This window comes from Paucibacter sp. JuS9 (genome assembly GCF_044043925.2).
Taxonomy (GTDB): Bacteria; Pseudomonadota; Gammaproteobacteria; order Burkholderiales; family Burkholderiaceae_C; genus JAUASW01.
On record NZ_CP194172.1, the window covers coordinates 2886381 to 3000479 of the forward strand.

A 114099-nucleotide genomic window follows, 5' to 3' on the forward strand; every position below is an offset into this window, starting at 1 on the left:
CAGGCTGCGCAGGGTGTCGGCGCCGAGTTCATCGGCGAACAGCGTTCGCAGCTCGCGCAGGGTCAGGGGCTGCTGGGCGCAAATCAGCGCGGTCTCGAGGACGCGCTTTGCATCCTGTGTATTCATTGACTCTCGTCAGCGTTCCCGTTGTTTGACGACGGTGGGCCCGCCGGTCTTGCTGGCGGGCGGTACTTCTCTGGGCCCGTGGGGCTGCGCCTGCGCCGCGCTCATGCATTCAGCGCGGAGGGAGGACAACGTCGGGGCGGGTGCTGAGCGCTTGGGAGCGGGCCCTACCGGGCTCGGTGGCAGCTTGCTCAGCGGTTTCGATGCGGTGCGGACCCGACCACCAAGGGCCGATCGCGACCAGGGTCGCATCGTTAAGGGTGCATTGTAGCCTGCCTCAGCCAGCGAGCTCTCCGAGGCGGGGTTCGGGCAAACCCAGGGTTGCCCAGGCGGCCTGCAAATCGGCCGGCAGAGGCGCCTCGAAAACCAGGGGCGCTCCGCTGATCGGATGGGCCAGGCTCAGCCGCGCCGCATGCAAGGCCTGCCGGGCCAGGCCCAGGGCCAGCACGCCGCCGTACAGCGGGTCAGACACCAGCGGATGGCCGCGTGAAGCCATGTGGACACGGATCTGGTGGGTGCGCCCACTGTGCAGCACGCAATGCACGGCACTGATGACGCGGGTCTCCCACGACTCGGTGCCGAGCGGGAAGACATCGGTGCGCGAAGGCTTGCCAGTGGCCAGCACGGCCATCTTGACCCGCGAGACCGGGTCGCGCTTGAGCGGCGCATCGATTTCCAGCGGCGCGAGCACCCGGCCATGGGCCAGGGCCAGGTACTCGCGGTGCACTTCACGCGCCGCGATCATCCGCGTCAAGGCGGTGACCGCCTCCAGCGTCTTGCCTACCACCATCAAACCCGAGGTGTCCTTGTCCAGGCGATGGACGATGCCGCCGCGCGGCAAGGTGGCGGCGCCCGCATGGTGCGCCAGCAGCCCATTCATGATGGTGCCCGACCAGTTGCCGGCTGCCGGATGCACCACCATGCCAGCCGGCTTGTTCAGCACCAGCAGGTGTTCGTCCTCGAGAACGATGTTCAGCTCCATGGGCTCGGCGCGGAAGGCCCGGCTCTCGGCCGTGGGCTGCAGGTCGATCTCGATCTGCTGGCCGGCCTGGACCTTGCGGGAGGCAGAGCTGGCCGCCTGGCCGTTGACGCGAACGCAGCCGCGCTCGATCAGGGACTGCAGGTGGTTGCGCGAGAACTCCGAAGCCATCTCGACCAGGCAGCGGTCCAGGCGCTGGCCATGCCAGGCCGGGCCGGCCTCGGCGCGCCGGCACTCGACCCCGTCTTCGGCCTCGGCTTCCTCGTTGCCCAGAACTGTCCCCAGGTCGATGCCCAGCTGGTCCATATAATCAGGTTTCCTATTTCTGCTTCGGGTCGGCGACGCCAGCCCCTCTAGGGATCATGAGTGAAAAATCGCTGGGGCATCTGAGCCCCAAGCATGCGTCGTCCAAGCAGCTGTCGCTGTCAAGGGGTGGCCGTCTGGCCGTCTGGCTGGTGGGCGCTGCTGCGCTGGCGCTGGCGGGCTGCTCGACCGAGCCCAAGGATGATCCGAATTCCCAGACCAGCCTGGATAAATTGTACGCAGAGGCCAAATCCGACCTTGAGGGCGGCGGCTATGACCGCGCGATCAAGACGCTGGAACGCGTTGAAGGCCGCGCGGCCGGCACGCTGATGGCGCAGCAGGCCCAGCTGGATCAGGCCTGGGCCAATTACAAGAGCGGTGAGCGTGCAGCGGCCATCACGGCACTGGACCGCTTCATCAAGCTCAACCCGTCCAGCCCGGCCATCGATTACGCGCTATATCTGAAGGGCGTTGTCAATTTCAACGAAGACCTGGGCCTGTTCGGCCGGCTGGCGAGCCAGGACGTCGCCGAGCGCGATCAGCAGGCATCGCGTGACGCGCTGCTGGCTTTCCGCCAGCTGGTCGACCAGTTCCCGAACTCGAAGTACGCCGAGGACTCCAAGGTCCGCATCGACTTCATCACCAATACGCTGGCGACCTACGAGGTCCACGTGGCCCGCTACTACTTCAACCGCAATGCCTTCGTGGCCGCGGCCAGCCGCGCGCAAAACGCGGTGACGGAGTTCCCGCGCGCACCGGCCGCCGAAGAGGCGCTGTACCTGATGGTGCAGAGCTACGACAAGCTGGGCCTGACCCCCTTGCGTGACGACGCTCAGCGCGTGCTGGTCAAGAGCTTCCCGCAAAGCAAGTTCCTGGCCCAGGACGACCCGGAGAAGAAGAAGGCCTGGTGGAAGTTCTGGTGAGCTGACAGGCCTGCTGAATCAAGCTGAATCATGAGAAGCGCGTGCCGGTCACGCGCTTTTTCATTGCTGTTGCTCGTGCGCCGCAGCCAGCTCCTGCAGCCAGTCCAGGGCCTCACCCTCCGCGGCCAGGCGGGTCATCGGCGGCAGCGCGTCGCGCAGCCGGCGGCCATAGTTCATGCCGGCCATGCGCGGGTCGCAGACGACCAGCAGCCCCCGGTCCCGCTCGCTGCGAATCAGGCGGCCGCCGCCCTGCTTCAAGGCAATGGCCGCCTCGGCAATGAAATAGTCGGCAAAGGCATTGCGGCCCGCGGCTTCAAGGCGCTGCACCCGCGCTTCGACGAGCGGGTCATTCGGCGGCGGGAAAGGCAGCTTGTCGATCAGCACGCATTGCAACGCGTCGCCGGGCACGTCGATGCCTTCCCAGAAGCTGGCGGAGCCCACCAGCACCGTCCGCGGGTCGGCCATGAACTGAGCCAGCAAGACGCGCTTGGTGGCGGTGCCCTGCTGCAGGACGCGGATGCCATCGCCCTGCTCTTCAAAAGCCTGGCGCAGGGCCTCGCCAATCGACTGCAGATTGCGCAGCGTGGTGGTCAGGACGAAGGTGCGGCCACCAAGTTCACGTGCACAGCGAGCCGCCAGTGCCGCCACCTCGGCCGGATGATCGGCTTCGCTCGGCTTCGGGAAGCGGCGCGGAATGTAGAGCCGCGCGTGACCGGCATAGTCGAAGGGGCTGCCCACCTTCAACACCGTGGCATCGTCCAGGCCCGCAGGCTCGGTGAACCAGCTCAGATGCTCGTCGTCACCCAGGGTGGCTGATGTGAACACCCAGGCCTTGGGCGGGCCGGCCAGTTGCTCCTGCATGGCCTGGCGAATGTCCAGCGGCGATTCGACCAGGCGCGCCTGCTGCGGGCTCAGGTCTATCCAGCGAACCGCGCCCTCTTCGGCCTTGTCGGCAAAGCCTTGGGCCAGCTTCTCGAGCTGCTCGGCGCGCTCATGAAGGCGCTGGAAATCCGGCGAGTTCTCGATCACCGTCGCCAGCGTCTCGCGCGCCAGCCGCGCCGCGTCGGCCACCTCGCCCAGGGCCTCGGCAAAGCCGGGCCGCTCGGCACGTTCCTTCCAGGCCAGCTTGAGCAGGCCGCGCACCTCGCGCCCATTGCCGGAGAGCGGCCCGGCGCACGCCAGTCGCAACTCGCGCGCCGCCAGTTCCAGCCGGCCATGCAGACCCTGCCAATCCTGGAGGCCCCGCGCCTGCGCCAGGCCCTGGCCCAACACATCGCGGGCAAAGTCGAGCATCTGCGCCGTGCCCAGCATCGTGCCGAGGAACTGAACGCCGACCTCGGCCAGTTGATGCGCCTCATCGAACACCGCCAGCTCGACCGAGGGCAGGAGCTCGGCCACGCCGCTCTCGCGGAGCGCCAGGTCGGCAAAGAACAGGTGGTGGTTGACCACGACGATGTCTGCTTCCATCGCTTCGCGCCGCGCCTTGACGACGTAGCAGTCGCGGTAGTCGGGGCACTCCGAGCCCAGGCAGTTGTCACGGGTCGAGCTGACGATGGGGATGATCGGTGAGCGCTCGTCCAGGCCCTCCAGCTCGGCAAAGTCGCCGCTGCGGGTCTCCTGCGCCCAGCGCTCCACGCGCGCAAGCGCCAGCACCGCGCGCCGATCCGGCAACTCAGCACCCTGGCGCGCCTGCTGCAGGCGATGGGTGCAGAGGTAGCTGCCCCGGCCCTTCAGGAGCGCAGTGCGCACCGGCACATGCAGCGCCTCGCAAAGCCGCGGCAGGTCGCGGAAGAACAGCTGGTCCTGCAGATTCTTGGTGGCAGTGCTGATCAGCGCCCGGCTGCCGGACAGCAAGGCGGGCACAAGGTAAGCAAATGTCTTGCCGACGCCGGTGCCGGCCTCGACCACCAGCGTCTCGCGCCGGGCGACGGCGCGAGCCACGGCCTGCGTCATCTGCAGCTGCTGCGCGCGCGGTGAATAGCCTTCATCTGCACGGGCCAGCGGGCCACCGGCGTCAAAGGCGGCGGCCACCCATTGCTCCAGCTCGCTGGGCGCCTCGGCCCCGGCGAGGACGGTGAGTTCAGGAGTCAACGGGAGTCCAAATCAGGCAGGTTCCTGGGGGGCGCAGGCAAGCTCCAGGCGGGCGATCTGGTCGCGCAGCGCGAGGCGACGCTTCTTCAGCCTTTGCAAGGCCAGTTCGTCCAGCGGCTGCTGGTCGGCCAGACGGTCGATCATGCCGTCGAGATCGGCATGTTCCATGCGAAGCTCGATCAGGCGGCGCGACAGCGAGTGAAGTTGTTCGTCCATGGCGGCTCGGGTTCGCGATTATAGTTTTGCATCGACGCGCACCTTGGAAATTGTTCCAAACGACATGACACGCAGCTCACCGGGCTTCAGGCTCAATGCCGCCACCGGCACCCACCGCGGCGACCGGCTCTACCAGCAGGACCAGGTCGAAGTGATCAGTCACCCGAGGGCGCCTGGCTGGATGCTCGCGGTGCTGGCCGACGGCATGGGCGGCAAGAGCGGTGGCCGCAAGGCGGCCGACCAGGTCGTCATGACGGCCCAGCAACTCTTCGACCGTTTCGTTCCCGACGAAGAAAACCCGGCCGAGATGCTGCGCCAGCTGGTCTCGGAAGCGCACCTGATGATCAAGCTGACGGCACTTTCCACCGAGGAAGAGCCGCACAGCACCATCGCCGCCTACATGGTGGGTGCGGATCGGCGCTGCTACTGGATTCATACCGGCGACTCGCGCATCTACCTGTTCCGCGGGCCGAACATGATCAAGCGCACCCTGGACCATTCCTATGTGCAGCGCCTGGTCGACGAAGGCCAGATCACCGAAGACGAGGCGATCAGCCATCCGCAGTCCAACCTGCTCACAGGTTGCCTGGGCACCGTGCAGGACCCGACACCGACCGAAGACCAGATCGAGCGGCTCGAGATCGGCGACAGCCTGCTCAGCTGCAGCGACGGCCTCTGGCACTACTACAACGAGCGCGAGCTCGGCACCGTGGTGCACAGCCTGCCGCCGCGAGAAGCGGCCGAGCTCTTGATCAGCAAGGCCCGCCAGCGCGCCAAGGGCAGTGGCGACAACCTGTCGATGAGCCTGGTGCGGCTGGACCCGATCAGCTGAAGCCGCAGACAGACTCAGTGGCGGCTTGTCGCTGAAGCAGCCGGCAGCGCCGCAATCGAGGCAGCAGTCGGCACAGGCAGGCTGGCGGAGGGCGTGCCGGCGCGGCGAGCATTGCGCTCCTGCACCGACTTGGCATGGGCAGCCAACGCAGCCTGCCTTCGCTGGGCCTGATGTACGCGCTCGGCCGCCTGTTCTTCATCTTTCGCGAGCTTCTCTGCCCTGCGTGCTTCCAGCTCCGCCTGGGACCTGGCTACGCGCCTCGGTACGGCTGGCTGGCTGGCAGTCCGCGCCGGACGAACCGCCGGCGCCGAAGCCACACCATCCATCTGGCGCACCGAGCTGCGCAAGGATTGGGCCAGGGCTCGATTGGCACGCTCTTCGTCGTCGAGGCTGCGCTCACGTTCAAGCAAAGGTTTCAGCCTGGAACGATGCTCGGCCATCGCCTTGTCGCGGCATTTGTTGACCTCGAACCGCTTGGCGCAATTGGCGAGTCGTTGCGCATGCAGGGCCTCCAGCTCATGCTGCTGTCGACGCAGCTGCGCGCGCTCGCTGTCCGTGTCTTCAGCGGGCCGCGACAGCGCCGGCAGGCAGGACGTGGCAAGCACCAACAGGAGCAGCAGATGGCGAGGCATGGGCAGCATGCTCCTCAGGTCAGCGAGGTATCGACTTCGCGCCGCTCCAGCGACAGGTATTCCTTGGACTGCATTTCCTGCAGCCGGGAGACGGTGCGCGGGAACTCATGCGCCAGCGGGCCCTCGGTGTAAAGCTGCTCAGGCGCCACCGCGGCCGAGATGATCAGCTTGACGCGGCGGTCGTAGAGCACGTCCACCAGCCAGGTGAAGCGGCGCGCCTCGCTGGCAAGACGCACCGGCATCTCAGGCACGTTCGCGAGGATCAGGGTATGGAACTGCGTCGCAAGCTCCAGGTAGTCGTTCTGCGAGCGCGGGCCACCACAAAGCGTTGCGAAGTCGAACCAGACCACACCGCCGGCTCGCCGCCGCGCACTCAATTCGCGGTGCTCGATGTGCAGGAGCGGGTCTTCGTCGCGCGCCTCGGCCAGCGACTCGAACGCTTGCGTCAACGCCGCATCGGCCTTGTCGTCCAGCGGCGTGTGATACAGCTCCACATGCTCCAGCGAGCGCTGGCGGTAGTCGGTGCCATGGTCGACATTGATCACCTCGAGCTTCTCCTTCAAGAGCTCGATGGCTGGCAGGATGCGGTCCCGATGCAGGCCGTTGGGGTACAGCCCATCGGGATGGAAGTTGGACGTGGTGACGATGGACACGCGGTGCTTGAACATCGCGTCCAACAGCCGGTGCAGGATCATCGCGTCGGTCACGTCGGCCACATGGAACTCGTCGAAGCAGATCAGGCGGAAGCGCTTGGCGATGCGTTTGCCCAGTTCCTCCAGCGGGTCGGCGATGCCTTTCAGGTCCTGCAGTTCGCGGTGCACCTCGCGCATGAACTCGTGGAAGTGCAGGCGGGTCTTGCGCGTCAGCGGCACGGCCTGGAAGAAGCAGTCCATCAGGAAGCTCTTGCCGCGCCCCACACCACCGTACATGTAGACGCCTCGCGGCAGCGGCGGGCGCATCAGCAGCTTGGTCACCGCGTTGCTGCGGCGGGCCTTGTAGTCGGCCCATTCATCCTGGCAGCGCTGCAGGGCCGCCACGGCGCGCAGTTGCGCCGGGTCGGCGGTGTAGCCGCGCTCTTTCAGGGTTTGCTGGTACAGCTCGGTGACCGAGGTCATGCGTCAGGATTCCAATAAAAAAGGGCGACCCGTGCCGCCCCTTGCTTCGTCTCAGACAAGCATTAGAAGTTGAGCGTGCGCTTGTCGATGGCCAGCGCCGCTTCCTTCGTGGCTTCGCTCAGTGAGGGGTGAGCATGGCAAATGCGCGCGATGTCCTCGGCCGAGGCCTTGAACTCCATCGCCACCACAGCTTCAGAAATCAACTCCGAAGCGAAGGGGCCGATGATGTGGACGCCAAGGATTTCGTCGGTCTTGGCATCGGCCAGGAACTTGACGAAGCCCTGCGTGTCGCCCAGCGCACGGGCGCGGCCATTCGCCAGGAAGGGGAACTGGCCGGCCTTGTAGGCCACGCCGTCAGCCTTGAGCTGCTGCTCGGTACGACCCACCCACGCAATCTCGGGGCTCGTGTAGATCACCCAGGGAATGGTATTGAAGTTGACATGACCATGCTGGCCGGCAATGCGCTCGGCCACGGCCACACCCTCTTCCTCGGCCTTGTGCGCCAGCATCGGGCCACGCACCACGTCGCCGACCGCCCAGACATTGGGCAGGTTGGTCTTGCAGTCCGCGTCCACGACGATGGCACCGCGCTCGTCCAGCTTCAGGCCCACGGCCTCGACGTTCAGGCCGATCGTGTTCGGCACTCGGCCGATCGAGACGATCAACTTGTCGACATCCAGCTTCTGCTCGGCACCCTTGGCATCGGTGTAAGCCACCGACACGCCGCCCTTGCCGGACTTGACTTCGCTGATCTTGACGCCCAGCTCGATCTTCAGGCCCTGCTTCTTGAACAGCTTGGCCGCTTCCTTGGCGACCGACTCGTCGACCGCCGCCAGGAAGGCCGGCAGCGCTTCCAGCACCGTCACTTCGGCGCCCAGGCGACGCCAGACCGAACCCATTTCCAGACCGATCACGCCGGAACCGATCACGCCCAGCTTCTTGGGCACGGCGCCGACGCGCAGGGCGCCGTCGTTCGAGAGGATGTTCTCCTCGTCGAAGGCAGCGCCGGGCAGTGCACGGGCATTGGAGCCGGTGGCCAGCACCACATGCTTGGCCAGCACGGACTCTTCGCCCGCCTTCAGCTCGTACAGGCCGTCCTTGGCGGCGACGAACGAGCCGCGGCCGTGGAAGAACGTGACCTTGTTCTTCTTGAACAGGTAGAGGATGCCGTCGTTGTTCTGCTTCACGACGGTGTCCTTGCGGGCCAGCATCTTGGCCACGTCCATCTTGACCTCGCCGGTCGAGATGCCATGGTCCGCGAAGTGATGCGTGGCGTGCTCGAAGTGCTCGCTGGACTGCAACAGGGCCTTCGAAGGAATGCAGCCCACGTTGGTGCAGGTGCCGCCCGGTGCCGGGCCGCCAGCCGCATTCTTCCACTCGTCCACGCAGGCCACGTTGAAGCCCAGCTGGGCCGCGCGGATGGCCGCGATGTAGCCGCCGGGGCCGCCGCCGATGACGACAACGTCGAATTGCTTAACAGCGCTCATGAATCGTCTCTCGGCTTAGATGTCGAACAGCAGGCGGGCCGGATCTTCCAGCGCCTCCTTCATCGTGACCAGACCCAGCACGGCTTCGCGGCCGTCGATGATGCGGTGGTCATACGACATCGCCAGGTAGTTGATCGGGCGCACGACTACCTGGCCGTTCTCGACCACGGCGCGGTCCTTGGTGGCGTGCACGCCCAGGATGGCCGACTGCGGCGGGTTGATGATGGGCGTCGACAGCATGGAGCCGAAGGTGCCGCCGTTGGAGATCGAGAAGGTGCCGCCGGTCAGGTCGTCCAGGGAGATCTTGCCTTCCTTGGCCTTCTGACCGAACTCGGCAATCTTCTTCTCGATGTCGGCAAAGCTCATCTGGTCCGCATTGCGGATGATGGGCACCACCAGGCCGCGCGGCGAGCCGACAGCGATGCCGATGTCGAAGTAGCCGTGGTAGACGATGTCGTTGCCGTCGACCGAGGCGTTCAGCACCGGGTACTTCTTCAGGGCAGCGACAGCAGCCTTGACGAAGAAGCTCATGAAGCCCAGCTTGACGCCGTGTTCCTTCTCGAACTTCTCCTGGAACTTCTTGCGCATCTCCATCACCGGGGCCATGTTCACTTCATTGAACGTGGTCAGGATGGCGTTGGTCGATTGCGATTGCAGCAGGCGCTCGGCGACGCGAGCACGCAGGCGCGTCATCGGCACGCGCTGCTCGGGGCGATCGCCCAGGTTTTGCGAGATCGGTGCGGCAACCGCCGGCAGCGGCTTGGCCACGGCGGGCGCAGCGGCGACAGCCACCGGAGCGGCGACAGCAGCCTTGGCGCCACCAGCCACGGCGGCCAGCACATCACCCTTGGTGACACGGCCGTCCTTGCCGGTGCCGGAAACATCGCCGGTCGACAGATTGTTGTCGGCCAGCAGCTTGGCAGCGGCGGGCATGGCCACATCACCCTTGCCGGCAGCGGCCGGCGCAGGAGCGGCCGGCGGCGGCGCAGCAGGGCCAGCAGCGGCGGCAGGAGCGGCCACAGCACCGGCCTTGCCTTCGCTGTCGATGCGCGCGATAACTTCTTCGCTGACGACGCTGGAGCCGTCGGCCTTGACGATTTCAGCCATGACACCGGCGGAGGGCGCCGGCACTTCCAGCACGACCTTGTCGGTTTCGATCTCGACCAGGATTTCATCGACAGCCACGGCTTCACCGGGCTTCTTCTTCCAGGTCAGCAGCGTGCCTTCGGCAACGGACTCGGACAACTGGGGGACTTTGACTTCTACGATTGCCATGATTTGTTCTTTCGATTCTGTTCAGTACCGAGGCCGGCTCACTTGGTCAGGATGAAGCCCTTGAGCTTCGCGAAGGCCTGATCCAGCAGGGCCTTCTGCTGTTCCTGGTGCAGGTGCGCATAACCGCAGGCCGGCGATGCCGAGGCCGGGCGGCCGGCGAAACCGAGCTTCTGGCCGTCAAGCATGTTCTCGTGGATGTAGTGCTGCACGAAGAACCAGGCACCCTGGTTCTGCGGCTCGTCCTGGCACCACACGATGTCGGTCGCGTTCGGGTACTTCTTGATCTCGGCGGCGAAAGCCTTGTGCGGGAAGGGATAGAGCTGCTCGACGCGGATCACCGCAACGTCGCTGGCCTTCTTCTCATCGCGCTTCTTGACCAGGTCGTAGTAGACCTTGCCAGAGCAGGCGATCACGCGCTTGACCTTGGCGGCGTCGATGCCGGCATCCTGCTCCCCGATCACCGTCTTGAATTCACCCTTGGTGAAGTCAGTCAGCGGCGAGGTGGCGTCCTTGGCGCGCAGCAGGCTCTTCGGCGTCATGATGACCAGCGGCTTGCGGAACATGCGCAGCATCTGGCGGCGCAACACATGGAAGATCTGGGCCGCATTGGTCGGCTGCACGATCTGCATGTTGTTGTCTGCAGCCAGCTGCATGAAGCGCTCCAGGCGGGCCGAGCTGTGCTCGGGGCCCTGGCCTTCATAGCCGTGCGGCAGCATCATCGTCAGGCCGTTGGAGCGGCCCCACTTCACTTCGCCGGAGGCGATGAACTGGTCGATGACGACCTGCGCGCCGTTGACGAAGTCGCCGAACTGGGCTTCCCAGATGGTCAGCGTGTTCGGCTCTGCTGCGGCGTAGCCGTACTCGAAGCCCAGCACCGCCTCTTCCGACAGGATGGAGTCGATGACGGTGAACGGAGCCTGGCCGTCGGCAACGTTCTGCAGCGGGATGTAGGTGCCGTCATCCCAGTTCGCACGGTTCTGGTCGTGCATGACCGCATGGCGGTGGGTGAAGGTGCCGCGGCCGCTGTCCTCGCCAGACAGGCGCACCGGATAACCCGACGCGACCAGCGATGCAAACGCCATCGATTCGCCCATGCCCCAGTCCACATTGGTCTCGCCACGGCCCATCGCAGCGCGGTCGGCGTAGAGTTTCTGCACCAGGTTGTGAGCCGCAAAGTCCTTGGGCAGCGTCGTCAGCTTTTCAGCCAGGCGCTTCCATTCGGTGGCGGGAATGGCGGTGTCGCAGCTGTCCGTCCACTTCTTGCCCAGGAAGGGCGACCAGTCGGTGGCGAACTTGCTCTTGAAGTTGGTCAGCACCGGATCGACCGTGTGACGGCCTTCGTCCATGGCCGCACGGTACGCCTTGATCATCTCGTCCGGACCTTCGGCGCTCAGCACGTTCTGCGCGACCAGCTTGTCGGCGTAGACCTTGCGGGTGCCAGGGTGGGCACCGATCTTCTTGTACATCAGCGGCTGGGTCAGGGCCGGGGTGTCCTGCTCGTTATGGCCCAGCTTGCGGAAGCAGACGATATCGAGGACCACGTCCTTCTTGAACTCGGCGCGGTAGTCCATCGCCAGCTGCGTGGCCCACACGACGGCTTCCGGGTCATCGCCATTCACGTGCAGCACCGGCGCCTCGATCATCTTGACGACGTCGGAGCAGTACCAGGTCGAGCGCAGGTCGCGCGGGTCGCTGGTGGTGAAGCCGATCTGGTTGTTGATGACGATGTGGACCGTGCCGCCGGTGCGATAGCCACGGGTCTGGGCCATGGCCAGCGTTTCCTGCACGACGCCCTGGCCACCGAAGGCCGCGTCACCGTGCACCAGCACCGGCAGCACCTGGGCACCAGCAGTGTCGCCACGGCGATCCTGACGGGCGCGCACGCTGCCTTCCACGACCGGGTTGACGATTTCCAGGTGGGACGGGTTGAAGGCCAGCGACAAGTGGACCGGGCCGCCCGCGGTGGACACGTCGGAGCTGAAGCCCTGGTGGTACTTCACGTCACCGGCGGGCAGGTCCTCGGAAGCCTTGTGCTCGAACTCGGCGAACAGATCCTTGGGCATCTTGCCCAGCGTGTTCACCAGCACATTCAGGCGGCCGCGGTGGGCCATGCCGATGACGATTTCCTGCACGCCGCGCTCGCCGCCGCGCTTGATCAGTTCGTCCATCGCGGCGATGAAGCTCTCGCCGCCTTCCAGCGAGAAGCGTTTCTGGCCGACGTACTTGGTGTGCAGATAGCGCTCCAGGCCTTCGGCGGCCGTCAGGCGCTCCAGGATCGCCTTCTTCTTCTCGGCGCTGAAGCTGGGCTTGCTGCGGGCCTTTTCCAGGCGCTCCTGCCACCAGCGCTTCTCGGCCGGGTCGGAGCCGTGCATGAACTCGGCGCCGATGGAACCGCAGTAGGTTTCACGCAGCGCCTGCACGATCTCGCGCAGGGTCATGGTCTCGCCACCGAAATAGCTGTTCACGGCGCTGAACGAGATGTCCATGTCGGACTCGGTCAGGTCATAGAACGCAGGGTCGAGTTCGGGAATCTTGGGGCGCTCGGCGCGCTTGAGGGGGTCCAGCTCCGCCCAGCGATTGCCGAGGAAGCGGTAGGCCGCGATCAGCGACTGAACGTGAACCTGCTTGCGGGCAACGGCGAGATCGGCGCTGCTGGCCTTGTTGGCGAAGGCGTTGGCCTTGGCGCGCTGCGCGAACGATTCGATGACCGGCGCATGGGCCACATCGCGGGCCTCGGTGCCATCCGTCGCGGGGACATGTTGGAGCGCATCGAAATACGCACGCCAGTTGTCGGGCACGGAGCCCGGGTTGTCGAGGTAGGCCTCGTACATCTCTTCGACGTAGGGTGCATTGCCCCCGAACAGGTACGAGTTGGACCTGTATTGCTGCATCATTTCGCTCACCTCTTACCCCGGCTTCCAGGGATTTGGCTGGTTGATAAACCTTCCGCGACACGGCTCGACCGATTGGCGGATTGCGACCCACCTTTGCTGTTGCGGGCAAAAGGGACGGGAAGGACCATAAGTCTCAGGGCACGCACTTTAGCACTGCCAGCCGCTCCAGACCGACCCCGGCGACCCGATTTGTGCGGCAGGATTTGGCATTGGCTAGCTTCCACCGCTCATCTCATGCCCGCTGCCAGACAAGGCTCGCCTTCATGCCTGCGGAGGCGCCAAACGTTTGCGATCCAAGCTGCCATGGCCTAGACTTCGTCCCTGCACGGTCAGGCCCCGCCTTTGAATGGCCTGCCGTCGGGACACAGATCAGGAGTTCCCATGCAAGTTCGAGTCGTCGACTACCGCGCCGCAGACGCCGCGGAACAATTCACCCGCTCGCTGCACGAAACCGGCTTCGGCGTGCTGATCAACCATCCGATCCAGCAGGCCCTGGTCGAGAAGATCTACGCCGACTGGCTCGCCTTCTTCGGCACAGAAGAGAAGCACCAGTTCGCCTTCTCCAAGGAAAAGCAGGACGGCTACTTCTCCACCGAGATCTCTGAGACCGCCAAGGGCGCGACGCAGAAGGACATCAAGGAGTACTTCCACATCTACCCCTGGGGCCGGGTGCCGGCTCAATTGAAGGCAGATGCGGACTCCTACTACAAGCAGGCCAATGAGCTGGCTGCAGAACTGCTGTCCTGGGTCGAGCGCTACACGCCACCCGAGATCGCCAAGAGCTACCGCGAGCCGCTGTCCCACATGATCAAGGACAGCACACAGACCCTGCTGCGCGTGCTGCGCTACCCGCCGCTGACCGGCAACGAGCCGGCCGGCTCGATTCGCGCAGCCGCACATGGCGACATCAACTTACTCACCATCCTGCCCGCCGCCAATGAGCCCGGCCTGCAGGTGCAAGGCATGGACGGAGCATGGTTCGATGTGCCTTGCGACTTCGGCATGCTGATCATCAATATCGGCGACATGCTGCAGGAGGCTTCCGCGGGCTATTACCCCTCGACCCAGCACCGCGTGGTCAACCCGACCGGCGAAGGTGCCAAGAAGAGCCGCGTCTCGCTGCCGCTTTTCCTGCACCCGCGCAACGAGGTGGTGCTGTCGGACCGCTACACCGCCCACAGCTATCTGGAAGAGCGCCTGCGTGAGCTGGGCGTCAAGAAGTAGACGACTTCTGCCCGGTCAAACGCCGCTTCATCGAAGCGGCGTTTCTTATTGGCACCGCTACATTGCGGCATGGCCCAGCAACGCGTCATCCTGATACAGCCGCAAGCCCCGCCAAAGCCCGCCTTTGGTGCGCCCTGCAATGGCTGCGGCGTCTGCTGCCTGGCCGAACCCTGCCCGGTCGGCATGCTGCTGAGCCTGAAGCGGCACGGTGCCTGCGTGGCACTTCGCTGGGATGAAGCGGCGTGCCGGTATGTCTGTGGTGCCCTGCTTGCCGCGCCTTGGCCCGTGAACAAGCTGATGCAACGCTGGATTGCCGCCGGTGCCGGCTGCGACGCCGACTTCGAGGCCAGCGCCCCGGGCAAGCCCTAGCCTTTGCCTGAGGGTCGGCCGCTAGCATCCATCGTCAATGAATGGATGGAGTGAGCCTGTGCCAAAGACCTGGAAGTTCGCTGCCCTGCTGGCCCTTGGCATCGCCATGGGTACCCAGGCAGCCACGCTGCGCTGGGGCGCGCAGAACGACATCCTGTCGATGGATCCGCATTCGCAGAACCACACGACGACCACCGCCATCCTGATGCATGCCTACGAAGGCCTGACCCGCTACGGCCCCAAGTACGAGCTTGAACCTGCCCTGGCCACGAAGTGGACCTTCATCTCGCCGACCCAGGTGCGCTTCGAGCTGCGCAAGGGTGTCAAGTTCCACGACGGCACGCCGTTCACCGCCGACGACGTGGTGTTCAGCTTCAACCGCATCCGCCAGCCCCAGGGCACGATGCAGATCTACGTCACCGGCATCAAGGAGATCCGCAAGCTCGGCGAGCACGAGATCGAGATGTTGCTGGATGCGCCCAGCCCGCTGCTCTTGAGGAACATCGTCGACTTCCGCATCGTCAGCAAGCCCTGGGCCGAGAAGAACAAGTCGGTCAATGTGCAGGACTACAAGAGCAAGGAAGACAACTACGCCTCGCGCCATGTGATGGGCACCGGCCCGTACAGGATCACCGGCTGGAAGCCCGATCAGGTGGTGACGATGGAGCGCCACGCCGGCTGGTGGGACCAGCACCGCAACAACATCACCGAGGTGCAGTACCTGCCGATCAAGTCGGACGCCACTCGCGTGGCCGCCCTGCTCTCCGGCGGAGTCGATATCCTCACCGACCTGCCTACCCAGGATGTGGCGCGCCTGAAGGCCGACCCGAGGCTCAAGATGATCGAAGGGCCCGAGACCCGCACCATCTTTCTCGCCTTGGATCAGGGCAGCGATGAGCTCAAGGGCTCAAGCGTCAGGGGCAAGAATCCGTTCAAGGACAAGCGTGTGCGCGAGGCGCTGGGCATCGCCATCGACCGCGAAGCGATCAAGCGCAACATCATGCGTGGCATGTCCATCCCGGCCGCTCTGCTGGTGCCGCCCGGTGTCAACGGCAACACGCCCGAACTTGACGCCGCTCCCAAGGCAGACATAGCGCGCGCCAAGGCGCTGCTGGCAGAAGCAGGCTACGGCTCCGGCTTCGAAGTTCCCTTGAACTGCCCAAACAACCGCTACGTCAACGATGAGGAGATCTGCGTCGCCATCGTCTCGATGTGGGCCAAGATCGGCGTGCAGGCCCGACTCGCTGCCCAGCCGATGTCGCAGCACAGCCTGGCCTTCCAGCGCTACGAGACGCCGCTCTACATGCTTGGCTGGGGCGTGCCCACCGGGGACGCACAGTTCACCTTGCAGGCGATCACGCACACCCGCACCAGCGGGCCGGACGGCAGCTTCAACTACGCCAAGGTCAGCGACGCCAAGCTCGATCACTTGATCGACGCGATGAAGGTCGAGGTCGACGCAGCCAAGCGCAATGCGCTGATCAAGGAAGCGTTGACCCGAGTGCGGGATGAACACCTGTTCATCCCCATCCATCACCAGATCCGCCCCTGGGCCATGCGCGCCAATGTCGAAACGGTGCATCGGCCTGACGATAGACCCGAAGCCCGCTTTGCGAACATCAAGCCATGAAAACTTCACTGCTCTTCGCTGTCGCCCTGCTTGCATCCACCTGCGCGTCCGCTGCGCCCCTGCGCTGGGCCGCGCAGAACGACGTGCTGACATTGGATCCGCACTCGCAGAACCACAGCACCACCACCAGCCTGATGGCCCATGCCTACGAAGGCCTCACCCGGCTGGATGCCAAGTACGAGCCCGAGCCCTGCCTGGCCACCAAATGGACCATGCTCTCGCCCACGCTGTGGCGCTTCGAGCTGCGCAAGGGTGTGAAGTTCCACGACGGCTCACCCTTCACGGCCGACGACGTGGTCTTCAGCCACGGCCGCGTGATGCAGCCCCAGGGCAATATGCAGATCTACGTCACCGGCATCAAGGAGGTGAAGAAGATAGACAGCCACACGATCGACCTGGTGCTCTCTGCACCCACGCCGCTGCTGCTGCGCAACCTGCCGAACTTCCGCATCATGTCGAAGAGCTGGGCCGAGAAGAACAAGGCGCAGAACACCCAGGACTACAAGGCCAAGGAAGACAGCTACGCCTCGCGCAATGCGATGGGTACCGGGCCCTACAAGATCGTCAGCTGGCAGCCCGACCAGAAGATGTCCATGGTGGCCAATGAAGACTGGTGGGACCTCAAGAACCGCGGCAACGTGACCGAGATCAGCTACCTTCCGATCAAGTCAGACTCGACCCGCGTGGCGGCGCTGCTGGCGGGCGACGTGGACCTGCTCACCGACCTGCCCACGCAGGACGTGGCCAAGCTGCGCACCGATGCGCGCCTGAAAGTGATCGAGGGCGCCGAGAACCGCACCATCTTCATCGCCATGGACTTGGGCAGCGACGAACTCAGGGGCGCCAGCGTCAAGGGCAAGAACCCGTTCAAGGACAAGCGGGTGCGCGAGGCCCTGTCCATTGCCATCGACCGCGAGGCGATCAAGCGCACCATCATGCGCGGCCACTCGATCCCTGCGGCGCTGATGGTGCCGCCCAGCGTCAACGGCAACACGCCGGACATCGACACGCCGGCAAAGCCCGACCTCGCGCGCGCCAAGGCACTGCTGACCGAGGCAGGGTATGGCTCGGGCTTCGAAGTGCCCTTCCATTGCCCCAACAACCGCTATGTGAACGACGAGGAGACTTGCGTCGCCGTCGTCTCGATGTGGGCCAAGCTGGACATCAAGGCGCGCCTGATCGCCGCGCCCTGGTCGCAGCACACCCAGACCTACCAGCGCGGCGAGGCGGCGCTCTATCTGCTGGGCTGGGGTGTGGCCACCTTCGATGGCCAGTACACGCTGCAGGACATCATCCGCACCCGCACGACCGGGCCTGATGGCCACTCCAACTTCTCCAAGGTCAGCGACGCCAGGATCGACCAGCTGGTCGATGCAATGAAGGTCGAGACCGATGTGGCCAAGCGCAACGCCCAGATCCGCGAGGCGCTGCTGCGCGTGCGGGACGAGGTGTTATTCATCCCCCTGCATCACCAGATGCGGCCTTGGGCCATGCGGGCCAATATCGAGGCGCCGCACCGCGCCAACGACAGCCCGCTGAGCTGGCGCACATACGTCAAGTGATTCAGTTCAGCTGAGACTCAGTCGCTTGCGCGCCGCCTGGTATTCGCGTGCCAGGCGCTGCACCAGTTGCGCCGCAGGCACCACCTCGCGCACCGCGCCGATGCCCTGACCACTGCCCCAGATGTCCTTCCAGGCTTTCTTGGCACCAGCGCCGCCGAAGTCCATGGTCTTCACATCGCCTTCGGGCAGGTTTTCCGGGTCCATGCCGGAGGCCACGATGGAGCCACGCAGGTAGTTGCCGTGCACGCCGGTGAACAGGCTGCTGTAGACGATGTCGTCGCTGTTGCTGTCGACGATCATCTGCTTGTACTCGGCCGGCGCGCGCGCCTCTTCTGTGGCAATAAAGGCAGAACCGATGTACGCGAAGTCGGCGCCCATCGCTTGCGCGGCCAGCACCGCATCGCCCGTGGCCATCGAGCCCGACAGCGCCAGCGGGCCGTCGAACCATTCGCGGATCTCCTGGATCAGCGCGAACGGGCTCTTCACGCCGGCATGGCCGCCAGCGCCTGCAGCCACGGCGATCAGGCCGTCGGCGCCTTTCTCGATGGCCTTCTTCGCGAACTTGTTGTTGATGATGTCGTGCAGCACGATGCCGCCCCATGCATGCACCGCCGCGTTCACGTCTTCGCGCGCGCCGAGGCTGGTGATGATGATGGGCACCTTGTACTTTGCGCACAGGGCCATGTCGTGCTCAAGCCGGTCATTGCTCTTGTGCACGATCTGGTTGATCGCGAAGGGCGCAGCCGGCTTGTCCGGGTTGGCCGCGTTGTAGGCCGCCAGCTCGGTGGTGATCTCGATCAACCACTCTTCGAGCAGCTCGGCTGGGCGCGCATTGAGTGCCGGCATCGAGCCGACCACGCCGGCCTTGCACTGGGCAATCACCAGCTTGGGATTGCTGATGATGAACAAGGGCGAGCCGATGATGGGCAGCGGCAGGTTTTGCAGGATGGGGGGCAGGGCCACGTACAGCTCCGGGTTCTGAAAGGCGCTTAGAAGGAGTCCAGGGCCATCGCGGTGACGCTGTCCGCGCCTTCGACGATGGCATCGCGCAGCGCGCCGCAGCGCGGCAGGATGTGCTCTGCGTAGAAGCGCGCGGTAGCGATCTTGGCGGCCATGAATTCGGCGTCCTCGCCGAGCATGTCTTCCGCCACGATCAGCGAGCGCGCCAGCTGCCAGCCGGCCACCAGGTTGCCAGCCAGCATCAGGTAGGGCACCGAGCCCGAGTAGGCCGCGTTCGGGTTGGCCTTGCCTTGCGCGGCAATGAAGTCCACCGATTGCAGATAGGCCTCGCGAGCCGCTTTCAAGCGCTTGGCCACTGACTGCGATGCAGCGCTGCTGCGCGCAGCCAGCTCGCCCTCGGTCTTCTCGACCTGCGCCGCCACGGCCTTGGCCAGCGTGCCGCCATCGCGCGTGGTCTTGCGACCTACCAGGTCATTGGCCTGAATGGCGGTCGTACCTTCGTAGATGGTCAGGATCTTGGCGTTCTCGGTAGTACTGGGCCGCGCCGGTTTCCTCGATGAAGCCCATGCCGCCATGCACCTGCACGCCGAGGTCCGTCACCTCCAGGCTCATCTCGGTGCTGTAGCCCTTGACCAGGGGCACCATGAATTCATAGAAAGCCTGGTTCTGCTTGCGCGTCTCGGCGTCTTCATGGTGATGGGCCGCGTCATAGGCTGCGGCAGCGACGATGGACATCGCACGCGAGCCTTCGGTCAGCGAGCGCATCGTCATCAGCATGCGGCGCACATCGGGGTGATGAATGATGGTGGCGGCACCGGGCTTGGAGCCATCGACCGGGCGCGATTGCACGCGGTCACGCGCATAGGCCACCGCATGCTGGTACGAGCGCTCGGCAACCGCAATGCCCTGCACGCCCACGCCGAAGCGGGCCGCGTTCATCATCACGAACATGTACTCGAGGCCGCGGTTTTCCTGGCCGACCAAATAGCCCACGGCGCCGCCATGATCGCCGAACTGCAGCACGGCCGTCGGGCTCGCCTTGATGCCCATCTTGTGCTCGATCGACACGCAATGCGCATCATTGCGCGCACCCAGCGAGCCATCGGCATTGACCATGAACTTCGGCACGATGAAGAGGCTGATGCCCTTCACGCCTTCGGGCGCTCCGACCACGCGGGCCAGCACCAGATGGACGATGTTCTCGGCCATGTCGTGCTCGCCATAGGTGATGAAGATCTTGGTGCCGAAGATCTTGTAGGTGCCGTCCGCCTGCGGTTCGGCGCGGGTGCGCACGGCCGCCAGGTCCGAGCCGGCTTGCGGCTCGGTGAGGTTCATCGTGCCCGTCCAGCTGCCGTCGATCAGGTGCGGGATGTAGGTGGACTTCTGCTCGTCGGAGCCGGCCGTCAGCAGCGCTTCAATCGCGCCATCCGTCAGCAGCGGGCACAGCGCGAAGCTCAGGTTGGCGCTGTTGACCATCTCGCCACAGGCGGCGCCAATGGTCTTGGGCAGCGCCTGGCCGCCGTACTCGGCCGGATGCTGCAGGCCTTGCCAGCCGCCTTCGGCGAACTGGCGGAAGGCCTCCTTGAAGCCCTTGCTGGTGAAGACATTGCCGTCCTTCCAGTAAGAGGGGTTCTTGTCGCCTTCGACGTTGGTGGGTGCCACCACGTCTTCATTGAGCTTGGCACATTCCTCGAGCACTGCCTGCGCGGTGTCGACACCGTAGTCAGCGAAGGCGGGAATCTGCTCGGTCAGGGTCTGCAGGCCGGCGAGATGCTGCATGTCGAACAGCATGTCTTTGACGGGGGCGCGGTAGCTCATGGCTTGGTCTCCAGATACGAAAAGGCGCCGCAACCCTTGGGGAGGCGGCGCCTGTGAGGCTGTCTCTCTCGGGGAAACGTGATTACAGGCTGGCGACCAGTTCGGGCACGGCCGTGAACAGGTCAGCCTCAAGGCCGTAGTCGGCCACCGAGAAGATCGGGGCTTCCGGATCCTTGTTGATCGCGACGATCACCTTGGAGTCCTTCATGCCGGCCAAATGCTGGATCGCGCCGCTGATGCCGGCGGCGATGTAGAGCTGGGGCGCAACGATCTTGCCGGTCTGGCCCACTTGCCAGTCGTTCGGCGCGTAGCCCGCGTCCACCGCAGCGCGCGAGGCACCGAGGGCAGCGCCCAGCTTGTCGGCCAGCGGCGTCAGCACCTCATTGAACTTGTCGCTCGAACCCAGGGCGCGGCCACCCGAGACGATGATCTTGGCGGCGGTCAGCTCGGGGCGGTCGCTCTTCGTGACCTCGCGGCCAACGAAGGTGCTCTTGCCACTGTCGGCGGCGCCGGCAACGGTTTCAATGGCAGCGGCGCCACCCTCGGCGGCGGCCGGGTCGAAGCCGGTGGTGCGCACGGTCAGCACCTTGGTGGCGTCGCTCGATTGCACGGTGGCGATGGCGTTGCCGGCGTAGATCGGGCGCACGAAGGTGTCGGCGCTGACGACCTTGGTGACGTCGCTCAACTGAGCAACGTCCAGCAGCGCAGCCACGCGAGGGGCGACGTTCTTGCCCGAGGCCGTGGCCGGGAACAGGATGTGGCTGTAGCTGCCGGCAATGGCGATCACCTGGGCGGCCAGGTTCTCGGCCAGGCCGTCGGCCAGATGGGCGGCGTCGGCGTGGATCACCTTGGCCACGCCGGCGATCTGCGCGGCAGCGGCGGCGGCAGCAGTGGCGTTCGAGCCGGCCACCAGCACGTGCACGTCGCCACCGCAGGCCACGGCGGCCGTGACGGTGTTCAGCGTGGCGCCCTTGATGGAGGCGTTGTCGTGTTCAGCAATTACCAGAGCAGTCATCTCAGATCACCTTCGCTTCATTCTTCAACTTGTTCACCAGGGTGGCCACGTCCGGCACCTTGACGCCAGCGCCGCGCTTGGCAGGCTCCTCGACCTTCAGCGTCTTGATACGCGGGGTCACGTCCACGCCCAGGTCGGCCGGCTTGACGATGTCGAGCTGCTTCTTCTTGGCCTTCATGATGTTGGGCAGCGTGACGTAGCGCGGCTCGTTCAGGCGCAGGTCGGTGGTGACCACGGCCGGCAGGGAGAGGCTCACGGTTTCCAGGCCGCCATCCACCTCGCGGGTCACGGCCACCTTGCCGTCGGCCACTTCCACCTTGGAGGCGAAAGTGCCTTGCGGCAGGCCGGTCAGCGCAGCCAGCATCTGGCCGGTCTGGTTGCAATCGTCGTCGATGGCCTGCTTGCCCAGGATCACCAGCTGGGGCTGCTCCTTGTCAACCAGGGCCTTCAGGATCTTGGCCACGGCCAGCGGCTGCAGCTCGGCGTCGGTCTCGACCAGGATGGCGCGGTCGGCGCCGATGGCCATGGCGGTGCGCAGGGTTTCCTGGCACTGCGTGACGCCGCAGGAGACAGCGATCACCTCGGTGACCACGCCCTTTTCTTTCAGGCGCACGGCCTCTTCGACGGCGATTTCGTCGAAGGGGTTCATCGACATCTTCACATTGGCGATATCCACGCCTGTGCCATCACTCTTGACGCGCACCTTGACGTTGTAGTCGACGACGCGTTTGACGGGGACCAATACCTTCATGGCAGCACTCCAGAGCCTGATTGACGTTAACGTTAAGTGGATTCTACGGGTGGCCGCAGGTGCGCCAGAGTCGCCCTGATGTCTTTCGAGGCCCAGGCCCGCAAAAAAATAGCACGATCGTTCGATTTTAAACACAAGAATCGCTGCACCGGCGAGCTTCGGGCTGCAAGTAGACTGCCGCCCTCAATGAAGCAAGCAGCAGCGTCTCCCAGCATTGGCGTGTTCGATTCCGGCCTCGGCGGCTTGACCGTGCTGCGGGAGCTGCGTCGGCAAATGCCGGAGGTGCCGCTGCACTACATCGCCGACACCGCTCATGCGCCCTACGGCCAACGCAGCCCGGATTTCATCCAGGCCCGCAGCCTGGCCTTGAGCGAGCACCTCCAGGCGAGCGGCGCCGCACTGATCGTGGTCGCCTGCAACACCGCGACGGCCCACGCGATCCAGGCCTTGCGCCAACGCTGGCCCTCCCTACCCTTCGTCGGCACAGAGCCGGGCATCAAGCCCGCCGTGGCCGTAAGCAAGGCCGCGCGAATTGGCGTGCTTGCCACGCCGGCCACGATCACCAGCGCGCGCTATCAAGATCTGCTGGCAAGGCATGCCGGCCAGGCCCAGGTCTTCAGCCAGGCCTGCCCTGGGCTTGTCGACCTGATCGAGGCCGGCGATCTCGAATCGCCAGCGCTCAACGCCTTGATCGACCAACTTTGCGCGCCATTGCGCGAAGCCCAGGTCGACACGGTGCTGATGGGCTGCACCCACTATCCCTTGGTGCAGAAGCAGCTTCAGGCAGCACTCGGATCACAAGTGCTGATGCTGAACATCGAAACCGCTGTCGCGCACCAGGCTCAGCGCTTGTGGCCCCATGGCGCGAGCGGCGCCGGCATGCGCATCGAGACGACGGGCGACGCTGTTGCCATGCAGCGCTTCGTGCAGCAGGTGCTGGGCTGGCAAACCCAGACTGTCGAGCCCGCCTCGGTCTAACGCGTGGCGCGGGCCATGCCGCGCTCCATGTCGATGCCGCGCAGGATGAGCCAGCCAATCACGAAGAAAAGGCCGGTGCCCAGAATCGCCAACCGGTGGTTGCCGCCGCTGATCCAGGTGATCAAGCCATAGCTCAAGGGGCCGATGATGGCTGCCAGGCGCGTGGCAAAGGTCCACAGGCCGAAGAACTCACCCAGGCTGGCTGGCGGTGCAAATGAGCCGGCCAATGCGCGGCCGCAACTCTGACTGGAGCCCATGCACAGGCCGGCAATCACCGCCGCCACCCAGAACAGGCCCGGGCCTTGTGCCAGATAGGCCATGCTGACCATCACGACCCAGCCGCCCAGCGTGATGGCCAGTGCATGCTTGTGCCCGACGCGATCCTGGAAATAGCCAAAGCCGAACGCGCCAACGGCCGAAGCGATATTGACCAGGAACACCAGCGCCATGGTCTGCGCCTGCTTGAAGCCCAACGCCTGTTCGGCATAGACCGCCGCCAGCGCGATCACCACCGAGATGCCGGCCTGGTAGCTGGTGCCGCAGGCCAGGAAGCGCAGGAACTCGGGATAGGCGCGCGCCCGCTGCCAGGATGCCCACAGAGGGGCCAGGCCCGATGCCTTGGGCAGCGCTGCATTGGGAACTGTGCGTTCGCGCAGCAGGACGAAGGTCGGCGCCGCCGCCAGCGCATAGATGCCGGCGGTGATGTACATCGTGATCGGCACGAACTCGGTGGCCGGAATTCCTGCCGCCTGCGCATGAAGCACATATGCGAGGCTCAAGCCCAGCGACAGCATGCCGCCGAAATAGCCAAAGGCCCAACCCCATCCCGAGACACGGCCCAGCGATTCGCGCCGCGCGAGCTCGGGCAGGAATGCGGCGATCAGCGATTCGCCGTAGGAATAGCAGCAGTTGGAAACGATGACCGCAAGACCTGCACCCCACAGTTCACCGCGGCCTGCAAGCCCAAGCCCGATCGTGCTGAACACGCAGCCGGCGGTGCTGATCAAGAGCAGGCGCTTCTTGGCCGCATGGCGATCCGCATGCGCGCCAATCATCGGCATGGTCAGCATCACGATCAGGCTGGAGACCGCTATCAGGAGCGTCCACAGCAAGGTGGCGGACGGGCTGTTCTCGGCGATCACGCTGACGAAGTAGGCGTTGTAGACCGCGGTCAGCACCACCGTCGTGTAGCCCGAGTTGGCGAAGTCATACGTCGACCAGCCGAAGACCTCGCGCTTCTTCACGCCGTCGTTGAGAAGGCTTTGATCAAACAGTCCCACGCTCGACTCCTTGGCAGATCCCTGCGTCCTTGCAGCGCCCTGGCGACGCGGCCCGCAGTGTGGCACAGCGGCCTGCCGAATATCATCGCGCGCTAGTCACGGAGACCTTCATGCATTTGCTTCGCCCCAGCCGCCTTGCGGCGCTCGCCACCGCACTCATGTCTGCAATTGCGCTGGCCGCCGAGCCGCCGCTGCTGGCCATCAAGGCGGGGCGTCTTGTCGATGTCGAAGCCGGCCGCGTGCTCACCGACCAAGTGCTGCTGGTGCAAGGCGAGAGGATCAAGAGCCTGGGCGCAGCAAGTCAGGTCGCGATTCCAGCGGGCGCGCAAGTCATTGACCTGAGCCGCAGCACAGTGATGCCGGGCTTGATCGACGTTCACACCCACCTGACGGTCGACGCCAGGCAGCAAGGCTATTCGCAGCTTGGCATTTCTGACACCCGCGCCGCGCTTTACGGCGTTCGCGCTGCGAAGCTCACCTTGCTGGCGGGCTTTACCACCGTGCGCAACGTCGGCGCCAGCGGCTTCGGCGACGTGGCCTTGCGCGACGCAATCAACGATGGCGACTTCATCGGCCCGCGCATGCAAGTTTCGGCATATTCGCTAGGCATTCAGGGTGGCCATTGCGACGACAACCTGCTGCCCGCCGACTACAAGTTCACCGGGCGCGGCGTGGCCGACGGCCCCTGGGCAGCGCGTGCCAAAGTGCGCGAGATGGTCAAGTACGGTGCTGATCTGATCAAGATCTGCGCCACCGGCGGCGTGCTCAGCAAGGGCGATACGCCCGGCGCGCTGCAGTACACGCCCGAAGAGATGGTCGCCATCGTGCAGGAGGCGCACAAGCTGGGCCGCAAAGTGGCCGCGCATGCGCATGGCGCGAGCGGCATCACCGAGGCCATCAAGGCCGGCGTCGACTCTGTCGAGCATGTCAGCCTGATCGATGACGAGGGCATCAAGCTCGCCTTGGCGCAAGGCACCTATCTGGTCTTCGACATCTACAACGACGACTACATCCTGAGCGAAGGCGAGAAAGCCGGCATGCTGCCCGAGTCCATCGAGAAGGAGCGCCAGATCGGCCAGGCCCAGCGCGAGAGCTTTGCCAAGGCCTGGAAGGCCGGGACGACGATGGCCTTCGGCAGTGACTCCGGCGTCTATCCGCATGGCGACAACGGCAAGCAGTTCGCCTACATGGTCAAGTACGGCATGACGCCGATGCAGGCGATCCAGGCGGCCACCATCAAGGCGGCAAAGCTGATGGCCTGGGATGACCGCGTCGGCAGCCTGAAGGCCGGCAAGTTCGCCGACATCATTGCGGTGCACCAGGACCCATTGGCCGACGTCAGCCGGCTCACCAGCATCGACTTCGTGATGAAGGGCGGCGAAGTCGTGAAAGCCAGCAGCGCCAAGCGCTGATGCCGGCACTGCGGGATATGGAGCATGTGCGGGACGGCAATGCGTGACTAGCATGGGGCATCACCGCTGCCGGGTAGAACCATGACCATCGCCAATGCCGACCTGCGGGCCGTGCAAGGAGTCTTGAATCGCCAAGCCATGCAACAGGCACTGGAAGCGGTGGCGCAAGCCACTCGCAGCTCAGGCCATTCGCTGGCGCTGCTGACACTGGATGTCGACCACTTCAAGGACTACCAGGACGAGCATGGCCCGACACAGGCCGAGCAGGTCCTGACCCAGCTTGCGATGCTCTTGCAGCAACTGCTGCCGCCTCGCGCCAGCCTGGCCTATATGGGCGCCGATGAGTTCGTCGTGATCCTGCCGGATGCCACCTTGGCGACCGCAGCCGAGTTGGGCGAGCGCCTGCGCGACCGGATCGCCAGTGCCCTTGCTCAGCTTGGCGGCTTGCGCCCGCTGACCGTGACCGTCGGCGCCGCTGCCAGCCCGCCGAACCAGGGTTGGCAGGCTTCCACGCTGCTGGCCTTGGCCGACGCGCGGATGACCTTCGCCAAGCGCCGACTGCCCCCCCACCACAACCTGGTCTGGGCCGGCACGCTGCCGTCTGATTGGTATCTGCGCCTGGAAGTGCAGGCCAGCGCCTGGCCGAGTCAATAAGCCAGCAAGCCACCAGGGCTGAGGCCCTTGTCGGTGGTGCCCAGGACGGGAATCGAACCCGTATGGCCTCGCGGCCGGCGGATTTTAAGTCCGCTGCGTCTACCAATTTCACCACCCGGGCGAGCGCGTGAGCGTGCGGCATTATCTCTGCCGCATCAGACGCACAAAGAAAAAAGGGAAGCCGCCAGGCTTCCCTTGATCTTCAAACTGGAGCGGGTAACGAGGCTCGAACTCGTGACCTCGACCTTGGCAAGGTCGCGCTCTACCAACTGAGCTACACCCGCATTTCACTCGATGTGTTGGTGACATCAAGTCCGGCGCGAACCGGTTTTTTGGAGCGGGTAACGAGGCTCGAACTCGTGACCTCGACCTTGGCAAGGTCGCGCTCTACCAACTGAGCTACACCCGCATGTCTTCTGGAGGCGCGGGCCGGAGTCGAACCGACCTACACGGATTTGCAATCCGGTGCATAACCGCTTTGCTACCGCGCCAGAGAATCCATCAATTCAATTTACCAGCATCTGGTGGTGCTGATAAAAATGGGAAGCCTGGGCTTCCCATCTATGTGCCTGGAGCGGGTAACGAGGCTCGAACTCGTGACCTCGACCTTGGCAAGGTCGCGCTCTACCAACTGAGCTACACCCGCTTAAGTGTTCAACACGTCTTTGCAGACTTGGCACCGGATTTTTAAAGTCCTGCGCCGTTCGCTGAAGCAGCTATTCTATACCGAATTTTAGACGTCGCGCAAGGCTTTGGGCCTTGCGCTCGTCAATCTCAGTGCGTCGCGGCGGGCGGCGCCACCACGGCAGCTTCCGCCTTGGCTGCGACAGCCGGCTCTTCATCGGGCAGTGGCGAAGGCATCGACTCAAGCGCCACTTCGAGCACACGATCAATCCAGCGCACCGGCACGATCTCGAGCTGGTTCTTGACGTTCTCGGGAATGTCCTGCAGGTCCTTGACGTTCTCTTCCGGGATCATCACGGTCTTGATGCCACCGCGGTGAGCGGCGAGCAGCTTTTCCTTCAGGCCACCGATGGCCGTCACTTCACCACGCAAGGTGATTTCACCGGTCATCGCCACGTCTGCACGAACCGGGATACCGGTCAGGGCCGACACAAAGGCCGTCGTCATCGCTGCACCTGCGCTCGGACCGTCCTTCGGAGTCGCGCCATCGGGCACGTGAACGTGCACGTCACGCTTCTCGAAGAGCTCGTCCTTGATGCCCAGGCGGCGAGCGCGTGAACGCACCACCGTGCGAGCGGCCTCGACCGATTCCTTCATCACGTCGCCCAGCGAACCGGTGCGGATGATGTTGCCCTTGCCCGGCATGGCGGTGGCTTCGATGGTCAGCAGATCACCGCCCACTTCGGTCCAGGCCAGACCGACCACCTGGCCGACCTGATTGGTCTTCTCGGCGCGGCCGAAGTCGTACTTGCGCACGCCCAGGAAGTCGTTCAGGTTGTCGTCTGTGACGACAGCCTGGCCTTCGATGGTCTTGAGCGCAATGCTCTTCACCACCTTGCGGCAGATCTTGGAGATCTCGCGTTCCAGCGAACGGACACCGGCTTCACGGGTGTAGTAGCGGATGATGCCGCGGATGGCCGACTCGGTGACGTCCATCTCCTCGTCCTTGATGCCATTGTTCTTGCGCTGTTTGGGCAGCAAGTAGCGCTGGGCGATGTTGACCTTCTCATCCTCGGTGTAACCCGACAGGCGTATCACTTCCATCCGGTCCAGCAGAGCCGGCGGGATGTTGAGCGAGTTCGAGGTGGCCACGAACATCACATCGCTCAGGTCGAAATCGACCTCGATGTAGTGGTCGCCGAAGGTGTGGTTCTGCTCCGGGTCCAGCACTTCGAGCAGGGCCGAGGACGGATCGCCCCGGAAGTCCATGCCCAGCTTGTCGATCTCGTCGAGCAGGAACAGCGGATTGCGCGTGCCGACCTTGGACAGCGACTGCAGCACCTTGCCAGGCATCGAGCCGATATAGGTTCGACGGTGGCCGCGGATCTCGGCCTCGTCACGCACGCCACCCAGGGCCATGCGAACGAACTTGCGGCCGGTTGCACGGGCCACCGACTGGCCGAGCGATGTCTTGCCCACGCCCGGGGGGCCGACCAGGCACAGGATCGGTGCCTTGACCTTGTCGACGCGCGCCTGCACAGCAAGATACTCAAGGATGCGGTCCTTGACCTTGTCGAGGCCATAGTGGTCTTCGTTCAGCACGTCCTCGGCATGCGAGAGGTCGTGCTTGATCTTGGTCTTCTTGCTCCAGGGCAGGCCGACCAGGGTGTCGATGTAGTTGCGCACGACCGTGGCTTCGGCCGACATCGGCGACATGAGCTTGAGCTTCTTGAGCTCGGCGTCTGCCTTCTTGCGCGCTTCCTTGGGCATGCGGGCAGCCTGGATCTTCTTGTCCAGCTCCTCCATGTCGGCGCCGTCTTCGCCGTCGCCCAGTTCCTTCTGGATGGCCTTGACCTGCTCGTTCAGGTAGTACTCGCGCTGGCTCTTCTCCATCTGGCGCTTGACGCGGCCGCGGATGCGCTTTTCCACCTGCAGGATGTCGACTTCATGCTCAAGCAGGTCCAGGAGCTTCTCGAGCCGCTTGGAGACTTCGGACAGGTCCAGCACCGCCTGCTTGGCATCGAGCTTGAGCGGCAGATGCGCGGCGATGGTGTCGGCCAGGCGACCCGCATCGTCGATACCCGCGATAGACGTGAGGATCTCGGGCGGGATCTTCTTGTTCAGCTTGACGTACTGGTCGAACTGCTGCGTGACAGCGCGACGCAGCGCCTCGACTTCCGGCTTGGTATCGACTTCGGGCGGGATCGGCAGCACGTCGGCGCTGAAGTGTTCTTCGCCATCAGTGATGCGCTGGGTAGTAGCGCGCTGCAGGCCCTCGACCAGCACCTTCACGGTGCCGTCGGGTAGCTTGAGCATCTGCAGGATGCTGGAGACGCAGCCCACTTCGAACATGTCTTCGGGCTTGGGCTCGTCCTTGCCAGCGGCCTTCTGTGCCACGAGCATGATCTGGCGGCCGGCTTCCATCGCGGCTTCGAGGGCCTTGATCGACTTGGGGCGGCCGACGAACAGCGGAATCACCATGTGCGGAAACACCACCACGTCGCGCAGCGGCAGCAGCGGCAGTGTGATGGGTTCAGCGGGCAGTACGGGATGACCGGACATGAAAACCTCTCTTTCTCAGACCGATCTATGGCCTGAGAGAAAAATTGCAAGGCAGCGCTTGGGGGCTGGGCGGCTTTCGTGCGGTTGGGTCAGGCACTGGCCTTCGACTCGCGATAGACCAGCAGTGGCTTGGCATCCTCCTCGATGTTGTGCTCATCCAGAACAACCTTGGCCACGCCGTCGAGGGCGGGCAGTTCAAACATCGTATCGATCAGCGAATGTTCCATGATCGAGCGCAGGCCGCGCGCGCCGGTCTTGCGGGCCAGCGCCTTGCGGGCGATGGCGGCCAAGGCCGAGGGGCGCACTTCGAGTTCCACGCCGTCCATCGAGAACAGGTGCTGGTACTGCTTCAGCAAGGCGTTCTTGGGTTCGGTGAGGATCTGCACCAGCGCGTCTTCGGTCAACTCGCCCAGCGTGGCCACCACCGGCAGGCGGCCGACGAGCTCGGGGATCAGGCCGAACTTGATCAAGTCTTCCGGCTCGACCTCGCGGAACACTTCCGACACGCGACGTTCGCTCTTGCTCTTCACCGTGGCGCCGAAACCGATGCCCGACTTCTCGGAACGGTTCTGGATCACCTTCTCGAGGCCGTCGAACGCACCGCCGCAGATGAACAGGATGTTGGTCGTGTCGATCTGCAGAAAGTCTTGATTCGGGTGCTTGCGGCCGCCTTGCGGTGGCACCGAAGCCATCGTGCCCTCGACCAGCTTCAGCAAGGCCTGCTGCACGCCCTCGCCCGACACATCGCGTGTGATCGAGGGGTTGTCGGCCTTGCGCGAGATCTTGTCGATTTCGTCGATGTAGACGATGCCGCGCTGGGCGCGCTCAACGTCGTAATTGCAGTTCTGCAGCAGCTTCTGGATGATGTTCTCGACGTCCTCGCCCACGTAGCCGGCTTCGGTCAGCGTAGTCGCGTCAGCGATCACGAAGGGCACGTTCAGGAGGCGAGCCAGCGTTTGCGCCAGCAGCGTCTTGCCCGAGCCCGTGGGCCCGATCAGGAGGATGTTGCTCTTGGACAGCTCGATGCCGTCCTTGGCGCCCGTCATGTGACGCAGGCGCTTGTAGTGGTTGTAGACCGCGACCGACAGCGTGCGCTTGGCCACGTCTTGCCCGATCACGTAGTTGTCGAGGCTGGCCTTGATCTCGCTGGGCACCGGCAGGTCGGACTTGCTGGCGCGCGCCTGTGGCGTCTCGGCCGGCGCTTCGTCACGAATGATGTCGTTGCACAGCTCGATACATTCATCGCAGATGAACACGGAGGGGCCCGCGATCAGCTTCTTCACCTCGTGCTGACTCTTGCCGCAGAAAGAGCAGTACAAGACTTTTTCGCTGGAGTTGCCTTTTTTCTCGGCCATGGATTCGCTCAAACCTTCAGACAGACTTCCTGAACTGATGATAGTTCAAATGGAGATAGGGCCCTTTTGCAGAAAAGGGCCCTTCGGCGGCACCAGTTGGCACCAAAACACCGGTTTCAAGGACGTTTCGCGATCACCTGGTCGATCAGGCCATAGCCGGCGGCCTCGTCGGCCGACATGAAATAGTCCCGCTCCGTGTCCGCCTGGATCTTTTCCAGGCTCTGGCCGCTGCGCTCGGCCAGGATACGGTTGAGCTGCTCGCGAGTCTTCAGGATCTCACGGGCGTGGATCTCGATGTCGGTCGCCTGGCCCTGGGCGCCGCCCAGCGGCTGGTGGATCATGATCTTGGAGTTCGGCAGCGCGAAGCGCTTGCCCTTTTCACCTGCCGCCAGTAGGAACGCGCCCATGCTCGCAGCCATTCCCATGCAAAGCGTCGAGACCTGCGGCTTGATGAAGTTCATCGTGTCGAAGATCGACATGCCGGCCGAGACGCTGCCGCCGGGCGAATTGATGTAGAGGTTGATGTCCTTGTCAGGGTTCTCGCTCTCCAGGAACAGCAGTTGCGCCACCACCAGGTTGGCCACTGCGTCATTCACCGGTCCGACCAGGAAGATGACTCGCTCGCGCAGCAGACGGCTGTAGATGTCGTAGGCACGTTCACCGCGACCCGACTGTTCGATGACGATGGGCACCATGCCCAGATTGCTTGTCTCAAGCGCGCTCATGTAAATCCTCGAATTAGAAACATCGCATTGCCGGACTGATTATGTCCGCTCGCCAGCCCCCTTGCCGGAAACGACAGGTGGGGTGCTCTTGGCGAAATGACAAGGGCGAGCCGACCCTGCCGAAATGACAAAGGCGCCGACCTTTCGGCGCGGCGCCCTCTGGATTCAGCCGAGGCTGGATCAGTTGCCAGCGGCCATCAGCTCATCGAAAGGCAGAGCCTTGTCGTTGATCTTGGCCTTGGCCAGCACGAAGTCGGTGACGTTGTTTTCAACGACCACGGCTTCCACTTCGGCGAGGCGCTCACGGTCGCTCAGGTACCAGCGCACGACGTCAGCAGGCTTTTCATAGCTCTGTGCCAGTTCTTCGATGTGCGCTTGCAGTTGCTCCGGCTTGGCCTGCAAATTGTTCGAACGAACCAGCTCGCCGACCACCAGTCCCAGACGCACGCGGCGCTCGGCTTGGGGTTTGAACAGCTCTTCAGGGATCGGGGCCTTGTCGGCATCCTTGACGCCGCGCTTCTTCAGGTCTTCGCGAGCATTGGCAACCAGGCGCTCAGTTTCACTGGCGACCAGGGCATTGGGCACGTCCAACTCAGCCACCGACACCAAGGCTTCCATCACGGCAGCCTTGTTGCGGGCCAGCACGCGGAACTTCACTTCGCGCTCGAGGTTCTTCTTGATGTCGGCGCGCAGCGCTTCGATCGAAGCATCCTTGATGCCCAGGGCCTTGGCGAACGCTTCGTTCACTTCAGGCAGGTGCTGGGCTTCGATCTTCTTGACCGTGACCAGGAAGTCTGCTTCCTTGCCGGCCACGTCTGCACTGTGGTAATCGGCCGGGAAGGCAAGCGGGAAGGTCTTGCCTTCGCCAGCCTTCATGCCGCGCACGGCCTTGTCGAAGGCTTCGAGCATCTGGCCTTCGCCGACCATGAACTGGAAGGCTTCGGCCTTGCCGCCGGAGAAGGGTTCGCCGTCGATCTTGCCTTCGAAGTCGACGGTCACGCGGTCGCCTTCGACGACCACGTCGGCCGCAGCACGCTGGGCGAAGGTGCGGCGCTGCTTGCGCAGGATCTCGACGGTCTTGTCGATCGCTTCTTCGCTCACTTCGCTGCTGACGCGCTCGACTTCGGCACCGGCCAGGTCGCCGATCTTGACTTCCGGGTAGACCTCGAAGGTGGCGTCGAAGGCCATCTGGCCTTCAGGCGACTGTTCCTTCTGGGCGATGCGGGGCACGCCGGCCACACGCAGCTTGGCTTCGTTGGCGGCGCTGGAGAAAGCCTCACCCAGCTTGTCGTTCATGACTTCATACTGCACCGAGTAGCCGTAGCGCTGGGCCACGACGCTCATCGGCACCTTGCCGGGGCGGAAACCGTCAGCCTTGACGGTACGGGCCAGTTTCTTCAGACGGTTCTCGACTTCGCTGTTGATGTCAGCGGCCGCCAGCGTGAGCGTGATGCGGCGTTCGAGCTTTTCGAGGGTTTCGACGGTAACGGCCATGTTGGACTCAATACAAAGTTAGCTGGTGCGCGGGGCCGGACTCGAACCGGCACGCCGGTGAAGGCGTCAGGACCTAAACCTGGTGCGTCTACCAATTTCGCCACCCGCGCGGCGTTGTCTCAGGCCTGCGTCCGGGGATAGATATTCCGTCGGCAAGCCTGTGGCGATTCGGCAAACCGGCGATTGTAGCCGCTTCGCCGGGGCAAAAATCTTGCAGCCTTACAAACGAGAAGGCTCGACCGGGCGCTTGACCCGGAACCAGGCGGCATACATGGCCGGCAAGGCCAGCAGGGTGAGCACCGTGGCGACGATCAGGCCGCCCATGATGGCCACGGCCATCGGCCCCCAGAACACCGAGCGCGACAGCGGCACCATGGCCAGCACGGCCGCCGCCGCCGTCAGCACGATGGGCCGGAAACGCCGCACCGCCGACTCGGCAATCGCGTTCCAGGCCGGCACGCCACGCTCGCGGTCCTGCTCGATCTGGTCGATCAGGATCACCGAGTTGCGCTGGATCATGCCCATCAGCGCAATCACGCCGAGCAAGGCCACGAAGCCGAACGGCCGGTTCAAGAGCAGCAAGGCGCCAGCCACGCCGGCAATGCCCAGTGGCCCGGTCAGGAAGACCAGCATGGCTCGCGAGAAGCTCTGCAGCTGCAGCATCAGGAGCGTGAAGGTGATGAACAGCATCATCGGCACGCCGGCCGCAATCGAGCCCTGGCCCTTGCTGCTCTCCTCCACCGCACCGGCCACCTCGATGTAATAGCCATTGGGCATCTTGGCCTGCAGCTTCTGCAGCGCGGGCCAGACTTGCGCGGTCACTGTCGCACCCTGAAGACCTTCGACCACATCGCCCTGCACGGTCACCGCATAGTTGCGGCCTTCGCGCCACAGCACGCCAGGCTCCCAGTCGAAACTGACCTTGGCGATCTGCGTCAGCGGGATCGCGCGGCCGCTCGCCGTAGGTACATAGGCGTTGGCAATGTCTGAGATGGCATTGCGCTCGTCGGCGGGCTGGCGCAGCACGATGTCGATCAGGCGGTCGCCCTCGCGGTACTGGCCCACCACGGAACCCGACAGCAAGGTGCGCGACGCTTGCGCGAGGCTCTGGCTGGTCACGCCCAGCGCGCGTGCCTTGTCCTGGTCGACGTCGAGCTTCAACGCTTTGACCGACTCGTTCCAGTTGTCGTTCACCCCGCGCATGTTCGGGTTGGCACGCAGGATTTCCTTGGCCTGGTCGGCCCAGGCGCGCACGGTCTTGACGTCCTGACCCAGCACACGGAACTGCACCGGATAGGGTACCGGCGGGCCGTTGGGCAGCAACTTGATGCGCGAGCGCACATCCGGGAATTCAGCGGCAAGCAGCGCCGGCAGACGCTGACGCAGCGCCTCCCGCTCGGCCAGGCTGCTCGGCAGCACGATGGCTTGCGTCACATTGGTCTGCGGGAACACCTGGTCCAGGGGCAGATAGAAACGCGGCACGCCGCTGCCCACCCACATGGTCACCGAGGACACGCCCGGCTCCTTCATCAAGCGGGCCTCGAAGCGCTTGGCCACGGCTTCGCTCTGCTGCATGGTCGCGCCTTCCGGCAGCCACAGGTCGACCATCACCTCGGGGCGGCTTGAGTCAGGGAAGAACTGCTGCTGCACCTTGCCCATGCCAGCGAGGCCCAGGGCGAAGACCAGCACCGTCATGCCTATCGTCTTCCAGCGATGCTCGACGCACCAGTACACCAGCTTGCGGAAGCGGTTGTAGAACGGCGTGTCAAACAACTCATGCACTTCGCCGTCCTTGGGCTTGTGCGTCTTCAGGAGCAGCGCGCCGAGGTAAGGCACGAAGTAGACCGACACCACCCAGGAGATCAAGAGCGCAGCCGCGGTGACCGCAAAGATGGCATAGGTGTATTCGCCGGTCATCGACTTGGCCATGCCGATGGGCAGGAAGCCCACCGCGGTGATCAAGGTGCCGGTGAGCATGGGCATAGCCGTCGCGTCGTACGCGAAGGTGGCCGCATGCATCTTGTCGTAGCCCTCCTCGAGCTTGCGCACCATCATCTCGACCGCAATGATGGCGTCATCCACCAGCAAGCCGAGCGCAATGATCAGCGAGCCCAGCGAAATCTTGTGCAGGCCCACACCCCAATAGAACATCGTGACGAAGGTGATCGCCAGGACCAGCGGGATGGTGATGGCCACGACCAGGCCGGGCCAGATGTCGATGCGCCAGGGCCGCGTGTGCAAACCCAGAGAGATGAAGCTGACGACAAGCACGATCACCACGGCCTCGATCAGCACCTGAACGAACTCTTTGACAGAGCGGGCCACGGCTTGTGGCTGGTCTTGCACCTGCTGCAGCTCGATGCCGGCGGGCAGCGCCGCGCGGATCTGCTTGGTGGTCTTCTGCAGGCTCTTGCCCAGCGAGATGATGTCGCCACCCTTGCTCATCGACACGCCCAGGGCAATCACCTCACGGCCCTGGTGGCGCACCATGACGGCCGGCGGATCGGCGTACTCGCGCTTGACGACGCCGATATCGCTCAGCTTGATCGTGCTGGCCACGCCGGTGGCCGGGTTGATGCCGCGAATCGGAAATTCGCGCAGAGCGTCGACGGAATTGAACTGCCCTGCCACCCGCACCTGGAGGTTGCTGCTGCCCGCATTGAGCAAGCCGGCGCCTTCCACGGCGTTCTGAGCATTGAGCTGTCCGATGACCTGATTCAGGTCCAGGCCCAGCTCGGCCAGGCGCTTGTGCGATATCTCGACAAAGAGCTTTTCGGGCTGCACGCCAAAGGTTTCCACCTTGGCCACGTCAGGCACCTTGAGCAGTTCGCTCCGCACTCGCTCGGCATGCTGACGCAATTCCTCGCGTGAAAACCCATCGGCAGAGAGGGCAAAGATGGAGCCGTAGACGTCGCCGAACTCGTCGTTGAAGCCGGGGCCGAGAACACCTTGCGGAAGCGTGGCGCGCATGTCGCCGATCTTCTTGCGCACCTGATACCAGACCTCAGGCACCTCCTTGGGCGGCGAGTTGTCTTTCAGCTGGAAGATGGTCAGCGATTCGCCCGGCTTGGTGTAGGAGCGGATCTTGTCCGAGTACGGCACTTCCTGCAGCGTCTTCTCGATTTTGTCCGTCACCTGCTCGGCCATCTGCTGGGCCGTCGCACCAGGCCAATAGGCCTGCACCACCATGGCGCGGAAGGTGAAGGGCGGATCTTCATCCTGACCCAGCTGGAAGTAGGCGGCGAAGCCCGTCACCATCAGCACGATCATCAGGTAGCGCGTAAGCGCGGGATGCTCCAGCGCCCATCGGGACACATTGAAATGCGAGGTCCCCGGGGCGCGGCTCGGATTGCTGTTCATGCGAGAGCTCTCCGGGTCAGCGCGAAGCGGCAGCGGGCAGTGTGGCTGCGGGCGCTACAGCTGCAGAGGGCGGCTTGCCATTGACGTCGTAGCGGCGCACCTTTTGCCCAGTCGTCAGCACGTGCACACCGGCCACCACCACTTCCTGCCCGGTGGACAAGCCGCCGACGATCACCACCTCGTTGCCGTCCACACCCCCGACCTGCACCGCTTGCGACTTGACCGTCATCGTGGCGGGATCGAGCAACCAGACGCTGCTCTTGCCATCCAGCTCCAGCACGGCCGCCAGCGGCAACTTGATGATGTTGTCGGTGCGCGGCAGTTCCAGCAGCACTGTCGCCGTCTGGCCGAGCTTCAATTCAGTGTTGCGACCACCATCAGCCTTGAAAAGAAAGGTGCGGGTGACTGGGTCGGCAGCAGCCGACACCTCACGCAGCGTCAGGTCCTGCGCCGTCTGGCCCTGCCCCCACAGTCGCACCTTCAGGGCGCCGGGCTGGCTGGCCGCGGCTCGCAGCAAGGCCACCTTGTCCTCAGGCACGGAAAACACCACATCGCGAGGCCCGTCCTGGGCCACGCGCACGATGGGTGTGCCCGCGCCCACCACCATGCCGGGCTCGGCATCGACACCGGTAACCACCCCTGCGTGGTCCGCCACCAGCTGCGCATAAGCCGCCTGGTTGCCCTGTACTCCGGCCTGGGCCCGGGCTTGATCGAGCTGCGCCTGAGCGGCCTTGAAAGCCGTGTCGCGGCGCTCCAGTTCGGCGGCGCTGATGAAGCCCTGGTCGCGCAACTCAATGAAGCGCTTGAGTTCGGCGCCGAGCTGGTCGCGATTGGCTCGTGCAGCGAGCACACCGGCCTTGGCTGCATCCTGCGCCAGCACCAGGTCCTGGGCATCGATCTGGGCCAGCAATTGGCCCTGGCGAACGGAATCGCCAACATTGACCTTGCGGCTCAAGAGCTTGCCGCCCACCCGGAATGACAGGCGGGATTCAGTCCGCGCCTTCACCTCGCCAGCAAACTCCAGCACCATGCCGGCGCTGCCACTGTCCAGCTTCAGGGTCCGCACCGAACGCTCGGGCTCCGGCGCAGGCGCCTGCTTGCTGCAGGCCGCCAGCATGGCCAGGGCGAGCACGACGAGGGCAGTTCGAACTTGGGGCATGAGAACCTCGTGAAAAGCGGGTCGGCATGCCCGAGCAAAAGCCCGCTGCAGCCCCGTTCCGCAGTAACTGACTAATTGGTCAGTAATGTATTCAGCGGCCACCACGCTGTCAAACCCGCCGAAGGGGGCGCCAATGACAACGAAGCCTTCCCAAAAACACACACAATGCCGCTCGTGAGCATAGAGCACTACGAGAACTTTCCTGTTGCTTCCTGGCTGTGCCCGCCGGCATTGCGGCCGGCCATTGCAGCCATTTACTGGTTCGCGCGCACCGCGGATGACCTGGCCGACGAGGGTGACGCCGATGCCTCGCAGCGCCTGGCCGACCTCCAGGCCTATCGCGAAGACCTCCGCGCCATGGCAGCCGGCCGGCATGTCTCGTCGCGATGGACCGGGGTGTTCGCGGCGCTGGGGCCGGTGTTCCGCCAGTACGCCCTGCCCTTGCAGTTGCTGGACGACCTGCTGGACGCCTTCATCCAGGACCTGCACAAGACCCGGTATTCAGACCGGCTGGAACTGCTGGACTACTGCCGGCGTTCGGCCAACCCGGTCGGCCGCCTGCTCCTGCACCTCTACGGCATCCAGGACACCGAGGCGCTGCGCCGATCCGACGCCATCTGCACCAGCCTGCAATTGATCAACTTCTGGCAAGACCCCAGCCGCGACATACCGAACGGCCGCTGCTACGCGCCGACCAGCGACCTGGCGCGCCACGGCATGAGCAGCCAGGACTGGCTGCGCGGCCAGGACAGCCCGGCCAGCCGCGCCTTGCTGGCCGAGCTTTGCCGCTGGGCCCGGGAGCTGATGGACAAGGGCGCGCCACTGGTGCACCAGATACCAGGGCGGGCCGGCTGGGAGTTGCGCCTGGTTGTCCAGGGCGGACTCAGGATTCTTGAGAAAATCGCCCACATGGATTTCGCCACCTTGCAGCAGCGCCCAGTCCTTGGGGCCTTCGACACCTTGCCCATGCTCTGGCGTGCCCTGCGCATGCCCCGCTCGGCCGACCTCATGCTGGAGGCCCGCTCTTGACCCCCGAGCAGTATGTGCAGGACAAGGCGGCCAAGAGTGGCTCGAGTTTCTACTACGCCTTTCTCTTCCTGCCGCCGCCGCGCCGCGCCGCGATCACGGCTTTCTATGCCTTCTGCCGCGAGGTGGATGACGTCGTCGATGAGACGCAAGACACCGGCGTTGCCGCCACCAAGCTCGCCTGGTGGCGCAAGGAGGCAGCCAGCGCCTTTGCCGGCCAGCCGCAGCATCCGGTGATGAAGGCATTGATGCCGCATTGCGCGCCTTTCGACATCCGGCTGGAGCATCTGATGGCAGTGATCGAAGGCTGCCAGATGGATCTGGAGCAGACCCGCTACCTGGACTACCCCGGCCTGCAGAGGTACTGCCACCTGGTGGCCGGTATCGTTGGCGAAGTGGCGGCGCGAATATTCGGCCAGGAGGATGCCCAAACCACCGCCTACGCCCACAAGCTCGGCCAGGCCATGCAGCTCACCAACATCATTCGCGATGTCGGCGACGACGCGCGGCGCGGCCGCATCTACCTGCCGGTCAGCGAACTTCAGCAGTTCGACGTGAAGGCGCATGAGATCCTCAAGCGCGACCGGCCCTGGGGCTACAGCGAGCGCTTCACGGCCCTGATGAAGTTCCAGGCCGAGCGCGCCCATCGCCTTTACGACGAAGCCTTCGCCCTGCTGCCTGAGGCGGACCGCAAGCCGCAAAAGCCCGGGATGATGATGGCCAATATCTACCGCGCGCTTCTGCGCGAGATCGAGGCCGAGAACTTTCAGGTGCTGCACCAGCGCATTTCGCTGACACCATTGCGCAAGCTCTGGATAGCGATGCGCACCAACTGGCGCGGCCGCTGATGCAGGCGCCTCGCCGCGTGGCCGTCGTGGGCGGCGGCTGGGCGGGTCTGGCCGCGGCTGTGCGCGCCACCGAGCTCGGCGCACACGTGACCTTGTTCGAGATGTCGGGCCAATGGGGCGGGCGGGCCCGCAGCGTGAGCGACCAGTCGCCACTGCTCGATAACGGCCAGCACATCCTGATCGGCGCCTACCGTGACACCCTGGCCCTGATGCGCCGCGTCGGCGCCGATCCGGATCGACTGTTCTTGCGCACGCCACTGCGGCTGCGCTATCCCGATCATGAAGGCTTGCGCCTGCCTGGCGGCCAGCCGCTGCTTTCCTTCCTGCGCGGCGTCCTGCGCTACGAGCGCTGGCCGTGGCGGGCGCGCCTGGCCTTGCTCGCGCAAAGCTCCGCCTGGTTGTTCAGTGGCTTCAAGTGCCCGCCGGGGCTGAGCGTTGCCCAGCTGTGCGCACGGCTGCCCGAGCCGGTCCGCGTCGATCTGGTCGAGCCGCTCTGCGTCGCGGCGCTGAACACGCCGGCCGAGCGCGCCAGCGCCCAGGTCTTTCTGAGGGTGTTGCAGGACGCCATGTTCAGCGGCCCGGGTTCGGCCGACCTGCTGCTGCCCCGCAGGCCGCTGGGCGACCTCCTGCCCTCGCCCGCCGCTGACTGGCTTCAAACTCAAGGTGCAGACTTGCGCCTGGGACGGCGAGCTCAGGACCTGCAGCCCATGGAGGACGGCCGATGGCAGATCGACGGCGAGCATTTCGATGCGGTCGTGCTGGCATGCCCGCCGATGGAAGCGGCCAGGCTCACGCAGCCTGCCTCGCCAATCTGGGCCGAGCAGGCGCGCAGCTTGCGATACGAGCCCATCATCACGGTCTACCTGCGCCAGCCCGGCGCATGCCTGGCAGCACCGATGGTGGCGCTCCACGAATCGCCCAGCGCTCCAGCCCAATTCGCATTCGACCATGGGCAGTTGAGCGGCCAGGCCGGGCTGTTTGCCTTCGTCATCAGCGGCGCCCAGGCCTGGGTCGACGCCGGCTTGCAGGTGGCTGGCAACGCTGTTGAAGCGCAGGCAAGGGCCGCGTTGGGCTGGCAGGGCGCTATCGAGCGGGTTCGCGTCCTGGCCGAGAAAAGGGCCACATTCGCGTGCACGCCAGGCCTGGCCCGCCCACCGGCGCTGATCGCTTCAGGGCTCATCGCTGCCGGCGACTATGTGGCCGGCCCCTACCCTGCCACGCTGGAAGGCGCAGTCCGATCCGGCCTCGCTGCCGCCAATGTGGCCATTTCGCCATGTAAAACGGGTGCGAAATCGACCACAATGGCGGCATGAAAAACAAAGAGCTCGCCACACCTGCCATCCAGGTGCTGGAACGCACTTTTTCCTTGCTGGACGTGCTGGCCAGCCACCAGGATCCGGTTTCGCTGAAGCAGATCAGCGAATCGACCGGCCTGCATCCTTCCACTGCTCATCGCATCCTCAACGACCTCACCATCGGGCGTTTTGTCGACCGACCCGAGGCCGGCAGCTACCGGCTGGGCATGCGGCTACTGGAGCTGGGCAATCTGGTCAAGGCAAGGCTGGACGTGCGCGATGCGGCCCTCGGTCCCATGCGCGAGTTGCACAAGTTCACCCACCAGCCGGTCAATCTCTCGGTGCGCCAGGGCGACGAGATCGTCTATATCGAGCGCACCTATTCCGAGCGCTCCGGCATGCAGGTCGTACGCGCAGTCGGCGGCCGCGCGCCCCTGCACCTGACCTCGGTCGGCAAGCTGTTCCTGGCCAGCGACGAGCCGCTGCGGGTGCGCGCCTATGCCACCCGCACCGGGCTGGCCGGCCACACCAAGAACAGCATAACCGAGATCGGGGCGCTGGAGCGCGAGATGGCGCTGGTCCGTCAGCGCGGCCTGGCGCGCGACGACGAGGAGCTGGAGCTGGGCGTGCGCTGTATGGCCGCCGGCATCTATGACGACCAGGCCAAGCTGGTGGCCGGGCTGTCGATCTCGGCGCCGGCCGACCGGCTGGAAGAAGGCTGGAGCTCGCGGCTGAAGGAAACCGCCGCGCAGATTTCCGCGGCGCTGGGCCACCGCGGCTGAACGCTGGGTCTGAAAAAGACTGAAGGGGCCGCAGCCCCTTCGTTCTCTGTCAGCCTGCCAGGTTCACTCGACCTTGCTGAGACTCGTCGCCGCGGCCGTCGGGTTGGTCGCCAACCACTTGCGGATGCGTTCGGCATCACCGATCCGGGCGTACTTGCCGGTCGAGTCAAGGAACACCATGATCAGCTTGCGGCCTGCCATCTGGGCCTGCATCACCAGGCACTTGCCGGCTTCGTTGATGAAACCGGTCTTCTGGAGGCCGATATCCCAGTCGCGGCTGCTGACAAGGCCATTGGTGCTGCGGAAAGCCATCTGGCGGCGGCCCACCGTGACGCTGTGCGCCTTGGAGGTCGAGTACTCGCGCAGCAGCGGCACTTCATGGGCCACCTTCACCAACGCAGCCAGGTCCTTGGCACTGGACTGGTTGCGGCTGGACAGACCCGTGGGCTCCACATAGTGGGTGTCTTCCATGCCCAGCGACCGAGCCTTGGCATTCATCGCCGCGACAAAGGCATCCAGACCACCGGGATAGTTGCGACCCAGCGCATGGGCAGCTCGGTTCTCGGAAGCCATCAGCGCGAGGTGCATCAGCTCGCTGCGCGGCAGCGTGGTGCCGATGGCCAGGCGTGAGCCAGTGCCCTTCTCCGTGTCCTTGTCGGCATCGGTGATCGTCAGCTTCTCGTCCAGGGGCAGTCCGGCTTCAACCACCACCAGGGCGGTCATCAGCTTGGTGATCGAGGCGATGGGCAGCACCGCCTGCGGATTCTTGGAGAAGAGCACTTCGTTGGTGTCCTGGTCCATGACCAGGGCGACGCTGGACTTCAGGTCCAGCGGATCGTCCACCGAGTGCAGGCCATAGAGCTGGCCAAAAGTGGGGGCGGCTGCCGCGGCAGCCACGACGGCGGCCTTGCGGGGCGTGCGGGTGGCCGGCTTGGACTTGCGGACGACGCTCTGGGCGCTTGCCTTGCCACCGGCCTTGGCCGAGGTGGCCGCCTCGGCCTGGGTCGCCATGAGCGCGCCCGAAGCCATCAGCAAGCCGCTCAAAACGGCTGAGGAAACAAAGGTGGCAAGAGTCTTCAAAAGCGTCCCCAACGGTCAGATGGGCAGTTTATGTGATCAGCAAAAACCTAGCAAGATCAAAAACTTAACCGCCACTCTTCAAGTCAACCTTGCGCTGCGACACGCTCGGTCTTGCTTTGCAGCTTGTTCAAGGCACTCAAATATGCCTTGGCCGATGCGACCACGATATCGGGGTCGGCCCCGACGCCATTGACGACCCGACCCGCATGCTGCAGACGGATCGTGACCTCGCCCTGAGATTCTGTACTGCCCCCGGTGATCGCGTTCACCGAGTAGAGGACCATTTCTGCGCCACTTTGCACGGATTGCTCGATCGCGCGAAGCGTGGCGTCGACCGGGCCGTTGCCGTCGCTCTCGACGCGGTGCTCGACAGTCCCGGCGGCAAAGACGATGGCCGCATGCGGCCGCTCGCCGGTTTCAGAACGTTGGGCCAGGGAGAGCAGGCGGTAGTGTTCCTGCTCGGAGCTGACCGATTCGTCCATCACCAGCGCCAGGATGTCCTCGTCGAAGATCTCGTTCTTGCGGTCCGCCAGGTCCTTGAAGCGGACGAATGCGGCATTCACTTCGGCCTCTGACTCGAGCTGGATGCCGAGCTCCTGCAGGCGCTGCTTGAAGGCATTGCGGCCGCTGAGCTTGCCCAGAACAATCTTGTTGGCCGCCCACCCCACGTCTTCGGCACGCATGATTTCGTAGGTGTCGCGCGCCTTCAGCACACCGTCCTGATGAATGCCCGACGCATGGGCAAAGGCATTGGCGCCGACCACGGCCTTGTTCGGCTGGACCACGAAACCCGTGGTTTGCGAAACCATGCGCGAGGCCGCCACGATCTGCGTGGCGTCGACATTCACATCCAGGCCGAAATAGTCGCGGCGAGTCTTGATCGCCATCACCACCTCTTCCAGCGAGCAATTGCCCGCCCGCTCACCAAGGCCATTGATCGTGCACTCGACCTGTCGCGCGCCACCGATCTGCACGCCCGCCAGCGAGTTGGCCACGGCCATGCCCAGGTCGTTGTGGCAATGGACCGACCAGATGGCCTTGTCCGAGTTCGGCACGCGCTCGCGCAAGGTCTTGATGAAGTTGCCGTAGAGCTCGGGGATGGCATAGCCCACGGTGTCGGGGATGTTGATCGTGGTCGCGCCTTCGGCAATGACGGCTTCGACGACACGGGCCAGGAACTCGGGGTCCGAGCGATAGCCGTCCTCAGGCGAAAACTCCACGTCGCCAGTCAGATTGCGTGCGAAGCGCACGGCGAGCTTCGCCTGCTCCAGCACCTGCTCGCGGGTCATGCGCAGCTTCTTCTCCATGTGGAGCTCGCTGGTCGCGATGAATGTGTGGATGCGCGAGCGGGCGGCGCCCTTCAAGGCCTCGGCGGCGCGGCCGATGTCCCGATCATTGGCACGGGCCAGCGAGCAGACCGTGCTTTCGCGGATCACGTCGGCAATCGCCTTGACCGCTTCGAAGTCGCCATTGCTCGAGGCTGCAAAGCCCGCCTCGATCACATCGACACGCAGCCTTTCCAGTTGGCGCGCAATGCGCAGCTTCTCGTCCTTGGTCATCGATGCGCCGGGCGATTGCTCGCCGTCGCGCAAGGTGGTGTCGAAGATGATCAGTTGCTGCGACATTGCTCGGCTCCTCAGGCTGCCACGTTGGCGTTGAATTTCAGATGACCGCGCTGCGCGGCTCGGCGCAAGCCGGACGCAATGGCCTTCAGCGAGGCGGACACGATATTGGCATCGATGCCCACGCCAAACACCGTCAGCGCATCACCGACACGCAGCTCCAGATAGGCCACGGCCTTGGCGTCCGCACCACTGCCGATGGAATGCTCGTGATAATCCAGCACGCGCACGGCCGAAGCAAGGTGCGCGTTCAGGCCATTGATGAAGGCATCGATCGGGCCGGTGCCCTCGCCTTGCACCTGCACGCGCCGAACACCCAGATCAGCCTGGGCGCGCAGGCTCACTCGGCCCGCGCCCACCTCGCTCGTGACCGGATTCAGGGCAGGGCCTTCGCTGATGCCGTACTCGCGGTCGAAGATGCCCCAGATGTCAGCCGCACTGAGCTCCTTGCCACTGTCGTCCATCACCGCCTGAACAACCTGGCTGAACTCGATCTGCAAGCGACGCGGCAGCTCCACGCCGTACTCGGCTTCGAGCAGATAGGAGATGCCGCCCTTGCCCGACTGGCTGTTGACGCGGATGACCGCGTCGTAGCTGCGGCCCAGGTCTTTCGGGTCCACCGGCAGATAGGGCATGACCCAGATATCGCCTTCCTTGCGAGCAGCGAAGGCCTTCTTGATCGCGTCCTGGTGCGAGCCCGAGAACGAGGTGTAGACCAGGTCGCCCGCGTACGGATGACGCGGATGCACCGGCAACTGCGTGCAATGCTCGGCGCAGCGGCGCACTTCGTCGATGTCAGAGAAATCCAGCTCCGGCGAGACGCCTTGCGTGTACAGATTCAAGGCGATGTTGACGATGTCGACATTGCCCGTGCGCTCACCGCTGCCGAACAGACAGCCTTCGATCCGGTCACCGCCCGCCATCAGCGCGAACTCCGCAGCGGCCGTGCCGGTGCCGCGGTCGTTGTGCGGATGGATGGACAGGATGATGGAATCACGACGCTCCACATGGCGGTGCATCCACTCGACCATGTCGGCAAAGATGTTGGGCGTCGAATGCTCGACCGTGGCCGGCAGGTTGATGATGACCTTGCGCTCGGGTGTTGCGCCCCAGGCCTCTGTCACCGCGTCCACCACGCGCTTGGAGAAAGCCAGCTCGGTGCCGGAGAACATCTCGGGCGAGTACTCGAAGCCGATCTCGGTCTCACGCTGCGCGTCTGCCATGCGGCGGATCATCTGCGTGTGCGCCACGGCCAGTTCGACGATCTGGTCTTCGTCCAGGCCCAGCACCACCTTGCGCATCACCGGCGCGCAAGCGTTGTAGAGGTGGACGATGGCTTTGCGCGCGCCACGCAACGATTCAAAGGTGCGCTCGATCAAGGGCTGACGCGCCTGCGTCAGGACCTGGATGGTCACATCGTCGGGGATCAGGTCTTCCTCGATCAGCCGACGCACGAAGTCGAAGTCGGTCTGCGAAGCCGAGGGAAAGCCGACCTCGATTTCCTTGAAACCGATGCGCACCAGCATCTCGAACATGCGCAGCTTGCGCTGCACATCCATCGGCTCGATCAGCGCCTGGTTGCCGTCGCGCAGGTCGGTGCTGAGCCAGATCGGGGCTTGCGTCAGCTGGGCGTCCGGCCAGGTGCGATCGGTCAATCCGATGGGGGCAAAGGCGCGGTACTTGGTGTTCGGCTGCTTCAACATGGTCGTGCTTCCTGGCAAATCGAGAGGATCGAGATTTGCAACCAGCAGACTATGTACAAGCAAAACGGCCCGCTGCGGGTTGCATACGGGCCGTTGAGATCAAAACGCTTTGGACGTGCGTGCGCGATCAGCGAACCCGAGGTTCGACTGGTAGTAGCAGCGCAATAGCGGCAAACGTCTTCATGGCTTTGGAATATAGCAGAGCTTTTGATCACCGCTCAGCGATGAAGGCCCTGTTCATCAGGTTCATCGGTCGATGTGGCAATCACGCTCACCGGCTTGCCCTTCATGCGCCGGTAGGCGTAGACCACATAGCCGGAAACACCGTAGATGCAGAACACGCCGAACAGCACCGATGGCGGGTGGATATTGATCAGCGCGATGCCCAGCGCAATCGCCACGATCACGATGAAGGGCACCGAACGCTTGAAGCTCACATCCTTGAAGCTGTAGAACGGCACGTTGGTGACCATGGTCAGCCCGGCATACAGCGTGAAGCCGAAGGCCACCCAGGCCAGCTGCGGGTTGGTGTGCACGGCCGTGTAGCCCGCGTCGTCCATCACCCATACGAGGCCAACCACCAACGCCGCCGCTGCGGGGCTGGGCACGCCCTGGAAGAAGCGCTTGTCCACCACGCCGATGTTCGTGTTGAAGCGGGCCAGGCGCAGTGCCGCCGAAGCGCAATAGACGAAGGCTGCGATCCAGCCGAGCTTGCCCAGGCCTTGCAGGGCCCAGACATACATGATCAGCGCTGGCGCAGCGCCGAAGGAAACCATGTCGGAGAGCGAATCCATCTGCTCGCCAAACGTGCTCTGCGTATTGGTCATGCGGGCCACGCGGCCGTCCAGGCTGTCCAGCACCATCGCGCAGAAGATGCCATAGGCCGACTGCTCGAAGCGGCCATTCATCGCCATCACGATGCCGTAGAAGCCGCCGAACAGCGCCGCCAGAGTGAACAGGTTGGGCAGGATGTAGATGCCCTTGCGGCGTGGCCGAACGGGCGCATCGACGTCGTCGTCATCCACATCGGACGGGGCATTGAGTTTCGGATCGGTCATGGTGCGGGAGGATACAACAGCGTCCCAGTAAAAAAGCCGCACGGCCCTGGGGCGGTGCGGCTTTCGCTAGAGAGGCAAACTCAGTTCTTGGACTGGTCCACCAGACGGTTCTTCTTGATCCAGGGCATCATCGCGCGCAGCTTCTCGCCGACCTGCTCGATCGGGTGCTCGGCCGTCAGGCGGCGGCGCGACAGCAGGGTCGGCGCGCCAGCCTTGTTCTCGAGGATGAAGCTCTTGGCGTACTCGCCGGTCTGGATGTCCTTCAGGCACTGGCGCATCGCGTCCTTGGTGGCCGAAGTCACGACCTTGGGGCCGGTCACGTACTCGCCGTATTCGGCGTTGTTCGAGATCGAGTAGTTCATGTTGGCGATACCGCCTTCATAGATCAGGTCGACGATCAGCTTCAGCTCATGCAGGCACTCGAAGTAGGCCATCTCGGGCGCGTAGCCGGCTTCGGTCAGCGTCTCGAAACCGGCCTTGATCAGCTCGACGGCGCCACCGCACAGCACGGCTTGCTCGCCGAACAGGTCGGTCTCGGTTTCTTCGCGGAAGTTGGTCTCGATGATGCCGGCCTTGCCGCCGCCGTTGGCGGAAGCGTAGGACAGGGCCAGGTCACGCGCCTTGCCGGTCTTGTCGGCATAGACGGCGATCAGGTGCGGCACGCCGCCACCTTGCGTGTAGGTGCCGCGCACCGTGTGGCCAGGTGCCTTGGGAGCGACCATCCAGACATCCAGGTCGGCACGCGGCGTGACCTGGCCGTAGTGGACGTTGAAGCCGTGAGCGAAGGCCAGCGAAGCGCCCTGCTTGATGTTGGGTTCGACTTCAGCCTGGTAGACGCTGGCGATCTGCTCGTCCGGCAGCAGGATCATGACCACGTCGGCCGCCTTCACGGCTTCAGCGATCTCGGCGACCTTCAGGCCGGCGTTCTCGGCCTTGGCCCAGGAGGCGCCGCCACGGCGCAGACCGACGGTGACCTTGACGCCGCTGTCGTTCAGGTTTTGCGCATGGGCGTGGCCTTGTGAGCCGTAGCCGATGATGGTGACGTTCTTGCCCTTGATCAGGCTCAGATCAGCGTCCTTGTCGTAATAAACGTTCATGTCGGTCTCCAGGAAAAATCGGTTCAGGGTGTTGGGTAGGGAAATCGTTCAGACGCGGAGAATCCGCTCGCCGCGGCCGATGCCGCTGGCGCCGGTACGCACCGTCTCGAGAATGGCGGCGCGATCAATCGCAACGATGAAGGCATCGAGCTTTTCGGCGTCGCCGGTCAATTCGATCGTGTAGGTCTTCTCGGTCACGTCGATGATGCGGCCGCGAAAGATGTCGGCGGTGCGCTTCATCTCTTCACGCTCCTTGCCGACCGCGCGCACCTTGATCAGCATGAGCTCGCGCTCGGTGTAGTTGCCTTCGGTCAGGTCGACGACCTTGACCACCTCGATGAGGCGGTTCAGGTGCTTGGTGATCTGCTCGATCACCTCGTCCGAGCCGGTGGTGACGATGGTCATGCGCGACAGCGAGGGATCCTCGGTCGGCGCCACGGTCAGGCTTTCAATGTTGTAGCCGCGTGCCGAGAACAAGGCCACGACGCGCGACAGCGCACCTGGTTCGTTCTCGATGAGCAAAGCAATGATGTGTCTCATGATGAATCTTCGTCCTTCGCGCTCTTCAAGCCGGCGGCGGTAACCGACGGCTCTTGGCCACGCTCTTCGATGGTGGGATTGCTGGGTGGTCCGCTGAGCGGCACGTCTGCCGCCGGGTCGACGCTGGCGCGGTAACGCCAGGATCGCTCGGCAGCTTCAGCGCCTCACAGGTCTTCGGAGCCCAGCAGCATTTCCGAGATGCCCTTGCCCGCCTGGACCATGGGCCAGACGTTCTCGGTCGGATCGGTGCGGATGTCCAGGAAGACCGTGCGGTCCTTCAGGCGCTTCGCTTCGCGCAGCGCACCCTCGACATCACCGGGCTTCTCGACCAGCAGGCCCACATGGCCATAGGCCTCAGCCAGCTTGACGAAGTCCGGCAGCGCTTCCATGTAGCTGTGCGAGTAGCGCTTGCCGTAGTCCAGCTCCTGCCACTGACGCACCATGCCGAGGTAGCGGTTGTTCAGCGACACGACCTTGACCGGCGTGTTGTACTGCTTGCAGGTCGACAGCTCCTGGATGCACATCTGGATCGAGCCTTCGCCGGTGATGCAAAACACGTCTGCATCCGGTTTGGCCAGCTTGATGCCCATGGCGTAGGGCAGGCCGACGCCCATGGTGCCCAGACCACCGGAATTGATCCAGCGGCGCGGCTGCTCGAAGCGATAGAACTGCGCAGCCCACATCTGGTGCTGGCCAACGTCCGACGTGATGTAGGTGTCGCTGTCCTTGGTCAGGTTCCAGAGCGTCTCGACCACCATCTGCGGCTTGATGACTTCGTCGGAATGCTTGTAGGCCAGGCAGTCGCGGCGGCGCCATTCATTGATCTGGCTCCACCAGGCATTGATCGCGTTTGAATCAGGGCGGGCTTGCGCCTCCTTGATCTGATGGATCAACTCCTGCAGCACATCCTTCACGTCGCCGACGATGGGGATGTCCACGCGCACGCGCTTGGAGATCGAGGAAGGATCGATGTCCACGTGGATGATCTTGCGCTCCACGGAACCGAAGTGTTTCGGGTTGCCGATCACACGGTCGTCGAAGCGCGCGCCCACGGCCAGCAGCACATCGCAGTTCTGCATGGTCATGTTGGCTTCATACGTGCCATGCATGCCCAGCATGCCGAGGAAGCGCGGGTCACTCGCGGGCATGGCGCCCAGGCCCATCAGCGTATTCGTGCAGGGGTAGCCCAGCAACTCGACCAGCTCGCGCAGCTCTTTCGAAGCCTCGCCGAGGATCACGCCGCCGCCGGTGTAGATGTAGGGCCGCTTGGCCTGCATCAGCAACTGCACCGCCTTACGGATCTGGCCCGAATGGCCCTTGCGCACCGGGTTGTAGGAGCGCATCTCCACATGCGTGGGGTACTGGAAATGGGCCTTAGCCTGGGAAACGTCCTTGGGGATGTCCACCACCACCGGGCCAGGACGGCCGGTACGGGCGATGTGGAAGGCCTTCTTGAGCGTGACAGCCAGGTCGCGCACGTCCTTCACCAGGAAGTTGTGCTTGACGATGGGACGCGTGATGCCCACGGTGTCGCATTCCTGGAAGGCGTCCAACCCGATCGCCGGCGTCGGCACCTGGCCGGTGATGATCACCATGGGGATCGAATCCATGTAGGCGGTGGCAATGCCTGTGATGGCATTGGTCACGCCTGGACCCGAGGTCACCAGGGCAACGCCAACATCGCCTGTCGCGCGGGCATAGCCATCAGCGGCATGGACGGCGGCCTGCTCATGGCGTACCAGGACGTGCTGGATGGTGTCCTGTTTGTACAGTGCGTCGTAGATATACAGCACTGCGCCGCCCGGATAGCCCCAGAGGTACTGGACCCCTTCAGCCTGAAGGCAACGAACAAGAATTTCAGAGCCGTTCGGCTCCGAGGAGGGGGAATTGATTTGCGGCTGTGCGCGACCATCCACGGTCGCTGCACGCTTGATGTCCGCGGCAGACATGTCCATTTTTCGAACCTTTGTGAATTTCTCTAACGAAAAACCATCGGTGCTCCTTCTCGCACCCTCGTGAGGTGGATTCGGAACCTGCGCGATCAGAAACGAGGCGCCCCGGTCGGGCGGCCAGCTTGAGACCAAAAACTCATTGTGCGAAGCAGCATTATGCACAGAATTGCTGACACCCCCTCGCATTCCCTAGGGTGAGCCTTCGCAATGCAATAATCGCCACCCTTTGCCAGTGCTGGGTCCCCTGCCCGAATTCCCTTGGCCACCGATAAAGAACTGAACGACTTCCTTCGCAGCGTCGACCGCCGTGCCTTCAAGCGCACGGCGTACATGGTTCGCGACGACGATGCGGCGCTGGACATCGTGCAGGACGCGATGATCAAGCTGGCCGAGAAATACTTCGACCGCCCGGCCGAGGAACTGCCGCTGCTGTTCCAGCGCATCCTGTCGAACGCGACGATGGACTATTTCCGTCGTCAGAAAGTTCGCAGAGCGGTCATGTCGAACATGTCGGACTTCGAGTCCGGGGATCCCGACGACGACTTCAATCTGCTTGAATCACTGGAAACTGGCGATGGCGCCATGGGCGCACTCAGTGCGGCCGACGAGGTTTCCAAGGCCCAGATCTTGCAGGTGATCGAAGCGGAAGTCGCTGAATTGCCCGCCCGTCAACGCGAAGCATTTCTCTTGCGTTACTGGGAAGAATTCGATGTCGCCGAGACAGCTTCCGTCATGGGCTGTTCCGAGGGCAGTGTAAAGACACATTGTTCACGAGCCGTGCATTCGCTCGCGAAATCGCTGAAAGCCAAGGGAATCACGCTATGAACCAGTCAAGCCAAACGCCTCAGGACCCGGATCAAGCGGTCTCGCGCTTTGCGCAGCGCGTGACGGCCGGGCTCGACAAGCAAGCCTCCGGCCTCCCGGTTGACATCACTGAACGGCTTCGCTTTGCGCGAGAGCAAGCACTGACCAAGGCGCGCCGCGAGCGCGCTCTGGCGGCAGCGACCGTGCTGCAGGCGATGGATGTCGGCGGTGGCTCCATGGCGCTGGCTGGCAACGGCCGCTCGCCACGTTGGCTCAAGCTGGCAACACTGTTGCCGCTGATCGTGCTGGCTGCCGGCCTGCTGCTGATCCAGCAGAGCGAGTGGTACGAGCAGATCACCGCGGCCGCCGAGGTCGACACCGCGCTGTTGGCCGATAAACTGCCACCTGCCGCCTACAGCGACCCTGGCTTCCGCGAATACTTGCAGGAAGACCAGCAACAAGCGCCGCAGCAACAGCCGCAGCAGCAACAACAACCAAAACAAGAGTGACGAGCCCCACCCTATGACCCGTCGGCCGCTGGCACACCGGTTCCTCATCCCCTCTTTCGCCCTGCTGCTGAGCGTCGCCGTCTCTGAAGCCGCCCTGGCGCAAGCCGAGGCGGCTTCGGCGCCTGAGGCTGCCCCTTCCAGCGTCGCAGCGCCCAAGCCCGTCAGCCATGCAAGCAAGCCCGCACCCAATGCCGGCGGACGCTGGCAGGGTTTGGCGGCGAGCTACCAGCGCGTGCTCGCGCCCCTGCAAAAGGACTGGGACAGCCTGGACCCGGCCAGCCAGGGCAAGTGGTTGGAAGTCGCCGGCCGCTACGGCACGCTGCCGGCCGAAGAGCAAGCTCGCATCCAGCAAAGAATGGGGGAATGGGCTCACATGACTGTGGCGGAGCGCCAGCAGGCCCGCTTCGGCTACAAGGGTGTCCAGCAGATCAAGGCCGATGACCGCCAGGCCAAATGGGAAGCCTACCAATCGCTGCCGCCTGAGCGTCGGCAGGAACTGGCTGACAAAGCAGCACTCAAGGTCGCCCAGAAGGCCAGCGCGCCGGCCACAACGCCCGGCGCTGGTGCAGGCTCCAAGTCCAATCTGGTGCCCGCCGCCCCGGCCACGCCCACTGGTCGCCCGGTTGCGCCGTCGGTGCTGCAAGCCAAGCCCGGCGCCACCACCGTGCTGATCACGCAGACGCCTACGCCCCCCCGCCATCAAATGCCTGGCATGCCCAAGCTGATCGCCGACCCGAGCCTGGTCGATCCGAAAACCCTGCTGCCCAAGCCCTCCTCGGCCCCTGCGCAATGAGCGAGCCGACCCCAAGCCTGCCGGGCATTGCCCGTCGGATGGCCTGCTTTGTCTATGAAGGCCTGCTGTTGTTCGGTGTAGCCGTCGTCACGGCTCTGGTCTTCTCACCGCTCGTTGGCCAACGCAACGCCATGGACTACCGGGTAGGCTTGATGGCGGTGGAGGCCTTGGGCTTCGCCTCCTACTTTGTGTTTTTCTGGACCAGGAGCGGCCAGACGCTCGCCATGAAGACCTGGCACATCAAGGTGGAGCGGCTTGACGGTTCGCCACTGACCTTCGCCCAGGCCTTGGCGCGCCACCTCCTGTCCTACGCATGGTGGCTCTTGCCGGTCATGTCGACCCTGCAATTGCGTCAGCATGGTCTGGGAATGGCCGCCGTCCTGTGCGTTGGCACGCTCGGCGTTCTCGCCTACGCGCTGCTCGCCAAGGTCTTGCCGGGCCAACAGTTCTTGCACGATGTCGTCTGCGGAACGCGCCTGGTCACCCAACTCCCAGTGAAGCGATGAGCAATCCACACAAGGGCCGCACCGGCATCGACCGCATCATCCACGCGGCCGGCTATTCGATGGAAGGCCTGCGCGCCGCGTACACGGGCGAGAGCGCTTTCCGGCAAGAGACCTGGCTGTGTGTCGTTGCGACGCCCGTTGCCTTCTGGCTGGGGCAAAGCTGGGTCGAGATCGCTCTGCTGCTGGGCTGCCTCGCGCTGCTCCTGATCGTGGAGCTGCTGAATTCGGCGGTGGAGGCGGCCATCGACCGCATCTCGTTCGACCGTCATGAACTATCCAAGCGCGCCAAGGACATTGGCAGCGCTGCGGTCTTCATCGCGCTGACGCTGTGCGGCGGCATCTGGGGCACGGCGCTGTGGCAGCGCCTTGCCCAATAGGGCCTTAAACGGCCGCTTCGTCCGTCTCTCCGGTGCGGATGCGCACCACTTGCTCCACCGGCGTGACGAAGATCTTGCCGTCGCCGATCTTGCCGGTCTTGGCGGCCTTCAGGATCGCATCGATGCAGCGGTCGACCTCATCGTCCTTGACCACGACCTCGACCTTCACCTTGGGCAGAAAGTCGACCACGTACTCTGCACCGCGATAGAGCTCGGTATGACCCTTCTGGCGTCCGAAGCCCTTGACCTCGGTGACCGTCAGGCCGGAAGCGCCCACCTCGGCCAGCGCTTCGCGCACTTCGTCAAGCTTGAAGGGTTTGATGATGGCGGTGATCTGCTTCATGGTGCTGCGCTCCGGCAAATGGCTGTGTGTTGACCCTGATTTAAGCACGGAACCTGGACGTGATCGGGTAGCGCCAGTCGCGTCCGAAGGCCCGGTGCGTGATGCGGATGCCCACGGGCGACTGGCGGCGCTTGTACTCGTTGAGCTTGATCAGCCGCGTGACCCGCTCGACGTCGGCAGCGGCATAGCCGGCCGCCACGATGTCGCTGATCGAGCGGTCTTCTTCCATGTACATCGCCAGGATGGCATCCAGCACCTCATAGGGCGGCAGGCTGTCCTGGTCCTTTTGATCCGGACGCAATTCAGCCGAAGGCGGCCGCGTGATGATGCGCTCGGGAATGACTGGGCCGATGGTCCCGTCTGCCCGCTTCGTCGGCTGTTGGTTCTTCCACGTGGCGAGGCGGAACACCAGGGTCTTGGCCACATCCTTGATCACCGCGAAACCACCGGCCATGTCGCCGTACAGCGTGCAATAGCCGGTCGCCATCTCGCTCTTGTTACCGGTAGTCAGGACAATGGAGCCAAACTTGTTGGACAGGGCCATCAGGAGCGTGCCGCGGATGCGTGCCTGGATGTTCTCCTCGGTGGCATCGAGCGGCAGGCCTGTGAACTCGTCAGCCAGCGTCGCGTTGAAGGCCTCGAACATCGGCACGATGGATTTTTCGTCGTAGCGCACGCCCAGGCGCTCGGCCATGTCGCGCGCATCAATCCAGGAAATATCGGCCGTATAGGGCGACGGCATCATCACCGTGCGCACCTTGTCTGCGCCCAGCGCATCGACGGCGATGGCCAGCACCAGGGCCGAGTCAATACCTCCGGAAAGCCCGATCAAGGCGCCCGGGAAACCGTTCTTGCCGAGATAGTCGCGCACGCCGAGCACCAGGGCGCCCCAGACCTGCGCTTCCAACTCAGGCACCGGCACGAGCTCGCCGGAAGGCGTCGCTTGTGCGTCGAATTCGATCAGCGGCATCGCCTCTTCGAACATCGGAGCGCGCGCGGCCACGCGCCCATCGCGGCCCACTGCGAACGAAGCGCCATCGAAGACCACCTCATCCTGGCCGCCAACCAGATGCGAGTACAGCAGGGGCAGCCCGACATCGCGCGACCGCTCAGCCATGCGCTGCTCCCGCTCCTCGACCTTGCCAACGTGGAAAGGCGATGCGTTCAGCACGCACAACACTTCGGCCCCCGCCGCCTTCGCTGCGCGCGCGGGCTCATCGAACCAGGCGTCTTCGCAGATCAGCACACCGAAGCGCCGACCCTCGACCTCAAACACCAGCGGCTCCTCGCCCGCGTCGCGGCCCGAGACGAAATAGCGGCGCTCGTCGAAGACCTGGTAGTTCGGCAACTCGCGCTTGCAGTACGTGCGCAAGACCTGTCCCCCTGCCAGCAGCGAGGCCGCATTGAAGCGGCGCAGCACGCTCAGGCTGCGCGACCTAAGATCGCCCTCGCGTTGATACGGATGACCGACCACGACATGCAAGCCCTCACAATCGGCCAAGGCCGTCGCAATGCCTTTCAAGGCCTCGTCGCAGGCTTCGATGAAGGCCGGGCGCAGGAGCAGGTCTTCTGGCGGATAGCCGCACAGGCTCAGCTCAGGCGTGAGCAGCAGGCGAGCGCCGGCCGCATGCGCGCGACGGCCCCATTCCACGATCTTGCCGGCATTGCCTGCGAGGTCACCGACGGTGACATTGATTTGCGCCAGCGCGACTTTCAGGGACATGGATGAGGGCATGAAAACTAGGCCAGAGAATTATGTCATCCGGGTTCAAGCCGACCCGGGCGAATTGGCAATTCCTGCATGGAACGCCTTGCTTGCAACGCAGGCGCAGCCCACGCCCTTCATGCGGCTGGAGTACCTGCAGGCGCTGCACCAATCCCGCAGCGCCACGGCGGACACCGGGTGGCAGCCGCAGTTCATCGGCATCTGGGAAGGCGATGAGCTGCTGGCGGCCTGCCCCGTCTGGTTGAAATCACACAGCTACGGCGAGTATGTATTCGACTGGGCCTGGGCCGATGCCTACCGCCGTCATGGCCTCGAGTACTACCCCAAGCTGCTGGTGGCCGTGCCCTTCACGCCGGTACCGGGCAGCCGGCTGCTGGCCCGCAATGAAGAGACGCGCGCCCTCCTAGTCCAGGCCCTTCAAGCGCTCGCGGAACAGCAGGGCCTGTCGTCCATCCACCTGCTTTTCGGCGCGCCACAAGACCATCAGGCCGCCACCGACCATGCGTGGCTGCAACGCGAGGGCGTGCAGTTCCACTGGACACAGCGCGTGCCCGAACCCTTCGTCGATTTCCAGGACTTCCTCGCCGCGCTGCAGCGTGACAAGCGCAAGAAGATCCAGCAGGAGCAGCGTCGCGTGCGCGAGGCCGGCGTGAGCTTCAAAACCCTCGAGGGCCCGGCAATCACTGAACAGGCTTGGGACTTCTTCTACCACTGCTACCAGCTCACCTACAGAGCGCACCACAGCACGCCCTACCTGACGCGAGATTTCTTCCGCCTGATGAGCGAAACGATGGCGGCAAACTGGCTGCTCTTCATCGCCATGCGTGATGGTGTGCCGATTGCGGCGTCACTGCTCGCGCTGGACCCAGAGCGCGGCGCCGCCTTCGGCCGCTACTGGGGCGCCATCGAGCAAATCCCCTGCCTGCATTTCGATGCCTGCTACTACCAGCCCCTGGCCTGGTGCATCGAGCACGGCTACCGCCGCTTCGAGGGCGGCGCCCAGGGCGAGCACAAGATGGCGCGCGGGCTCTTGCCGGTGCCAACGCAGTCGTCACACTGGCTGGCGCATCCCGACTTCAGTGATGCCGTGGCCGAGTTCCTGGCTCGGGAGGGTCAGGCCATGCGCGGCTACGTGAACGAGCTGGAAGAGCACCAGCCCTTCAAGGCTGGAACCAGCGCCCAGAGCCCGAAATAGAAAAGCGCCCTCGAGGGGCGCTTTGACGTTCAGGGCGAAAGCAGATCACTTCTGCTGCGTCTTCGCGTAGTTCTCCAGGCCGGCGACGATCTCGGCCCTGGCCGACTCGGGGCCTTCCCAGCCCTGCACCTTGACCCACTTGCCAGGCTCCAGGTCCTTGTAGTGCTCGAAGAAATGCTGGATGGCCCTCAGGCGCATCTGGTTGATGTCTTCGGGCTTCTGCCAGTGGTCGTAGATCGGCAGGATCTTCGATGTGGGCACGGCCAGCAGCTTGGCGTCGCCACCGGCTTCGTCATCCATCTTCAGCACGCCGATGGCGCGGCAGGTCACCACCACGCCCGGGGTCAGCGCGAAGGGCGTGATCACCAGCACGTCGACCGGATCGCCGTCGTCCGACAAGGTGCGCGGGATGTAGCCGTAGTTGCACGGATAGTGCATGGCCGTGGTCATGAAGCGGTCGACGAAGAGTGCGCCGCTTTCCTTGTCCACTTCGTACTTGATCGGATCGGCGTTCATCGGGATCTCGATGACGACGTTGAATTGCTCGGGCGCCTTGGCGCCGGGGGTCACGTTGTGCAGGCTCATCGCGGTTCTTCTGTAATGCCAGGGGAAACCCGAATTCTACGGTGCCCGCTTGCCCTGTCCTGACGCCGCGCATTCCCAATCTCGTTTACCCGCATTTCGCTGGTAAATACGCAGCCCGCAAAACGGGCCCCTTCCTTAGCATGCCCCGAGCGACCTGGCGGCCCTCTGACTTGGGCGGAATGGCTGCAGGCGTGAATTCACAACGGCAGAGACAACCGAGGAGACATGTACATGTCGACAGATGTAGCGCTGTACTTCGCGCTGGCCTGTGGCGTCGCCGCAGTCATATATGGCTTTGTTCAACGCAGCTGGATCCTGAGTCAGGACGCTGGCAATCCCCGCATGCAGGAGATCGCAGCTGCGATCCAGCAGGGCGCCGCTGCTTATCTGGCACGCCAGTACAAGACGATTGCCATCGTCGGCGTCGTGCTGGCCCTTCCGATCGCCTACTTCCTGGGCATGACCACCGCCGTGGGCTTCGTCATCGGCGCGGTTCTTTCGGGCGCCTGTGGCTTCATCGGCATGAATGTGTCGGTGCGGGCCAATGTGCGCACGGCGCAGGCCGCCACCAAGGGCATGGCGCCGGCCTTGAGCGTTGCCTTCAAGGGCGGCGCCATCACCGGCATGCTGGTCGTGGGCCTGGGCCTGCTGGGCGTCGGCCTGTTCTTCTGGCACATCAGCGAGGGCGGCAAGCACATCGACCCGACCACGCTGAAGCCTCTGCTGGGCTTTGCCTTCGGCTCGTCGCTGATCTCGATCTTTGCCCGTCTGGGTGGCGGCATCTTCACCAAGGGCGCTGACGTCGGCGCCGACCTGGTGGGCAAGGTGGAAGCCGGCATTCCCGAGGACGACCCGCGCAACCCCGCCGTGATCGCCGACAACGTCGGCGACAACGTCGGCGACTGCGCCGGCATGGCGGCCGACCTGTTCGAGACCTATGCCGTGACCCTGATCGCCACGATGGCGCTGGGCGCGCTGATGGTCGCGGGCGCAGGCACGATCAACGCCTTGATCTATCCGCTGGTGCTGGGCGGCGTATCCATCCTGGCTTCCATCATCGGCTGCAGCATGGTCAAGGCCTCGCCGGGCATGAAGAACGTGATGCCGGCGCTCTACAAGGGCCTGGCCGTGGCAGGCGTGCTCTCGCTGATCGCGTTCTACTTCATCACCACCGCGCTCTTCCCGCAGGGCCTGACGCTCGCCAGTGGCGCCATGGTTTCGGCCAACGCTCTGTTCGGTGCCTGCGCCGTCGGCCTGGTGCTGACCGCCGCGATGGTCTGGATCACCGAGTACTACACCGGCACGCAGTACAAGCCGGTGCAGCATATCGCTGAAGCCTCGACAACCGGCCACGGCACCAACATCATTGCCGGCCTGGGCGTCTCGATGCGCTCCACCGCCTGGCCGGTGCTGTTCGTCTGCGTGGCCATCCTGGTGGCCTACCAGCTGGGCGGCCTGTACGCCATCGCTGTTGCAGCCACCTCGATGCTGAGCATGGCCGGCATCGTCGTGGCCCTGGACGCCTACGGACCGATCACCGACAACGCCGGCGGCATCGCCGAAATGGCCGAGCTGCCGGACAGCGTGCGCGCGATCACCGATCCGCTGGACGCCGTGGGCAACACCACCAAGGCCGTGACCAAGGGCTATGCCATCGGCTCCGCCGGCCTGGCTGCCCTGGTGCTCTTCGCCGACTACACCCACTCGCTGGAAGGCCGCGGTTTCTCGGTGGCGTTTGACCTGAGCGATCCGAACGTGATCGTGGGCCTCTTCATCGGCGGCCTGATTCCCTACCTGTTCGGTGCCATGGCCATGGAAGCCGTGGGCCGCGCAGCCGGCTCGGTGGTGGTGGAAGTGCGCCGCCAGTTCCGCGACATCAAGGGCATCATGGACGGCTCGGGCAAGCCCGAATACGGCAAGGCCGTGGACATGCTGACCACGGCGGCGATCAAGGAAATGATCGTGCCTTCGCTGCTGCCCGTGGTCGTGCCGGTGATCGTCGGCCTGGCCCTCGGCCCGGCAGCGCTCGGCGGACTGCTGATGGGCACCATCGTGACCGGCCTGTTCGTGGCCATCTCGATGTGCACCGGCGGCGGCGCCTGGGACAACGCCAAGAAGTACATCGAAGACGGCCACCATGGCGGCAAGGGCAGCGAAGCCCACAAGGCTGCCGTGACCGGCGACACCGTGGGTGACCCGTACAAGGACACGGCCGGCCCGGCAGTGAACCCTTTGATCAAGATCATCAACATCGTGGCGCTGCTGATCGTGCCGCTGCTGCCGATGACGGCTGCCAACACCAAGGCGGCTACGCACGAGCCGGTTGCGGCCACGGCCAGCGCGCCTGCGGCCATGGAAGCGGCTTCCGCACCGATGGCCCCGGCAGAACCCGCTTCGGGCGCCTCGCAGTAACCAGCTGTCGCCTGATCCGAACCGAACAGCCCCTTCTAGGGGCTGTATCTATTTCTGGGCCCTTGTTCTCAGGTGAAAATACGACCCATGTCCTGGAGAGCCCTGCGTGATGAATGAAGGCCTGGCCCTGTCGCGCCACGCGCTGGCTCGCCGCCAGAATGCGCTGGCCGACATGCGCCGCTACCTGACGATCCAGGAACAGGACTTCCAGCTGCTGCGTGCCACGCTCCTGCAGTTCATGCACCGCTACCAGGGCGAGCTGGGCTCGCTCTATCAGGAGCTGGAGCATGTCGAGGGCCAGCTGCAGCGCATCGTGCTGGGCCTGGGTGGCACCGACATCGCGCCACCCCCGAAAATAACCCACGCCGCCATGCCGGCACTGGCCTCGCCCTTGCCGCCTCCGCCGGGCTTGCCGCCTGAGCCTGCCGCCTCCGGCGCGCCTGGCGAACCGCCGAGCTTGAAGCAACTCTACCGGCGTGCCGCCATGCGTCTGCACCCTGATCGCGTGCTCGGCGAGCCTGATCGCCAGCGCAGCCTGGTCAGCATGATGGCGGTCAACGATGCCTATGCCCGCGAGGATCGCCAGGCACTGGAGAACCTCCTGATCGCCGCCGGCGAAGACGCCGTACGTGTGACTGGCGAGAACATGCAGCCGCGCCTCGACTGGCTGCGCCGAGCCGAGCACATCGTGCAGGAGCGGCTGGGCGTCGTGCAGCTACGCCAACGGCAGCTTCAGGAGCACCCTCTGAACCGGCTCTGGCAGGCCGTCAGCAAGGCCGAGACCAAGGGCCTGCGCCCGCTGACGGTGATGGCCAACCGCCTGCGCACCCAGATCTCGGAGCGCCGCCGCGAACTCTATATCGGCCAGCGGCTGCAGCCCGGCACCGCCCTGGCGCAGAGCTTTCTGAGCGAGCGCCGCACCCGTCTCGAGGCCTGACTCGCGCTCGCCTCAGGCGTCGCGCGGGTCGCCCTGCAGATAGTGGCCGAAGACCTGCTGGAAGGCTTCGGAACTACGGTCACCCAGCTTGCCATCCTCGCGCAGAAAGATGCCTGGAAAGCGGTTCAGGAACTGCTGCAACTCCAGCGCACCCGGCAAGACCTTGGCGGGCGAATAGCGCAGTGCCGCGCTGCTCTTGGCCAGCGCCCTGGCCAGTTGGGCGTCGTTCGCGGTTGAGGCGAACGACGGCGCATCGACCAGCCCCAGCTCCGCCAGCCGGCGCAGCAAGGCCGCCGCCCCCACCTGCTTGCTGACCGCCGTGGGCGACCAGGTGCCGTCAGCCACATACTTGCCGCGGCTGTAGTGGCTGCTCATGCTCCACAGGTAGGGCGATTTGCACTCGGGGTGGTAGCTGCGATAGCCCCAGCCGTTGTAGCCCTCCCATTTGTAGAGAATGCCCGGCACACTCCAGTCGGACCAGCTGTCGTACCTGTCCAGCCGCAAGGCGTCATTGGCGCTCTGCTCCCAGGTGAACGGCGGCGTGCCAACCTTGGGCCGGCCGGCGGGCACCTGCACCGTGCGCTCGGCCAGAGGATCGCCGTTGTGCAGATGGCGCTTGAAGTCGAGCCCGCCTTCCATCGCATGCAGGACGGCCACCACGTACCAGGGAATGCCAAGCGGGTCGGCAACGCCGCGATAGCGGGCCTCAGCATTGCGCAGTTGCTGCGTCATCTGATTCACGAGCGCCTGGCGCTCGGGCAGGATCTGGCAGCTGTCGAACAGCTGCTGATACTCGTTGCGCAGGGCTGTGGTCAATGCGGGCATGTCGCGGGCTCCAGGAAAGTCCGGCAAGCATCGGCCAGCCCGGCCCGGGCGCGCATCCCTAACTCACGGGTGGCTCGGGCTGCTTCACTGCACCTATCGCTCGCCCTGCCGCAGCTGCAGGGCCTGCAGTTCCTCGGCCGTATTGGCGTTGGCAAATGCGGCCGCATCTTCGAACATCACTTCGACACATTCCTGCGCGCAGGCCCAAGCCTCGATCTTGCGTCGACCGCTGACCACATAGTCTTCGAGGCCGGCCTGCACGCTGGCCTTCATCAGGCAGAACACCGGCTGACGCTGCACCTTGCCACTTCCGTCGCGAGTGACAACCATGGCAATCTCCGCACCAGCCTCCTGCAGCGCACGTGCCAGGCGCGCCACCATGTCCAGAGGGAAGTTCGGCGTGTCGCAAGGCACGGTGGCCAGATAAGGCGTGCGACAGCGGTCCAGGCCGCTCAGAAAGCCCGCCAGCGGGCCGAGGAAGTCTGCCTCAGCGTCGCTGCAGACCGGCACACCAAAGCTCGCATAAGCCTTCAGGTTGCGATTCGCATTGATCAGCAAGGGGCCGACCTGAGGCGCCAGTCGGGCCAGCGCGTTCTGCGCCAGCGTGTGCCCGCGGAAGGGCAGCATGCCCTTGTCCACGCCGCCCATGCGGCTGCCCTGGCCGCCGGCAAGGAGGAGACCGGTAATCAGCGAAGGATCAAGTCCGGTTGACATGGTTCAGAAGCGCTGCAGGCGATCTTGTACAACAGGCCCAAGAAGGAGAAAAGGGCCTGATGCTTGCACATCAGGCCCTTCGGATTTCTCGCTATTCAGTGGTCGGGACGGCGGGATTCGAACTCGCGACCCCTTGCACCCCATGCAAGTGCGCTACCAGGCTGCGCTACGCCCCGACTGAAGAGCGAGAGTATATACGATTTTTTCGCTCCCTCAGAGGAGCAGCGTCTCGCGAATCGCCTTGAGCTCCTGCCGGAGCTGGCCCATCGACATCTGCTCGCCGCTGTGCGGTGCCGCCACCTCGACAGGTTCGCCGAAATCGGCATCGGGCTCGAAGTCCTGCAGCGCTTCCATGCGCGCGGCGCCCAGATCGGAGAGCTGATTGCGGGCCCCGCTGATCGTGAAGCCCTGGTCGTACAGCAGGTCACGGATGCGCCGGATCAGCAGCACCTCATGATGCTGGTAGTAGCGCCGGTTGCCGCGGCGCTTCATTGGGCGCAGCTGTGTGAACTCCTGCTCCCAGTAGCGAAGCACATAGGGCTTCACGCCGCACAGCTCGCTCACCTCACCGATGGTGAAGTAGCGTTTGGCTGGGATGGCTGGGAGCGCTTTCTCCATTGAAATCAAGGGCTTCAGGTTGGGAGGTCAGACTCTACTCGAAGTCTTCCCCGGCAGGTGCATCGCCTTGTACCTGGGATTTCAACTTGTGGCTGGCGTGGAACGTGACCACATTGCGCGCCTTGATCGGGATCGATTCGCCGGTGCGCGGGTTGCGGCCCGGGCGTGGCGCCTTGCGACGGATGTTGAAGTTGCCAAAGCCCGAAAGCTTCACATCGTCGCCACGCACCAGGGTCGCATGGATGATGTCAAAGAAGGCTTCGACCATGTCCTTGGATTCACGCTTGTTCAGGCCGAGCTTGTCGAACAGCAGGTCGGCCAGCTCGGCCTTGGTCAGCGTGGGTGTTTCAAGGCTGGGCAGGAGCACGCTCAACGCGGCGGGCTTGATGTCTTCTTGGTCGTCGCTCATGGTCTCTTGGTCTCCTCCGCTGTTCTCGATCAACCGCGCAGACGTGCGCCGAGCTTCTCACCCAGGGCCGCGAGCACACGGGCCACGGTCTGCTCGATGCGCTCATCGGTCAGCGTCGTCTCTTCGTCCAGCAGTTCCAGACGCACTGCCATGCTGCGCTCCCCGGCCTGCATCTCGGCATTGGCCTGAGCGGGCTTGAACACATCGAACAGCTTGGCGGAACGGACCAGGCCGTCCTGTGCGCCTTGAATGGTGCTGATCAGCGCGTCATGGGTGACCTGCTCGCCAACGATGACTGCGATGTCACGCAACACCGACTGCTGGCGCTGCACGCCCTGCCCCTTGGGCAGGGTCAAGCTCAGCACCGCATCGAGGTCGAGCTCAAACAGCACCGGGGCCGAGGGCAGCTCATAGCCTTGGCGCCACTTGGGATGCAGCTCGCCGACGACACCGATCTCCTGGCCATCCAGCAGCACGCGTGCGCTGCGGCCCGGATGCAAGGCCGGATGCTCTGCGGCCACGAACTGCAATTGGCGCGGCGCAAACAGTGCTTCGAGGTCGCCCTTCACATCGAAGAAGTCAACCAGGCGATCACGCTGCGACCATTGCGATTGGTCCGCAGCTCCCCAGGCCAGCGCGGCCACGCGCATCGGCTGGCGCACGCCGGCGATGCTGCTGTCGCTCTCGACGATGGAGGCGTCACGCAGGAACACACGGCCGATCTCGAACACGCGCACGCGCGGCGCCTTGCGGGTCAGGTTGTAGCGCAACACCTGCACCAGGCTGCCGATCAGGCTGGTGCGCATCACGGCCAGCGGCGCGGCAATCGGGTTCAAGAGCTGGATCGGGTTGGCATTGCCCGCCAGCTCCTGCTCCCAACGCGCTTCGACGAAGCTGAAGTTGATGGTCTCGAAATAGTCGCGACCGGCAAGCGCGTGGCGCAGCGCATGCACCGAGGCACGCGACTCCGAGCGCACCTTGCCCACCACCGGCGCGAGCGGCGGCGTGTCCGGCAAGTTCGGATAGCCCAGCACGCGGATCACCTCCTCGACCAGGTCTTCCTCGATCTGGATGTCGAAACGCCAGCTCGGGGGCGTCACCGTCAGCGTGCCCTCGCCTTCCACGTAGTCGAGGCCGAGGCGCTGGAACACGGTCGCGCATTGGGCCTGGGTCAGCGGCATGCCGATGATCTTGGCGGCACGGGCTACGCGCAGCGTGACCGGCTTGCGGGCAGGCAACTGCGTCGTCTGGTCGTCCATGGGGCCAGCTTCACCACCGCAGATGTCGACGATCAACTGCGTGATGCGCTCGATGTGTTCGACCGTCTGCGCCGGATCGACACCACGCTCGAAGCGGTGACCAGCATCCGTCGAGAAGTTGAACTTGCGCGAGCGGCCGGCGACCGCCTTGGGCCACCAGAAAGCGGCCTCGACGTAGACGTTCCGCGTGTCGTCAGACACGGCCGTGGCGTCGCCACCCATGATGCCGGCAAGCGACTCCACTTGCTTCGAATCGGCGATGACGCCCACCGTCTCGTCGAGCTCAATCGTGTTGCCGTTCAGGAGCTTCAGCGCCTCGCCCTGCTTGGCCCAGCGCACGGTCAGGCCATCGTGGATCTTGTCGAGGTCGAAGATGTGGCTGGGGCGACCGAACTCGAACATCACATAGTTCGAGATGTCGACCAGCGGCGACACCGAGCGTTGGCCGCAACGGGCCAGGCGCTCAACCATCCAGGCCGGCGTCTGCGCTTTGGTATTGACGCCGCGCACGATGCGGCCGGAGAAGCGGCCGCAAAGATCAGCCGCTTCAATGCGCACCGGCAGCTTCGCGTCATGCTTGACGGCAACCGGCGTGAATTCCGGCTTCAGGAGTGGCGAGCCAGTCAGCGCCGAGACTTCCCGGGCGACGCCGTAGACGCTCAGGCAATGCGCCAGATTGGGGGTGAGCTTCAGCGTGAAGAGCGTGTCGTCGAGCTTCAGGTGCTCGCGGATGTTCTGGCCGATGGGCGCATCGGCGGCCAGCTCCAGCAGGCCACCGTGGTCCTCGGAAAGCTTCAGCTCACGGGCCGAGCACAGCATGCCGAAGCTCTCCACACCGCGCAGTTTCCCCTTGCCGATCTGGAAAGGCTTGCCGTCTTCGCCCGGGGGCAGTTCAGCGCCGATGGTGGCCAGAGGAACGCGAATGCCGGCACGCGCATTCGGCGCGCCGCAGACGATCTGCAGCGGCTCTGCGCCTCCAGCGTTGACCGTGCAGACGCGCAGCTTGTCGGCATTAGGATGCTGCTCGGCCGACAGGATTTCGGCGACCACGATGCCATGGAAAGGCGGTGCCACCGGGCGCAGCTCTTCGACTTCCAGGCCGGACATGGTCAGCAGCTCGGCCAGCTCTTGGGTGTTCAGTGCGGGGTTGCAGAAGCTCCGCAGCCAGGACTCGGGGAATTGCATGTTCTGTTCTCTTCAGGCGTTCGTTTGCGGGTTGTTCTTGCGGATCACTTGAACTGACTCAAGAATCGCAGGTCGCCGTCAAAGAACAGGCGCAAATCGTTGACGCCGTAGCGCAGCATGGCCAGGCGATCGATGCCCGAGCCGAAAGCGAAGCCGATGTAGCGCTCAGGGTCCAGGCCCATATTGCGAATCACCTGCGGATGCACCTGGCCCGAGCCCGACACCTCCAGCCATCGGCCCTTCAAGGGGCCGGAGCCGAACATCATGTCGATCTCGGCACTGGGTTCGGTGAACGGGAAATAGCTCGGACGGAAGCGGATGTCCATGTCCGTCGTCTCGAAGAACTGGTGCATGAAGTTCACATAGACAGACTTCAGGTCCTTGAACGAAACGTTCTCGCCAACCCACAGGCCTTCGACCTGGTGGAACATCGGCGAATGCGTGGCATCGCTGTCGACGCGGTAGGTGCGGCCCGGCGCAATCACGCGGATCTCGGGCATGGGCAGGCCGGCATCGATCAGCGCCTTGTGCTTCTTCACATGCTGGACCGCATGACGGATCTGCATCGGGCTGGTGTGGGTGCGCAGCACATGGCCGCCTTCGATATAGAAGGTGTCGTGCATCGAGCGGGCCGGGTGGTCTTCCGGCGTGTTCAGCGCCGTGAAGTTGAACCAGTCGTTCTCGATCTCGGGACCGTCGGCCACATCAAAGCCCATCGAGCCAAAGATGGCCTCGATGCGCTCCATGGCGCGGGTGATCGGGTGCAGGCCACCGGTGCCGCGGTTGCGGCCGGGCAGCGTCACGTCCAGCGCCTCAGCCTTCAATTGGATGGCCAACTCGGCATCGGCCAGCGCCTGGCGACGGGCAGCGAGAGCGGCTTCGATGCCGGTCTTCAAGACATTGATCTCCGCGCCGCGGGTCTTTTTCTCTTCAATCGGCAATGCGGCCAGGCCTTTCATCAGCTCGGTCACGCGACCGGACTTGCCGATGAATCGCGCCTTGGCGTTCTCCAGGTCAGCGGGCGTGGCAGCAGCGGCGAATTCCGCTTGCGCCTGTTGCAGCAATTGATCGAGATCGTTCATCGCGGGGCGATCGTTTCAGTTCGGGAAACAAATAAGAAAAGGCCGAGCACCACAGGTGTTCGGCCTTTAAAGGGCGCGCCCCGGCTTGCACCGGGGCTGCCGCTGCCGCTCGCGGCGGCAGACGGGCAATTAAGCGAGAGCGGCCTTCACCTTGTCGAAGATGCTGGCAAAACCAGCAGGATCGTTGACGGCGAGATCGGCCAGGACCTTGCGGTCAATGTCGATCTGAGCCTTCTTCAGGCCAGCCACAAACTTGCTGTAGGTCAGTCCCAGACCGCGGCTTGCTGCGTTGATACGAGCAATCCACAGTGCACGGAACACGCGCTTCTTGGCACGACGGTCACGGTAGGCGTATTGGCCTGCCTTCATCACCGCCTGCTTGGCGATGCGGAAGACATTCTTGCGACGACCACGGAAGCCCTTGGCCAGAGCCAGGACCTTCTTGTGACGGGCACGAGCGGTAACACCACGTTTAACGCGAGGCATATTAAATCTCCTTTAGTTAAATGGTGGAATTACAGGCCAGCGAAAGGCAACATTTGAGCCATGTGGCCCATGTTGGTTTCGTGGACGGTCACGGTGCCGCGCAGTTGGCGCTTGTTCTTCGTGGACTTCTTGGTCAGGATGTGGCGCTTGAACGCTTGACCGCGCTTGACGGTACCACCCGGACGAACGCGAAAACGCTTCTTCGCGCTGCTCTTGGTCTTCATTTTGGGCATGTTAGTGCTCCTTTTAAGTATGTCCCTGGGGCGGCTCCGATTCCTCGTTGCACTTGTTTGGCCTCAGGAGACTAATAAGCCCGCCGACGACCAGATCGGCGGGCTGAAACTGCCAGAAACGCTTTAGCGCTTCTTTGGTGCAAGCACCATGATCATCTGCCGGCCTTCGAGCTTGGGCATGTTCTCGACCACCGACACGTCTGCCAGCTCGTCGCGAATCCGCTCCAGCAGGCGCATGCCGATGTCCTGGTGGGTGATTTCGCGGCCGCGGTAACGCAGCGTCACCTTGCCCTTGTCACCATCCTCGGCGATGAAGCGGCGCAGATTGCGCATCTTGATCTGGTAGTCGCCTTCGTCCGTACCCGGGCGGAACTTGACTTCCTTGATCTCGATGACCTTCTGCTTCGACTTCGCTTCGGCCGCGCGCTTCTGCTCGATGTACTTGAACTTGCCGTAGTCCATCAACCGGCACACGGGCGGGTTGGCGGTGGGCGAGATTTCAACCAGATCGACGTCCAGGTCACCCGCCATGCGCAGGGCTTCCTGGATGCTCACGACGCCAATGGGCTCATTTTCCGGGCCGTTCAGGCGGACTTCGGGAGCAAGAATTTCACGGTTCAGCCGATGCTTTCGCTCAGGAATAGCTCGACGGTCAGCAAAAGTAGCGATGGTGCTTACCTTTCAATGGACCCAAGGCGAGGCCCGACAAGAACGAAAGCGCGCCCTGGATCGAACCTCATCAGGCCTTGGAGGTGATGGCTTCCGACAGCTTCGATTGGAAGTCTGCCAGTGACATCACACCCAGGTCTTGGTTGCCTCGGGCGCGCACTGCAACGGCACCGTTTGCCTTCTCCTTGTCGCCTACGACCAGGATGAACGGTACCTTCTGCAAAGAATGCTCGCGGATTTTATACGTGATTTTCTCGTTCCGCAAATCTGCCGAGACTCTAACCCCTTGTTTTTGCAGCGATTTCACGATCTCAGCCACGTAGTCGGCCTGCGCATCCGTGATATTGGCGACGACAACCTGGGTCGGCGACAGCCAAGCCGGCAGCGCGCCGGAGTGCTGCTCGATCAGGATGCCGATGAAACGCTCCAGGCTGCCGACGATGGCACGGTGCAGCATGATGGGGCGATGGCGCGAGCCGTCTTCGCCGACGAACTCGGCGTCCAGGCGCTCGGGCATGTTCGGGTCCACCTGGATGGTGCCGCACTGCCACTGGCGGCCCAGTGCGTCCTTCAGCGTGTACTCGATCTTCGGACCGTAGAAGGCGCCCTCGCCCGGCAGGTACTCGAACTCGCAACCGGAAGCGCGCAGGCCTTCGGCCAGCGCCGCTTCGGCACGGTCCCAGCTCTCTTCGGTGCCGATGCGCTTCTCGGGGCGCGTCGACAGCTTGAACAGGATTTCGTTGAAGCCGAAGTCCTTGTAGACCTTGCGCAAGAGTGTCGTGAAGGTCGTGACCTCTTGCTGGATCATGTCTTCAGTGCAGAAGATGTGACCGTCGTCCTGTGTGAAGCCGCGCACGCGCATGATGCCGTGCAGGCCGCCCGTGGGCTCGTTGCGGTGGCATTGGCCGAACTCGCCGAAGCGCAGCGGCAGGTCGCGGTAGCTCTTGATGCCCTGCTTGAAGATCAGGATGTGGCCGGGGCAGTTCATCGGCTTCAGCGCATAGTCACGCTTCTCCGACTCGGTCGTGAACATGTTCTCGCGGTACTTGTCCCAGTGGCCGGACTTCTCCCACAGGCTCTTGTCCAGGATCTGCGGGCCCTTGACCTCCAGGTAGCCGTTCTCGCGGTAGACGCGGCGCATGTACTGCTCCACCTCCTGCCAGACCGTCCAGCCCTTGGGATGCCAGAACACCGTGCCCGGAGAGACCTCATCGATGTGGAACAGGTCGAGTTCCTTGCCGAGCTTGCGGTGGTCGCGCTTCTCGGCTTCCTCCAGCATCGTCAGGTACTTCTGCAGGTCGTCCTTGGTGGCCCAGGCCGTGCCGTAGATGCGTTGCAGCTGTTCGTTGTTGTGGTCGCCGCGCCAGTAGGCGCCGGCCACCTTCATCAGCTTGAAGTGCTTGAGCTTGCCCGTGGAAGGCACGTGCGGGCCGCGGCACAGGTCGGTGAACTTGCCTTCGGCATACAGCGAGACGTCTTCGTTCGCCGGGATGCTGGCGATGATCTCGGCCTTGTAGGCCTCGCCGATGCTCTTGAAGTAAGCCACGGCCTCGTCGCGCGGCAGCACCGTGCGCGTGACCTGCTCGTCCTTCTTGGCGAGCTCGTTCATCTTCGATTCGATAGCAGCCAGGTCTTCCGGCGTGAAGGGGCGCTTGTACGAGAAGTCGTAGAAGAAGCCATGCTCGATCACCGGGCCGATAGTGACCTGGGCATCGGGAAACAGCTCCTTCACGGCATAGGCCAGCAAGTGGGCTGTCGAGTGGCGGATGACTTCCAGGCCATCGGCATCCTTGTCGGTGACGATGGCGAGTTGCGAGTCCGTCGCCATCAGATGGCTGGTGTCCACCAGCTTGCCGTCAACGCGGCCGGCCAGTGCAGCCTTGGCCAGGCCGGCGCCGATGGAGGCGGCGACTTGCGCCACCGTGACGGGCGAGTCGAATTCGCGCTTGGAACCGTCGGGCAATTGAATCGAAATCATGGGTAGCTCCTGAAGCCCGGCGATCACTCGAGGATCGGGGCTCGAAAAACAAAAAGCGCGGCCACTTGCCGCGCTTTTGGTATGAAATGAAAAAGACGAGACGAGCCGCGGCCGACTAAACCTGAGTGGTGGAGGTCGTAGTTCGCGGTGTCATAACCAGGTCGCCTTTCTCATCCTTGCTGATTGGAGGAGCGCCGATTGTAGCGAATCAAAGCGGCAGCGCCTGAACCGAGCTGCTCTGGGTCAGTGTGGCAAATTCATCGCGCAGCCGCTCGCCTTCACGCACGGCGCGCAGCCAGGCGCTCGCACGTGCATTCACATCGTCGCCGTAATGCTGGAAATCGGCTCTATCCGGCAGCTTGGCGCGCGGCAGGCTCTTGACGAATTCCTCGCTGGGCGCGAGCACCACCACGTTGTCGAGAAACGCGCTCGGCGCATGCCGATGCTTCAAGGCCTTGTCCAGCCAGCCGGGCACCAAGCTGCGCTGGAAATGCGGATACAGCACGATGCCGTCGCCCAGCATCTGCGCGTAGTCGAGGTGCAGGTGATAGTCGGTGATGCCGCCATCCCAATAGGCACCACGCGGCGCGCCCGGGATGTCATGCACCGCCTTCAGCCAGAAGGGAATCGAGCAACTGGCCAGCAGCGCCTGCAGCAGATTGCGACGACTGAGTTCGACCTGGCGGCTGCGATAGTCCTTCAGGAGCATGGGCAAGGGCGAACGCAGGTCAGAGAACACGACCCGCTCCAGCCAGGCGCCCATGGCCCGACGTGAGACCAGATTGGTTGCGAAGGCGCCGAAGTATCCAAGCGGCGTGCGCAGGCGCCCTTCCCTTGCGAGCACATGCCGGCCACGTGAAGTGAAGAGATGCAGGCGGTAGCGCGGATGGCTCAGAACCTGGGCCTCGCGCCCGCCAAACACCTCGTCCAGCTTGGCGCCGAAGCCACGAGACACCGAAGCTGCCGAGGGCGGCCTGCCCGGTGCGTGCTCGTAGTCCTGGTGCGCGTACTCCACGGCCAACCGAGCAAACTCTTCTTCGGCATTGCCCAGGCAGGCCGTCGCCATGCGCCAGGCGCCTATCGACGCTCCCAGCAGATGAACGTCCTGCGCGCTGCTGCCCAGCCAGGGGCCGAAGATGTGTCGATCAAGCCCGTTGAGGATCAGGCCCTTGGGCCCGCCGGCCGCTGCGGGAATGACGCGCAGGTCGTCGGCGCGCAGGCCGCGTTCGGCCAAACGAATGCGGGCCCGAGGGCCCGCATGGATTTGCAGTGCTTGCATGCACCGCAGTCTAAATGCTCTGCTTAGAGCTTCTGCTCCCACGACAGGCCGAACTGCGCGCGGCCATAACGCTCAGTACGGCTGTAGCCGTTCGTGACGAAGGTGGTCGAACGGGTATCGACCGGCCACAGGTTGTTGGCCGACATGCGGATCGAGCTGGTGCGGCTGAGCGTCCATTGCGCGAACATGTCGAAGCCACGGCTGCGGGTCTGCTCCATCGACTGCGTCAAGGTCTGCGTCGTCAGGTAGCCGGGCGTGAAGCTCAGGTTCGCACCCATGCTCACCGGCAGGCCCGTCAGGCGGTAATCGAAACCACCCGTGATCGACCAGGGCTGCTGGCCATCCAGGCGATTGTCCGGTCCGGGCAGATTCTGGACCTTGGACTTGTAGTAGTTGAGCGAAGCCCGCAGGTTCAGCGGCAGCTTGGCGTCGAAGACCGAGGGCAACAATTCGCCGGCACGGCCCTTGATCTCGAACTCCAGGCCAGCCGTCTCGGCACGCGCGAAGTTGGTCGGATGATTGACGTAGCGCGCCTGCGTCTTCGACACATTCAAGGCCGAGCCCGCAGCCTCGAGCGTCGTGACGTTGCGCATCAGGTCGTTCACACGGCGGTAGAAGCCGCCGATGCTGATCATGCCGCCACCGCTGAGGTATTTCTCATAGGCAACGTCCAGACCGGTTGCCAGCTCGGGCTTGAGGTCAGGGTTGCCGATGAAGTCAGGCGCCAGGTAGGTGTTGGGCGTGTTCGGATCCGGGTACAGGCCCGAGATGGCCGGGCGTGCCAGCAACTGGTTCAGGTTGGGTGCCTTGTAGCTGCGCGTCAGGCTGGTGCGGATCAGGTCACGGCCCTTGGGGTCGATCTTGTAGTTGATGTGCAAGAGCGGCGTCGTGACGCTGCTCGTGTTGCGGCGCTCGGCATCGCCCACGGCGGCGCTCTCGGTGACGATGCGCTCGGTGCGCAGGCCCAGATAGGCTGACCACTGCGGCGAAATCTCCCAGTCGTCCTGGATGAAGAAGGCCTGGCGCTGAATGGTGGCAGCGAATGGCAGGCCATCAACGCCCGGCAACTGGGCCTTGCCGCCGACGGTCACGAAGCGTGTCTCGTCGCGCTTGCGCCATTCCAGGTCCCAGCCCAGCGCAAGGCTGTGCGCGTCATTGAGGACCTGCGCGAACTTGCCGGCCTGGGTGAGGTTGCGGTCGGTGTTGTCGCCGACCGAACCTCGCTGCTGGTTGTCGTAGACCGTGTTGTTGAACGTGCCGTGTACTTCCTGACCGCCCGCCTTGAGCTCGATACGGCGCGTTTCGCTCAGCTGGTTGTTGTACTGCAGGTTGGCGCGTGCCATCCGGAAGGTGCCGATATTGCGGCTGTTGTAGTCCTCGCTCGGCAGGCCCGACTTGAGAATCGTCTCGTACTCCGGGTTGAAGTGCCAGCGGCCCTGCTGCATGAAGGCCATGGCCGTCAGGTTCTCCTCGTCGCTGATCTTCCAGTTCATCCGCGGCGAGAAGTTCCAGCCGTTGCCCCAGCCGTTCTGTTCCAGGCGCTGGGTGATCACCGAGGGCTGGCCATTCGAACCTTGAGCTGCGCGGGTCGTTGTCGACTCCTGCTGATTGCGCCAGGAGAACAGCGAGATCGGCAGCGTGTAGCCCAGGTCGCCCTTCTTCTCGCCATAGGTGTAGGAGCCGGACACGCTGGGTCGCACGGCGCTGTAGCCCATGTTCAGGCGCAGGTCGCGCTGAGTGACCTTGGGCGCGTCCTTCAGGATGATGTTGATGGCACCGGCAACCGCCTGCGCGCTCTGGTCGGCGCTAGGGCCCTTGGTGACTTCAATGCGCTCGACCTGGGCCGGGTCCAGCTGCGTCAGGTCGAAACCCGGGGGCGCCGGGTCGCCGTTCAGCAGGATCAGCGTGTAGCCGCTGCCCAGGCCACGCATGCGCGGTGCACCACCCGACACGTTGACGCCCGGCAGGCGCTTGAGCACATCGGCCACATTGGTATCGCCGAACTTGTCGAGTTCCTCTCGGCCATAGACCTGCTTGGCCACCTGGGACTTGCGGCGCAGGTCCGTATCGCTCTGCGGGCGAGCGCTGATTTCAACCCGTTCCAGCTTGGCGCCAGGGCGGGGCTGGCCGTCGCCGGGGCCTTGCGGGCCTTCCTGGGCAAATGCGGCGGCAGAGGTCAGCAGCGCGCAAGCGGCGGCAATGGCGTGTTTCTTATTGGTCAAGATGTACTGCTCCAAGGGAGGGTCTGAACTGAGGCGGCACGATATCGATACTCGTAAACCCTGTCAGGCTGGATGCGATCAGTTGCAGGAATCCGGTGCCCAAGCGCGAGCAGGCGACGTCAACGGCGTCCTTGCAGCTTGGCAAAAGCCTCGGCCATGGCATTGCCGGCTGCCGGCGCCTGCGCCTTGCCGCCGCCACCGGCTCGCTCATTGCGCGCTGCGGGGCGGAAGTTGTTGTCGGCGCTCTTGGCACCTCGGGCTTGCGGCGCCGCATCCAGCTTCATCGTCAGCGAAATGCGCTTGCGGGCCAGGTCGACCTCCAGCACCCTGACCTTGACGATGTCGCCGGTCTTCACCACCTCGCGGGCATCATTGACGAACTTGTTCGACAGCTGGCTCACGTGGACCAGCCCATCCTGGTGCACGCCCAGGTCGACGAAGGCACCGAACTGCGCAACGTTGGAGACCGTGCCTTCCAGCACCATGCCTTCGGTCAGGTCCTTGATGTCCTCGACGCCGTCGTTGAAGCGCGCGACCTTGAAGTCCGGGCGCGGGTCGCGGCCCGGCTTCTCCAGCTCGGCCAGGATGTCCTTGACGGTGATGGCGCCGAATGTCTCGTCGGCAAAGGCCTCGGGGCGCAGCGTGCGTATCACGTCACTCTTGCCCAGCACCTCGGTCGCGGGGCGGCCGAGCTGGGTCAACATGCGCTGCACGACAGGATAGGTTTCCGGATGGACGCCGCTGAGGTCCAGCGGGTTGTCGCCGTCACGAATACGGAGGAAGCCTGCCGCCTGCTCGAAGGTCTTGGGGCCGAGGCCGGTCACGTCAAGCAACTGCTTGCGGTTGCGGAAAGAGCCGTTGGCATCGCGCCAGCGCACGATGCTCGCTGCCACGGCTGCCGAGAGGCCCGACACGCGGGACAGCAGCGGCGCCGACGCCGTGTTCAGGTCCACACCCACCGAGTTCACGCAGTCTTCCACCACGGCGTCCAGCGTCTTGGCCAGCTCGCTCTGGTTCACGTCATGCTGGTACTGGCCGACGCCGATGCTCTTGGGGTCGATCTTGACCAGCTCCGCCAGCGGGTCCTGCAGGCGGCGGGCGATGGACACGGCACCCCGGAGGCTCACGTCCAGGTCGGGCAACTCCTTCGATGCGAACTCGGAGGCCGAATAGACCGACGCACCGGCCTCGCTGACCACGACCTTCTCGATGTTCACCTCAGGCGCCATCTGCTGGATGCGCTTGATCAAGTCGGCGGCCAGCTTGTCGGTCTCGCGGCTGGCTGTGCCGTTGCCGATCGCGATCAGGTTCACTCCATGCGTGGCCACCAGGCGGCCCAGCGTATGCAGCGAACCTTCCCAGTCCTTGCGCGGCTCGTGCGGATAGACGGTGTTGGTGTCCAGCACCTTGCCGGTGTCACTGACAACAGCCACCTTCACGCCGGTGCGGATGCCCGGGTCCAGGCCCATCACCACACGCTTGCCGGCCGGCGCGGCCAGCAGCAGGTCGCGCAGGTTCTCCGCAAACACCTTGATCGCGGTGGCTTCCGCTGCTTCGCGCAGGCGCGAGAACAGGTCGCGCTCCAGGCTCATCGCCAGCTTGACCTTCCAGGTCCAGGCCACGGTCTTGCGGATCAACTCGTCGCTCGCGCGAATCGGAGCCCCCACGCTCCCTGCGCTCGCTGCCCCCCGGGTGGGCTGGGCATGCCCCGGCGAAGCCGGATGCATCCCCGCATGGCTCCAGCCCAGATGGCGAGCAATGCGGCCCTCGGCCAGACCGGGCTGACCCGGCACCAGCACTTCGTCGAGGCTCAGCTTGGCATCGAGGAATTCCTGCGTGCGGCCACGGAACACGGCCAGCGCACGGTGCGAAGGCACGGTGCGGATCGGCTCGGCGTAATCAAAGTAGTCGCGGAACTTGGAGATGTCCGGGTTGTTCTCGTCCTTTCCGTCCATCAGCTTGGACTGGAACAGGCCTTCTTCCCACAGCCATTCGCGCAGCTTGCCGATCAGCACGGCATCTTCAGCCCAGCGCTCGCTGAGCAGGTCGCGCACGCCGTCCAGCACGGCAAACGCATCGGCGAAGCCGGCGTCGGGGTTCAGGAAAGCGGCCGCCTCGGCCATCGGGTCGAGCGATGGGTCGGCAAACAGTTTGTCGGCCAGCGGCTCCAGGCCGGCCTCACGGGCGATCAGGCCCTTGGTTCGGCGCTTGACCTTGTAGGGCAGGTAGAGGTCTTCCAGCTCCTGCTTGGTGGGCGCGGCCTCGATGGCTGCACGCAGCTCAGGCGTCAGCTTGCCCTGCTCGTCGATGCTCTTGAGCACCGCGGCGCGGCGCTCTTCGAGCTCGCGAAGATAGCCCAGGCGCGATTCCAGCTCGCGCAGCTGGATGTCGTCCAGGCCCTCGGTGGCTTCCTTGCGGTAGCGGGCGATGAAGGGAACGGTGGCGCCGCCGTCGAGCAGCTCGACGGCTGCATTGACCTGGGTGGGGCGGACCTTCAGCTCGGCCGCCAACTGCAGAAGAATCTTGTCCAAAACGTCTAGGTACGGGTAAACGAGGAAGCGCGGGAGTTTGCCACAGGGCAAGTTACGCAGATCCCGCGCATGCGGGCCACATTCGAAGCCCAAGGAGAAACCGATGTTTGACAAGCCCAAGGTTCTTGCCATCTCGAAGCAGTTGATGGACGGCGGCATGGCCTCCTCTGCGTTCTATGAACAGCTGACGCGCACCCTGGCAGAGGAAATGGGCTGCACGCGCGCCAGCCTCTGGCGCTATCCGGATCCCGAACTGCGCATGAGCATCGAGTGCCTGAGCCTGTACGACCGCACGGATGCCAAGTGGACCAATGGCGCCGTGCTGAAGGAGGAAGACTTCGGCCCCTATTTCGAGGCCATGCGCCGCGACAACCTGATCGTCGCAGGGGATGCCCGCGCCAATCCGATCACCAGCTGCTTCAACGAGATCTACTTCGAGCCGCTTGGCATCTATTCCTTGCTCGACGTCGGCATCAACATCGGTGGCACCCCTTTTGGCCTGTTCTGCTGCGAGAACACCACCGACATCCTCGACTGGACGCCCGAGCACGTCGAGTACCTGCGCCAGGTCGGCACCCTGCTCGGCTATGCGCTGAGGAAGGCCGCCGGCTGAAGCCGGCCAGCCGCCTGCGAACGGCCTCCTAGACCAGCACCCGCTCGATGCCGCCCTGATTCGCCTTGGCCACGTACTCGGGCATCCAGTCCTTGCCGAGGATCTGGTTGGCCATCTCGACCACGATGTAGTCGGCTTCCAGGAGGCCATTCTGCAGGTCGTTGCCGTAGCGAGAGAGGCCTTGCAGGCAGCTCGGGCAGCTGGTCAGGATCTTCAGGTTCTCGGCTGCCGCGACCTTGCCGCTGTCGCGCAATTCGGTCTCCATCTTGCGCAGCTCTTCTTCCTTGCGGAAGCGGACCTGTGTCGAGATGTCGGGCCGGGTCACGCCCAGCGTGCCGCTCTCGCCGCAGCAGCGTTCGCTCTTCACCACCTCGGGCCCGACGAGCGCCTTCACGGTCTTCATCGGGTCCTGCAGCTTCATCGGGCTGTGGCAGGGGTCGTGATACAGGAAAGCCTGGTTGGAGCTGAGCTTGATGCCCTTCTCCAAGAGGTATTCGTGGATGTCGATGATGCGGCAGCCCGGGAAGATGTCCTCGAACTTGTAGCCCTGCAGTTGGTCATAGCAGGTGCCGCAGCTCACCACCACGGTCTTGATGTCCAGGTAGTTGAGCGTGTTGGCCACGCGGTGGAAGAGCACCCGGTTGTCGGTGATCATCTTCTCGGCCTTGTCGAACTGACCCGAGCCGCGCTGCGGGTAGCCGCAGCACAGATAGCCCGGCGGCAAGACCGTCTGCACGCCCGCATGCCAGAGCATGGCCTGCGTGGCCAGACCCACCTGCGAGAACAATCGCTCCGAACCGCAGCCCGGGAAATAGAACACAGCCTCCGTCTCGGCCGTGGTGGCGGCCGGGTTGCGGATGATGGGCACGTAGTCCTTGTCCTCGATGTCCAGGAGCGCACGCGCCGTCTTCTTCGGCAGTCCGCCGGGGAGCTTCTTGTTGATGAAGTGGATCACCTGCTCCTTGATCGGAGCAGGGCCCAGCGTCGCGCGCGGCGCGGCGGTCTGCTTCTTCGCGAAGGTCTTCAAGACGTCGTGCGCCAGGCGCTGCGCCTTGAAGCCCACGCCCACCATGGCGCTGCGTGCGAGCTTGATCGTCTCCGGGCTCGTGGCGTTCAGCATGAACATCGCCGCCGCATTGCCGGGGCGGAAGCTCTTCTGGCCCATCTTGCGCAGGAGGTTGCGCATGTTCATGGTCACGTCGCCGAAGTCGATCTTGACCGGACAGGGGTTCGCGCACTTGTGGCAGACCGTGCAGTGGTCGGCCACGTCCTCGAATTCTTCCCAGTGCTTGATCGACACGCCCCGGCGCGTCTGCTCCTCGTACAGAAAGGCCTCGACCAGCAGCGAGGTGGCGAGAATCTTGTTGCGCGGCGAATAAAGCAGGTTGGCGCGTGGCACATGCGTCGCGCAGACCGGCTTGCACTTGCCACAGCGCAGGCAGTCCTTGACGCTGTCGGCAATCGCGCCGATATCGCTCTGCTGCATGATCAGGGATTCATGCCCCATCAGCCCGAAGCTCGGGGTGTAGGCATTGGTCAGATCGGCATAGGTGGTCAGCGAATCAGGCCCACCCAGGCGCAAGAGCTTGCCCTTGTTGAAGCGGCCCTCCGGGTCGACCTTGGCCTTGTAGCCGGCAAACGGCGCCAGCTCTTCATCGCTCAGAAATTCGAGCTTCGTGATGCCGATGCCGTGCTCGCCCGAGATCACACCGTCCAGCGAGCGCGCCAGCTTCATGATGCGTGCCACGGCTTCGTGCGCCGTCTGTAGCATCTCGTAGTTGTCGGAGTTGACCGGGATGTTGGTGTGCACGTTGCCGTCGCCGGCATGCATGTGCAAGGCCACCCAGACGCGGCCGCGCAAGACTTCCTTGTGGATGCGCTTGCACTCTTCGATGATGGCAGCGAAGGCGCCGCCGGCAAAGATTTCCTGCAAGGGCTTCAGGATCTGCGCCTTCCAGGAAGCGCGCAGCGAGTGGTCCTGCAACTGATCGAAGTAGCTGCGCTCTTCTTCTCTCGGTGCGTCCAGCTCGTCTTTCCAGCGCGCCCAGCGGCCGCTGATCTCGTCGAGCAAGGCCAGCGCCTGCTGCACGCGGTCTTCCAGGAGTTCGGCGCTCGGGATCTCGCTCGCGTCGTCGCTCTTGCCGAGCGGCAGCTTGCCCTGCGAGAAGAAGGCCTTCAGCGAATCAACCAGCGCGAGCTTGTTGCGCAGGCTGAGCTCGATATTGATGCGCTCGATGCCCAGCGTGTACTCGCCCATGCGCTCCAGCGGAATCACCACGTCCTCGTTCACCTTGAATGCATTGGTGTGCTTGGAGATGGCGGCAGTGCGCTTGCGGTCGAGCCAGAACTTCTTGCGCGCGTCGGCCGAGACGGCCACAAAGCCCTCGCCGCTGCGGCCATTGGCGAGGCGAACGACTTCAGACGTTGCACGCGCCACGGCGTTTTCGTCGTCGCCGACGATGTCGCCGATCAAGACCATCTTGGGCAGGCCGCCGCGCTTGCTCTTGGTGGCATAGCCCACGGCCTTCAGGTAGCGGTCGTCCAGGTGCTCGAGGCCGGCGAGGATGGCACCACCCTCGTTCTTCGCCTCGGCGAACATGAAGTCCTTGATGTCCACGATGGACGGTACGCAGTCCTTGGGATTGCCGAAGAACTCCAGGCAGACCGTGCGCACATGCTTTGGCATGCGGTGCACGATCCAGCGCGCACTGGTGATCAGGCCATCGCAGCCTTCCTTCTGGATGCCGGGCAGGCCGGCCAGGAACTTGTCGGTCACGTCCTTGCCGAGACCCTCCTTGCGGAAGGTGCGGCCCGGGATGTCGAGGCGCTCGGTGCGCTCCAGCTTCTTGCCTGAGGCGTCGAAGTAGCGCAGCTCGAAGCTGGCCGTCGCCACGTCGTGGATCTTGCCGAGGTTGTGGTTGAGGCGGACGACCTCCAGCCACTTGGCCTCGGGCGTCACCATGCGCCAGCTGGCGAGGTTGTCCAGCGCCGTGCCCCACAGCACAGCCTTCTTTCCGCCAGCGTTCATGGCGACGTTGCCGCCCACGCAGGAGGCTTCGGCCGACGTCGGGTCCACGGCGAACACAAAGCCGTGCTGCTCGGCGAGATCGGACACGCGCTGCGTGACCACGCCGGCCTCGCTGAAGATCGTTGCCACCGGCTTGTCGACGCCTGGCAATTGCAGCATCTCGACGCCTCGCAGCGCCTCGAGCTTCTCGGTGTTGATCACCGCGCTGTTCCACACCAGCGGTACGGCGCCGCCGGTGTAGCCGGTGCCGCCTCCTCGCGGGATGATGGTCAGGCCCAGCTCGATACAGCCGGCCACCAGGCCGGCCATCTCGGCTTCGGTATCGGGCGTCAGGACGACAAACGGGTACTCGACCCGCCAGTCGGTCGCGTCGGTCACATGCGAAACGCGCGACAGGCCATCAAACTTGATGTTGTCCTTGGCGGTGCGCTTGCCGAGCAATTTGTTCGTTTGCCGGCGCAGGTCGTAAATGCGACGGAACAGCGCGCCGAACTCGGCCACGGCCTTGCGTGCAGCTTCCAGGAGCTCGCCCACGGCGGCGTCACGCTTGGCGTCGCTCGGGTTGCGACGCTTCTCCACCTCGTGCAGTCGGTGCTCCAGGGCATCGATCAGCATCTGGCGGCGCTTGGGGTTGTCGAGCAGGTCGTCCTGCAGATAGGGGTTGCGCTGCACCACCCAGATGTCACCCAGCACTTCATAAAGCATGCGGGCGGAGCGGCCGGTACGGCGCTCTTCGCGCAGCTGGTTCAGCGTGTCCCAGGCGGATTCACCCAGCAGCCGGATGACGATCTCGCGGTCCGAGAACGAGGTGTAGTTGTAGGGAATCTCGCGCAGTCGGGGCGCGGCATCCAGCACTGCTTCGTTGGCAGCGGTGGCGATCTCGGCGGGCATCAGCGGATGCGGTGCATTCATGGCGGCCTGGTCAGTCCAACAAAAGGTCGCCGACCCTCGCACTGATGGCAAGCCCGGCGCCATGGTCATGGCGCCGGCAGAGCGTCCGCTTGGCCGGTCCGATGCGCCGGTGCCGCAGATCGCTGCCGGGCGTTCTCGCGGATACAAGAGGCCCAGCGGTCGTCGGAGCGTGATCCTACCGCAGTGCAGCATGGCCGCCGCCCCAGCGGGGGCATTGATGCAATAGAGTGGCGCATCCAAGCACGAGGCTGATACGAGGTTGACGCATGCAGTCCTGGCCCCTTCCCTTCTGGATCGCCCACCGGGGTGCCGGCAAGCTGGCGCCGGAGAACACGCTGGCCGCATTTCGGCTGGGCGCCGCGCACGGCTACCGGGCCTTTGAGTGCGATGTGAAGCTGAGCAGCGACGGCCAGCCCTTTCTCCTGCATGACGACAAGCTCAACCGCACCACCTCGGGCCGCGGCCCGGCCGGGGCCTTGAGCTGGCATGAGCTGAGCCGTCTCGACGCCGGCAGCTGGCACAGCCGCGCGCACGCTGGCGAGCCGATACCCTGCCTGGAGACCGTGGCGGCCTTCTGCCGCCGCAATGGCTACGGGCTGAACCTGGAACTCAAGCCGAACCCCGGTCAGGAAGAAGAAACCGGACGCGTTGTTGCGCTGGCTGTTCGCGCGCTCTGGGCTGGCGACGCGCGGCCACCCTTGCTGAGCTCTTTCAAGCCCGCGGCCGTTGCAGCCGCGCAAGCCGCAGCCCCCGAATTGCCACGCGGCCTGTTGCTCGACAGCCTTCGAGCCAGCTGGCGCGATGAGGCGAAGTCCCTGCAATGCATCGCCGTCATCACCAATTACGCGCTGATGGACCGACAGATGGTCGAAGCCATCCACGGCCTGGGCATGAAGGCCTTGGTCTATACGGTGAACGATGAATCGGTCGCCAAGTGGCTGATCGCCAATGGCCTGGACGGCATCATCACCGACGCGGTCGACAAGTTCAGCCCGGTCTGAAGCTCACATACAGGCAGCTGTTGCGAAGCTCGCCGGCCACATTGGTCGAATCGCCTTGCGCAATGGACTCGAGCTTGAAGCCACAGCGCTCAGCCACCGCGCGGCTGCGCACGTTGCGTTCATCGCAGCGTATCTCCAGGCGCCTGGCGCGCAGCTTGCTGAAAGCCATCGCCGCCAGGCCATGGACCGCCTCGCTGATGAAACCCTGCCCCTGCGCGCTGCGACGCAGCCAGTAGCCGATCTCGAAGCGCCCGGCCGCCCAGTCGAAGCGGTGCAGGCCGGTGGCGCCCAGCAGGCGCCGACCTTGCGGCTCGCGGCTGTAGATCTGGAACGGCAGGTCCTGGCGCAGGATGAAGGCCGCCAATTGACGCCGCACCACGCCCTCGGTTTCGTCAATGGTCGGCGCCTGCTGCGCCCAGGGCATCCAGGGTTGCAGCTGTTCCAGGGTCTCGATGACCGCCTCGTTCAGGGCCGGCCCGACGCCAGCGCGCGGTGCCAGCAACACCAGGCGATCGGTCTCGATCTTTTCGGGCACTTCGATCAGAACGGGGTCGATCATCGACATCACTTGCTCGGCTGCAGTTCAGGTTCATGCGCGCTGCCGAGTTTGGGCAATTCGCGCACGCCGCGGATGGTCGAGTTGCGCCAGGCCAGCACTGCGAGCAGCAAGGCACCGAAGCCAGAGAAAAGCAGGGCCGCGCGCAAGTCCACATGCTCGCCCAACCAGCCGCCGATCAAGGCCCCAGGCCCAGCGGGAATCAGGATCAGCCAGCGCATGGTGCTCGTCATTCGCCCCAGCAGCGGCGCCGGCGTGACCGCCTGGCGCAGCGACAGGAAGTTGATGAAGATCAGCACGGCGCCGATGCCGAAGGTGAACAGCATGAAGGCGAAGGCCGCGATGCCCAGCGCATTGGCGGGTGCCACGGCCAGGGCCAACCAGCCGAGGCCACAGGTCGCAAAGCCCAGCACCAGGCTGGGGCCCGGGCCGATGCGTCGCGAAAGCCGGTGGCCAAGCACGCTGGCCAACACGGTGCCGGCGCCAAGGCCCACGTACGACAGGCCCACTTGCTGCGCCGTCAAACCCAGCACCCGCGTGGCGAAGAGGATCTGCACCACTTGCGCGCCGTTGTGGAACATCTGCCAACCGCCCACCGCGCAAGCCAGGCTCACCAGCAGCCGCTGCCGCCGCACGAAGTTCACGCCGGCCTTCAGGTCGCGCCAGAAGTCCGCGCCCGAGCCTTTGGCCGCCACCTGCTCTTCGACCCTGATGCCACGCAGGATCAAGGCGGAAGCCAGCACCAGCAAGGCATCGGCAGCCAAGGCCATCGGCGCACCGAGCATCTTGATCAAGAGCCCGGCAACGCCCGGCCCCGCGACTTCAGCGCCTGACGATGCCAGGGCGTTCTTGGCATGTGCTTCGACCAAACGGTCGCGCGAGACGACCTGGGTCAGGACGATCTGCGCAGCGCTGCCCGCCACCGTGTAGACACATCCCAGCACGAAGCCCACGGCATACAGCCAGCCCATGCTCAGCCAGCCCATCCAGGCCGCCAGCGGCACGGTGGCCACGGTGAATGCCAGCAGCGTCTCGCCCGCAACATAGACCGGCAGCTTGCGCACCCGGTCCAGCCAGACGCCGCCCGGCAGCGAGAACAGCACGAAGGGCACGATCTCCATCGAGGTCAGCAGGCCCATTTGCGTGGGCGTGGCCTGCAGCAGCACCGCCGCCGTCAATGGCAAGGCGAGCATCGTGATCTGCCCGCCCAGCGAGCTGATCAGGATGGAACTCCACAGGCGGCGATAGACGCGGTCGCGCAGCAGGTCGGTCGGCGGCAGGGTGACCGCCCGCTTCAAACGCTCATACCAGGGCTCAAGCCAGGTCAGCATGATGAATCACTCCGTGGCACGACCGGCGGCGACCCTCGTGAGATCGACCGCAGGGCCGAAGCCGCAAATTACCAGGAAAAGGGGTGCGAAAGAACGGTAGCTGTTGGGGCCGGCTCAATGCGGCGCGAACAGCCAGCCATGAGTCGCAGCGCAATGCTCGAGCGAGCGCAAGCCGGCGGCAGCAGGTGCCGGGCGTCGGTTGCGGTCGAGCAGCTTGGTCATGGTCTTGTAGAGCGCGGAGTGCCGGGATGGTAGCAGCCGAAGCCGCCCCGTGACAAAAGGCATCTCAGGTTGCGCGCTGGTCGCGGGTGGGCCGGCGCTGCATGCCCCAGTAGCGGCAGTCGGCTTCGAAGCCAAGGGATTCATAAATGCCTATTGCAGCGTCAGCTGGATAAGCACACATCACCAGCAATTCAAGCTCCTGCTGCTCCAAGCCAAAAAGGCAGGCGGCTTCAACCATGGCCGTGCACAAGCCGCGTCGGCGCCAGGCCGGATGTGTGGTGACATGCTGGAAGCGGCCAAGCATGCCATCGTGAAACAGGCCGCAGTCGGCCACCAGCTCGCCGCCTCGCCACACCCCGAACCAATGCCCGCGGCCCGCCTTCTCCATCGCCGCATAGCCCTGCATCTGGCGAAAGCGGTGCTCGCGGTAGCCCAGGGCCTGAAATCCGCTGGCGTCGGTTGCGTTGGCAGCGCATTGCAGATTCACAGCCGCGTCGAGCTGCTCGGGGTCCTGCAGGTCCAACGGCGCGAAGTGGAGCCCGGTCGGCAACTCACGCAGCCCGCGCACAAGGCCGTCGGGCTCCAGCTTCAGCGCCACGCTGTCGAACACCTCGAAGCCGGCCCGCTGCCAGCTCAGGAGCGGCTCATGCGGCCGGCTGGCATCGAAGCCGATCGCCACATGGCCCGATTCGCGGGTGTGGCGGCCCACCTCCTCATCGAAGCGCTGCAGCCAGTGCGCCAGGCCATCGTCGCGCGGCGGAGCCGGCAGCAGTAGAAAGTTGCCCCAATAGAAATAGGGATTGGCCGGAGTGCGCACGACGATGCAGTCGCCCCGCTCTTCGATGATCCCGCTGAAGCGCGCAAAGATCAGGTCGGTGCGCCAGCCCAGCGAGAGCCGGTCCTGCAAGCTCATGTCTGCTCCCTTGTGTGTGGCCGCGATTCTGCCGCCGCGCCCGCGTGTCGTGTAACGCATTGCAACGCCATCCGCACAGGGTCAACTCTTGCCCAGGACCTCTCGTTGTGCACGTACCCTTTCACAACCGACGGAGAAATCCTGATGAATGCTCTGAAGACCGCACTGATCCCCGCCCTGCTGGCTTTCACCGGTCACCTGGCGATGGCGCAAACCGCTAACCCCACAACTGCAAGCACACCTGCAGCAACGGCAACAGGCACGACCACCGCAGCAACTCCGAGCACCACCACCCCGGCAACCGCCGCAACGGCCACGCCGGTTGCCAAGGAAGCGCCTGCGGCCACCGCCGCTGTGACGACAGCCGCAACGCCCGCCGCCACGCCGGCTGTCGCCACAGCACCTGCGGAAAAGCCCGTCGCAACCAAGCATGCGAAGGCAGCCAAGAACGCAGCCAAGCATGAAGTGAAGGCCGACGCCAAGGCAGCGATGACCACAGCTGCTGCGCCGCAGACCAAGTAAGCAGGCAACATCGGTTTGCTCGAGGTGCGGCTGGCGTCACGGTCCAGCGACAGCCGCCCAAAGAAGCTGACATGACAACTCCGCGACGCCGCAAGGCTCGCGGAGTTTTCTCTTTTGCGCACAGCAGGTAGCTGCATTTCGCGCCGTGCTGGCAACGCTTGGCGCCGCACGTGGATCGCACATCGCAAGCGGGTGGCAGGTGTTCTTCAGGATCCCGAGACTGGCTGCATCGACAACCAATCCCTCGGAGATCCGACATGAAAGCCAAGCTCCCCGCCTTGCTGTTCTCACTGCTCACCCTGATCGGCAGCGCCAGCGCAGCCACCGAAACACCGTTCGACGCGGCCTTCCAGCAATTCCAGATTGCACAACGCGACGACGCCGGCATCGAAGCCAGCGTCGAACAGTTCACCAAGTTGCTGGCCGCCGAGCCGGGCAGCCCGCTCCTGATGGCCTACACCGGCGCCGCCACCACCTTGCGTGCCCGCGCCGCGATGATGCCGTGGAAGAAGATGAGCCACGCTGAAGACGGCCTGGCCCAGATCGACAAGGCCTTGCAACTGCTGCAGCCGCAGCATGACCAGCAACTGCATCGCGGCACGGCCGTCTCTCTGGAGACCCGCTTCATCGCTGCCAACACCTTCCTGTCTCTGCCCTCGATGTTCAACCGCGCGGCACGCGGCGCCAAGCTGTTGGCCGACGTGCAGGCCAGCCCGATGTTCGCCCAGGCGCCGGCCGGCTTCCAGAACGCAGTGCGTGAGCGCGCCGCCAAGCTGGCCAAGGACGCCAAGTGAGCAGCGCCGTTGTCGAGCTGCGCCAGGTACGCAAGACCTATCGCCTGGGTATCCATCGCGTGCCCGCATTGCGCGGGGTGGACCTGAGCGTAGCCAGTGGCGAACTGCTGGCATTGACCGGACCTTCAGGCAGCGGCAAGAGCACCATCCTGAATCTCTGCGGGCTGATCGACAGGCCGGATGAGGGCCAGATCCTGCTCGGCGGCGAGCCGGTCGACCTGCGCCGTGATCGCGAGGCCACCTTGCTGCGCCGCGATGCCATTGGCTTCGTCTTCCAGGGCTTCAATCTGGTGCCGGTGATGACGGCGGCCGAGAACGTCGACTACCCGCTCTTCCTCGCGGGCATGGCGGCTGCCGAGCGCAAGGAGCGAGTCGCCGCTGCGCTGGCATCCGTGGGGTTGAGCGAGCATGCGCATCACAAGCCGGATGCACTCTCCGGCGGACAGCGCCAGCGCGTGGCCATTGCCCGCGCGCTGGTCAAGCGTCCGCGCCTGGTGATCGCCGATGAACCCACGGCCAGCCTTGATTCGGAGACCGCCGAGCAGGTGCTCGGCCTGATGCGCGAGCTCAGCCGCCGCCAGGGCGCGGCCTTCCTGATCGCCACGCACGACGAACGCCTGACCACGCGCTGCGACCGGATCATCGCCCTGCATGACGGCCGCATCGAGGAGTCCCTGCAATGAGCGCCGCCATGAAATGGCTGCAGTTCGCCTGGCTCAATACCCGGCGCAATGGCCGCCGCTCGGCCGTCACTTTGGCCATCGCAGCACTGGGCACCGCAGCCATGCTGCTGGCTGGCGGCTTCGCGATCTTCACGTATCAGAGCCTGGCTCAATCAGCGGCCCGCAGCACCGGCCACCTGGTCATCGCCAAGGCCGAGCAATTCACGAAGGATGAAGACCAGCCTCTGCAACACGGCATGGAAGGCTGGGAGTCCATGCGCCAGCGCATGCTGCTGGACGCCGACGTGCGCCAGGTGCTGCCGCGGGTCGAGTTCAGCGGCCTGATCTCCAATGGCGACAAGTCCACCGTGATGATGGGCAGCGGCATCGACCCCGATGCCGAGTTTGCGATCAAGGGTCCCTTCCTCACGATCAAGGAAGGCGCAGCATTGACCAGTGGCCAAGGCATGGCCGTGATGCTGGGCGAAGGCCTGGCGCGCAGCCTCAAGGCCAAGCCCGGAGACATGCTGACGCTGCTGGCCAGCACCACGGCAGGCGCCATGAATGCCATCGACGTGCAAGTGCAAGGCGTGTTCTCGACCGGCATTGCCGAGATGGACAAGCGCGCGCTCTACATCGACGTGAAGAGTGCCCAGGCCTTGCTGGACACCCAGCGCATTTCTTCTCTGGGCGTGTTCCTCAAAGGCATGGAAGCCACCGATGCAGCACAAGCGCGGATGCATGCCTTGCTGCCCGAGTTGACCGTGCGCACCTGGCTGGATCAGGCCATGTTCTATCGCAGCGTCAAGCAGCTTTATGACCGCATCTTCGGTGCACTGGGGATGATCATTGCGGTGATCGTGATCTTCGTTGTCAGCAATGCGATGGCCATGGCCATCATCGAGCGAACCCGCGAGATCGGCACCCTGCGAGCACTCGGCACGCTGCCTGGCCAGTTGCAGCGCACGCTGGCGCTCGAAGGCATGTTGCTCGGCGGCGGTGGCGCGGTACTCGGTGCCTTGCTGTCACTGGGCTTCAGCCTCTTCCTGATGGTCGTGCCGGTGAACATGCCGCCGCCACCCGGCTACTCCAAGGGCTATCCGCTCAACATCGCCATCGACCCGCAGCTCTACGCCCTCACGCTGGCCGCCATGCTGGTGCTGGCACTGTTGGCCTCGGCCTGGGTCGCCCGCAAGACCGTGCGCCTGCCCATCGTCGCGGCCTTGGCCCATACCTGAGATCCTCCCGATGAAAACGCTATTGATTGCCCTCGCCCTGGCGGCCCCGCTGGCCCAGGCAGCCGACGTCGCCACAATGCTGAAGAACGCCGATGCCTTCCGTGGCAGCGGCCAGCAGCAGATCGACACACTGATCGAGGTGTCGAACCCCGATGGCAGCCCCGACAAGGAGCGCCGCTACACCGTGCTGACCGCGCCCGAGCGCCGCTCGCTGGTGCTGATGACGAGCCCCGCGGAGAAGGGCCAGAAAGTCTTGATGCTGGGCGATGATTTCTGGCTGCTGATGCCGGGCAGCCAGCGGCCCATGCGCATCACGCCGACTCAGCGCCTGCTGGGAGATGCTTCGACCGGCGACATCGCCACGCAATCCTGGAGCGAAGACTACGAGGGAGCGCTGATCGGCGAAGAGCGCTGCGAAGCGCTGGCTTGCTGGCATCTGCAGTTGAAGGCCAAGCGCCGTGGCGTGACCTACCAGCGCATCGAGCTGTGGCTGGGAAAGGCGCGGCACGAGCCCTTGCATGCCGAGCTCTATGTTCAATCCGATAAGCTGGCCAAGAAGGCACGCTTCATCATGGACAAGACGCAGGTCACCGAGATGGTGCTGCAGGATGCGCTGAGCAACCGCAAGCTGACGCATGTGCGCTACCAGAGTCGCAAGCCGCGCCAGGTGCCGCAGAGCTGGTTCAACCCGATGTTCCTGGCGCGCAGCCCGGTGCTCGAATGAGGGCAGCGCTCTTGCTTCTCGCGCTGGCTGCGGGTGCGGCGCAGGCCGATATGTCCGGGCAACTGAGGCCGCAATGGCAGCAACGTACAGGCTCAGACCAGGGGCCACTGGCAGCAGCGGAAGCATTGCAGCCAGGGATAGCGCCGACTCCGCGTCCGGTCGCGATGATCGAGGCCGAGTTGCGCGGCCAACATGGGCCGCTGGCGGGCGCACTCTATCTGCAACAAAGGCGGCCCGCAGGTGGACCGGCAAGCTCGCGCGCCGTCGTGCAGGAGCTCTATGCCTCGGGCGAGCTGGGGGAGTGGCAGTTCAGCGCGGGTCGCAAGCTTGTGGCCTGGGATGTGGGCTTTGGCTTCAGGCCGAACGACGTGGTGGCTCGCGAAGAGCGACGCACGCTGCTGTCGGCCATGAGCCGCGGCCGGCCGCTGGTGCAGGCCGAGTACTTCACGGCCGAGACGGCCTGGAGCTTCGTCTGGGTCAATCCGCAATCCGGCAGCGATGCGCGACTGGGCGATGAGCAGGCCTTCGCAATGCGCGCGTACAAGCGCCAGGGTTCGACCGATTTGCATGGCTTCGCGCGCTGGGGCGAGCACACGAGGGCAAGCGTCGGCGCAGCCTTCTCTTCAGTGATTGGAGACAGCCTCGAGCTGCATGGCTCGGCCCGCGCGATGCAGCACAGCGATGTCTGGCGCATGAGCTCATCTGCCAGCCCGCTTGCAGGCAGCAACCCTTGGCGCCTGCAACGCGGCGATGCCTCAGCGCAAGTCCTGCTCGGTGGCAGCTGGACCGGCGAGAGCAAGCTCAGCGTGATGATGGAAGCCTGGTGGGATGGCAGTGCCTTGAGCGACTCACAGTGGCGCGGCTGGCAGGCGCGCAACGCCGCTGTGCTCTCTCTGACCGGCCGCGCGCCGTCAGCCGTGGTGGCGGGCAACCTGGCTTGGCAGACGCAGGCCTTCAACAACGGCAGCCTGCGCCGTCGCAACCTCTACGCACGCCTGGCCTGGGACCACGAAGGCTGGCATCCCGCCATTGACACCTTGTGGACGCCCGGCGACGGCGGCCGCATCAGCAGCGCCTCACTGGGCTGGTCCGGCAACCGCTGGCGCGTCGATGGCGGCGTGCGCATCTACGGCGGCAACAGGAACAGTGTCATCGCGCAGTTGCCAACGCGCCGGCTCGGCTATCTGGCTGCCACGTACTCGTTCTAGCTGGCACCATACTTGCGGAGGTCATTTCTTCACCATTTGCCTGCGAGACCCGACATGAGCTCATCCCTGCACCAGATCCCCGGCCGCACCCGCAAGCTGCCGCCGCTGCGCATTGGCGTGGGCGGGCCGGTCGGCTCGGGCAAGACGACGCTGGTGGAAGTGCTGTGCAAGGCACTGCGCATGCGCTACGACCTCGTCGTCGTCACCAATGACATCTACACCAAGGAAGATCAGCGCCTCCTGACCGTGGCCGGCGCGCTGGAGCCCGATCGCATCATGGGCGTGGAGACCGGTGGTTGCCCGCATACCGCAATCCGTGAAGATGCCTCGATCAATCTGGAGGCCGTGGACCGCATGCTGGGCCTGTTCCCGAATGCCGACATCGTCTTCATCGAAAGCGGTGGCGACAACCTGGCTGCGACCTTCAGCCCCGAGTTGTCGGACCTGACGATCTACGTGATCGACGTGGCGGCCGGCGAGAAGATCCCTCGCAAGGGCGGGCCGGGCATCACCAAGAGCGACCTGTTCGTGATCAACAAGACCGATCTTGCGCCCTATGTCGGGGCAAATCTGGAGGTGATGGAGGCCGACACGCGACGCATGCGGCCGAACCGGCCGTTCGTGATGAGCAACCTGAAGACCGGCGCCGGGCTGGATCAGGTGATCGACTTCATCGAGACCAAGGGCCTGCTGAAGGCCTGACGAAAAAAAGCGGCCACTCAGGCCGCTTGCAGCGTGATCACGCGGCGCTGGGGCGCGGGCTCGCTCATGCAGTGCGCCGCGCCGTGGCAGCGGTTGATGGCGGCGTCGAACTCTTCGCGCGCGCAATCCAGGCAGCTACCGCAAGCCGAGCCCACGGAGGTCTCGTCCTGCAGCAATTCGAAATTGCGCACGCCAGATGCCACCGCATGGCGGATGTCGCGGTCAGAAACTCGGCGGCAGAGGCAAACAATCATGGCGGCTGCGGGGCAATTCCGATGGAATGCCCGCAGCATAACGCAAATGCGAACCCTTCTCAATCACGTTCGCGATAGGCACATTGCGGCAAGGGCATGCGAACCAGGCGTCAGCTGCCCGCGCCTTCACCGACCTGGCTCTGCAGCCAGTTCTGCTCGCCCAGTTGGGCAACCAGGCCGATCTGGGTTTCCAGATGGTCGATGTGATCTTCGGTGTCCTTGAGGATGGCTGCGAGGATCTCGCGCGAGACGTAGTCGCGCACCAGCTCGCACTGGGCGATGCCGTCTTTCAGCACGGCCAGCGAGCCCACCTCGATGCGCAGATCGCATTCCAGCGTTTCAACCGCGCTTTCGCCGATGTAGAGCTTGCCGAGGTCTTGCAGATTGGGCAGCCCGTCAATCTGGAGGATGCGCTCGATCAGCTTGTCGGCGTGCTTCATCTCCTCGATCGACTCCTCGTACTCATGCTTGGCCAGGCGCAGCAGACCCCAGTTCTTCAGCATGCGGGCATGCAGGAAATACTGGTTGATCGCAGTCAGTTCGTTCTTCAGCTGGGCGTTCAGAAACTCCAGCACCTTCGCGTCGCCTTGCATCTTGTTCTCCTGAGGAAATTGACTGCCGGCCATTGTGCTTCGGCCGGGAATTGCACGGCCATATTTCCATGTTGTTCCGGCCGTACTGCGAAGCCTTCGCAATGGCATGCAGCAGTCAGTCATCGATTTTATTGCGCTTGCGAATCATTCTCATTTATAGTTGCTGCATGCCCACTCAACTCCCCGTCCAAGCGCCACTGACGCAGCAGGCATCGCCCATGCCAGCCTCGGCCGCCCGGCTGAGCAGCGAGGCCCTGCTGCGCGGCCGTCGCGAGGTCGAGATCGAGCACGCCGGCCAGGTCTACCGGCTGCGATTGACCATCCTCGGCAAGCTGATCCTGACCAAGTAATTCCCACCCTCACTGTCATCACCGCACCAGCCAGCCTGCGCCAGCCCGTGCCAGTCACCTCACAAGGACTCGCCCATGTTGTCGCGCAAGACTCCGGTCGCGCTGGCGCTTGTCGCCCTCTCAGGCTCCGCCCAGAGCCAAACCGCTCCCGCCACACCGACCGCTGAAGCCGCTCGCCTGGGCGAGCTGACCGTCAGCGCGACCCGCACTGAACGCAGCACCGACGCCGTACCCAGCACGGTGACGGTCTACGACAAGAAGCGCCTGCAGCAACGCCAAGCCCGCGACCTGAAGGACCTGCTCGAGAACGAGGTCGACATCGCCGTGCGCGCCGTCGCGCCGCGCTTCACCGCCACGGGCGCGTCGACCGGGCGCGGCGGCAATGAAGGCATCAACATCCGCGGCCTAGAAGGCAACCAGGTGCTGATGATGATCGACGGCATCCGCATGCCGCAGAGCTTCAGCTTTGGCGCCTTCGCCAGCGGCCGCGCCGACTACATGGACACCGACATGCTGGCCGGCGCCGAAGTGCTGCGCGGCCCGGCCTCGGCCCAGTTCGGCAGCGATGGCCTGGGCGGCGCCTTGAGCTTGCGCACGCTGTCGCCGTCCGATCTGCTGGGCAACGGCAAGACGCAAGCCGGCTTCGTCACGCTGGGCGCACTGAGCACCGACAACTCGAAGAAGGCCACTGCAGCCTTCGCTGCATCTTCCGGCGCTTGGGAGGGCCTCCTGATGGCCACGGTCCGGCGCGGCCACGAGACCACGAACCAGGGCGAGAACGAAGCGCTGAACAGCAGCCGCACGGCACCCAACCCGACCGACATCACGAGCGAAACGGTGATGGGCAAGCTGGACCTGAAGATCGACGCCCAGCAGCGCCTGATGGCCACGCTGGAAGCGCGCCGTCGAAAGATCGATACCGATGTGATCAGCGCCCGCGCCGCGACGTTCAGCGCTGCCACGCCCACCGCCGTGGTGTCACTGCGGGCGAATGACAAGCTGGATCGCCAACGCTTCTCGCTCGAGCATCACTATGAGGACCTGAATGCCGAATGGCTGCAGTCCTTGAAGACGACGGTCTATGTGCAGGACAGCGAAACCCGCCAGTACGCCTTTGAAGATCGCCACGTGTCGGCCGACCGCACCCGTGACGGCTCCTACAAGGAAAAGCTGATCGGCCTTTCCAGCATCGGCCAGACGCAGCTGAGTGGTCAGCGCCTGAGCTATGGCCTGGATGTCAGCCGCAACCGCATCGCAGGCCTGCGCGACGGCACGGTGCCGCCGGCTGGCGAGGCGTTCCCGAACAAGCCCTTCCCCGACACCGACTACACGCTGGCCGGCGCCTTCGTGCAGGACGAGATCGAGGCCGGGGACTTCAGCCTGATCCCGGCCCTACGCTTCGAGCACTATTCGCTCAAGCCCAAGGCGGACGGCTACACCGGCGGCACCGTGGTGGCGCTGTCAGACCAGGCCGTCACGCCGCGCCTGGGCCTGATCTGGCGCGCGGCGCCGGGTTTCCAACCCTATGCGCAATGGTCGCAAGGCTTCCGCGCACCGACGCCGGACCAGGTCAACAACGGCTTCGCCAATCCGGCCCAGGGCTACCGCAGCATTGGAAACCCCGACCTGAAGCCTGAGCATGCGAACAGCCTGGAAGCTGGCGTGCGCGGCAAGGTCACTGAAACGCTGCGCTGGCAGTTGAGCGCCTTCGACAACCGCTACCGCGACTTCATCAGCCAGGAAGTGGCGAGCGGCGCCGGCACGACCGCCAACCCCTTGGTGTTCCAGTACGTCAATCTCGCAAGGGCCCGCATCCGCGGTGCTGAAGCGCGACTGATGTGGCAAGCGATGCCAGGTCTGTCGTTCAGCACCGCCATCTCGCAAGCCCGCGGTCACAGCGAGCGTGCTGGCATCGAAACGCCGCTGGACACCGTGCAACCAACGCGCGCCAGCTTCGCCGCGCGCTGGGAAACAGGCGACTGGGAACTGCAGGCTTCGTGGCTGCACAGCGCGGCCAAGCCGGCTTCGCGCACCAGCGCCGCGACCAACTTCCTGCCCCCCAGCTACGACGTGCTGGACCTGGGCGCCACCTACAACATCAGCAAGGGCTTGCGCCTCGCTGCCTTCATCACCAATGCCACCGAAAAAAAGTACTGGCGCTGGTCTGACGTGCGCGGCATCGCCGCCAACAGCACCGTGCTCGATGCCTATACCGCCTCCGGCCGTCAACTGCAGCTGTCGCTGCGCGCCGACTTCTGATCAAGGAAAGGAAACCATGCAAGCCAGCTTTGAAAGCATCCGCCAGGCCTTTGCCTCGGCACGCCAGCAAGCCGACAAGCCAGCTCGCCACCGCGACATCGCGGCACGGCTGGCGGTCTCCGAAGGCGAACTGATTGCCGCCCATTGCGGGCGGTTCGCTCCCGACGAATCGCCGCTGCAAGCCCGCCGCCTGCGCGCCGAGTGGAGCCTGCTGATCGAGTCGCTGGAACCGCTCGGTGAATTGCTGGCGCTAACCCGCAACGAGTCCTGCGTGCACGAGAAGGTCGGCGTCTATGCCAATGCCAGCACGCAGCACGGCGTCGGCCTGGTGCTTGGCGGCGCCATCGACCTGCGCGTGTTCTATTCGCAATGGGCTCACGGCTTTACGATTGCAGAGCGCCTAGCAGACGGCGCCGTGCAGCGCAGCCTGCAATTCTTCGACCCGGCCGGCCAGGCCGTGCACAAGATCTTCCTGCGCCCCGGCACCAATGTCGCGGCGTTTGAATCGCTGGTCGAACTGTTCCTGGCCGACGACCAGCAGCCTGGCATCGAGCTGGGCCAGGCCTGGTCCGACGCGGCTGAGAAGCCGGATTCGGAAGTCGACGTGAAGGCTTTCCGCGAGGCCTGGGCTTCGATGCGCGACACGCACGAGTTCTTCGGCATGCTCAAGCGCTTCGGCGTCTCGCGCACCCAGGCCCTGCGCCTGGCGGATCCCGGATTCGCCCAGCCGCTGGCTGCGGCAAGCGCGCAGGAACTGCTCAGCCGCGCGGCTCAGGAGGCCGTGCCCATCATGTGCTTCGTTGGCAACCCCGGCATGATCCAGATCCACAGCGGCGCCGTGAAGCGAGTAGCCGTGATGGGGCCATGGCTCAATGTGCTGGACTCGGGCTTCAACCTTCATCTTCGCGAAGACCACATCGCCAGCGCTTGGGCTGTGCGCAAGCCCACCAGCGACGGATTGGTCTGTTCGCTGGAACTGTTCGACGACAGGCAACAGCTGATCGCCCAGTTCTTCGGCGAGCGCAAGCCGGGCCAGGCCGAGCGCTGCGACTGGCGCGAGCTGCTGGAAAGCCTGACCGACACGGCGCCATCGGAGGCCGCATGCTGAACCGCCGCGCCTTGCTGGCGCTGGCGCCTGCCGCGCTGGCATTGCGGCAAGCCCATGCAGCGCCGGCGCAGCGCCTGATCAGCGTCGGCGGCTCTATGACCGAAGTGGTCTATGCGCTGGGCGCCGAAGCCTCGCTGGTCGGTGTGGACAGCACCTCGGTCTACCCGGCCGTTGCACGCATGCTGCCGGACGTTGGCTACATGCGAACACTGTCGGCCGAAGGTCTGCTGGCGCTGGCGCCAACGCTGGTACTCGCGACCGAAGACGCCGGCCCGCCGGCCGTCCTGCGCCAGCTCGAACTGGCCAAGGTGCCGCTGCACATCCTGCGCTCGGAGCACCGGTTCGAAGGCCTGCTGGCGCGCGTCGAGCGTGTCGGCGAACTGCTCGGACGAACGCCGCAAGCTCGCGCGCTGGTTGAACGCATGCGCAATGGCTGGGCGACCGGTCAGCAGCGCGTGCAACAGCTCAGCCAGGCGAGCAAGCCGCCGCGCGTGCTCTTCGTGCTGGCTCACAGCATGGCGCAATTGCGCATTTCAGGCGAAGGCACGGCTGCGGATGCCATGCTGACCTACGCCGGCGCTCGCAACGCACTGGCTGGCGTGAGTGGCTACAAGCAGCTGACGCCTGAAGCGGCTATTGCCGCTGCGCCGGACGTGATCCTGACGACCAATGAGGGCCTGCAAGCCGCCGGCGGCATCGCGCCGCTCTTGCAAGCACCAGGGCTGGCCTTGACGCCAGCAGGTCGCGCCAAGCGCGTCATTGCATATGACGCGCTGGAGCTGCTCGGCTTCGGCCCGCGCCTGCCGCAGCTGCTGCCCAGATTGGCCGAGTCCTTGTACAAGGCATGAAGCAAGATTTGACCCTAGGCGGCGCCGTCATGCCAGCACGCAAGCTGTCGCGCCTCTCGTCTGTCGCAGCAATGACCTTGCTGACGCTGGTGGCGGCTGTCGTGTGCGCCCAGGTGGGCGCGCTGCCGATTCCTTTGGGCGACTGGCTCTTGCCACCCTGGGTGCAGACCGAGGCCTTCAGCGGCAGCGCGCATGTGCTGTGGCAACTGAGGCTGCCGCGCCTGGTGCTGGCCATGGCTGTCGGCGCCGCCCTGGCCTTGGCAGGCTCGCTGGCGCAAGCGCTGTTCCGCAATCCCATGGCCGACCCGGCCTTGCTGGGTGTCAGCAGCGGCGCAGGCGCGGCCGTGGCCTTGTCGCTGACCGTGTTTGCCAGCCTGCAGTTTGCGCTGCCGCCGGCCTTTCGGATGTGGATGCTGCCGATGGTCGGCTTCGCGGGTGCGCTGATCGTCTGCTTCGCGCTTGAACGGATGGCGCGTTGGCTTGCGCCGGGCTCGATCGCCGGGCTCCTGCTGACCGGCCTGGCCTTGCAGGCGATGTGCTTCGCGCTGATCGGCCTGTGCAGCAACCTCGCCAACGACGAGCAACTGCGGGCCATCAACTTCTGGACGCTGGGCTCGCTGGCCGGTGCGAACTGGATCATGGCTGGCGTGATGCTGGTCGCCCTCGCGCTGGGTTCCTCGGTCGCGCTGCGGATGGCCCAAGGGCTCAATGCCTTGGCCTTGGGCGAAGCCGCTGCGGCGCATGTGGGCATTGAGGTGCAGGGTCTGCGAGTTCGCTCCATCGCCCTGCTGGCCCTGCTCAGCGCGCTCGCCGTGGCCTGGTGCGGAAACATCGGCTTTATCGGCCTGATGGCGCCGCATCTGGCGCGCCAGTTCGTCGGCGCCGATCAACGCCGCTTGATTCCGGTTGCCATGGTGAGCGGCGCCCTGCTGCTGCTGATTGCAGACACGCTGGGCCGCACGGTCGCGAGCCCGGCCGAAGTGCCGGTGGGCGTGTTCAGCGCCTTGATCGGAGCGCCCTGGTTCCTCTGGCTGCTCAGAAGCGCGATGCGAAAAACGGGGAGTGCTTGATGAGTGCGCTGATGAAGATCGACAACGCAACGCTGGTCCTTGGCAGGCAGCGGTTCGGCCCTTTCAATCTGATGCTGCGGCCGGAAGAACGTGTGGCAATTCTTGGCCCCAGCGGCGCCGGCAAGTCCAGCCTCCTGAAGCTGCTGGCGCGAGAGCTGGCGCCGGCCAGCGGCAGCCTTGTCCTCGATGGCCGCGCGCTGGCCGAATGGCCGATCGCCAGCCTTGCCCGCCGCCGCGCGGTCCTGCCACAAACCCACGGCGTGGCCTTTGGGCTGCCGGTGGAACTGGTCGTCACCCTGGGGCGCGTTGCGCTGCGCAACGACCCGCAACAGGCGCGAATTGCCGAACTGGCCATGGCGCAGGCGCAGGCGAGCCACCTGATCGGCCGACGCTTCGACAGCCTCTCCGGCGGCGAGCAGGCGCGCGTGCAATTGGCCCGCGTGTTTGCCCAAGCCTGGGACGAGCGCAAAGGCCTCTTGCTGTTTGACGAGCCGCTGGCCGCGCTGGACCCAGGCCTCACCCTGGAGCTGATGCAGGCCATGCAGCATTTCGCGACCGAGCGCGGCCATGCGCTGGTGGCGGTACTGCATGACTTGAACATCGCCCTCAATCACTTCGATCGCCTGTGGCTGCTGCGCGAAGGCCGCATCCTCGCCGATTGCGATGCCGTGCCTGCCTGCCTGCCGCTGCTGGAGCAGCTCTATGGCGTACGCATGCGCCTGCTGCGCGACGCCGAGGGTCTGGCGGTGCTGGCCAGCCCGCTGCAGTGCCTGGCCCAGGCCGCCTGAGATGAACAAGACCGGTCTCGCATTGACGGCGGCGGTGCACGGCCTGGCGCTGATGCTCGCCATGCAGGGCACAGGGCTGTATCCAAAGGCCCAGGCCGCGGTCCTGACGACACGCCTGATTCCAGCAGCGGTCGCAGCAACACCGGCTCCCCGGCCTCAAGCGCAGGTGCCCACGCTGCCAAGCCCGGCGATGCCAGCGCTGCTGTCGGCGCCGGAGTTCCAGGTCATCGCCGCAGCTGAGACCGGCGCTGCTCCGCCCTCTGCCGCAGTGCAAACGGCGCCGCAAGTCATTGCGGCGGCCGCAGCGCCGGCACCTGCCGCCATCCGTGCCGAGCAGCCGCCGCAAGCAAGCTATCAACCGGCCGCGCTGCCACCTGAACACGGCACCTGCAGCGCTCGTGGCGTGGAGCGGCGCTACCCAGCCATGCTGCGCGAGCGCGGCGTCCAGGGTCAGGTTCTGCTGCGTGTGCAGGTCAATGAGCAAGGCCGCGCGGCCGAGGTGCTTGTGCAAGGTGGCAGCGGCTGGCGCCTGCTTGACGAAGCGGCACGCCAGATCGCCATGGCCTGCCCCTATCTGCCGGCACGGCGCGGCGAGCAGCGCCTGGCAGCCTGGGTCGAGTACCCAATCCGCTTCGCCCTGCAGTGAGTGTTTTTCAAGAGGAGGAGGAAGGCCGTGTGCGACAAAGAGATTAGCAACAACATCTTCAGCCGGTTGCCCATTGAGAGCAGCGGCCCCAGCGCGCCGCTGGCATTGCCGGTGCCGGCCTCGGTGAGCCAGCAAGGCTCTCGCCGTCGACGCTTGTGGGAAATGCCCTCGCAGGCGCTTTGCCCGGTGATCGGCGTCTGCCTGCCAATGCCGCTCTTGCGTCGACGGCTGGCCAAGGTGCTGGGCGGCCTGGCCATGGCGGGCGACTACGAGCTGCACTGCGGCGCCATCAACGATTGCAACCGGCGCTCGCCCATCGCCGAGCTCCTGCAGAAGGAGTTGGATCAGCGCTATGCGCCCGCGCTGCGCCTGTCCGCCCAGCACAAGAGCACGGAAGCCCTGGCGCGCTGGTGGGCCGCTGCCCAGCATGGCAACGACGTGCCCGGCGCGCTGTGGGCCACCTTGACGCATGCACGTTGCGATACCGCGTTGCAGGAGCTGGTGCTGCGCGGCATCCACATGCTGCAGCACCAGGTGGGCAGTGCCGAGCGTGCCGACCTGGTGCGGATCGACACCCTGCAAGAGGAGAACCGCGTGCTCGGGCGCGAGCTGGCGCAGGCGCAGAGCCGCAACACGCGCTTGACTCAAGAGCGGGCTCTCGAGATGGAGCGCCTGCAAGCCGACAATCTGCGCATGCGCGCCGAGCTGGTCGGTCGCGACACGCTTCTGGCCGGCCTGCGCGAAGAGATGCAGGCCCTCGAGGCCGCCGTGCCCGGCTTGCGCCATCGCCAGGAGCAGTCGGAACATATCCGCGTGCAACTGGCCCGCATCCATGAATTGGAGCGCAGCTTGCTGATCGCGCAGCAACAGCAGCAGCGCGAACGCCGCCGCGCCGAAGATGCACTGCAGGCGCTGGCTGCGGCGAGTTCGGTGACGACTCTCGCCGACGCTGAGCAAGCCCTGCCCGAACTGAACGAACGCTCGGTGCTTTGCGTGGGCGGCCGCCAATCCGTCGTGCCCGTCTATCGCCAGCTGATCGAGCGAACCGGCGGTCGCTTCCTTCATCATGACGGCGGCGAGGAAGATGCCGTGGGCAAGCTGGACGCAAGCCTGGCCGCTGCCGACCTGGTGATCTGCCAGACCGGCTGCATCAGCCATGACGCCTACTGGCGCGTGAAGGACCATTGCAAGCGCCACGGCAAGCGCTGCGTCTTCGTCGACAAGCCCAGCGCGAGCAGCCTGCAGCGAGCACTGGGCGGCTTGGGCGGGCCGGGCAACGAGGAACCCGCATTGACGGCAAGCCGCACCAAACCCTGAGCAAAGGCTGTCCGGCTTGGCAATTAGATATATTTGCAATATTCCAACTGCGAGCCTCTCATGCAAGCCAACTACATTGCCGGCCAATGGCTGAACGGCGTCAGCGAACGGCCCAACATCAACCCCTCGGACACCGAGGACCTGGTCGGCCACTACGCCCAGGCCGACGCAGCTCAGGCCGAAGAAGCCATTGCGGCCGCACATGCCGCCGCACCCGCCTGGGGCCTGAGCAGCCCGCAAATGCGTGCCGACGCACTCGACAAGATCGGCAGCGAGATCCAGGCCCGCCGCGAGGAGTTGGGCCAGATGCTGGCCCGAGAGGAAGGCAAGACCTTGCCCGAAGCCATCGGCGAGGTGGGCCGCGCCGCCGCGATCTTCAAGTTCTTCGCGCAGGAGGCCTTGCGCGTGCGGGGCGACAAGCTGGCCTCGGTGCGGCCCGGCATCGAGATCGAGGTGACCCGCGAGCCGCTGGGCGTCGTCGGCATCATCACGCCCTGGAATTTCCCCATCGCCATTCCCGCCTGGAAGATCGCGCCGGCACTGGCCTATGGCAACACCGTGGTGTTCAAGCCGGCCGAGCTGGTGCCGGGCTCGGCCTGGCTGCTTGCCGACATCATCTCCCGCGCCGGCCTGCCGGCCGGCGTGTTCAACCTGGTAATGGGGCCGGGCTCGGTCGTTGGTCAGGCTCTCTTGGATGACCGGCGCGTGGCCGGCATCAGCTTCACCGGCTCACAAGCCACCGGACAGCGTGTGGCACTCGCCGCGGTCAAGCGTGGCGCCAAGTTCCAGCTGGAGATGGGCGGCAAGAACCCGCTCGTGGTGCTGGCCGACGCCGACCTGGAACAGGCAGTGAACTGCGCCATCCAGGGCGGCTTCTATTCGACCGGCCAGCGCTGTACCGCCTCGAGCCGCATCATCGTGGAGCGTTCGATCTACACCCGCTTCGCCGAGCACATGACCGAGCTGACGCGTGCACTGCGGGTCGGCCATGCATTGAAAGCGCAGACGCAGATCGGGCCTGTGGTCGATGCGAGCCAATTGCAGCAGGACCTCGATTACATCGCTATCGCGCGCCAGGAAGGCGCCCGCCTGTTGGCCGGCGGCGAGCTCCTGACGCTTGAAAGACCCGGCCACTACCTGGCACCTGCCTTGTTCGGCGATTGCGACAACGCGATGCGCCATTGCCAGGAGGAAATCTTCGGCCCGGTCCTGAGCCTGATTCCCTGCGACAGCTACGAGCACGGCCTGAAGCTCGCCAACGACACGCCCTTCGGCCTCTCCAGCGGCATCTGCACCAGCTCCCTCAAGCACGCCAGCCATTTCAAGCGAAATTCGCAGGCCGGCATGGTGATGGTGAACTGCCCCACGGCAGGCGTGGACTATCACGTGCCCTTCGGTGGCCGCAAGGGCTCCAGCTACGGGCCGCGCGAGCAGGGCAGTTACGCGGCGGAGTTCTTCACCAGCGTCAAGACCAGCTATATCCAGGCCTGAATCCGTGCACTAACTCACACGCGGTCCCGCGCTTCACCCGAACTCGGGGGAAGCGCGGGGCCGGCCCCTCTTCCTAGAATTCGCGCTGCTCGCCGGACCTACGCGCCACACAGCGATTGACGGCGAAACAACAACTTCGGATGAGGGATGAGGGAATGAAGACAGGTCGATCCAGGCTGGGCGGCGCACCGCTGCGCGCCGTCAAGGGCATTTGCGCCGGCATGCTGCTGGCCATGGCCACCGCCGCACAAGCCAGTCCGGTGGTGAACCTCGGGGCCGCAGGCGACTACAGCGGCTTCTTTTTCGGCAACCTGACCGCTCACTCCGACATCGAAGGCCGGCTGGCCGTGCGCGGCAATGTCGACATCAACAGCATCACGGTCGGTTATCGCAACCCGTCTGCGCGTGGTCCAGACGGCAGCGCTGCACCCAGCCTCGTCGTTGGCGGCAACGTGAAGATCCGCGACGGTGCGATCTACAACGGGCCGACCGATGTCGGGGTCAACACCAACATCGGCATGGGCCCGGCCCAGGCTGCATGGCTGTCTGGCGGCGTGCAGCAAGGCACCGGCATCTATGGCGGCGCTGACCTCGGCTCGGCCAAGCACCTGTCACTGAGCAAGGGTGAACAAGCAAGCATTCAGCAGATGTTCACCGACACCGCCACGCTGTTGCGCGGCCTCTCCGGCGAGCTCGGCACGCTTGGCAATACCGGCACGATCACGCGCGGCTGGGATCTGGGCTTGCATGGCGGCAGCGCCAAGCCGGGCGCAGGCCTGCAGATCTTCAATATCGGCGACAGCGTTCTGAAGGCCTTCACGCTCGATGCGAGCAGCTTCGACAGCGACGACTACATCGTCATCAACCTGACGGCCAGTGGCACCTTGAAGTTCGGCTACGACTACCTGGGCAGCAATCTGGCCGCCTTCGCCGACCGCCTGATCTTCAATGTGATGAACGCCGACAAGGTCGAACTGCACTCCGGCTACGGCACCCTGCTGGCTTCTCAGGCCGACATCATTGCCGCCAGCTCCGGGCATTGGGAGGGCACGGTGATTGCGAACAACATGCTGTCGACCATCGAGATCGGCTACGAGCCGATGCGCGAGCAGGCCTTGCCGGCCCGCGTGCCCGAACCGCAAGGCCTGGCCCTGGTGGCCCTGGCGCTCGGCGCCATGGTATTGGCGCTGCGCCGCCGCAGCACCCGCTGATCCTCACTATCAGCGGATATCGCCGAACTTGCGCAGCGCCTTGACTGCGCCCTCACCCATGGCCGCGCCGAAACGCTTGGCCAGGCGTTCGGCCACGTTGTCGTGCGGCGTGTAGTCGATCACCTCTTCGGCCTTGATCACTTCCCGCGCGACAAAGTCCAGGCTGCCGAACTGGTCGGCCAGGCCCATCTTGATCGCCTGCTCGCCGTTCCAGAACAGGCCGGAGAAGGTCTCCGGCGTTTCCTTCAGGCGCTTGCCGCGGCCTTCCTTGACGACAGCAATGAACTGGGCGTGGATCTGGTCCAGCATCGCTTGCGCATAGGCGCGCTGCGGGGCTGACATGGGCGTGAACGGGTCCAGCATGCCCTTGTTGCTGCCCGCGGTCAGCAGGCGGCGCTCGACGCCGAGCTTTTCCATCAGGCCGGTGTAGCCAAAACCATCCATCAAGACGCCGATCGAGCCGACGATGGAAGCCTTGTCCACATAGATCTCGTCGGCGGCAGCGGCAATGTAGTAGGCACCGGAGGCACAGATTTCCTCGACCACCGCATAGACCTTCTTGTGGTGAATGGCCTTCAGTCGCTGGATCTCGTCATAGACGATGCCGGCCTGTACCGGGCTGCCGCCGGGCGAATTGATGCGCAGCACCACGGCCTGTGTGCCCTCGTCCTCGAAGGCATTCTTCAAGGCCGAGATCATCAGCTCGGCACTGGCATCTGAATCGACCGCAATTTCGCCGCGCAGCTCGATCAAGGCGGTGTGCGGCGTGTTCGGTGCACTGCCATGGTGACGCTGCGAGAAGAACAAGACCCAGGCCAAGGTGAAGAAGAAGGCCAGCCAAAGCAGCCGGAAGAACACGCGCCAGCGGCGCTCGCTGCGGCGGTCCGCCAGATAGCTCTGCGCGAACTGGGCCAGCAACTGTTCGTAGCCGGCAGCGCGCTCCGGTGCTGAAGATGAAGATGCCGGCTTCGGATCGGGAAAAGGCTGGGGCAGGTCGTCGTTCATTTCAGGGCGCTCAATCAATCTTCAAAAGCCGGCTTGGTATCGCGGGAAGGATACCAATACACGTGGCCTTCCTTCTCGGCCACATCGATCTTGGTCAGGCCCATGCGGCCGCACATGCCGGTGACACAACGGCCGGTCAGCGGGTCGTACACCGCGCCGTGGATGGAGCACATGATGTACTCCTTGTCAGCGTCGAGAAACTCGCCCTCCTGCCAGTCCATCTCGGTGGGCACATGGGCGCAGCGGTTCAGGTAGGCCACCACCTGGCCTTCGAAGCGCAGCGCAAAGGCGCGCGCCGGCTGGCTGTATTGCAGGACGTCGAAGCTGTGGGCGCGGCCGCGCTCTTCCAGCTCATTGGACGCACACAGGGGCTGGCCAAGCGGCTTGTTGTCTTGTTCTTCAGGCATGGTCGAGCAGCCAGCGCTGCAATTCGGGAACGGAGTGGCAAATATGCAGCGCGCCGAATGCCGTGAGTTCGGCGGGGTCATGCGCGCCATAGCCAACGCCCAGGCTGGCGGTACCGGCATTGAGGGCGAGTTGCAGGTCGTGGCTGGTATCGCCGATCATCAAGGTGCGCTCCGGCTCGGTGCCAAATTCGCGCATCAACTGCAAGAGCATGGTCGGGTCGGGCTTGCCGGCGGTTTCGTCGGCAGTGCGGGTGCCGTCGAACAAGCCCAGCAGGTCGGGTGCCTGCAGCACCCGGTCCAGGCCCTTGCGGCTCTTGCCCGTGGCAACGGCCAGCCAGTGGTTGCGGGCCTTGAGCTCGCGCAACATGTCCAGCGCGCCTTCAAACAGGCTCAGTTGGTCTTCAGCGGCAAAGAAGTGGCGGCGAAAGGCCTGGCCCAGTTCGGGATAGCGCTCGCGGGGCAGGGTCGGCATCGCATGCGCCAGGGCCTGGTAGAGGTCCAGGCCGATCACGTAGCTGGCCTGCTCGTCGCTGGGCACAGGCAGGTCAAGGTCTGCAGCGGCAGCTTGGATGCATTGGCCGATCAGCGCCGTCGAGTCGTAAAGCGTGCCGTCCCAGTCAAAGACGATCAGATCGAAACGCTGCGGCCGGCGGCTCATGGGCGCAGCGCCTTCACCAGGTCGGCACAGTCTTGCGGCAGCTCGGCCAGCAACTCCAGCGTCTCGCCGCTGGCCGGATGGGTGAACTGCAGGCGCTTGGCATGCAGAAACATGCGGTCGAACTTCAAGGCACCACGGGCCATCGCGCGGTTGGCTTCGAAGTCGCCATACTTGGGATCGCCAACGATGGGGTGGCCGGCATGTGCCAGGTGCACCCGGATCTGGTGCGTGCGGCCGGTCTTGATGGTCACGTCCAGCAGGCTGAAGCCCTTGAGCCTCTGCGCAACCCGAACCAGGCTGATCGAACGCTTGGCCTGATCGGCCTGCGGATCGTGCGAGTTCTCGACCACCCGCACCCAGCGCTCACCATCGCTGCCGGTGAACTTCAGCAGTGCAACGTCGATGACCTTCTTGTTCTCGGCCCAGTCGCCGATCACCAGGGCCGCATAGGTCTTGCCGGTTTCGCGCTCGCGGAACTGGTCTTGCAGGGCGGTGAGCGCGCTGCGCTTCTTGGCGATCAGCAAGAGGCCCGAGGTTTCCTTGTCGAGACGGTGCACCAGTTCGAGGAACTTGGCCGTCGGACGGGCCTGACGCAATTGCTCGATCACGCCGAAGCTCACACCCGAGCCGCCGTGCACCGCCACGCCGGCCGGCTTGTTGACGGCGATCAGGTGATCGTCCTCGAAGACGACGGGAAATTCCTTGGCCGGCACGACCGGACCTGCAGCTTTTTCAGGCAGACGAACTGGCGGTACGCGGACTTCGTCACCGATCTCGAGCCGGGTGTCGGCATGGGCCCTGCCCTTGTTGACCCGCACCTCGCCAGCCCGGATCACCCGGTAGACGTGAGTCTTGGGCACACCCTTGAGTTCCCTCAGGAGGAAGTTGTCCAGGCGCTGGCCGGCCGAGCCTTCATCCACGGTCACTCGTCGTACCTGCGGCCGCTCTTGCACCGGGGCCGGTGCGGGAGTCAGTATCGGTTTGGGCTTGGCTGTCGCGGCAAGCAGGGGCTTGGGCTTCTTCGCAGCGGCCGGCCGCTGGGTTTTGGCCCGTATAATGTTGCTCACCACAAGTCCGCTCTAAGTGTTTGATTTATCAGATTTTACCTGTGCGAACAGTGCGGGAACGCTGAAAGCTGACGGTGGCGACAGGGGAGGAGCGCAAGTTCCGGCCCGGTCAAACAACCCGGTGATGCAAGGTGCCATCGCGGCATGCGGGCCTGATCCCCAAGTGAGCAGGCGGCGGGCGGCGTAGCACCTGAAGCGCAAGTAGAGAAGAACGAGCCATGCCGACTTTGCCTATCAAGGGCGGCATCAGACAAAGGTTTTTTTGAGCCAGCAGGCCGGTCGGCTATTTGTCAGACCGCCTGGTGGCAGCGTCCAACAGTCCGCGCCATGAGCACGAATCCCCTCACCCCCCACCGCCTTCGCGCGCTGCCCCGGCCTGTTGCCGGCGCAGCCCTCGGCCGTGGCCGGGCCGCATCGCCAAGAGCGTTGCGTCAACGGGACCCTGCTACTGCGCCGTCTGTCGTCACGCACGCGCCAACGCTGCGCTGCTGAAACGAAGCCAAGCTTCGATCAAGCACCAGTCCAGGGCGATTCCTTCCTCGGTTCCTCACGAAAGCGCATGCATCGAACAGTCGCCCTGACCGGCATCCGGTCAGGCGACGGCATGCTGCGCGCCAAGCCTTTGCGGCTGGCGCGCGAGGAGTGATGTATGAAGCGTATGTTGATCAACGCGACGCAGCAGGAAGAGCGGCGTCTTGCGATCGTTGATGGCCAGAAGCTGCTGGACTTCGAAACCGAAATCGAAGGCCGCGAGCAGCGCAAGGGCAATATCTACAAGGCGGTCGTGACCCGCGTCGAGCCTTCGCTCGAAGCCTGTTTCGTCGACTACGGCGAAGACCGCCACGGTTTCCTGCCCTTCAAGGAAATCGCCCGTCAGTATTTCCGCGAAGGCGTGGACGTGCGCAGCGCACGCATCCAGGACTGCATCCGTGAAGGCCAGGAACTTCTGGTCCAGGTCGAGAAGGAAGAACGGGGCAACAAGGGCGCTGCCCTGACGACCTTCGTCTCCCTGGCCGGCCGCTACCTGGTCTTGATGCCCAACAACCCGCGCGGTGGTGGCGTTTCGCGCCGCATCGAGGGCGAAGACCGCGAAGAGCTGAAGGAAAACCTCGACCAGCTCGAGTATCCGAAGGGCATGAGCCTGATCGCCCGCACTGCCGGCATCGGCCGTTCCGCTGCCGAGCTGCAGTGGGACCTGAACTACATGTTGAAGCTCTGGACTGCGATCGATGACGCATCCAAGGGCGGCAAGGGCGCCTACCTGATCTATCAGGAAAGCTCGCTGGTGATCCGCGCGATCCGCGACTACTTCACAGCCGACATCGGCGAGATCCTGATCGACACCGACGACCTGTACGAGCAGGCCAGCCAGTTCATGAACCACGTGATGCCCGACCAGGGCCATCGCGTGAAGCGCTATCGCGACGACGCGCCGCTGTTCAGCCGCTTCCAGATCGAACACCAGATCGAAACCGCCTTCAGCCGCACGGTCAACCTGCCCTCGGGCGGCGCCATCGTGATCGACCACACCGAAGCGCTGGTTTCGGTGGACGTGAACTCGGCCCGCGCCACCCGTGGCGGCGACATCGAGGAAACCGCCACCCGCACCAATCTGGAAGCCGCCGATGAAATCGCGCGCCAGATGCGTCTGCGTGACCTGGGCGGCCTGATCGTTGTCGACTTCATCGACATGGAAGAGTCGAAGAACCGCCGCGAAGTCGAACAGCGCCTGCGCGATGCGCTGCGCCAGGACCGTGCCCGCGTTCAGTTCGCCTCGATCAGCAAGTTCGGCCTGCTCGAACTCTCGCGCCAGCGCCTGCGCCCGGCCCTCTCCGAAGGCAACCACATCACCTGCCCGCGTTGCAACGGCACCGGCCACATCCGCGACACCGAGTCCAGCGCGCTGCAGATCCTGCGCATGGTCCAGGAAGAGGCGATGAAGGACAACACGGCTGCCGTGCACGTGCAAGTGCCGGTGGAAGTGACCAGCTTCCTGCTCAACGAGAAGCGCACCGAGATCACCAAGATCGAGCTGAAGCAGCGCGTCACCGTGCTGCTGGTGCCCAATCGCCATCTCGAAACGCCCAACTACAAGCTGGAGCGCCTGCGCCACGACGACCCGCGTCTGGAAAACCTGCAGGCCAGCTACACCATGATCGAAGAGTCGACCGATGAGGTCGGCATCACCCGCCGTGGTAGCGACGACAAGGGCAAGAGCAAGCAGGAGCCGGTGATCAAGGGCATCCTGCCCGAGTCGCCCGCTCCGGTCGCTGTGCCCAAGCCCGAGCCGGTGGCCAAGGCCGCTGCGCCCGTGGCAGTACCGGTGGCGGCTCCGGCCGCAGGTGGCGGCTTCATGGGCTGGCTGAAGAGCATCTTTGGTGGCGAGCCGGCCCCTGTGGCCGAGCCCGTCAAGGCACCGACCGAAGCCAAGCCCACGGGCGAGCGCAAGGATGGCAAGCGCGGTGAAGGCCGGGGCGACCGTGGTGGCCGTGGTGGCCGTGGCGGCGAGCGTGGTGAGCGCAGCGAACGCGGCGGTGAACGTGGTGAAGGCCGCGGCGGCCGTGGCGGTCGTGGCGAAGCCAAGCCGGCGGAAGCGCGCGGCGAAGGTGGCCGCAACGAGGGCCAGCGTGGCGAGCAGCAGCAACGCGGCCGTCGCAGCGATGCCAACAAGCCAGAAGGCCAGGAAGCGCGCGGCGAACAGCAGCAGCAGCAACAACGTCCGGAGCGCGGCGAGCGCCAGGAACGTGGTGAGCGTGGTGAGCGCGGTGGTCGTCAGCGTGGTGAACGCGGCGAGCGCAACGAGCGTCCGGTCGAAACCGCAGCACATGCCGAACTGGCAGCCAAGCCCGAAGCGCTGATCGACCAACCGGCATTTGCCGACACGCAACCTGATGGCATCGAGTCGGCTGCCGGTGAAGCCAGCAGCGAAGAGCGTCAAGGTCGCCGCCGCCGCCGTCGCGGTGGCCGTGACCGCGGCCAGGAAGCCGGCGATGGCCAGCAAGCTGCCGCCGAAGGCGCGGAAGCACCGAGCAGCGAAGACAGCACCGCCACTGCAGCCGCAGGCGATGAGCAAGCCGCCGCGGAAGGCGCAACAGCAGCGCCTGCCGAAGCTGGCGAAGCTGGCGAAGCTGGCGAAGAAGGCCGCGATGGCCGTCGCCGCCGCAGCCGTGACCGCTATCGCCGTGAACGACGTGAAGATGGCTCGACGGTTGAAGGCAATGCAGAAGGTGGCGTACCGGCCCAGCTGGAGCTGAGCGCAGCACCTGCGCCTCAGAGCCTGGGCGAAGGTGATGACGAAGGCGAAGCGCCGCCGCCGAGCGCGCCGCCGCCAGAGGCACCGCCGCCGGCCGCACCTCCGCCGGAAGCGCCGCCGCCGGCTCCTCGCGCTGCTGCAGCCGTTGCCGTGGTGGCCCCGCCGCCCGCCGCACCGGTGGTCGAGCGCTTCGAGCTGCCGATTGACGCGCTGCACGCTGTCGCCGAAGGCGCTGGCCTGCAATGGGTGAATTCGGATGCCGACAAGATCCGCGAAACCCAGGCCGCCATGGCTGCCGAGCCCAAGGCCGTCCACGTGCCGCGCGAACGGCCGCCCGTGGCCCAGATCGACGAAGGCCCGCTGGTCCTGGTCGAGACCAAGAAGGACCTCAGCCAGATCAAGCTGCCCTTCGAAGCACAGGGCTGATCAAGCCCGAGCGAATCACGCCGCCGAGCTCACCGCCCGGCGGCGTTTCTACTTGAAGACCTACAACACCATCAAGAGAGACAAGCCGTGACGACCATCGCCAATCAGCAGCCCGCCAGCGCGGCCGCGCCCAAGATGCCGCCGCAGATCCCTTACATCATCGGCAACGAAGGATGTGAGCGCTTCAGCTTCTACGGCATGCGCAACATCCTGACCGTGTTCCTGATGACCAGCCTCTTGCTGTCGATTCCGGAACCGCTGCGCAAGGGCGAAGCCAAGGATGTGTTCCACACCTTCGTCATCGGCGTCTACTTCTTCCCGCTGCTGGGCGGCTGGCTGGCCGACCGTTTCTTCGGCAAGTACAACACCATCTTCTGGCTCAGCCTCTTGTACTGCGTGGGCCATGCCTTCCTGGCGGTGTTCGAGGACAACCTGAAGGGCTTCTACGCCGGCCTGTTCCTGATCGCACTGGGCTCGGGCGGCATCAAGCCGCTGGTCAGCAGTTTCGTGGGCGACCAGTTCGACCAGAGCAATCGCTCGCTGGCACAAAAGGTCTTCGACGGCTTCTACTGGATCATCAACTTCGGCTCCTTCTTCGCCTCGCTGCTGATGCCGATCTTCCTGAAGGAGTTCGGCGCCAGCGTGGCCTTCGGCATTCCGGGCGTGTTCATGTTCATCGCCACGATGATCTTCTGGGCCGGCCGCAAGAAATACATCCACGTAAAGCCAACGGCACATGAAGACCCGAACAGCTTCCTGAAGGTCGTGCGCACCGCCTTGTCGCAAGGCGCTGCTGGCCAGGGCGTGGCGCTTGCCGGCGTGGCACTGGCCATCGTCGGTCTGTGCTTCTACAAGGACATCGGCATCGTTGCCGCGCTGTGTTCAGCCCTGGTGCTGGTGATGGGCTTCGGCGGTGCCGGCGCCTGGATGCAGCTGGACCGCGCCGTGCCCAAGCATGGTGCCGCCGCTGTCGAGGCCGTGCGCACCGTGCTGCGCCTCCTGGTGCTGTTCGCGCTGGTGACGCCGTTCTGGTCGCTGTTCGACCAGAAGGCTTCGACCTGGATCCTGCAGGCCGACCAGATGGCCAAGCCGGAATGGTTCCAGAGCTCGATGATGCAGGCGCTGAACCCGGCGCTGGTGATGATCCTGATCCCGTTCAACAACATGGTGCTCTATCCGATGCTGAATCGCATGGGGCTAAAGATCACCGCGCTGCGCCGCATGGGCGCTGGCATTGCCTTCTCGGGCCTGGCCTGGATCGTGGTGGGCGGCACGCAGCTCTGGATCGACGATGGCCACAGCATGTCCATCCTCTGGCAGATCGCTCCGTACGCCCTGCTGACCTTCGGCGAAGTGCTGGTCTCGGCCACCGGCCTCGAGTTCGCCTACAGCCAGGCGCCGCTCGCCATGAAGGGCGTGATCACGAGCTTCTGGAACCTCTCGGTCACCATCGGCAACCTGTGGGTGCTGCTGGCCAACTCGAGTGTCAAGGGCGAGGCGGTGACCAGCTACATCAAAAGCACCGGCACCAGCGTGACCGCCTTCCAGATGTTCTTCTTCGCCGGCTTCGCACTGGTGGCGGCAGCGCTGTTCGGCCTGTACGCGCGTCGCTATCCGATGCAGGACAACTACCGCAAGTAAGGCCGCGTTTCCAAGCGCACTTATGATGCGCCCGGGCTGCCGCAACGTACGGCGGCCCGGGCTTTTTATTGCTTATCGATCAGGGAGAGATTCCATGTCCACACAATCCATGCGCCGGATGATTTCGGCCGCCTTCTTGAGCCTTTGCCTGCCCTTCACTGCGGCAGCGCAAACCGTTGCAAAGGGCATTGAATTCCATGTGCTGCCGCTGCCCAACACGCACCAGCAGCTCGATACCCAGATGCGCATGGAGATGCGCATGAAAGTGCTGCCCAAGCCGGACATCAGCGATGCAGAGCGTGAGAAGCTGGCGGCCACGACCGGCAAGATGCCCTCGCCCATCGTCATGAACTCCAAGCTGACCCAGCGCATCGACACCAGCGCGGCAGACAAGCAAGGCCTGATCAAGGTGCAGTCTGAAGCCCTGATGGGCATGATGGAAATGCAGCTCGGCGCAGGCGGCCCTGTCCAGACGGTGCCGAACCCGCTCGGTGATATGCGTTTCAGTGCTGTGCTGAACAAGGGTCGGTACGAGGACGTCAAGTTCAGCGAAGCGATGGGCAAGGCCCTCCCCGGCATGGATGCCAACGCGCTGTTCGCCAAAATGTTCAACGCCATGGCACCGCTGGAAGGCGCTGTGCTGAAGCCAGGCGAAACGATCGAGCTGCCCTTCCAGATGGACATGCCGCTGCCCGGTGTGGATGCTTCTGCGCTGAGCAACAAGACGGTGGCGCGCTACACCTTGCGCAAGGTCGAGAAGGGCGTGGCCGATTTTGACGTGAGCGCCACACTCGACATGAAGCTGGATGCCACGATGCCCGCGCCCGCCGCCTCTGCCGCAAGCGAGTCGCAAGCGGCACCCGTGCCTTTCAAGCTCACTGCAAAAGGCCATGGCAAGGGCCTGCTGCGCATGCGCCTGGCCGACCGTCTGATGCTCTTGAACACGCTGGACTTCAACGCCGAAATGGAAATGCCCATGCCCGACGGCAATCTGATGCAGATGCAGATGCGCATGGTCGTCGACCTCAAGGGCAAGACCGTCAAGAAGCGCTGAGATGCTAGGCCCGCTTCATGCGGGCCTTATCAATTCAGGTCTTGGTTTCAACCACCACGAAAGCCGCGGCGTACTCGCTCTCGTCGCTGACCGTCACATGGGCCTTCAGGCCCTTGGTCTCGAACCAGGCAGCCAGTTCGCCATGCAGGCGGATCTCGGGCTTGCCGCTGGGCGCCTTGACGATCTCGCAGGCGCGCCAGGTCATCGGCATGCGCATGCCCATCCCGATGGCCTTGGAGAAGGCCTCCTTGGCGGAGAAGCGCGTGGCCAGATAGGCCACGCCACGCGCCTCGACCTTGGCCCGGCGCTCGCGAAAGACCGCCAGCTCGTGCGGGCCCAGCACCTTCTCGGCAAAACGCTCGCCGCGCCGCGCGAGCGTTTCACGGATGCGGCGGATGTCGCAGATGTCGGTGCCGATGCCGTAGATCATGTGGGCTCCCCGCTCGCCGGGTACTGCGAGCGACCCTCCGAGAGGGTCGGGCCTTGCTTGGGGCGGCCCGGCGCGGCGGCCCGAGTCACGCGTATGCCCTCTGGATCGAGCGCTGGTACTCGCGCACCGTCTCGGTGAAGCCAAGCTCCAATGCATCCGAGATCAAGGCATGGCCGATCGACACCTCCTGCACGCCGGGCACGGCCTGCAGGAACTTGGTGAGGTTCTCGCGGTTGAGATCATGGCCGGCGTTGATGCCAAGCCCCACGGCCAGCGCGGCTTGCGCCGTGGCCGTGAAGCCGGACAGCACCCCAGCCTCGCGCGGTGTGCCAAAGGCGCTGGCAAAGGTCTCGGTATACAGCTCGATGCGTTCGGCGCCGAGTTCGGCAACAAGCGGCATCGCGGCAGGCAGCGGGTCCATGAAGAGGCTCACGCGAACGCCCAAGGATTTGCACTCGGCGATCAAGGGCCGCAGCCGCTCCATGTCGGCTGGCAGGTTCCAGCCATGATCGGACGTGAATTGCTCTTCGCTGTCAGGCACGAAAGTGACCTGATGCGGCCGCAGCTGACGCACGAACTCCATCAGGTTCTGCGTCGGGTTGCCCTCGATGTTGTATTCGGCCTGGGGCCAGGCCTTCATCAGGGCAGCCAGCTCGTGCACATCTTCGGTACGGATGTGCCGGGCATCGGGCCGCGGATGCACCGTGATGCCCTGTGCGCCCGCCAGCAGGCATTGCTCGGCGGCACGCAACACGCTCGGAATGCCCAGGTGCCGCGTGTTGCGCAGCAAGGCCACCTTGTTGACGTTGACCGACAGCGCGCAACGGCCGCCATGGCCGGATGCGTCAGGAGCGACAAGAGGGTTCATCTCGATGATTCAGTTCAGGAGGTTCTGCAGGTCCAGCATCACCTGGCGCGTGCGCAAGGGGCGGTGGCCCAGATGATAGAGAAACAGGCCGCGGAGCACCGTCTTCAGGGCTGGCAGGTCGTCCTGGCAGGCCTGGCGCAGCGCAGCCGGGCTGCCGTGCAGCAGCGCCGCCTGCAAACGCACCAGGCTTGAGCCACTCAGCAGAGCTGAGTCGTCGCTGGCAGCGATGACGCCGGACTCTGGCGACAAGGCATAGCGCCGCTGTGCATCGAGCGGCTGCTGGGTCGGCGTAGCCAGACTCAGGTCCGGCAGCAGGCCCAGCTCGGAAAGCAGGCGCAGCTCGAAAGCGCGCAGCGCAGCCTGCGACTGCGCATCCTCGCTGTCATGCAACTCGGGCAAGGTGGCGGCATAGGCATCGAACAAGGCCGGATGCGGGTCCTGTCGCGC

General features: G+C 64.7%; 98 protein-coding genes, 7 tRNA genes and 1 pseudogene (2 of these 106 running past the window's edge). 43 read left to right on the forward strand and 63 right to left on the reverse strand.

Annotation, left to right across the window (positions count from 1 at the left end; translation table 11 throughout):
• Both scpB and ABT392_RS12915 read right to left on the reverse strand, forming a co-directional pair.
• Positions 1-126, reverse strand: partial view of an SMC-Scp complex subunit ScpB gene (scpB, locus tag ABT392_RS12910; protein WP_395385590.1) — the beginning only. It extends 642 nt beyond the left edge of the window; 126 of the gene's 768 nt are visible here — the first part of the coding sequence; it begins with the start codon at positions 124-126; its stop codon lies beyond the left edge, outside the window.
• A gap of 274 nt (positions 127-400) precedes the next feature.
• Positions 401-1408: an RluA family pseudouridine synthase gene (locus tag ABT392_RS12915; protein ID WP_334276251.1), complete on the reverse strand. Its 1008-nt coding sequence runs from the start codon at positions 1406-1408 to the stop codon at positions 401-403.
• A gap of 56 nt (positions 1409-1464) precedes the next feature.
• Between ABT392_RS12915 and ABT392_RS12920 the strand changes: the two genes are divergently transcribed.
• Positions 1465-2328 carry an outer membrane protein assembly factor BamD gene (locus ABT392_RS12920; protein WP_334276252.1) on the forward strand — a complete coding sequence of 288 codons (864 nt, stop codon included), beginning with the start codon at positions 1465-1467 and terminating at the stop codon, positions 2326-2328.
• 60 nt (positions 2329-2388) lie between these two features.
• Here ABT392_RS12920 and ABT392_RS12925 read toward each other — a convergent pair whose 3' ends face one another.
• Entirely contained in the window at positions 2389-4281 is a 1893-nt protein-coding gene (locus ABT392_RS12925; protein ID WP_395386824.1) for an ATP-dependent DNA helicase, read from the reverse strand.
• A gap of 150 nt (positions 4282-4431) precedes the next feature.
• Positions 4432-4635, reverse strand: coding sequence for a YdcH family protein (locus ABT392_RS12930; protein ID WP_334276253.1), 204 nt, complete (start codon positions 4633-4635; stop codon positions 4432-4434).
• Between the two features lie 64 nt (positions 4636-4699).
• Between ABT392_RS12930 and ABT392_RS12935 the strand changes: the two genes are divergently transcribed.
• Positions 4700-5467 (forward strand): PP2C family protein-serine/threonine phosphatase, encoded by a 768-nt coding sequence (locus tag ABT392_RS12935; protein ID WP_334276254.1) that lies wholly within the window; start codon positions 4700-4702, stop codon positions 5465-5467.
• 14 nt (positions 5468-5481) lie between these two features.
• On the opposite strand, the gene ABT392_RS12940 is transcribed toward ABT392_RS12935, so the two are convergent.
• From ABT392_RS12940 to ABT392_RS12960, 5 genes are all read right to left on the reverse strand, one after another.
• A complete protein-coding gene (locus tag ABT392_RS12940; protein WP_395385589.1) occupies positions 5482-6099 on the reverse strand; it encodes a hypothetical protein in 618 nt (205 codons plus the stop codon).
• Positions 6100-6113: 14 nt separating this feature from the next.
• Positions 6114-7214 carry a cell division protein ZapE gene (zapE, locus tag ABT392_RS12945; RefSeq protein WP_395385588.1) on the reverse strand — a complete coding sequence of 367 codons (1101 nt, stop codon included), beginning with the start codon at positions 7212-7214 and terminating at the stop codon, positions 6114-6116.
• Positions 7215-7276: 62 nt separating this feature from the next.
• Complete coding sequence (gene lpdA, locus ABT392_RS12950) at positions 7277-8701, reverse strand: dihydrolipoyl dehydrogenase (RefSeq protein ID WP_395385587.1); 1425 nt, start codon at positions 8699-8701, stop codon at positions 7277-7279.
• 15 nt (positions 8702-8716) lie between these two features.
• Positions 8717-9976: a 2-oxoglutarate dehydrogenase complex dihydrolipoyllysine-residue succinyltransferase gene (odhB, locus tag ABT392_RS12955; protein WP_334276258.1), complete on the reverse strand. Its 1260-nt coding sequence runs from the start codon at positions 9974-9976 to the stop codon at positions 8717-8719.
• 38 nt (positions 9977-10014) lie between these two features.
• Positions 10015-12870, reverse strand: a complete 2856-nt coding sequence (locus tag ABT392_RS12960; protein ID WP_334276486.1) for a 2-oxoglutarate dehydrogenase E1 component — start codon at positions 12868-12870, stop codon at positions 10015-10017.
• A gap of 381 nt (positions 12871-13251) precedes the next feature.
• Between ABT392_RS12960 and ABT392_RS12965 the strand changes: the two genes are divergently transcribed.
• The 4 genes from ABT392_RS12965 (at position 13252) to ABT392_RS12980 (ending at position 17655) form a co-directional block, all read left to right on the forward strand.
• Positions 13252-14094, forward strand: a complete 843-nt coding sequence (locus tag ABT392_RS12965) for an isopenicillin N synthase family dioxygenase (protein ID WP_334276259.1) — start codon at positions 13252-13254, stop codon at positions 14092-14094.
• 69 nt (positions 14095-14163) lie between these two features.
• On the forward strand, positions 14164-14463 hold the full coding sequence (locus ABT392_RS12970) for a hypothetical protein (protein ID WP_334276260.1): 300 nt from the start codon (positions 14164-14166) through the stop codon (positions 14461-14463).
• Positions 14464-14521: 58 nt separating this feature from the next.
• Positions 14522-16093, forward strand: coding sequence for an ABC transporter substrate-binding protein (locus tag ABT392_RS12975; protein ID WP_334276261.1), 1572 nt, complete (start codon positions 14522-14524; stop codon positions 16091-16093).
• Positions 16090-17655, forward strand: a complete 1566-nt coding sequence (locus ABT392_RS12980; RefSeq protein ID WP_395385586.1) for an ABC transporter substrate-binding protein — start codon at positions 16090-16092, stop codon at positions 17653-17655. The genes ABT392_RS12975 and ABT392_RS12980 overlap by 4 nt, the downstream gene beginning before the upstream one ends.
• A 6-nt stretch (positions 17656-17661) precedes the next feature.
• On the opposite strand, the gene ABT392_RS12985 is transcribed toward ABT392_RS12980, so the two are convergent.
• The 4 genes and pseudogenes from ABT392_RS12985 to ABT392_RS13000 form a co-directional block, all read right to left on the reverse strand.
• The gene (locus ABT392_RS12985) at positions 17662-18618 is read right to left on the reverse strand and encodes an NAD(P)H-dependent flavin oxidoreductase (protein ID WP_334276263.1); all 957 of its coding nucleotides are present in this window, start codon (positions 18616-18618) and stop codon (positions 17662-17664) included.
• A 26-nt stretch (positions 18619-18644) separates the two neighbouring features.
• Positions 18645-20433: pseudogene (locus tag ABT392_RS12990) on the reverse strand (acyl-CoA dehydrogenase).
• A gap of 82 nt (positions 20434-20515) precedes the next feature.
• Positions 20516-21448, reverse strand: a complete 933-nt coding sequence (locus ABT392_RS12995; RefSeq protein WP_334276265.1) for an electron transfer flavoprotein subunit alpha/FixB family protein — start codon at positions 21446-21448, stop codon at positions 20516-20518.
• Between the two features lies 1 nt (position 21449).
• Entirely contained in the window at positions 21450-22199 is a 750-nt protein-coding gene (locus tag ABT392_RS13000; protein ID WP_334276266.1) for an electron transfer flavoprotein subunit beta/FixA family protein, read from the reverse strand.
• Between the two features lie 78 nt (positions 22200-22277).
• Between ABT392_RS13000 and murI the strand changes: the two genes are divergently transcribed.
• Positions 22278-23177 carry a glutamate racemase gene (gene murI / locus ABT392_RS13005; protein WP_464970790.1) on the forward strand — a complete coding sequence of 300 codons (900 nt, stop codon included), beginning with the start codon at positions 22278-22280 and terminating at the stop codon, positions 23175-23177.
• On the opposite strand, the gene ABT392_RS13010 is transcribed toward murI, so the two are convergent.
• Positions 23174-24457, reverse strand: coding sequence for an MFS transporter (locus tag ABT392_RS13010; RefSeq protein ID WP_395385584.1), 1284 nt, complete (start codon positions 24455-24457; stop codon positions 23174-23176). The genes murI and ABT392_RS13010 overlap by 4 nt on opposite strands.
• 158 nt (positions 24458-24615) lie before the next feature.
• Here ABT392_RS13010 and ABT392_RS13015 point away from each other — a divergent pair, with 158 nt between their 5' ends.
• Both ABT392_RS13015 and ABT392_RS13020 read left to right on the forward strand, forming a co-directional pair.
• On the forward strand, positions 24616-25869 hold the full coding sequence (locus ABT392_RS13015) for a Xaa-Pro dipeptidase (protein WP_464970791.1): 1254 nt from the start codon (positions 24616-24618) through the stop codon (positions 25867-25869).
• Positions 25870-25950: 81 nt separating this feature from the next.
• Positions 25951-26523: a GGDEF domain-containing protein gene (locus ABT392_RS13020; protein WP_334276270.1), complete on the forward strand. Its 573-nt coding sequence runs from the start codon at positions 25951-25953 to the stop codon at positions 26521-26523.
• Positions 26524-26557: 34 nt separating this feature from the next.
• On the opposite strand, the gene ABT392_RS13025 is transcribed toward ABT392_RS13020, so the two are convergent.
• The 12 genes from ABT392_RS13025 to ABT392_RS13080 all read right to left on the reverse strand — a co-directional run bounded on the left by ABT392_RS13025 (position 26558) and on the right by ABT392_RS13080 (position 37802).
• A tRNA-Leu gene (locus tag ABT392_RS13025) sits at positions 26558-26644 on the reverse strand.
• Positions 26645-26731: 87 nt separating this feature from the next.
• Positions 26732-26807: transfer RNA gene (locus tag ABT392_RS13030), tRNA-Gly, on the reverse strand.
• Between the two features lie 49 nt (positions 26808-26856).
• Positions 26857-26932: transfer RNA gene (locus ABT392_RS13035), tRNA-Gly, on the reverse strand.
• Between the two features lie 8 nt (positions 26933-26940).
• A tRNA-Cys gene (locus tag ABT392_RS13040) sits at positions 26941-27014 on the reverse strand.
• A gap of 79 nt (positions 27015-27093) precedes the next feature.
• A tRNA-Gly gene (locus tag ABT392_RS13045) sits at positions 27094-27169 on the reverse strand.
• A gap of 128 nt (positions 27170-27297) precedes the next feature.
• Complete coding sequence (lon, locus tag ABT392_RS13050) at positions 27298-29709, reverse strand: endopeptidase La (protein WP_395385582.1); 2412 nt, start codon at positions 29707-29709, stop codon at positions 27298-27300.
• 89 nt (positions 29710-29798) lie between these two features.
• Positions 29799-31064, reverse strand: coding sequence for an ATP-dependent Clp protease ATP-binding subunit ClpX (clpX, locus tag ABT392_RS13055; RefSeq protein ID WP_334276272.1), 1266 nt, complete (start codon positions 31062-31064; stop codon positions 29799-29801).
• 116 nt (positions 31065-31180) lie between these two features.
• Complete coding sequence (clpP, locus tag ABT392_RS13060) at positions 31181-31789, reverse strand: ATP-dependent Clp endopeptidase proteolytic subunit ClpP (RefSeq protein WP_334276273.1); 609 nt, start codon at positions 31787-31789, stop codon at positions 31181-31183.
• A gap of 180 nt (positions 31790-31969) precedes the next feature.
• Positions 31970-33283, reverse strand: a complete 1314-nt coding sequence (gene tig / locus ABT392_RS13065) for a trigger factor (protein ID WP_334276274.1) — start codon at positions 33281-33283, stop codon at positions 31970-31972.
• A 23-nt stretch (positions 33284-33306) separates the two neighbouring features.
• Positions 33307-33393: transfer RNA gene (locus ABT392_RS13070), tRNA-Leu, on the reverse strand.
• Positions 33394-33502: 109 nt separating this feature from the next.
• Positions 33503-36643 (reverse strand): efflux RND transporter permease subunit, encoded by a 3141-nt coding sequence (locus ABT392_RS13075; RefSeq protein ID WP_334276275.1) that lies wholly within the window; start codon positions 36641-36643, stop codon positions 33503-33505.
• Positions 36644-36659: 16 nt separating this feature from the next.
• Entirely contained in the window at positions 36660-37802 is a 1143-nt protein-coding gene (locus ABT392_RS13080; RefSeq protein WP_395385581.1) for an efflux RND transporter periplasmic adaptor subunit, read from the reverse strand.
• Positions 37803-37967: 165 nt separating this feature from the next.
• On the opposite strand from ABT392_RS13080, the gene hpnC reads away from it, so the two are divergent.
• From hpnC to ABT392_RS13100, 4 genes are read left to right on the forward strand one after another with little or no spacing between them, the layout of a single operon-like run.
• Positions 37968-38831: a squalene synthase HpnC gene (hpnC, locus tag ABT392_RS13085; RefSeq protein ID WP_395385580.1), complete on the forward strand. Its 864-nt coding sequence runs from the start codon at positions 37968-37970 to the stop codon at positions 38829-38831.
• The gene (hpnD, locus tag ABT392_RS13090) at positions 38828-39676 is read left to right on the forward strand and encodes a presqualene diphosphate synthase HpnD (RefSeq protein WP_334276278.1); all 849 of its coding nucleotides are present in this window, start codon (positions 38828-38830) and stop codon (positions 39674-39676) included. Before hpnC ends, hpnD begins: the two co-directional genes overlap by 4 nt.
• Positions 39676-40989: a hydroxysqualene dehydroxylase HpnE gene (gene hpnE / locus ABT392_RS13095; protein WP_334276279.1), complete on the forward strand. Its 1314-nt coding sequence runs from the start codon at positions 39676-39678 to the stop codon at positions 40987-40989. Before hpnD ends, hpnE begins: the two co-directional genes overlap by 1 nt.
• Positions 40986-41753 (forward strand): IclR family transcriptional regulator, encoded by a 768-nt coding sequence (locus ABT392_RS13100; protein WP_334276280.1) that lies wholly within the window; start codon positions 40986-40988, stop codon positions 41751-41753. Before hpnE ends, ABT392_RS13100 begins: the two co-directional genes overlap by 4 nt.
• Positions 41754-41816: 63 nt before the next feature.
• Here the strand turns inward: ABT392_RS13100 and pbpG are convergent, their stop codons facing one another.
• The 7 genes from pbpG to ABT392_RS13135 all read right to left on the reverse strand — a co-directional run bounded on the left by pbpG (position 41817) and on the right by ABT392_RS13135 (position 50808).
• Complete coding sequence (pbpG, locus tag ABT392_RS13105) at positions 41817-42782, reverse strand: D-alanyl-D-alanine endopeptidase (RefSeq protein ID WP_395386823.1); 966 nt, start codon at positions 42780-42782, stop codon at positions 41817-41819.
• A gap of 134 nt (positions 42783-42916) precedes the next feature.
• On the reverse strand, positions 42917-44458 hold the full coding sequence (locus tag ABT392_RS13110; RefSeq protein ID WP_334276282.1) for a 2-isopropylmalate synthase: 1542 nt from the start codon (positions 44456-44458) through the stop codon (positions 42917-42919).
• Positions 44459-44469: 11 nt separating this feature from the next.
• A complete protein-coding gene (gene leuA, locus ABT392_RS13115) occupies positions 44470-46158 on the reverse strand; it encodes a 2-isopropylmalate synthase (protein ID WP_334276283.1) in 1689 nt (562 codons plus the stop codon).
• 218 nt (positions 46159-46376) lie between these two features.
• Complete coding sequence (gene pssA, locus ABT392_RS13120; protein ID WP_334276284.1) at positions 46377-47216, reverse strand: CDP-diacylglycerol--serine O-phosphatidyltransferase; 840 nt, start codon at positions 47214-47216, stop codon at positions 46377-46379.
• An 80-nt stretch (positions 47217-47296) separates the two neighbouring features.
• Positions 47297-48313, reverse strand: a complete 1017-nt coding sequence (gene ilvC / locus ABT392_RS13125) for a ketol-acid reductoisomerase (protein WP_334276285.1) — start codon at positions 48311-48313, stop codon at positions 47297-47299.
• Positions 48314-48361: 48 nt separating this feature from the next.
• Positions 48362-48853 (reverse strand): acetolactate synthase small subunit, encoded by a 492-nt coding sequence (gene ilvN, locus ABT392_RS13130; protein ID WP_334276286.1) that lies wholly within the window; start codon positions 48851-48853, stop codon positions 48362-48364.
• 164 nt (positions 48854-49017) lie between these two features.
• A complete protein-coding gene (locus ABT392_RS13135; RefSeq protein ID WP_334276287.1) occupies positions 49018-50808 on the reverse strand; it encodes an acetolactate synthase 3 catalytic subunit in 1791 nt (596 codons plus the stop codon).
• A 255-nt stretch (positions 50809-51063) separates the two neighbouring features.
• On the opposite strand from ABT392_RS13135, the gene ABT392_RS13140 reads away from it, so the two are divergent.
• The 5 genes from ABT392_RS13140 to ABT392_RS13160 are packed head-to-tail and all read left to right on the forward strand — an operon-like array spanning position 51064 to position 53794.
• The gene (locus ABT392_RS13140) at positions 51064-51630 is read left to right on the forward strand and encodes an RNA polymerase sigma factor (protein ID WP_282823717.1); all 567 of its coding nucleotides are present in this window, start codon (positions 51064-51066) and stop codon (positions 51628-51630) included.
• A complete protein-coding gene (locus ABT392_RS13145; RefSeq protein ID WP_334276289.1) occupies positions 51627-52118 on the forward strand; it encodes a DUF3619 family protein in 492 nt (163 codons plus the stop codon). The genes ABT392_RS13140 and ABT392_RS13145 overlap by 4 nt, the downstream gene beginning before the upstream one ends.
• Before the next feature lie 13 nt (positions 52119-52131).
• Positions 52132-52911, forward strand: coding sequence for a DUF3106 domain-containing protein (locus tag ABT392_RS13150; RefSeq protein ID WP_334276290.1), 780 nt, complete (start codon positions 52132-52134; stop codon positions 52909-52911).
• Positions 52908-53417 carry an RDD family protein gene (locus tag ABT392_RS13155; RefSeq protein WP_334276291.1) on the forward strand — a complete coding sequence of 170 codons (510 nt, stop codon included), beginning with the start codon at positions 52908-52910 and terminating at the stop codon, positions 53415-53417. The genes ABT392_RS13150 and ABT392_RS13155 overlap by 4 nt, the downstream gene beginning before the upstream one ends.
• Positions 53414-53794, forward strand: coding sequence for a diacylglycerol kinase (locus ABT392_RS13160; protein ID WP_334276292.1), 381 nt, complete (start codon positions 53414-53416; stop codon positions 53792-53794). The genes ABT392_RS13155 and ABT392_RS13160 overlap by 4 nt, the downstream gene beginning before the upstream one ends.
• Positions 53795-53798: 4 nt before the next feature.
• On the opposite strand, the gene ABT392_RS13165 is transcribed toward ABT392_RS13160, so the two are convergent.
• A complete protein-coding gene (locus ABT392_RS13165) occupies positions 53799-54137 on the reverse strand; it encodes a P-II family nitrogen regulator (RefSeq protein ID WP_233369985.1) in 339 nt (112 codons plus the stop codon).
• A gap of 40 nt (positions 54138-54177) precedes the next feature.
• Positions 54178-55860, reverse strand: a complete 1683-nt coding sequence (locus tag ABT392_RS13170) for an NAD+ synthase (protein WP_395385578.1) — start codon at positions 55858-55860, stop codon at positions 54178-54180.
• 10 nt (positions 55861-55870) lie between these two features.
• On the opposite strand from ABT392_RS13170, the gene ABT392_RS13175 reads away from it, so the two are divergent.
• Positions 55871-57058 carry a GNAT family N-acetyltransferase gene (locus ABT392_RS13175; RefSeq protein WP_395385577.1) on the forward strand — a complete coding sequence of 396 codons (1188 nt, stop codon included), beginning with the start codon at positions 55871-55873 and terminating at the stop codon, positions 57056-57058.
• Between the two features lie 45 nt (positions 57059-57103).
• Here ABT392_RS13175 and ppa read toward each other — a convergent pair whose 3' ends face one another.
• Positions 57104-57643 carry an inorganic diphosphatase gene (gene ppa, locus ABT392_RS13180; RefSeq protein WP_395385576.1) on the reverse strand — a complete coding sequence of 180 codons (540 nt, stop codon included), beginning with the start codon at positions 57641-57643 and terminating at the stop codon, positions 57104-57106.
• A gap of 231 nt (positions 57644-57874) precedes the next feature.
• Between ppa and ABT392_RS13185 the strand changes: the two genes are divergently transcribed.
• The gene (locus tag ABT392_RS13185) at positions 57875-60055 is read left to right on the forward strand and encodes a sodium-translocating pyrophosphatase (RefSeq protein ID WP_395385575.1); all 2181 of its coding nucleotides are present in this window, start codon (positions 57875-57877) and stop codon (positions 60053-60055) included.
• A 109-nt stretch (positions 60056-60164) separates the two neighbouring features.
• Positions 60165-60992, forward strand: coding sequence for a J domain-containing protein (locus ABT392_RS13190; protein WP_334276298.1), 828 nt, complete (start codon positions 60165-60167; stop codon positions 60990-60992).
• A gap of 12 nt (positions 60993-61004) precedes the next feature.
• On the opposite strand, the gene ABT392_RS13195 is transcribed toward ABT392_RS13190, so the two are convergent.
• From ABT392_RS13195 to ABT392_RS13260, 14 genes are all read right to left on the reverse strand, one after another.
• Positions 61005-61817 carry a hypothetical protein gene (locus ABT392_RS13195; RefSeq protein WP_334276299.1) on the reverse strand — a complete coding sequence of 271 codons (813 nt, stop codon included), beginning with the start codon at positions 61815-61817 and terminating at the stop codon, positions 61005-61007.
• A 93-nt stretch (positions 61818-61910) separates the two neighbouring features.
• Positions 61911-62531, reverse strand: coding sequence for a molybdenum cofactor guanylyltransferase MobA (mobA, locus tag ABT392_RS13200; protein WP_395385574.1), 621 nt, complete (start codon positions 62529-62531; stop codon positions 61911-61913).
• Between the two features lie 99 nt (positions 62532-62630).
• A tRNA-Pro gene (locus ABT392_RS13205) sits at positions 62631-62707 on the reverse strand.
• Between the two features lie 37 nt (positions 62708-62744).
• On the reverse strand, positions 62745-63149 hold the full coding sequence (locus tag ABT392_RS13210; protein ID WP_334276301.1) for a MerR family transcriptional regulator: 405 nt from the start codon (positions 63147-63149) through the stop codon (positions 62745-62747).
• Positions 63150-63183: 34 nt separating this feature from the next.
• The gene (locus ABT392_RS13215; RefSeq protein ID WP_334276302.1) at positions 63184-63558 is read right to left on the reverse strand and encodes an integration host factor subunit alpha; all 375 of its coding nucleotides are present in this window, start codon (positions 63556-63558) and stop codon (positions 63184-63186) included.
• A gap of 29 nt (positions 63559-63587) precedes the next feature.
• Entirely contained in the window at positions 63588-66002 is a 2415-nt protein-coding gene (gene pheT, locus ABT392_RS13220) for a phenylalanine--tRNA ligase subunit beta (RefSeq protein ID WP_395385573.1), read from the reverse strand.
• Positions 66003-66046: 44 nt separating this feature from the next.
• Entirely contained in the window at positions 66047-67084 is a 1038-nt protein-coding gene (gene pheS, locus ABT392_RS13225; protein ID WP_334276304.1) for a phenylalanine--tRNA ligase subunit alpha, read from the reverse strand.
• 129 nt (positions 67085-67213) lie between these two features.
• Positions 67214-67570, reverse strand: a complete 357-nt coding sequence (rplT, locus tag ABT392_RS13230) for a 50S ribosomal protein L20 (protein ID WP_334276305.1) — start codon at positions 67568-67570, stop codon at positions 67214-67216.
• Positions 67571-67599: 29 nt separating this feature from the next.
• Positions 67600-67803 carry a 50S ribosomal protein L35 gene (gene rpmI, locus ABT392_RS13235; RefSeq protein WP_282823763.1) on the reverse strand — a complete coding sequence of 68 codons (204 nt, stop codon included), beginning with the start codon at positions 67801-67803 and terminating at the stop codon, positions 67600-67602.
• Between the two features lie 123 nt (positions 67804-67926).
• Positions 67927-68472 carry a translation initiation factor IF-3 gene (gene infC / locus ABT392_RS13240; RefSeq protein WP_334276487.1) on the reverse strand — a complete coding sequence of 182 codons (546 nt, stop codon included), beginning with the start codon at positions 68470-68472 and terminating at the stop codon, positions 67927-67929.
• 70 nt (positions 68473-68542) lie between these two features.
• On the reverse strand, positions 68543-70450 hold the full coding sequence (gene thrS / locus ABT392_RS13245; protein WP_334276306.1) for a threonine--tRNA ligase: 1908 nt from the start codon (positions 70448-70450) through the stop codon (positions 68543-68545).
• Between the two features lie 208 nt (positions 70451-70658).
• The gene (locus ABT392_RS13250; protein ID WP_395385572.1) at positions 70659-71729 is read right to left on the reverse strand and encodes a patatin-like phospholipase family protein; all 1071 of its coding nucleotides are present in this window, start codon (positions 71727-71729) and stop codon (positions 70659-70661) included.
• Between the two features lie 23 nt (positions 71730-71752).
• Positions 71753-73951, reverse strand: a complete 2199-nt coding sequence (locus tag ABT392_RS13255; protein WP_395385571.1) for a TonB-dependent receptor plug domain-containing protein — start codon at positions 73949-73951, stop codon at positions 71753-71755.
• A gap of 119 nt (positions 73952-74070) precedes the next feature.
• Positions 74071-76482, reverse strand: a complete 2412-nt coding sequence (locus tag ABT392_RS13260) for a Tex family protein (protein ID WP_395385570.1) — start codon at positions 76480-76482, stop codon at positions 74071-74073.
• Positions 76483-76585: 103 nt separating this feature from the next.
• Between ABT392_RS13260 and ABT392_RS13265 the strand changes: the two genes are divergently transcribed.
• Positions 76586-77095 carry a GAF domain-containing protein gene (locus ABT392_RS13265; RefSeq protein ID WP_395385569.1) on the forward strand — a complete coding sequence of 170 codons (510 nt, stop codon included), beginning with the start codon at positions 76586-76588 and terminating at the stop codon, positions 77093-77095.
• Between the two features lie 28 nt (positions 77096-77123).
• On the opposite strand, the gene ABT392_RS13270 is transcribed toward ABT392_RS13265, so the two are convergent.
• Positions 77124-81035 (reverse strand): FAD/FMN-binding oxidoreductase, encoded by a 3912-nt coding sequence (locus ABT392_RS13270; protein WP_334276311.1) that lies wholly within the window; start codon positions 81033-81035, stop codon positions 77124-77126.
• 266 nt (positions 81036-81301) lie between these two features.
• Between ABT392_RS13270 and ugpQ the strand changes: the two genes are divergently transcribed.
• Positions 81302-82036, forward strand: coding sequence for a glycerophosphodiester phosphodiesterase (ugpQ, locus tag ABT392_RS13275; RefSeq protein ID WP_395385568.1), 735 nt, complete (start codon positions 81302-81304; stop codon positions 82034-82036).
• On the opposite strand, the gene ABT392_RS13280 is transcribed toward ugpQ, so the two are convergent.
• The 3 genes from ABT392_RS13280 to ABT392_RS13290 all read right to left on the reverse strand — a co-directional run bounded on the left by ABT392_RS13280 (position 82023) and on the right by ABT392_RS13290 (position 85058).
• Entirely contained in the window at positions 82023-82595 is a 573-nt protein-coding gene (locus tag ABT392_RS13280; protein WP_334276313.1) for a GNAT family N-acetyltransferase, read from the reverse strand. The two genes, ugpQ and ABT392_RS13280, sit on opposite strands and share 14 nt — an antisense overlap.
• Before the next feature lie 5 nt (positions 82596-82600).
• Positions 82601-83923: an MFS transporter gene (locus tag ABT392_RS13285; protein WP_334276314.1), complete on the reverse strand. Its 1323-nt coding sequence runs from the start codon at positions 83921-83923 to the stop codon at positions 82601-82603.
• 286 nt (positions 83924-84209) lie between these two features.
• Positions 84210-85058: a GNAT family N-acetyltransferase gene (locus ABT392_RS13290; protein WP_395385567.1), complete on the reverse strand. Its 849-nt coding sequence runs from the start codon at positions 85056-85058 to the stop codon at positions 84210-84212.
• Positions 85059-85202: 144 nt separating this feature from the next.
• On the opposite strand from ABT392_RS13290, the gene ABT392_RS13295 reads away from it, so the two are divergent.
• The 7 genes from ABT392_RS13295 (at position 85203) to ureG (ending at position 90908) form a co-directional block, all read left to right on the forward strand.
• Positions 85203-85580: a hypothetical protein gene (locus ABT392_RS13295; protein WP_334276316.1), complete on the forward strand. Its 378-nt coding sequence runs from the start codon at positions 85203-85205 to the stop codon at positions 85578-85580.
• Positions 85581-85837: 257 nt separating this feature from the next.
• Positions 85838-86374 carry a hypothetical protein gene (locus ABT392_RS13300; RefSeq protein WP_395385566.1) on the forward strand — a complete coding sequence of 179 codons (537 nt, stop codon included), beginning with the start codon at positions 85838-85840 and terminating at the stop codon, positions 86372-86374.
• Positions 86371-87057 (forward strand): ABC transporter ATP-binding protein, encoded by a 687-nt coding sequence (locus ABT392_RS13305; RefSeq protein ID WP_395385565.1) that lies wholly within the window; start codon positions 86371-86373, stop codon positions 87055-87057. Before ABT392_RS13300 ends, ABT392_RS13305 begins: the two co-directional genes overlap by 4 nt.
• On the forward strand, positions 87054-88274 hold the full coding sequence (locus ABT392_RS13310) for an FtsX-like permease family protein (RefSeq protein WP_334276319.1): 1221 nt from the start codon (positions 87054-87056) through the stop codon (positions 88272-88274). The genes ABT392_RS13305 and ABT392_RS13310 overlap by 4 nt, the downstream gene beginning before the upstream one ends.
• Before the next feature lie 10 nt (positions 88275-88284).
• Complete coding sequence (locus tag ABT392_RS13315; protein WP_395385564.1) at positions 88285-88998, forward strand: outer membrane lipoprotein-sorting protein; 714 nt, start codon at positions 88285-88287, stop codon at positions 88996-88998.
• A 125-nt stretch (positions 88999-89123) separates the two neighbouring features.
• On the forward strand, positions 89124-90206 hold the full coding sequence (locus ABT392_RS13320; RefSeq protein ID WP_395385563.1) for a hypothetical protein: 1083 nt from the start codon (positions 89124-89126) through the stop codon (positions 90204-90206).
• A gap of 54 nt (positions 90207-90260) precedes the next feature.
• Positions 90261-90908, forward strand: a complete 648-nt coding sequence (gene ureG, locus ABT392_RS13325; RefSeq protein ID WP_334276322.1) for an urease accessory protein UreG — start codon at positions 90261-90263, stop codon at positions 90906-90908.
• A 17-nt stretch (positions 90909-90925) separates the two neighbouring features.
• Here ureG and ABT392_RS13330 read toward each other — a convergent pair whose 3' ends face one another.
• Positions 90926-91162, reverse strand: a complete 237-nt coding sequence (locus tag ABT392_RS13330; RefSeq protein ID WP_334276323.1) for a (2Fe-2S)-binding protein — start codon at positions 91160-91162, stop codon at positions 90926-90928.
• 110 nt (positions 91163-91272) lie between these two features.
• Positions 91273-91755, reverse strand: a complete 483-nt coding sequence (gene bfr, locus ABT392_RS13335) for a bacterioferritin (protein WP_334276324.1) — start codon at positions 91753-91755, stop codon at positions 91273-91275.
• Between the two features lie 167 nt (positions 91756-91922).
• On the opposite strand from bfr, the gene hemP reads away from it, so the two are divergent.
• From hemP to ABT392_RS13385, 10 genes are all read left to right on the forward strand, one after another.
• Positions 91923-92105: a hemin uptake protein HemP gene (gene hemP, locus ABT392_RS13340; RefSeq protein ID WP_464970792.1), complete on the forward strand. Its 183-nt coding sequence runs from the start codon at positions 91923-91925 to the stop codon at positions 92103-92105.
• 75 nt (positions 92106-92180) lie between these two features.
• A complete protein-coding gene (locus ABT392_RS13345) occupies positions 92181-94364 on the forward strand; it encodes a TonB-dependent hemoglobin/transferrin/lactoferrin family receptor (RefSeq protein ID WP_395385561.1) in 2184 nt (727 codons plus the stop codon).
• Positions 94365-94380: 16 nt separating this feature from the next.
• The gene (locus ABT392_RS13350; protein WP_334276327.1) at positions 94381-95472 is read left to right on the forward strand and encodes a hemin-degrading factor; all 1092 of its coding nucleotides are present in this window, start codon (positions 94381-94383) and stop codon (positions 95470-95472) included.
• Positions 95466-96320, forward strand: a complete 855-nt coding sequence (locus tag ABT392_RS13355; protein ID WP_395385560.1) for a heme/hemin ABC transporter substrate-binding protein — start codon at positions 95466-95468, stop codon at positions 96318-96320. The genes ABT392_RS13350 and ABT392_RS13355 overlap by 7 nt, the downstream gene beginning before the upstream one ends.
• A gap of 29 nt (positions 96321-96349) precedes the next feature.
• Positions 96350-97390, forward strand: a complete 1041-nt coding sequence (locus tag ABT392_RS13360) for a FecCD family ABC transporter permease (RefSeq protein ID WP_334276329.1) — start codon at positions 96350-96352, stop codon at positions 97388-97390.
• A complete protein-coding gene (locus ABT392_RS13365) occupies positions 97390-98178 on the forward strand; it encodes an ATP-binding cassette domain-containing protein (RefSeq protein ID WP_395385559.1) in 789 nt (262 codons plus the stop codon). Before ABT392_RS13360 ends, ABT392_RS13365 begins: the two co-directional genes overlap by 1 nt.
• A gap of 1 nt (position 98179) precedes the next feature.
• Entirely contained in the window at positions 98180-98824 is a 645-nt protein-coding gene (locus tag ABT392_RS13370) for an energy transducer TonB (protein WP_395385558.1), read from the forward strand.
• 27 nt (positions 98825-98851) lie between these two features.
• On the forward strand, positions 98852-100141 hold the full coding sequence (locus ABT392_RS13375) for a DUF2325 domain-containing protein (protein ID WP_395385557.1): 1290 nt from the start codon (positions 98852-98854) through the stop codon (positions 100139-100141).
• 60 nt (positions 100142-100201) lie between these two features.
• Positions 100202-101632, forward strand: a complete 1431-nt coding sequence (locus ABT392_RS13380; protein WP_395385556.1) for an aldehyde dehydrogenase family protein — start codon at positions 100202-100204, stop codon at positions 101630-101632.
• Positions 101633-101787: 155 nt separating this feature from the next.
• Positions 101788-102843: a collagen-binding domain-containing protein gene (locus tag ABT392_RS13385; RefSeq protein ID WP_395385555.1), complete on the forward strand. Its 1056-nt coding sequence runs from the start codon at positions 101788-101790 to the stop codon at positions 102841-102843.
• 9 nt (positions 102844-102852) lie between these two features.
• Here ABT392_RS13385 and ABT392_RS13390 read toward each other — a convergent pair whose 3' ends face one another.
• Genes ABT392_RS13390 through ABT392_RS13405 form a run of 4 tightly spaced genes read right to left on the reverse strand, consistent with a single transcriptional unit; the run spans position 102853 to position 105890 of the window.
• Positions 102853-103848, reverse strand: a complete 996-nt coding sequence (locus tag ABT392_RS13390; RefSeq protein WP_334276335.1) for a S49 family peptidase — start codon at positions 103846-103848, stop codon at positions 102853-102855.
• A 14-nt stretch (positions 103849-103862) separates the two neighbouring features.
• The gene (locus ABT392_RS13395; RefSeq protein ID WP_395385554.1) at positions 103863-104255 is read right to left on the reverse strand and encodes a Rieske (2Fe-2S) protein; all 393 of its coding nucleotides are present in this window, start codon (positions 104253-104255) and stop codon (positions 103863-103865) included.
• Positions 104248-104913 carry an HAD-IA family hydrolase gene (locus tag ABT392_RS13400; RefSeq protein ID WP_395385553.1) on the reverse strand — a complete coding sequence of 222 codons (666 nt, stop codon included), beginning with the start codon at positions 104911-104913 and terminating at the stop codon, positions 104248-104250. The genes ABT392_RS13395 and ABT392_RS13400 overlap by 8 nt, the downstream gene beginning before the upstream one ends.
• Positions 104910-105890: an RluA family pseudouridine synthase gene (locus ABT392_RS13405; RefSeq protein WP_395386822.1), complete on the reverse strand. Its 981-nt coding sequence runs from the start codon at positions 105888-105890 to the stop codon at positions 104910-104912. The genes ABT392_RS13400 and ABT392_RS13405 overlap by 4 nt, the downstream gene beginning before the upstream one ends.
• Positions 105891-106629: 739 nt before the next feature.
• Here ABT392_RS13405 and ABT392_RS13410 point away from each other — a divergent pair.
• The 3 genes from ABT392_RS13410 to ABT392_RS13420 all read left to right on the forward strand — a co-directional run bounded on the left by ABT392_RS13410 (position 106630) and on the right by ABT392_RS13420 (position 112354).
• Positions 106630-109659, forward strand: a complete 3030-nt coding sequence (locus tag ABT392_RS13410; protein WP_395385552.1) for an Rne/Rng family ribonuclease — start codon at positions 106630-106632, stop codon at positions 109657-109659.
• A 135-nt stretch (positions 109660-109794) separates the two neighbouring features.
• A complete protein-coding gene (locus ABT392_RS13415; RefSeq protein WP_395386821.1) occupies positions 109795-111300 on the forward strand; it encodes a POT-type proton-dependent oligopeptide transporter in 1506 nt (501 codons plus the stop codon).
• Between the two features lie 94 nt (positions 111301-111394).
• Entirely contained in the window at positions 111395-112354 is a 960-nt protein-coding gene (locus ABT392_RS13420; RefSeq protein WP_395385551.1) for a hypothetical protein, read from the forward strand.
• A gap of 34 nt (positions 112355-112388) precedes the next feature.
• Here the strand turns inward: ABT392_RS13420 and acpS are convergent, their stop codons facing one another.
• The 3 genes from acpS to recO form a co-directional block, all read right to left on the reverse strand.
• Positions 112389-112784, reverse strand: coding sequence for a holo-ACP synthase (gene acpS / locus ABT392_RS13425; RefSeq protein WP_334276340.1), 396 nt, complete (start codon positions 112782-112784; stop codon positions 112389-112391).
• Between the two features lie 85 nt (positions 112785-112869).
• Entirely contained in the window at positions 112870-113652 is a 783-nt protein-coding gene (locus tag ABT392_RS13430) for a pyridoxine 5'-phosphate synthase (protein ID WP_395385550.1), read from the reverse strand.
• Between the two features lie 9 nt (positions 113653-113661).
• On the reverse strand, positions 113662-114099 hold the 3' portion of the coding sequence (recO, locus tag ABT392_RS13435; RefSeq protein WP_334276342.1) for a DNA repair protein RecO. The gene runs 342 nt beyond the window's last position; only the last 438 of its 780 coding nucleotides appear in the window; its start codon lies off the right edge, out of view; its stop codon occupies positions 113662-113664.

Excerpts from the sequence above, each read along its gene's own strand:
- ABT392_RS12915 (WP_334276251.1), bottom strand. The coding sequence starts at position 1,408 with ATGGACCAGCTGGGCATCGACCTGGGGACAGTTCTGGGCAACGAGGAA.
- ABT392_RS12920 (WP_334276252.1), top strand. The coding sequence starts at position 1,465 with ATGAGTGAAAAATCGCTGGGGCATCTGAGCCCCAAGCATGCGTCGTCC.
- ABT392_RS12925 (WP_395386824.1), bottom strand. The coding sequence starts at position 4,281 with ATGACGCAGGCCGTGGCTCGCGCCGTCGCCCGGCGCGAGACGCTGGTG.
- ABT392_RS12930 (WP_334276253.1), bottom strand. The coding sequence starts at position 4,635 with ATGGACGAACAACTTCACTCGCTGTCGCGCCGCCTGATCGAGCTTCGC.
- ABT392_RS12935 (WP_334276254.1), top strand. The coding sequence starts at position 4,700 with ATGACACGCAGCTCACCGGGCTTCAGGCTCAATGCCGCCACCGGCACC.
- ABT392_RS12940 (WP_395385589.1), bottom strand. The coding sequence starts at position 6,099 with ATGCCTCGCCATCTGCTGCTCCTGTTGGTGCTTGCCACGTCCTGCCTG.
- zapE (WP_395385588.1), bottom strand. The coding sequence starts at position 7,214 with ATGACCTCGGTCACCGAGCTGTACCAGCAAACCCTGAAAGAGCGCGGC.
- lpdA (WP_395385587.1), bottom strand. The coding sequence starts at position 8,701 with ATGAGCGCTGTTAAGCAATTCGACGTTGTCGTCATCGGCGGCGGCCCC.
- odhB (WP_334276258.1), bottom strand. The coding sequence starts at position 9,976 with ATGGCAATCGTAGAAGTCAAAGTCCCCCAGTTGTCCGAGTCCGTTGCC.
- ABT392_RS12960 (WP_334276486.1), bottom strand. The coding sequence starts at position 12,870 with ATGATGCAGCAATACAGGTCCAACTCGTACCTGTTCGGGGGCAATGCA.
- ABT392_RS12965 (WP_334276259.1), top strand. The coding sequence starts at position 13,252 with ATGCAAGTTCGAGTCGTCGACTACCGCGCCGCAGACGCCGCGGAACAA.
- ABT392_RS12970 (WP_334276260.1), top strand. The coding sequence starts at position 14,164 with ATGGCCCAGCAACGCGTCATCCTGATACAGCCGCAAGCCCCGCCAAAG.
- ABT392_RS12980 (WP_395385586.1), top strand. The coding sequence starts at position 16,090 with ATGAAAACTTCACTGCTCTTCGCTGTCGCCCTGCTTGCATCCACCTGC.
- ABT392_RS12995 (WP_334276265.1), bottom strand. The coding sequence starts at position 21,448 with ATGACTGCTCTGGTAATTGCTGAACACGACAACGCCTCCATCAAGGGC.
- ABT392_RS13000 (WP_334276266.1), bottom strand. The coding sequence starts at position 22,199 with ATGAAGGTATTGGTCCCCGTCAAACGCGTCGTCGACTACAACGTCAAG.
- murI (WP_464970790.1), top strand. The coding sequence starts at position 22,278 with ATGTCTTTCGAGGCCCAGGCCCGCAAAAAAATAGCACGATCGTTCGAT.
- ABT392_RS13015 (WP_464970791.1), top strand. The coding sequence starts at position 24,616 with ATGTCTGCAATTGCGCTGGCCGCCGAGCCGCCGCTGCTGGCCATCAAG.
- ABT392_RS13020 (WP_334276270.1), top strand. The coding sequence starts at position 25,951 with ATGACCATCGCCAATGCCGACCTGCGGGCCGTGCAAGGAGTCTTGAAT.
- lon (WP_395385582.1), bottom strand. The coding sequence starts at position 29,709 with ATGTCCGGTCATCCCGTACTGCCCGCTGAACCCATCACACTGCCGCTG.
- clpX (WP_334276272.1), bottom strand. The coding sequence starts at position 31,064 with ATGGCCGAGAAAAAAGGCAACTCCAGCGAAAAAGTCTTGTACTGCTCT.
- clpP (WP_334276273.1), bottom strand. The coding sequence starts at position 31,789 with ATGAGCGCGCTTGAGACAAGCAATCTGGGCATGGTGCCCATCGTCATC.
- tig (WP_334276274.1), bottom strand. The coding sequence starts at position 33,283 with ATGGCCGTTACCGTCGAAACCCTCGAAAAGCTCGAACGCCGCATCACG.
- ABT392_RS13075 (WP_334276275.1), bottom strand. The coding sequence starts at position 36,643 with ATGAACAGCAATCCGAGCCGCGCCCCGGGGACCTCGCATTTCAATGTG.
- ABT392_RS13080 (WP_395385581.1), bottom strand. The coding sequence starts at position 37,802 with ATGCCCCAAGTTCGAACTGCCCTCGTCGTGCTCGCCCTGGCCATGCTG.
- hpnC (WP_395385580.1), top strand. The coding sequence starts at position 37,968 with ATGCCGCTCGTGAGCATAGAGCACTACGAGAACTTTCCTGTTGCTTCC.
- hpnE (WP_334276279.1), top strand. The coding sequence starts at position 39,676 with ATGCAGGCGCCTCGCCGCGTGGCCGTCGTGGGCGGCGGCTGGGCGGGT.
- ABT392_RS13100 (WP_334276280.1), top strand. The coding sequence starts at position 40,986 with ATGAAAAACAAAGAGCTCGCCACACCTGCCATCCAGGTGCTGGAACGC.
- pbpG (WP_395386823.1), bottom strand. The coding sequence starts at position 42,782 with ATGGCTTCGGGCGCGCTCATGGCGACCCAGGCCGAGGCGGCCACCTCG.
- ABT392_RS13110 (WP_334276282.1), bottom strand. The coding sequence starts at position 44,458 with ATGTCGCAGCAACTGATCATCTTCGACACCACCTTGCGCGACGGCGAG.
- leuA (WP_334276283.1), bottom strand. The coding sequence starts at position 46,158 with ATGTTGAAGCAGCCGAACACCAAGTACCGCGCCTTTGCCCCCATCGGA.
- pssA (WP_334276284.1), bottom strand. The coding sequence starts at position 47,216 with ATGACCGATCCGAAACTCAATGCCCCGTCCGATGTGGATGACGACGAC.
- ilvC (WP_334276285.1), bottom strand. The coding sequence starts at position 48,313 with ATGAACGTTTATTACGACAAGGACGCTGATCTGAGCCTGATCAAGGGC.
- ilvN (WP_334276286.1), bottom strand. The coding sequence starts at position 48,853 with ATGAGACACATCATTGCTTTGCTCATCGAGAACGAACCAGGTGCGCTG.
- ABT392_RS13135 (WP_334276287.1), bottom strand. The coding sequence starts at position 50,808 with ATGGACATGTCTGCCGCGGACATCAAGCGTGCAGCGACCGTGGATGGT.
- ABT392_RS13145 (WP_334276289.1), top strand. The coding sequence starts at position 51,627 with ATGAACCAGTCAAGCCAAACGCCTCAGGACCCGGATCAAGCGGTCTCG.
- ABT392_RS13150 (WP_334276290.1), top strand. The coding sequence starts at position 52,132 with ATGACCCGTCGGCCGCTGGCACACCGGTTCCTCATCCCCTCTTTCGCC.
- ABT392_RS13155 (WP_334276291.1), top strand. The coding sequence starts at position 52,908 with ATGAGCGAGCCGACCCCAAGCCTGCCGGGCATTGCCCGTCGGATGGCC.
- ABT392_RS13160 (WP_334276292.1), top strand. The coding sequence starts at position 53,414 with ATGAGCAATCCACACAAGGGCCGCACCGGCATCGACCGCATCATCCAC.
- ABT392_RS13165 (WP_233369985.1), bottom strand. The coding sequence starts at position 54,137 with ATGAAGCAGATCACCGCCATCATCAAACCCTTCAAGCTTGACGAAGTG.
- ABT392_RS13170 (WP_395385578.1), bottom strand. The coding sequence starts at position 55,860 with ATGTCCCTGAAAGTCGCGCTGGCGCAAATCAATGTCACCGTCGGTGAC.
- ABT392_RS13175 (WP_395385577.1), top strand. The coding sequence starts at position 55,871 with ATGAAAACTAGGCCAGAGAATTATGTCATCCGGGTTCAAGCCGACCCG.
- ppa (WP_395385576.1), bottom strand. The coding sequence starts at position 57,643 with ATGAGCCTGCACAACGTGACCCCCGGCGCCAAGGCGCCCGAGCAATTC.
- ABT392_RS13185 (WP_395385575.1), top strand. The coding sequence starts at position 57,875 with ATGTCGACAGATGTAGCGCTGTACTTCGCGCTGGCCTGTGGCGTCGCC.
- ABT392_RS13190 (WP_334276298.1), top strand. The coding sequence starts at position 60,165 with ATGAATGAAGGCCTGGCCCTGTCGCGCCACGCGCTGGCTCGCCGCCAG.
- ABT392_RS13195 (WP_334276299.1), bottom strand. The coding sequence starts at position 61,817 with ATGCCCGCATTGACCACAGCCCTGCGCAACGAGTATCAGCAGCTGTTC.
- mobA (WP_395385574.1), bottom strand. The coding sequence starts at position 62,531 with ATGTCAACCGGACTTGATCCTTCGCTGATTACCGGTCTCCTCCTTGCC.
- ABT392_RS13210 (WP_334276301.1), bottom strand. The coding sequence starts at position 63,149 with ATGGAGAAAGCGCTCCCAGCCATCCCAGCCAAACGCTACTTCACCATC.
- ABT392_RS13215 (WP_334276302.1), bottom strand. The coding sequence starts at position 63,558 with ATGAGCGACGACCAAGAAGACATCAAGCCCGCCGCGTTGAGCGTGCTC.
- pheT (WP_395385573.1), bottom strand. The coding sequence starts at position 66,002 with ATGCAATTCCCCGAGTCCTGGCTGCGGAGCTTCTGCAACCCCGCACTG.
- pheS (WP_334276304.1), bottom strand. The coding sequence starts at position 67,084 with ATGAACGATCTCGATCAATTGCTGCAACAGGCGCAAGCGGAATTCGCC.
- rplT (WP_334276305.1), bottom strand. The coding sequence starts at position 67,570 with ATGCCTCGCGTTAAACGTGGTGTTACCGCTCGTGCCCGTCACAAGAAG.
- rpmI (WP_282823763.1), bottom strand. The coding sequence starts at position 67,803 with ATGCCCAAAATGAAGACCAAGAGCAGCGCGAAGAAGCGTTTTCGCGTT.
- thrS (WP_334276306.1), bottom strand. The coding sequence starts at position 70,450 with ATGATTTCGATTCAATTGCCCGACGGTTCCAAGCGCGAATTCGACTCG.
- ABT392_RS13250 (WP_395385572.1), bottom strand. The coding sequence starts at position 71,729 with ATGCAAGCACTGCAAATCCATGCGGGCCCTCGGGCCCGCATTCGTTTG.
- ABT392_RS13265 (WP_395385569.1), top strand. The coding sequence starts at position 76,586 with ATGTTTGACAAGCCCAAGGTTCTTGCCATCTCGAAGCAGTTGATGGAC.
- ABT392_RS13270 (WP_334276311.1), bottom strand. The coding sequence starts at position 81,035 with ATGAATGCACCGCATCCGCTGATGCCCGCCGAGATCGCCACCGCTGCC.
- ugpQ (WP_395385568.1), top strand. The coding sequence starts at position 81,302 with ATGCAGTCCTGGCCCCTTCCCTTCTGGATCGCCCACCGGGGTGCCGGC.
- ABT392_RS13280 (WP_334276313.1), bottom strand. The coding sequence starts at position 82,595 with ATGATCGACCCCGTTCTGATCGAAGTGCCCGAAAAGATCGAGACCGAT.
- ABT392_RS13285 (WP_334276314.1), bottom strand. The coding sequence starts at position 83,923 with ATGCTGACCTGGCTTGAGCCCTGGTATGAGCGTTTGAAGCGGGCGGTC.
- ABT392_RS13290 (WP_395385567.1), bottom strand. The coding sequence starts at position 85,058 with ATGAGCTTGCAGGACCGGCTCTCGCTGGGCTGGCGCACCGACCTGATC.
- ABT392_RS13295 (WP_334276316.1), top strand. The coding sequence starts at position 85,203 with ATGAATGCTCTGAAGACCGCACTGATCCCCGCCCTGCTGGCTTTCACC.
- ABT392_RS13300 (WP_395385566.1), top strand. The coding sequence starts at position 85,838 with ATGAAAGCCAAGCTCCCCGCCTTGCTGTTCTCACTGCTCACCCTGATC.
- ABT392_RS13310 (WP_334276319.1), top strand. The coding sequence starts at position 87,054 with ATGAGCGCCGCCATGAAATGGCTGCAGTTCGCCTGGCTCAATACCCGG.
- ABT392_RS13315 (WP_395385564.1), top strand. The coding sequence starts at position 88,285 with ATGAAAACGCTATTGATTGCCCTCGCCCTGGCGGCCCCGCTGGCCCAG.
- ureG (WP_334276322.1), top strand. The coding sequence starts at position 90,261 with ATGAGCTCATCCCTGCACCAGATCCCCGGCCGCACCCGCAAGCTGCCG.
- ABT392_RS13330 (WP_334276323.1), bottom strand. The coding sequence starts at position 91,162 with ATGATTGTTTGCCTCTGCCGCCGAGTTTCTGACCGCGACATCCGCCAT.
- bfr (WP_334276324.1), bottom strand. The coding sequence starts at position 91,755 with ATGCAAGGCGACGCGAAGGTGCTGGAGTTTCTGAACGCCCAGCTGAAG.
- hemP (WP_464970792.1), top strand. The coding sequence starts at position 91,923 with ATGCCCACTCAACTCCCCGTCCAAGCGCCACTGACGCAGCAGGCATCG.
- ABT392_RS13345 (WP_395385561.1), top strand. The coding sequence starts at position 92,181 with ATGTTGTCGCGCAAGACTCCGGTCGCGCTGGCGCTTGTCGCCCTCTCA.
- ABT392_RS13350 (WP_334276327.1), top strand. The coding sequence starts at position 94,381 with ATGCAAGCCAGCTTTGAAAGCATCCGCCAGGCCTTTGCCTCGGCACGC.
- ABT392_RS13355 (WP_395385560.1), top strand. The coding sequence starts at position 95,466 with ATGCTGAACCGCCGCGCCTTGCTGGCGCTGGCGCCTGCCGCGCTGGCA.
- ABT392_RS13360 (WP_334276329.1), top strand. The coding sequence starts at position 96,350 with ATGCCAGCACGCAAGCTGTCGCGCCTCTCGTCTGTCGCAGCAATGACC.
- ABT392_RS13365 (WP_395385559.1), top strand. The coding sequence starts at position 97,390 with ATGAGTGCGCTGATGAAGATCGACAACGCAACGCTGGTCCTTGGCAGG.
- ABT392_RS13370 (WP_395385558.1), top strand. The coding sequence starts at position 98,180 with ATGAACAAGACCGGTCTCGCATTGACGGCGGCGGTGCACGGCCTGGCG.
- ABT392_RS13380 (WP_395385556.1), top strand. The coding sequence starts at position 100,202 with ATGCAAGCCAACTACATTGCCGGCCAATGGCTGAACGGCGTCAGCGAA.
- ABT392_RS13385 (WP_395385555.1), top strand. The coding sequence starts at position 101,788 with ATGAAGACAGGTCGATCCAGGCTGGGCGGCGCACCGCTGCGCGCCGTC.
- ABT392_RS13390 (WP_334276335.1), bottom strand. The coding sequence starts at position 103,848 with ATGAACGACGACCTGCCCCAGCCTTTTCCCGATCCGAAGCCGGCATCT.
- ABT392_RS13395 (WP_395385554.1), bottom strand. The coding sequence starts at position 104,255 with ATGCCTGAAGAACAAGACAACAAGCCGCTTGGCCAGCCCCTGTGTGCG.
- ABT392_RS13400 (WP_395385553.1), bottom strand. The coding sequence starts at position 104,913 with ATGAGCCGCCGGCCGCAGCGTTTCGATCTGATCGTCTTTGACTGGGAC.
- ABT392_RS13410 (WP_395385552.1), top strand. The coding sequence starts at position 106,630 with ATGAAGCGTATGTTGATCAACGCGACGCAGCAGGAAGAGCGGCGTCTT.
- ABT392_RS13415 (WP_395386821.1), top strand. The coding sequence starts at position 109,795 with ATGCCGCCGCAGATCCCTTACATCATCGGCAACGAAGGATGTGAGCGC.
- ABT392_RS13420 (WP_395385551.1), top strand. The coding sequence starts at position 111,395 with ATGTCCACACAATCCATGCGCCGGATGATTTCGGCCGCCTTCTTGAGC.
- acpS (WP_334276340.1), bottom strand. The coding sequence starts at position 112,784 with ATGATCTACGGCATCGGCACCGACATCTGCGACATCCGCCGCATCCGT.
- ABT392_RS13430 (WP_395385550.1), bottom strand. The coding sequence starts at position 113,652 with ATGAACCCTCTTGTCGCTCCTGACGCATCCGGCCATGGCGGCCGTTGC.